Genomic DNA, 115,343 nt, shown 5'->3' with positions numbered 1-115,343 from the left:
TTCGCCCCAGCGCGACAGGCCGATAATAAAGCCCAGCAGCAAGCCCAAACTCCCACCGATGGTGAAACCTACCAGTGCGCGGAACGTACTGATTTTCAGGTTTTGCCACAGTTCACCGCTTTTCGCCAGCGTCCAGAACGCCTCCACCACGGCGCTCGGCGCGGGAAGAATACGATTCGACATCCATCCGGCTTCTACTGCCAGTTGCCAGCCGCCAATGAGAGCCAGCGGTACAACCCATGGCAACAGGTTGTCCAGCCAGCGTTGGGATATGCGTTGTGAGATCGACATGTTGATGTCCTCAGTGCTGAGCAGCAGTGCGATTTGGCACAAAATCATGCGCGACCAACTCACCGCGCGCTTCTATGGCTCGTTTCACTGTGGTGTCCTGTTCGGCAGTGGCCAGATCCAGATGCGGGAACAGTAACTCACTGACGCGGTAGGCTTCTTCGAGATGCGGATAGCCGGAGAAGATAAAGGTATCGATTCCCAAATCGGCATATTCCTGCATGCGAGCGGCCACGGTTGGACCATCGCCGACCAGCGCGGTTCCAGCACCGCTGCGTACTAAGCCCACACCGGCCCACAGGTTCGGACTGATTTCCAGTTTGTCGCGATTACCACCATGCAGTGCCGCCATGCGGTGCTGGCCAACGGAATCTGTTCTGGCAAATGCTGCCTGCGCTTTCTGAATTGTTTCATCATCCAGATTGGCAATCAGACGGTTGGCAGCCTGCCAGGCTTCTTCGTTGGTTTCACGTACAATAACGTGCAGACGAATACCAAAACGCACACTGCGGCCGTGGGCAGCGGCTTTGGCCCGGACCTGATCAATTTTCTCTTTCACCAGATGTGGCGGTTCGCCCCAGGTCAGATAGAGTTCGACCTGTTCAGCAGCCAGATCCTGCGCTTCGTCCGACGATCCGCCAAAATAGAGCGGCGGGCGGGGCTGTTGTACTGGCGGATGCATCAGGCTGGCGCCTTTCACCTGAATATGTTTGCCTGTGTAATCCACGGTTTCGCCTTCCAGCACCTGCCGCCAGATGCGGGTAAATTCTGCCGAAGCTTCATAACGCTCTTTGTGATTGAGATGTAATCCTTCGGCCGCCAGCTCGGCAGGATCACCGCCGGTCACTAAGTTAAACAGGGCGCGGCCACCGGAAAGCCTGTCCAGCGTGGCGGCCTGACGCGCTGCCAACGTCGGTGAGATAATTCCCGGTCGCAATGCCACCAGGAACTTCAGGCGTTGAGTGACGGAAATTAGCGATGCGGCTACCAGCCACGAGTCTTCGCATGAGCGGCCGGTCGGCAGCAGCACACCGGCAAAACCGAGACGGTCCGCCGCCTGGGCAATTTGTTGCAAATAGCTGAGATCAACGGTGCGGGCGTCGTTGTCGGTGCCGAGATAACGTCCATCGCCGTGAGTGGGCAGAAACCAAAAAACATGTAAACTCATGAGATAACTCCTCAGTCGTCGATGCCACCGCTGCTATGAACGGCGGTTGTTGTTATAGAGGGATAGAAACTGACTATCGCGCAGCGCGGTCACGCCAGATGCGATCTTTAATCTCAACCGGTTTGGGTAAAATATGATTCTGATAGAACAGGTCGGCAGTCGCCTGCTGGGCCTTTTCTGTGCGCTGATCGACCGGCGTGATCGGGGCGTCAGGCAAATGATCCAGATAGCTGGCAATCACGTTTTCCGGCAGGCCCATGGCTTTGGAGAGTAGTTGTATGCTCTGTGCGCGGTCTGTTTTTACCCGCGCATTGGCTTCGCTCAGTACTGCCAGAACCTGATGAATGAATTGCGGATTGGCTTCGGTATATTTTTTGGGCGCCAGATAGAAAGAGCCGGTCTGCTTAAGGCCGCTGCCGTCGATCAATACCCGCACATTGCCTTGCAACCTGGCAGCAGAATAGTACGGATCCCAAATTGCCCATGCGTCTACGTCGTGTTGCTGGAAGGCAGCGCGGGCGTCTGCCGGCGTCAGATAAATCGGTTTGATATCACTGAACGTCAGACCGGCCTGTTGCAGGGCGCGTAATAACAGGTTGTGCGAGCTGGACCCTTTTTGAAACGCCACTTTATGACCTTTAAGGTCGGCAACGGTTTTAATCGGACTGTCGTTATCAACCAGAATGACCTCAGCTTTCGGCTTCGGCGGTTCAGCGCCGACATACAGCAGATCGGCCCCGGCAGCCTGCGCAAACAGCGGGGGAAGATCACCCGTGCCGCCAAGATCGATACTGCCGACGTTCAGTGCTTCCAGAATTTGCGGCCCGGCGGGGAATTCTACCCAACTGATTTTAGTCTCTGGGAAACGTTGTTCCAGCAGTCGATGGGACTTCGCCAGCACCAAACCGACAGAGCCTTTTTGATAGGCAATACGAAATTCTGCCGGGGCTTTTTCCTGCGTGGTGGCTGCCTGTGCGCTGAGCGACAGCGTGGCTAGTAGCCCAACCATTAAGGTCAAACGGTGCAAAAGAGAGCGCGGTAACGTCATTATTCTATTCCTCTGGTGGCCTGTCAGACGCGCAGGGTTGCGGCGGTTGGTGTGGTCGGGTGGGGAAGCGGGCGGCGGCGATTCAGCGCCAGGTGGAAATATTCCAGTGACTCTTCCAGACGCTCATTGAGCGCCGGCTCCAGCGTGGCTGGAAAGGTCTGGTAATTGCTTATCATGCTGTCATCGGCAAATACGCCCTGTAAAACTTCCTGCGCTTTCAAAGAGGCCAGCACCGGTTTTAGTGCGTAGTCCACCGCCAGCATGTGGCCAATCGAACCCGCTGTCGCCAGAGGCAGAACCACCTTGTGGTCCAGAGCGCGCTCGGGTAAGAGATCCAACAAGGTTTTGAGCGCGCCAGAAAATGAGGCTTTATAAACTGGCGTACCCACGATCAATCCGTCTGCCTCGGCAAGCTGTGCCGTCAATTTTTTTAGCTGAGGACTGGCGAAGTTAGCGAATAATAAATCTTCTGCTGAGAAATCCTGCAGTCTGTAAGAGATCACTTCCACGCCGCGCGACGTCAGCCAACGGTGGCTCAGCGCCAGTAATGCTGAAGATCGGGAGGGTTGTCGTGGACTGCCTGCCAAAGAGATAACGCGTATCATCACATCATTCCTTATAACTTAAAGTTCTAGATTGATTTTTTTTATTAACAAAGTGATTTAAAACTAACAGGCGGAGATAGGTGACTGGAAATCTAAATTTTAGAAATTGAAAGCCAAAAAGCAGCTATAGCTGGAAATTCAGGGCTCAAAGGTAATGAAAAGGTAAAGTGGAAGTGAATAAAAGGGTATCGATTGCGCAGAAGGCGTTTTTTAGCGGCGAATCGTTTCCCTTTGTGCAGCAGTTAGTCGATAATGTCGCCCCGTCTAACCACCGGGAATCCAGGAGTCTTCATGTTTTATCCTCTTATCAGGAAAGCACTGTTTCAGCTCGATCCTGAGCGCGCGCACGAACTCACTTTCCGCCTACTGAGCCGCATTTCTGGTTCACCGTTTGAATTTATTATCCATCAGTCTGTGCCGACCAAACCGGTCAGTTGCATGGGGCTGTCATTTAAAAACCCATTAGGTCTTGCCGCCGGTCTGGATAAAGACGGTGATTGCATTGATGCATTTGGTGCGATGGGTTTTGGCTCTGTGGAAGTGGGTACTGTGACGCCTCTGGCCCAGGACGGTAATGACAAGCCGCGCCTATTCCGCCTTGTGGAAGCCGAAGGTCTGATTAATCGCATGGGCTTCAATAATAAAGGTGTCGACAATTTAGTTAACAACGTAAAACGCTCTCGGTTTGGCGGTATCCTCGGTATTAACATTGGCAAGAATAAAGACACGCCGGTGGAAAATGGCAAAGATGATTATCTGACCTGCATGGATAAGGTTTATCCCTACGCCGGATATATTGCCGTGAACATTTCCTCCCCAAATACCCCAGGATTACGCTCTTTGCAGTACGGTGAAGCGCTTGATGATCTACTGGCAGCGATAAAAAATAAGCAACTTGAGCTGCAGCAACGTCATCAGAAATATGTCCCTGTTGCAGTAAAGATCGCGCCGGATCTTTCTCATGAAGAATTGATCCAAATAGCCGACAGTTTAGTTCGCCATAATATGGATGGGGTGATCGCCACCAATACAACCCTGGATCGTAAGCTGATCCAGGGGCTTAATTATTGCGAACAAATAGGTGGATTAAGTGGCCGACCTGTTCAACTGCGGAGTACGGAAATCATCCGTATGCTCTCCGATGAACTTAAAGACAAGTTGCCTATTATTGGCGTTGGTGGCATTGATTCATTAACCGCTGCCCGGGAAAAAATGGCGGCGGGAGCCTCTTTAATACAAATATATTCCGGATTTATCTATCACGGCCCGCAGCTGATTAAGAATATTGTCACCCATATCTAATATTTTTTTAGCGCTATTGACAGCCGGGGGTTTATTTATTCATCCGGCTCGTCTATATTTTGTTCACTGGTTCTAATATAGAAGCGGTAGCAGCTCAAGATTTGTCTGATTTATACTCATGATTAAATCGCTTAGGGTAAGTCTGAATTTTTATTAATCAGCGATCAGATTGCGGGTTCGGGGAAAACAGGGTAAAAAAATGAAAATTAAACCAGGTGATAATTGGCGTTGGTATTTTGATACTGAACACGATCGGCTGATGCTGGATTTAGCCAATGGTATGATTTTCCGTTCCCGTTTCCCGGCAAAAATGTTGACGCCAGATGCTTTCGGTGACGCTTCATTCTGTGTAGATGATGCTGCTCTCTATTATGACTATGAAGAGCAATGTAAGGGTGTGAAACTGGCGGATGAACAGCGTGCCGAATTAGTGCTCAATGCATTAGTCGCCTTTCGTTTTCTAAAACCGCTGATGCCAAAAAGTTGGCATTTTACCCAGCAGCGCTTGCCTTTCCAGCCGGAGAATGGCCAGATAGCGCAGGTTCAGGTAATGGAGAGCGCTGAACATGCAACACTGCTGGTGGTAGAGTCCGGCGACAACGCCAGTCTTTGTCTACTCGCGCAAGAGCGTTTAACCCTGGCAGGTCGGGGGATGGTGCTCGGTGATGCAATTAAGATCATGCATGACCGTTTGATACCCGCACCGGTTCGCACCGCGAATGCTCAACGATACGATCAGGCGGTCTGATTTCCCGCCTGATAAGTTCTTCTTTCCCCGTCACCGTAAAACGACATCCGTTCCTGGAATACAACTGCAAGACAATATCGTCCCGTCCTTACCAACCGCACTGGCCTTGAGTGGTGAGACTTCACCTGCCTCCAGCGTCAGTTTGCAAGCCCCGCAAATACCCGCACGGCAAGAATAGGGAATGCGTAAACCCTGCATCTCCAGCTGCTCAAGCAAAAGCTGCTGATTATTTCCGGTGAAAGTCGTGCCCTGATAATTAATGCTGACACTTTTGACGCCGCTCTTTGGCACAACCACAGGTTCAACCACTATACCGGCAGAGTATGGGCGCGGCGGTTTGGTAGACATTACCTGAATGCTATCACCGACCCGGATCACTCCGGTGTTACGGGCAATCATATTCTGACCGAAATCCACGTCGCCGTTGTCGGCGGTGCGATAGCCTTGCAGGGTTCTCAGCGGTTCACCGAGCGGATGTTTACGGCCGCGCTCAGTACTCACCGTCGTCAGTACGCAGCGGCTACAGGGTTTCACCAGGTCAAAAATAACCTCGCCAACGCGAATGGTCTGCCAGTTATCTTCGGCATAAGCCTCCACGCCGGTGACCACCAGATTCGGCCTGAACTGCTCGAGTTTCACGCTACTGGGACAACGGTTTTGTAAATCGTGCATCGAGGCTTCATTGATTAATAGATAAGGGAAGCCGTCGGCGAAGGAGAGCGGCACTTCAGCATACTTTTTCACGCGGCGAGTCAGTTCTTCACCTACCCAACGCAGCTGTATGTCGCGTTTTAAATAGCGGCTCAGCCACTGATTTAGCGCATCAGGTGCGATGAGTGAGGTAAACTGATTGCCCCAAACTTCTGTGGGTTCAACTGGCCCGTTAAAATCACGAAAGCGTACGCTGGCGGTTTCGCCATCGGGGCTGGTGATTAACAGACCATCTGGCAGCAAAGCGGGCGTAAACTGGATCAACTGCGGATATTGGCGAGCGGTAATAAACATCCCCTGTGGGTCTGTCAGCATGAAGAGGCGGTCAAACGCCAGACCGCTGGCTGTCACCGGTGCGTGAGACAATTGCAGCCCGCGCATCGATTTTACGGGGTGAACAAATAATCGTGAAAGAGTAGCCACGGAAACGCGCCTCCTTGCTCTATTTTTTTCTGATGACCAGAGACTTTATGACAAGTGGGACGGATTAGCTATAATGCGCAACTATTTTCTTTTTGGTGATATGTCGATATGAACTCTTTGTTTGCCAGCACGGCGCGTGGACTGGAAGAACTTTTAAAAAGCGAACTGGAAACGCTGGGTGCGCAAGCCTGCAAAGTTGTGCAGGGAGGGGTGCATTTTGAAGGTGACGATCGCCTGATGTATCAAAGTCTGCTTTGGAGCCGTTTGGCTTCGCGCATTCTGCTGCCTCTGAATGAATTTAAAGTCCACAGTGATTTAGACCTTTATATGGGTGTGATGGCGATCGACTGGCCGGAAATTTTTGGCGTCGATAAAACCTTCGCGGTGCATTTCAGTGGTCTGAATGATGAGATCCGTAACAGCCAGTACGGCGCGTTGAAAGTCAAAGACGCCATCGTCGACAGCTTTACGCGCAAAATGGATGAACGCCCAAATGTAGCGAAACAGCAGCCGGACATCCGCGTCAATGTGTTCTTGCAACGTGATACTGCCAGCGTGGCGCTAGACCTGAGCGGCGAAGGCTTGCATCAGCGTGGTTACCGTGACCTGGCCGGTCAGGCACCGTTGAAAGAGAGCCTGGCTGCTGCCATCGTCATGCGTTCCGGCTGGAAAGCCGGTTCGCCAATGGTTGATCCCATGTGCGGTTCAGGCACCTTGCTTATCGAAGCGGCCATGATCGCCGCGGATCGCGCACCGGGTTTACATCGTCCGCACTGGGGCTTTACCGGCTGGAATAAGTTTGACGCTGATTTATGGCGCGAATTAACAACCGAGGCGCAAGTGCGTACTCGCCGTGCATTGCAGGAGACCACGTCGCGCTTCTTCGGTTCTGATATTGACCGCCGCGTGATTGAAATGGCCCGAGCTAACGCCCGTCGCGCCGGTGTTGCTGAACTTATCACCCTGGAAGCGGGTGAAGTCGGCAAACTGGTGAATCCGCTGCCTGAAGGCCCAACCGGTACGGTTATTAGCAATCCGCCATACGGTGAGCGTATGGAAAGCGAACCTGCGTTGATTGCCCTGCATAACCAGCTGGGACGTATTATGAAAACCCAGTTTGGCGGCTGGCAACTCTCTCTGTTCAGCGCCTCGCCTGAATTGCTGAGCTGTGTGCAGTTACGTGCCGATCGCCAGTTCAAGGCTAAAAACGGACCGTTAGAATGTGTGCAGAAAAACTATCAGTTGGCCGAAAACCCAACCGGAGCGGCAGGCACGCAAATGGCAGAAGATTACGCCAACCGTCTGCGTAAAAATGTTAAAAAGCTGGAAAAGTGGGCCAGGCAGCAGGGGATCGAGTGCTATCGCTTGTATGATGCGGATCTGCCAGATTACAACGTGGCCGTTGACCGTTATGGTAGCAAAGTGGTGGTTCAGGAGTATGCACCGCCAAAAACAGTTGATGCGCAGAAAGCCCGCCAGCGCTTGTTTGATGTTATCAACGCCACACTCTCCGTACTGGATATCTCATCCAGCCAACTGGTGTTAAAAACCCGTGAACGGCAGAAAGGAACCAATCAGTACGAGAAACTGGCGCAAAAAGGCGAATTCCAGCTGGTGGAAGAGTTCAATGCCAAGCTGTGGGTTAACCTGACCGATTATCTGGATACCGGTTTGTTCCTCGATCACCGTATCGCACGCCAGCTGCTCGGCGAAATGAGTAAAGGTAAAGACTTCCTTAACCTGTTTGCCTACACCGGCACCGCCAGTGTTCATGCTGGTCTCGGTGGCGCGCGCAGTACTACCACTGTAGATATGTCACGCACCTATCTGGAGTGGGCTGAGAAAAACCTGCGAGTGAATGACCTGACAGGGCGTCAACATCGCCTTATCCAGGCTGATTGCCTCTCTTATCTTGGCATGTGCGACGAGCAGTTTGACGTGATCTTTATCGATCCGCCGACCTTCTCCAACTCTAAACGTATGGCCGAAAGTTTCGACGTTCAGCGCGATCATCTGTCATTGATGAAAGATCTGAAACGCATTTTACGTCGCAACGGTACCATCATGTTCTCGAATAACAAGCGCGGTTTCCAAATGGATCTCGAGGGACTGAGCGCGCTCGGTCTGAGCGCAAAAGAGATCACCAGCCAAACCCTGTCGCAGGATTTCGCCCGTAATCGTCAAATTCATAACTGCTGGCTGCTTTCTCACGCCGGCGAGGAAAAATAAAGTTTATGTCTTTAATCAGTATGTCAGGTGCCTGGCTGTCATTCAGTGACTCGCCTTTGTTGGATAACACCGAATTACACATCGAACCGAACGAGCGCGTCTGTCTGGTAGGCCGTAACGGCGCCGGTAAATCGACGCTAATGAAAATCATCAACCGCGAAGTACCACTCGATGACGGTCGTATCGTTTACGAGCAGGATTTGATCGTCGCGCGTTTGCAGCAGGATCCGCCACGTAACGTGACCGGTACTGTATTTGACTTCGTCTCTGAAGGCGTGTCTGAGCAGGCCGAACATCTCAAAGCCTATCATGCGATTTCGCATCTGGTGGAAACCGATCCCAGTGAGAAAAACCTGAATAAACTCGCTCAGGTGATGGAGATTCTTGATCACCAGGGTTTATGGCAGCTCGACAGCCGCATCAGCGAAGTGTTGCTGCAACTGGGTCTGGATGCTGATGCCGAACTGACCTCTCTGTCGGGTGGCTGGTTACGTAAAGCGGCCTTGGGTCGTGCGCTGGTCAGTGCTCCGAAGGTCTTGTTGCTCGATGAACCGACCAACCACCTGGACATCGAGAGTATTGCCTGGCTGGAAGAGTTCTTGAAGGAATTTCAGGGCAGCATCATCTTCATTTCCCATGACCGTTCGTTTATCCGCAACATGGCGACCCGCATTGTCGATCTCGATCGCGGTAAACTGGTCTCCTATCCGGGAAATTACGAAGCTTACTTGCTGGCGAAAGAAGAGGCTCTGCGCGTAGAAGATTTGCAAAATGCTGAGTTTGATAAAAAGCTGGCGCAGGAAGAAGTGTGGATCCGTCAGGGTATCAAAGCACGGCGTACCCGTAACGAAGGCCGCGTACGCGCTCTGAAAGCCTTGCGTAAAGAGCGCTCTGACCGTCGTGAAGTGATGGGCACCGCCAAGATGCAGGTAGTTGAAGCCGTAAGCTCCGGCAAGATTGTCTTTGAAATGGAAGACGTTAACTACAGCGTGGCCGGTAAACTGTTGGTGAGCAACTTCTCTGCTCAAGTGATGCGCGGTGATAAAATTGCGCTGGTTGGCCCGAACGGCTGTGGTAAAACGACGTTGCTTAAACTGATGCTAAGTCAGATTCAAGCAGATAGCGGCCGCGTTCACTGTGGCACCAAGCTGGAAGTGGCATACTTCGACCAGCACCGTGCAGAGCTGGATCCGGAACGCACCGTGATGGACAACCTGGCAGAAGGTAAACAGGAAGTGATGGTCAACGGTCGTTCACGCCACGTGCTGGGTTATTTACAGGACTTCTTGTTCCACCCTAAACGCGCGATGACGCCGGTGAAAGCCCTGTCAGGCGGCGAACGTAACCGTCTGCTGCTGGCAAAATTGTTCCTGCGTCCAAGTAACCTGTTGATTCTTGATGAACCAACCAATGACCTGGATGTGGAAACGCTGGAGCTGCTGGAAGAAATGATCGATGCCTATCAGGGCACCGTGATGCTGGTCAGCCATGACCGTGAGTTTGTTGATAACTCGGCAACCGAGTGCTGGATTTATGAAGGCAACGGTGTGATCAACAGCTATGTGGGTGGTTACCATGATGCGCAGCATCAGCGTCGTAACCAGAAGCCAATTCGCCAGGTTGCGGCTGCGGAAACCAAAACGGCCTCGCAGCCTAAAGCAGAATCTGCTAAACGCACGGCCAATAAGCTCAGCTATAATCAGCAACGTGAGCTTGAGCTGTTGCCTCAGCAAATCAGTGAGCTGGAAGGGCGGATTGTTTCTTTACAGCAACAAATGAGTGATGCGGATTTTTTCACCCGTCCACATGATGAAACTCAGCAGGTATTAAGCTCGCTGGCGGCCGTCGAACAAGAGTTAGAACAGGCATTTGAACGTTGGGAAGCGCTGGAAGCGCAGAAAAACGGCTAAACCTGCCTCCTCCCTGTGCAGCCGAATAATGGATTTTTTCGTCTGCACAGGTCTTAGTATCTTCCGCCGTTGAGGAGTGACTGTGTGTTCTCATATTAATGACCCGCACATTTTGTGTCCCCAATGCGATTTATTGGTGGAAATTCCTGCTATTGCCATCGGGCAAAAGGCGAAATGCCCCCGCTGCCACACCACCCTAACATCGTGCTGGAAAGAGCCACGCAAGCGTCCTATTGGCTTTGCCATCAGCGCGCTGTTTATGCTGTTGCTATCCAATCTTTTCCCCTTCGTTAACATGAAGGTGGCGGGCCTTGGTAGTGAAGTTACGTTGATCCAAATTCCGCAGGTGCTGGTCTCGGAAAACTACGCCAGCATGGCCTCCTTATTTATGGTCGTTGTGCAATTACTGCCTGCCATCTGCATGTTGTCAATTATTGTGCTGTGCATGAATACCCGGCTTTCAGCGCACTGGAAAGTGAGCATTGCTCGCATGCTGTTCCGTTTAAAGGCATGGTGCATGGTAGAGATTTTCCTCGCCGGTGTGCTGGTGAGCTTCGTCAAACTGATGGCTTATGGCGATGTCGGTATTGGCGCCAGTTTCATTCCCTTCGTCCTTTTCTGTCTGCTTCAACTACGCGCATTCCAATGTACCGACCGCTACTGGTTATGGCAGCAGGTTGAACCCGCGCCGCGTCTGACGCAGCCGTTGCGTATTGGAGAGAGCGGTTTGAGTCAGGGGTTACGTTCTTGTCACTGTTGTATGGCTATTTTACCGGCCAATCAGTCCGTGTGTAGCCGCTGCGAAACCAAGGGCCATGCCCGGCGTAAGAACAGTCTGCAATGGACATTAGCATTATTAGCAACGTCGATTCTTCTCTATGTTCCAGCGAATTTGTTACCCATCATGGTCACTCAGGCGTTGGGAACTAAAATCACCTCCACCATTATGGCCGGGGTCGTGTTGTTATGGAGTGACGGCTCTTATCCTGTTGCCATGGTGATTTTTATTGCCAGTATTATGGTGCCTACTTTGAAAATGCTGGCGATTGGCTGGTTGTGCTGGGATGCCAACAGCGGCAAGCGGGTCGACAGAGAGAGATTGCATGTGATTTATGAAATGGTCGAATTTGTCGGCCGATGGTCAATGATCGACGTATTCGTCATCGCAGTGCTTTCTGCACTGGTCAGAATGGGGCAACTAATGAGTATTTATCCGGACATCGGCGCACTGCTATTTGCGGGGGTCGTTATTCTTACTATGTTCGCGGCGATGACTTTCGACCCAAGGTTGATTTGGGATCGGGCTGGAGTTCAGTCTTTGAAGGAGCAACAAGATGGTGGAAAATAAAATCGACGGTGAACAGAACGGTATGGCAAAAGTCGAGAAGATCAAACGCTGGTCTCCGGTGTGGATCATCCCTATTGTCACCGCACTGATCGGTGCCTGGATTCTGTTCTACCATTACAGTAATCAGGGGCCTGAAGTCACGCTTATTACCACTACAGCAGAGGGCATCGAAGGCGGTAAAACGGCGATAAAAAGTCGTAACGTCGATGTGGGTAGAGTGGAAAGCGTTACCCTGAGCGACAACCTGCAACAAGTGATTATTAAAGCGCGCCTCAACACTGGCATGGAAAAAATGCTGCGTGGAGACTCGGTGTTTTGGGTAGTCAAACCGCAGATTGGTCGGGAAGGTGTGTCCGGTTTGAGTACGCTATTATCCGGTGCGTATATTCAACTGCAGCCGGGTAATAAAGGTGATGAGAAAGCTGAATACACTCTGGATGATTCACCGCCCCTTGCATCTCCTGATGCTAAAGGCATCCGCGTGATTCTTGAGAGTGAACGTTCCGGTCAGCTTAACCCCGGCGATCCGGTGCTGTTCCGCGGATTCCAGGTTGGTACTGTGGAAACTAGCCATTTTGATCCAAAAGCCCGTAACATTAAATATCAACTATTTATTCGTGCCCCGTACGATACGCTAATTACGGACAACGTACGTTTCTGGAAAGACAGTGGTGTCAACTTCGATATGTCTGCACAGGGTATGCGTGTAGAGATGGGATCACTCGCCACACTGCTCAGCGGTGGCGTCAGCTTTGATATTCCAAGTGGCTGGGATAAGGGTAATGACGCCAAAACTGGCGATAGTTATAAACTCTTTGACGATCAAAAAAGTATTCAGGAATCGTTGTATACCCGTCATATGGATTACCTGCTGTTCTTCTCCGACTCCGTCCGCGGCCTGCAACCCGGCGCACCGGTGGAGTTCCGAGGCATCCGTCTGGGAACCGTCGCAGAAGTACCTTACGCGATCCGTGGAATGAAACAGCAGATTGAAAGCGATTACCGTATTCCTGTAATGATCCGCATTGAGCCGGACCGGTTCGAGAAATTATTGGGTAACAATTTTGATGTGAATGAACACCTCAATACCGGTATCGCCAACGGTCTGCGAGCCTCGATGAAGTCTGCCAACCTGCTGACCGGTTTGATGTATATCGATCTTGATTTCTATCCAAAGGAAAAAGCCTGGACAGGGCCTGCTGAAATGCAGGGTATTAAGGTCTTGCCAACCGTCAGCGGTGGTTTTGCACAGATTCAGCAGAAATTAATGATCACGCTCGACAAAATCAACGCTCTGCCAATTGAACCGATGCTGCGTGAAGCGACAAGTACGCTGGCTGAAAGTAAGAAAACGATGAAAGCGACGCAGAGAACCCTCGATTCACTCAATGCCATTGTGAGCAGTAAAGAGATGAAAGCTCTGCCGCAAGATATGCAGCAAACGCTTATCCAACTGAACCGCAGTCTGAAAGGCTTCCAGCCTGGTTCACCGGCATACAATAATCTGGTTGGGGATATGCAGAGTCTGGATAAAACCTTGCGTGAACTGCAACCTGTTCTGAAAACACTGAATCAGAAAAGCAACGCACTGATTTTCTCAGCCCCTGGGCAAGATGATCCTCAGCCGAAGAAGGCCAAATAATCATGAAATGGATACCCGTCGTCGTAGCATTATTACTTTCTGCCTGTAGCAGCAGTGACAATAAAACCTATTACCAGCTGCCTATACTTAACAGTGGCACCGCAACAACCAGCACGAGTATACCGCAAGGTGAACAACGGCAGCTGTGGGTGGAACATGTCAGTGTGGCGGATTATCTGGCGGGTAACGGTTTGGTGTTTCAGACCAATGACGTCCAGTACGTTTTGACACAAAACAACCTGTGGGCTAGTCCGCTAGACCAGCAGCTCCAGCAGTCATTAGTCACTTATCTGGGCCGTGACTTACCTGGACGAGTTGTCTCTGCGCAACCTGCCAGCAGCGCCGAACAGGACGTGCTTAACGTCAACGTAACAGGCTTCCATGGTCGCTATGATGGCACTGCACTGATCAGCGGAAGTTGGACGCTGACACGTAATGGACAGACTACTCAGCGGAATTTCAATCTGGTATTGAAACAGAATGAAGATGGTTATGACGCATTGGTGCGTGCACTCGCCGCCGGTTGGCAGCAAGAGGCGGGCCAAATTGCCAGCCAGATAAGATGAACATCTTTTAAGCTTAATTTTATTTAAGCCAGACACACAAAATCCCGAATGCTGAACGCTCAGTATTCGGGATTTTTTATTGATGATCAGCCAGATGAGGTTTTTGTGGCGCGATTAGCTCGCGCGCAATCAGATAAAATACCTCAAAAATATGACATTCGCGTGAAATTTGTACATTGACCTCTCTGACGATAGCGTCTATTTGTTAAGTGTGGACGCAAATGCGGCTCACTGTTTTTTTTCCACATGAACCTGAATAAATGAGGGAAACAAGGCATGAAGAGACAAAAACGCGATCGCCTGGAACGGGCATTATCACGTGGTTACCAAGCTGGAATAGGCGGTCGTTCGAAAGAGATTTGCCCCTATCAATCATTAGATGCCCGATCACATTGGCTCGGGGGTTGGCGACAAGCCATGGAGGACAGATCAGTTACCGCTTAACCGTAGCTCTGTCAGAAAAAGGAACAACCTCCGCTGTGTGCGGAGGTTTTCATTTCTGCCGTAGAAAAATATTTATAGCACACCCCAAAAATCCTACTTAATTTCTCAGTTTCGAAGGGTTTTTGCTTTGTGAGGATGAGAGACTGTAGTGAAACGAAAAACGGTTGGGGATGACCGATAAGCTGGATGATTTCATACTACGCGAATGATTAAACCCCCTTCATGAAAGTGCCAGTGCATTAATGTATATATTACTTTAAAAAAAGGAAACCAGTTTCCTGGTTCCCTTATAATTTACAGTCAGATGTCTATTATTGATTAGAAAACACCCGCGTCTTTGAAAAGACCGACTTTAAGATCTGTGGCGGTATAGATAAGCTCGCCATCAACCAGTACTTCACCGTCAGCTACGCCCATGATCAGTTTACGGTTGATCACGCGTTTAAAGTTCAAGCGATAAGTCACTACTTTTGCCGTAGGCAATACCTGACCGATGAATTTAACTTCACCGACACCCAGTGCGCGGCCTTTGCCTTCGCCACCGAGCCAGCCAAGATAGAAACCAACCAACTGCCACATGGCATCAAGACCGAGACAGCCTGGCATGACCGGGTCACCAATGAAATGGCAACCGAAGAACCACAAGTCAGGATTGATATCCAGCTCGGCTTCAACAAAGCCTTTACCATGCGTGCCACCGTCTTCTTGCATTTTGACGATACGATCCATCATCAACATATTACCCGATGGCAATGGCGGGCCACCGGCACCAAAAAGTTCGCTACGGCCAGAGGCCTCAAGATCTTCTTTCGTATAGGAGTCGCGTTTATCTACCATGTTCTATGTAAGCCTTATTTTATTGAAGGACGGAGTTTAGCTAACAGGTATAAGCTGAACAACTCCGATCAGCTGTGGCTGAATCAGTTCAACCAGCGGAAAGGCCAGGGGTAACGGCGACGATCGTGCGGCAGGGCCAGCGCGATGCGTTCTTGAATCAAACCCAGCAAGCTTGGACGCACTTCTTCAGCCTGTTCTTCGTACGAGTAAATCAAACCGGTCAGGATAGGCAACGCTTCAGCTGCATTATCAACTGCCCATAAATGAAACTGGCCTTCGCGAACGGCATCCAATACCTGAGGATGCAAGCACAGATTACGTACGTTGCTGGTGGGTAAAATGACCCCTTGTTTGCCGGTCAAGCCGCGACGCTGACAAACTTCGAAGAAACCTTCGATTTTCTCATTCACGCCACCAATAGGTTGTACGTTACCAAATTGATCAACGGAACCAGTCACTGCAATTTGCTGGTTGATCGGTTGCATTGACAGTGCGCTTACCAGCGCACAAAGTTCTGCCAGCGACGCGCTGTCGCCATCCACTTCTCCATAGGATTGCTCGAAAACAATCGACGCGGAGAATGGAAGAGGCTGGTCAAGTTCCAGCTCAGAAATCAAGAATGCCTGCATAATCATCATGCCTTTGGCATGCAAATTACCGCCCAACTCTGCTTTACGTTCGACGTCAGTGAATTCACCGTCACCGGCGTGTACGACACAGCTTATACGGGAAGGTTCACCAAAGGCTCTTGGATGACCTGGATATTCCAGTACTGAAAGACCGTTAATCTGACCAATGACTTCGCCTTCGGTTTCAATACGAATCTGTCCGAGCTCAATCTCATCCTGCATGCGCTCTTGCAAATAGCTTTCACGCCATGCCCGCGCATTGATAGCAGCCTCAAACGCTTTTAGACTAAGCAACTCGTCCTCATTGTATAAGGCCGCTTCAGTAAGCTGAGCACTAAGCCATGATGGGCAGAGCGTAAGGCTGCCCTGATCTGTGCTATATCGGATGGCAAGCCGAAGTAGAGCCGGCCACGCGTCTGTGGCCAGGCGGGGGATCTCTAACTCATCTGCCAGCGTATTGATATAGCCACACCAGGTTTCCATATCGCTGGGTTCGGTGAGTGGCAGGTCTGCTTCAAATTCGCCATATACCGCCGATTCCAGCAGTTCGGATTCCATCTCGTTGAACTCGCCCAGCGAAATACGATCGCCGACCAGTATCAGACGAATATCCAGCGCCATAGGCGGAATAGAAACAGGCAGAGGGCGGCTCTCATCCGGGGAAGACCAGTGATACCAGCCACACGACATCATCTGCTTGAGACGCAACCACATCAGCGGTTGGGCTAGCAGAGCGCGCACAGAAAGGACCAGCACGCCCCCATTCAGCTGATGAATCAGGCCTGGTTCAAGTTGAATTTGATCTTTGTACAAACGCACACAGCCAAACAGTTGCTCTGATTCAATCCACTCCTGGAAGTGGCAAGAGAGTTTCGCCGCGAAGGCATCATCTACAGATTGCGCAGGTTCAAGGGTGATCTGGTTACCGTCGATAATATATCGGGAACCTACGATCTCTTGCTGCTCAGGCAAAATCTGTTTAACGACATCCGTAATACGTGACAAATACTCACGGCTTTCCTGTGCTTTAATTGTCATAAAGCGTGGACGCGAGAGTGGATGACAAAACAGCGTTAAACCATTTTCCAGCCTTGGCTGTATAACAGCGAAATCAACTGGGGCCAACTCAGCAGCCGTTGCGAATGTTGCCTCGTAAGGCGCGGTATCGGGCAGTAATAGCTGCCAATCAAGTCGGTTATTGGTCAATGTGTTAGCTGTGATCTTTAAAAAGGGAAAGGGCGATTATACAAGAATTCACACGGCTGCATACAGCGAGAGTCACGGTTAAGACCTTCGCCAGCTAAGATGGGGTTTGTCCGTGCAAAAAACGAGCAAGTCGGCATGATTTATTTGCAGTGAAAATTGAAATAAAGCTGTTATGCTTAACAAAGTTACGGGGTCACAGAAGAGCTCACAATGAAATATCAGCAATTGGAAAATCTTGAGAGCGGTTGGAAATGGACGTACTTGGTAAAGAAACACCGTGAAGGTGAGCGCATTACCCGCCATTTAGAAAATAGTGCTGCTCAGGACGCGGTGGATGAACTTTTAAGGATAGAAAATGAACCCGTCAAGGTTCTGGCGTGGATTGCCGTTAACATGAATGTTGCTTTAGAGAACCGCCTAAAGCAGACCATTCGTGCCAGGCGTAAGCGTCATTTCAATTCTGAACATCAGCACACCCGCAAGAAATCGATCGACCTCGAATTTTTAGTCTGGCAACGACTAGCAGGTTTGGCTCAACGCCGTAGCGCTACGCTATCTGATACCATTATTCAGTTATTGGAAGATGCAGAGCGCAAAGAGAAGTACGCAACCCAAATGTCAGCACTCAAAGAAGACCTGCAGCAAATCCTCGGAAACAGAGAGTAGGTTGCGCTTCGGGCACAAATAGAGCGTCAATGTTATTACTAAGTTTGACGCATAAAAAAACCCCGCCTTAGCGGGGTTTTTAATATCTGCGGTTAAACAGTATTAAAGCGTGATGACTTAAGCCTGAGGCTGAGTTACAACGTCTTTGATACCTTTAACTTCGATTTCTACACGACGATCTGGTGCCAGGCAAGCGATCTGAGCCTTGGTAGCACGGCCAGATTTGTAGCCACAGGTGTTGCCAGTGACAGAATTAGTTTCGCCCATGCCACGTGCAGAGATTTTATCTGACGGGATGCCTTTAGAAACTAAGTAATCAACAACTGTTTGAGCACGTTGCTCGGACAGTTTCTGGTTAGACTGTTCAGAACCTACTGCATCGGTGTAACCCAGAACTACAACAGAACCGTCTTTAGGATCCATAGAACTCAGTTGGGTGTACAGCTGATCCAGAGCCTGTTGGCCTTCTGGTTTCAGGCTAGATTTGCCGAATGTGAACAGAACGTCAGACTTCAGAGTGAACTTTTTGGTTTCAACAACTGGAGCTGGAGCTGGTGCTGGAGCAACAACTGGAGCAGCTGCTTCATCTTGACCGAAACGGTAAGAAACACCTACAGACAGCATTGCGTTATCAGGACGTGCGCCAACGGTAGCAGCATCACCGATGTTGTTAACCCACTGGTAATCCAAACGGGTAGCCCAGTTTTTGGTTACAGCATATTCTAAACCAACGGCAGCCAGTGGAGAAACACCGGTGTCGTGGTCGCTGATGCGTCCAGCTGAACCATTGTCGAAGTTACCTTTAGAGTCTGCACGCCAAACCATACCACCCAGACGAGTGTAGATGTCCAGATCGTCAGTCAGTGGGTAGCTCAATTTAGCAGCAAGCTGAACGCCTTGTGCTTTGAACGCGCCATTGTTGGTGTCGCCTTTGTAAGGCATACGGCCAAGCCAGTCATATCCCATTTCAAAGCCCAGGTACTGGTTTGCTTGGTAACCCAAGAACGCACCTGCACCCAATTGGCTGTCGTGGGTAGGGCCGTTGCCGATACCTTCGTAAGCATTTGCGAAACCAGTGTCATGGTATTGGGACCAACCCAATTTACCACCGGTGTACCAGGTGTTATCTTTCGGTGCGGCTTGCGCTACGGTTGCGAAACCTACCAGTGCCACTGCTAATGCGATAGCTGTCTTTTTCATTTTTGCGCCTCGTTATCATCCAAATGGGCCAATTGAGCTTTAAGCATTTTAAGCCCTTGGTTAAAATCCTTGAGCCAAAGTTATTGCTTCCGTTAAGAACTTTGCCACTTCACGTTGGCATTATACAGCAACCTTGGCGTTGTAAAGTCTACAACGTGGCGCGAAACTTACAAGCTTGATATGGCAGCGACATGGAAAAAAAGGGTGAAACGCACACATTTGTTAACAAGTTTGACTGTTTATTGACGAAACTTTGGGGTCACTTGTCTCCTCTAAGCCCGTTTTTACCGACAAAAATGGGCTTTTTAGCACAAATCACTGCAAAACATTTTATTTTCATCGGAATGTTCTTAATTTGCGCTAATGGTACACTGAGGAGTGAATTTTTGCGATTTGTTGCTGTCCATGACTTGAGATTGCCTCTTTTGTTGGTCTCATAATGAACCCATAGGCCCCTCCCTGAACTGCCGCTAACCTCAATCTTTCACGCTCCGAATTTGTTAAATCTGGCAACCATCCAAGTACTACACTGTAGTTTCCTGTTTGCAAAGCTTTTTCCATTGCATCGACGGTCGACATAGCATGAATTTGGCTAACCTGAACAATCTTCCCAACGGGAAGACCTGATTGGGATATCCAACGACGACTGAGTTTCTGTTGGGGCGTAAGCCATAACAACCACCGTGATTGCATTCCCAAGTGCTGCAATACAGGTAAAAGCAGTTGTGATAACGCTGGCTGACCCTCGCTGTACACGAACTCAGTGATCAGACCATTATTTGTTGATGTCGGTGGAGTGACGCTTGTTGATTTTGGGGAAAGCGCCGGATGACTTAAACGATGATTTGCCTGGTATTGAGTTCGCATAGTATGCCCTGCCAGTGGATTACTGTATGAATATACAGTACTCGTTGGTTATGTAAAGATCAACCCAATTTTTTCCAAGAAATCTCGCATATTTTGAGGAAAATCCATGTAAATGCATTTTGTATTTGGTGCTTAGATGGACTTTGAGTATTTTGCATTTAGTTGCCCGGGTAACTAGAAAGGGCATGTCTCGCACTCAAATGAAAGGATATCGCAATGATTAATCAATCAAAAAAAAGGATTTCTCAATCTAAACACCTGTTCGCCTCTTTCGGCAATATAAGATCTAGATCTCAGTTTGGCGGCTATAGTCTGTCTGCCAATGGCATCATGTTTGCACTTGTCTCTGAAGGCGAGTTATACCTGCGAGCCACTCCCGAAAATGAAAAACAATTTTGTTTAATGGGGATGGAGTCTCTGATATACCGCAAGAGAGGTATCCCTATTTCATTACGCTATTTCAAGGTAGGGAGGATGCTTTGGGACGACCCGGACCGTCTTTTGCATCTGGCGAAACGTTCGCTCGAAGGTATGCTCAATGACATTGAAACACGAAAAAATGGCGGCATGAGATTGAAAGACTTACCCAATATTACTCTGAGTCTCGAACGTCTTCTTTGGCAGGTGGGAATATCAACGTCGGCAGAGTTAAGGGCGCAGGGTGCTTGTTCAACCTATTTAAAGCTGCGCTCAATAAAACAAAATATGGGGTTGAAGGTTTTGATTGCGCTAGAAGGCGCAATCTTGGGATATCATGAGGCGGTATTGCCTCATGATACGCGACTCTTCCTGACTCAGTGGTTTATCTCACATCAGGCCTTAGTATCCGGACCTGCGCACTAAACCTTCCTTCGCAAGGCAACTGTTTTCGCTGACTGAGCAATATTATGCGCCGCCTACCGGCCAAATTTTACTGTTAAGCTCAGTGAGTTCAGGAAGATGAGCAACCAACAGACCGATTTGCTGTAAAACCAGTTGTTCTTTACTGTCTGACTCGGTGGTACGTAGTTGAATGCGTGCCATCAACTGTTCCAGTGCTTGTTGAATAACCCCTGCCTCAGAGGGGGGGGGATGCAAGGCCCCATCAACACAGCAGGCTGCTTCATCAAGCAGGCGCAAAGTTTCTGCGTCATGCAACTTCTCTCTGTGTGCTCCAAGTGCCGAAATATAGCTCAACATGGTGTGATTCAAACACAGCAGGCGGAATGCCGCCTCAATAGCTGCGGGATCAATATTTTTTTCGGAAGTCATATTCGAGACAACTGATGCCAACTCTGCATCGCAGTTGTGTGCATCGCGTCTCGCAAGTCGGTAATCGAGTCCGTTGTCTTTGCCTTTATGGTACTGAACAAGGATGGCATCCAGGTAACGACAATTAGCTGTGAATGTCTTATCAACGACTACCGGCAATTGTCTGAACTTCCAGTCAGGCCAGATAAAGCTAACGGCAGTCCATGCGATGGCACAGCCGATAAGCGTATCAATAATCCGTGGGATAGCGACCTCGAACCCTTCACCCAGCAAGTTAAAGCACAGGAGTACCAGCGTAGTAATGAACATGGTTGCATGTGCATATTGCACATTGCGGAATGCAAAGAACAGCACGCCACTGATCACAATCAGCACCATCTGGCCTTCAATAGAAGGAACGAAATATAAAATGGGAATTCCGAGTGCAATTCCTGCCAGCGTGCCAATTATCCTCAGTGCCAACCGACGCCGGGTCGCGTTATAGTTAGGCTGGCAAACAAACAGGCTGGTGAGCAAAATCCAGTAACCGTGATCCACGCCGCTAATCTGGATGAATGCATAACCCACTACGAGTACGAGGGACATGCGAATAGCATGGCGAAACAGCGCGGATTTTGGTGTCAAATGGCGGGAAATACGCAGCCAGATATCGTCGATACCCGTCAGTCTGTTTTCCGCAAACGGACTCTTTCCGTCTTGGTTCTCAGGCAGTGTCTGTTCGGATTCAATATTGGCCAACTGAGCGTCGATGGCACGCAGATTCCGCAGTAAATGGCGCAGGGCTTGCAGCATTTTCCGGTGCTGAGCCTGGGTATCAATACGCAGCAGGGCTTCATCAAGGCGTAAGAAAGCACGCTCGAACTGGGTATTGTGGGAGTATTTCTGTCGATAGAGAATAGACTGTGAAAGTTGAGTACAGGCGCGTGCCTGCATACTCATCAGACGCTGGAAGCGGAATAGAATGTCGCTGTGGTGAAATTGTTCGCTCAGCTTCTTATATTGCACGTGCGAGGAACTCGCCCGTTCGTGAATGTCTTGTACCACAAAATAGTAATGCAGGGTTCTACGCGTCCCTTTCTGCCCCCGATCGCCTTTCAGGCGAGTTTGCAGCGTGTTTTTGGTCTGATTCAGCGTGGCGACTAACTGACTATTTGCCATCGCCAGTTCCACCAGTTGTTTATTGTTATCACCTTCCTGATCGGGATCGAATAGTGCAGCCTTAGCTTCCAGGAAAGCCCCTAGTTGCAGATAGCAGCGTGAAATCAGGTCTTGCAGTGGGCGAATAGGATAAAGGATATGCCCGGCTAAGGTCAGCAGATTGTACCAAATAGCGCCGCATAATAGTAATAACGGCTGCTGATACCAGATGTGGAACATGCTGGTACCCAGCATGGTGTAGATAGCTATCAGCAGTGCACCGAAGGCGATGGTGGCATAGCGCTGCCCTAATGCACCGAGCAAAATAAAAACGCAGGTAGAGACCATCAGTCCTAAGGCAAAGAACCATGGGTAAGGGAATAGTAGCTCGATGGATGCTGACGCAATGAAAAAACAGACTAGCGTGATCAACAGATTTCGCAGCCGGCCAGTCAGCCTGTCATCCAGGTCCGTCAGCGCCGCAGCCACCACGCCCAGCGTTAATGGAATAGTCAATGTAGGAAGGTGAAACCACCATGGAACCAGTGCCGCCCCGGTCAGTGCGATAAAAATGCGGATGTTATAAAGGACATTGCTGTTGTAGGCGTAACGCCTTAAACCCGGAGCAAAAGAGAGCACGGCGAACTCCATGTAACAAAAAGGCTGATGTGACAGCTAAAAAAGTCGGTCGATACTTATCGAATCCGGCCATTGGCAAGGTGGCTACGGGCATTGGCTTCACGGACCTGCTTCGCCAGTTCGACGGAGACCACCCGCTGGCCGACCGGCCACAGAGCAATCACGGCTATTTTGAAATTAGCAATGCCCACCGGAATGCCAATAATAGTCAAGCACTGCGCAATGCCGGCAAGAATATGAGACAGACACAACCACCAGCCGAAAAAAATAAACCAAAAAACATTCAGCAACGTTCCGCCGCCGGACAATACGGCATTGCGTTTTTCCGGGTACAATTCATTAACGTGTATAGCCTCATTGCCGAAAGGCACCAGTGACAAACGGGTGATTTCCCAGCAAGAACGTGTTAATGGCAGAGTGAAAATCAGCACAATGCTGATGAGAGTGGCCAGCAGCCAGGCGAGGGTGGTAAACACGCCACCTAATATGAAATTCAGAATATTTAAAATAGCACGCATATGATCACTCGACTCAAATCAGAAACAGGTTGGTAACGCCATGGCGTTAACGGAGATTCTACTCTTTTTATTCTACCCTGATATTGGGGGTAGAGTGCCAGTGCTTGTTGCAGGTAAACTGCCAGCAAATCCTTAATTAATAATCAGCTATCCCCTTAATCCTTCGAGTCGCCAACGCACCTGCAGCTCGAAGGATGAAGGGGATATCAATTAGCGGCTTTTATAACGAGAACAATGGCGTGATGATATGGAACTGAAATCGACTTCATTCGGGAAACATCTGGCACAGCACCCTTACAACCGGGTGAGATTACTCAATGCAGGCGTGGAAGTCAGTGGCGATAAACATCATTACCTTATCCCTTTCAATCAACTTATCTATATTCGCTGCAAGCGGGGTATTGTATGGGGAGAGTTGGAGTTTGAACTGCCGGAAGAGAAAGTCGTCAGGCTCCACGGTACCGAGTGGCAGGAAACTCAGCAGTTTTATCATCATCTTCTGAAAGTGTGGCAGGGTTGGAGTGAGGAGATGAGCGAGGTCAGTGCCACTGTTCTGCATGAGCAAGCTGAAAATATAGCGTGTATTGAACAGCAGGATAAATGGTTCAAAAAAAGTGAACTGGCTGACGTTCAGCAAGGCATTTCGGCGGCATTTTCTGCAGTGCCGGTTCCCGTCGAGCGCCTTGGTGAATTTAACAACTGTCGTGACGATTACGAACTCTGCCTAAAATGGCTTCGCCAGGGCGCGCAAAGCGTTGATAAGCGTAATCTTGTCTGGACTGAACGGGTTATCGAAAAAAACCGCGATTTTTTTGACAGCATTGAAACCTCACCGCTCAACAATAGTCAGTGCCGCGCGGTGGTGAATGGTGAAGATACCGTATTGGTTTTAGCGGGTGCGGGCAGTGGTAAAACCTCCGTATTGGTGGCACGTGCTGGATGGCTACTGCATCGCCAGGAGGCCCACCCGGAACAGATCCTGCTGCTGGCTTTTGGTCGGCAGGCGGCGGATGAAATGAACGGCCGAATCAAAGAACGTCTGGGTACCAGCAGCATCAAGGCTAAAACTTTCCACGCGCTGGCGCTGCACATCATTCAGGAAGGCAGTAAGAAAACCCCCAAAATCAGTAAGCTGGAAACAGACAGTAAATCTCGCCGCAGTTTGTTGATCAAAACCTGGCAACAGCAGTGTGCCGAGAAAAAGGTACAAGCCAGCGGTTGGCGGCAATGGATGACCGATGAGCTGGAATGGGTTGTTCCCGAAGGTGATTATTGGAAAAACAAAGCGCTGAGCGAACGTCTGGGCAGTCGGCTTGAACGCTGGCTCGGCCTGATGCGTATGCACGGTGGCAGCCAGGCTGAGATGGTCGAACAAGCGGCTGAGGAAGTCCGCGATCTTTTCCAGAAACGTATCCGCCTGATGGCCCCGCTGCTAAAAGCCTGGAAGGCTGCACTGAAGGATGAAGACGCCGTCGATTTTTCTGGCCTTATCCATCAGGCGGTAAATATTCTGGAGAAAGGACGTTTTATCAGCCCCTGGAAACATATTCTGGTGGATGAATTTCAAGACATCTCACCTCAACGCGCGCGCCTGTTATCCGCCCTGCGTCAGCAAAACAGCCATACCAATCTGTTCTCTGTGGGGGATGACTGGCAGGCTATTTATCGTTTCAGCGGCGCGGAGATGTCACTGACCACGGCTTTTGCGGCTAACTTTGGTGAAGGTGCCGAGTGCGCACTGGATACCACCTATCGCTTTAACGATCGCATTGGTGAAATCGCTAACAAATTCGTGCAACAAAATCCCTACCAACTGAAGAAACCGCTCAACAGTTTGATGAAAGGGAATAAGAAAGCCGTAGTGATCCTGCCGGAAGACCAGTTGGATGCGCTCTTGGACAAACTCAGTGGTTTTGCCAAATCCGATGAACGGATCCTGATCCTGGCCCGCTACCATCATCGGCGTCCTGAGGTATTGCAGAAAGCCACCACCCGCTGGCCGCGGTTGAATATCGAATTTATGACCATTCATGCCAGCAAAGGTCAGCAGGCTGAATATGTGATTATCGTTGGTCTGGATGACGGCAATGATGGTTTCCCTGCGGCTGCGCGTGAGTCGATTTTAGAACGGGTATTGTTACCAGAGCCTGAAGATTTCGATGATGCCGAGGAACGGCGACTGCTTTATGTGGCGATGACCCGCGCGAAGCATAATGTCTGGTTAATGCAGAATAAGTCTCAGCCGTCAGTGTTTGTCGAACAGCTGGAAGATCTGGGTGTACCGGTTCAGCGTAAACCCTGACCCACCGTGAAGATGTCCGTCAAATGCATCATGGTGTGCATGTGACGGGCACATGAGTGAGTTAATCTTTCAGACGTGACTGTAAATAGCGTGGGTAGTCAGGAATAGAAATCTCCACTTCTGACCTAAACAACGGCGATGCAATCAGAAAATCTGCCGTTGCCAGATTGGTCGCCACGGGAATATTCCACACGGTCGCCAGACGCAGCAGGGCCTTCACATCGGGGTCATGTGGCACAGCATTTAGCGGATCCCATAAGAAAATCAGCATATCGATTTTCCCTTCCGCAATCATTGCTCCCACCTGCTGATCACCCCCCATTGGGCCGCTCAACATACTTTTGACTTCAATACCGGTGTTGCGCTGCACCAGATTGCCCGTCGTACCGGTGGCATAAAGAGTGTGCAACGCCAGCTCGGCGATATTGATATCAACCCATTTCATCAGCATATTTTTGCAGTGATCGTGCGCGACCAGCGCGATATGTTTTTTCCTGGCAATAGTGCGGGTAGTAAATTCCATCAATTATCCCTTGAACGCAGAGTCAGAAAGGCAGTGTATTGTTGTATTGAGAGTACTGAAACTGCGTTTTACTGCATAGCGTTGGCGTGAAAATTGTGGAAATGAAAATCAAATTCGTGAAGCCGATGGGGAAATCTGTTTGATATCAGGCGCGGGGCAGGGCGAACCAAGAGAAAAAGCGACTAAAATTTGGTGACGCGGTAAGTTGGGCCCAGAAAGGCGGCAAAAGCTGTTTATCTGCCTGGCTGGCTGGGATCAACACTGATAGCGAAGTGGGCTCAACGGTTGAATCGCCTTTTTGCGCCATTGTTGCGAAATCGGGCACTGAGGCTTTCAGGCCAGACTGGTTGTAACGGATCATCATGCTCACTAAATCGGCTGAATTGCTATAAGTGGCCGATCTCAGCACATCACGGCGGCTAGCAATGTCCTGGCCATTTTCATCCACTATTCGGTAGTTAAGTTTTCTACTGAAGAATGCAGCGTCTATTTCATCATTCAGGGCAGGCAACACGAAGGAAATGGAATGCAAGCCTTTAGCGCTGAAAGTCACGATCATCGCCGGAGAGTGGTAGGTCAAGGGGGCCATGACGGACTGGCGCAGCGTTTTACTCACCTGAAATAAAATCTGGTGTTGTCCGCCATCAATTTCCAGACTGTCAGCCCCTTTAAGGATGGCACCTGACATCTTTTTACCATCAATGACCAGTAAATCCAGTTCAGGAGAGAGTTTTAGACTGGTAGCCGAAGCAGGCGCTAACAGGCAAACCAACAATAAAACGGCCATTATTCTGACTTTCATAATCCCTCCTTTGACCGCTACCGACAGCATCTATTATTGAGTAATACATATAGTGTGCCAAAATTTTACATAATGCATTAATTATTACTTTTTGAAACATTATTTGGTGCGTTACTGCACCACGCCTACTGTGGTGAAAGGCTGTGGCATTAAGGGGGCTGAGTTACACTTTCAGGACATCTTCCAATGAGGCTTATTCCATGCAAGATAATGATATCAGCACGATCCTTAACGACGTCAAAACCATCGCCTTAGTCGGTGCCAGTGATAGTCCTTCACGGCCAAGCTTTGGGGTGATGGCGTATCTACTTTCGCAGGGATATCAGGTGATTCCGGTGAGCCCGAAACTTGCCGATAAAACGCTGCTTGGGCAAACCGCTTATGCGACCTTGGCCGACATTCCGCATCCGGTAGATATGGTCGATGTCTTTCGGAATGTGGAAGCGGCTTATGGGGTTGCGCAGGAAGCGGTGGATATTGGCGCAAAGGTATTGTGGCTGCAGCTTGGTGTCATCAATGAGCAGGCCGCGGTGTTGGCGAAACAGGCCGGAATGAAAGTGGTGATGGACCGTTGTCCGAAAATTGAGATCCCACGTCTGGGCCTGGAAAAATAAACCTGAGTTGGGCGTTCAGGCACAAAAAAACCGGTCTCAATGAGATCGGTTCTTCATTACAGAAATAGACTTCACCGGGTCTAGTTTCGCAGGCGCGGTGCCAGTAATTGGTTGCGGACAGATTCTGCCAGGTCGTCCAGCGAAGTCTGTTCCGGGTGTGAGCGGGCGGCTTCGTGATCAATTTGGATCTCAGCCAGATAGGTATGCACCGGCTGGCCTTTATCATCTTCCATTACCACGTGATACCAAGGCGCGGTGCGCATTGCGTCATCGGCATCCACTTTATCGGCATCTGGTTTATCAAGTGAATATTCCGCATCAACATCAATCACTACGCCTAGATATCCTAACAGCCTGTGGCGGACCTGCTGGCCTATTCCGAATTTGCTGGTAATCATAGTGACCTCCTGAAATTACATTCTTCCTCTTATATGGAGGCAGGACGCTCGATTTCAAGTTTTGACTACCTTAAGTGCTGAAAATCCACGATCTGCACCTGGAAAAAGCATAAATCGATAAAATCAGGACATCACCACACAGGCGAAGCCTTTCAGGTAGAGACCTTCAGGATAAGAACCAATCACCGGATGGTCAGCAGCCTGACGGAACTGTTCCACAAATTGAATCTCACGGTGAGCGTCGAGTGCCGCATCGGCGAGGATCTTCTGGAACAAATCAGTTGGCAGCAGACCGGAACAGGAGAAACTCAACAGAATTCCGCCAGGACGCAACAACTGTAATGCCAGCATGTTGATATCTTTGTAACCGCGGCAGGCGTTGGCCAGCTGATTTTTGTTTTCGACAAATTTCGGCGGGTCCATTACGATCATGTCGAATTGTTCACCTTCTGCACGATATCTGCGCAGCAGTTGGAACACGTCTTCGCGCACAAATTCGGCTTTAGACAGGTCCAAATTATTTAGCTCGACGTTCTGACGTGCTATGTCCAGCGCACCTTGTGAGGTATCGACGTTAATGACTTTTTCACAACCGCCCATTAGCGCAGAAACTGCAAAAGCACCGGTATAAGAGAAGCAGTTCAGCACTCTCCGGCCTTCTGCATATTTACGGGCCGCCAATCGGCTGTCACGTTGATCGAGATAGAAACCGGTTTTATGACCTTCTTTAATATCGACCAGCAAACTCATGCCATGTTCCTGAATTGGCAACAGAGCAGGGGGATGTTCACCCAAGACATGACCCTGGGTTAACTCCAGCCCCTCTTTTTTACGCACCGCAACGTCAGAACGGTCCCAAATGGCGCATTCCGGATAACATTTTTGCAGTGCAGCGAGCAGAGGAGCGCGCTGATATTCTGCACCCGCAGAGAGCAGTTGCAGGACCAGGAAGTTCTGGAAACGATCAATAGTGATGCCTGGCAGGCCATCGGATTCACCGGCAATCAGGCGGTAACTGTCAAGACCATCGCGTTTGGCAATCCAGTTGCGCCAGCTTTGTGCCTGCTGTAGACGACGGACGAAAAATTCAATATCGATATCTTCATCCTGACGGAATGTCCAGACGCGGACACGAATTTGCGAAGCGGGGGAATAGGCACCGCGAGCCAGCCATTTGCCCTGACTGTCTACAATATCAATAGTGTCACCGGAAAGTGCTTTACCTTCGACACGGGTTACCGCGCCGGAAAACACCCAAGGGTGGCGGCGCAGGAGGGATTTTTCGCGGCCTTTGGCCAAAAATAAACGAGCAGTCATAGAATTAAGTTCTGTCAGTTCGGAGACAAAAAAGGAGCGTCATTGTCCGGGCAAGCAGTCTACATTGCAACGAACCATACCGCTAACGGAGAGAATATTATGGCTAAAATTACTATAGCAGCCTATGTCTATGGCCGGGTACAAGGTGTTGGGTTTCGCTTTGCGACACAGCACCAAGCTACCGCGCTAGGCCTGACCGGATATGCCAGAAATCTGGAAGACGGCAGTGTAGAAGTGGTGGCCTGTGGTGAGCAGGAAAAAGTCGACCAGTTGCTCGCGTGGCTAAAACAGGGCGGGCCGAAACATGCCATCGTAGATCGTGTGTTAAGCGAACCTGCCGTGCCTGGCGAATTCAGCGACTTTAAAATCCGCCACTGACCGAACTTGCCGGTATCACTTAAAGGCATTTCACTGGCTTGGGTAGCCCGGCAATTTTAGTCGCCTGCTTGGCCGGCCCGTCCGGGAACAGCCTGAACAGGTAACGGCTGTTGCCCTTTTCTTCGCCATATTTTTGACCTATGGCTTTGACCAGCATACGAATGGCGGGTGACGTATTGAATTCAAGATAGAATTCGCGCACAAAGCGAATCACTTGCCAGTGCGCGTCGGTCAGGACGATCGCTTCCTGTTCTGCCAGCAGCGGTGCCATGGCTTCGTTCCAGTCAGCGCTGTTTTTCAGATAACCCTGCGCGTCGGTTTCTATTTCACGACCTGCAAACTTCAGCATAAAACCTCAAGGCGATAAAAACTCAGCGCACAGTCTAGCAAAAAGCCATCCCGCACAAAATAAAAAGCCCCGCATTCGCGAGGCTTGTTGGTTTCATCTGATTTTTAATTACCACGTAAATCTAGTTACTGCGTGAAAGCCCTAAAATACTCAGCAGGCTGACAAACACATTATATAGCGAGACATACAGGCTGACCGTCGCACGGATATAGTTGGTTTCGCCACCGTGAATAATGTTGCTGGTCTCCCACAGAATCGCACCCGCAGAGAACAGAATAAACAGACAGCTTATCGCCAGCGACAACGCAGGGATCTGCAGGAACAAGTTGGCGATAACCGCGACCAGTAGCACCACAAAGCCCGCCATCATCATACCTGACAGGAACGACATGTCTTTGCGTGTGGTCAGCACATAGGCTGAGCACGAGAAAAACACCAGCGCGGTGCCGCCGAGGGCCAGCATAATAATGTCACCCGCACCGGCCGACAGCAGTGAACTAAGCATCGGCCCCAAGGTATACCCCATAAACCCGGTCAGGGCGAATGTGGCGAGTATACCGACCGGGCGATCGGCAGTGCGGTAAGTCAGGAACATCAAACCGTAAAAACCCACCAGCGTGATCAACATGCCCGGAGACGGCAGACGCAGTACAGTGCTGACGGTTGCAGTAATAGCAGAAACACCCAGCGTCAGTGCCAGCATAAAATAAGTATTACGCAGCACTCGGTGCGTGCTTAATAAGGAGCCTGCGCGTGATGAGGAAGAGGCAACAATACGATCCATAGTAAAAATCTCACTTATCGACAAAAGTTGGAGTCGGTGAAAATACAATCAGGCTGGAATCATAAATAGTTACGGCAGGTGATTAAAGGCGTTTTACCCTTCTTTACCCACCTACAGGCTGCTACGGCGCGGTTCGGCGACGCTAAAAAGACCGCAATGATGATTTAATCATCAATTAGTCATCGAATGCTGGTTTTTCAGGCAAATGAACGGAATCAGGCTTTACAAGCCGAATGGCTATGTTTATAGTTCGCTGCGTTGCGGAGGGGTGGCCGAGCGGCTGAAGGCACCGGTCTTGAAAACCGGCGATGGGAAACCATTCGAGAGTTCGAATCTCTCCTCCTCCGCCATAAACAACACAAGAAAGCTGCTAAGTCATTAGCGGCTTTTTTTGTGTTTGTTGAGTAGTGGGATCGTGTAAAGACTCATAAAATCAACAAGCTGCAACGAAAATAATGTTTGCATCTTTTATCCGGTATTGTATACTACGCACCGTCTGAACCACGGAGTGCGTTCAGGCAAAATTGTTGTTTACGGAGGGGTGGCCGAGCGGCTGAAGGCACCGGTCTTGAAAACCGGCGATGGGAAACCATTCGAGAGTTCGAATCTCTCCTCCTCCGCCATAAACAATACAGAAAAGCTGCTAAGCAATTAGCGGCTTTTTTTGTGTCTGGAATTTGAGATTGCTCCAGTGTCGTGGCTGCTACGCAGAGAATACGTGAGCATTGCCATCGACGCTTATCTCGACGGTTGAACCCACGGCAATGCTATTCTGGCTGATGGTTTTAATCTCGATTTTTTCGTTATTGCCCACGATGTCGAGGCTCAGTGTTGAGATAAACCCGGCAAAATCAATATTCGCCACATGAGCCAAACACTTGTCAGAGGATAGCCCCACGTTCTCCACTTGCGAAATGCGGATTTGTTCCGGGCGGAGCATGACGCGCGTGCTGCCGGAGCGTGATGTGTCATCCACTGCGATTTTCCCCAGCGCGCATTGTGCCCAGCCGTGTTCCAGATGTGCATCCAGTAGCAACGTCTCGCCTAAAAATGTGGCGGTCATTTCATCGGCCGGATGCAAGTACAACGCCTGTGGTGCACCCACGTGTGCCAGTTTACCGTTGCGCATCACGGCAACCTGATCGGCAAACGACAGCGCTTCGGTCTGGTCGTGGGTCACCAGAATCGAGGCGATACGCGTCTCTGCCAGCAAGTCGGCTACCGCCTTGCGGGTTGATGCGCGCAAGGCGGTATCGAGCGCAGAAAATGGCTCATCCAACAACATCAGTACCGGTTTTTGTGCCAGCGCTCGCGCCAGCGCCACACGCTGCTGTTGCCCGCCGGAAAGCTCGTGCGGCCACGATTTTGCCAGACGCCGGTCCAGTGCCACCATCTCCATCAGTTCGTCGATACGGATCTGTTGCTCGCGCTTTCCACCTGTTAGCCCGTAAGCAATATTCCCCGCCACGGTAAAATGTGGAAAAAGTGCGCCATCTTGCGGCACAAAGCCGATGCCTCTTTTATGTGCAGGAATCTGTGTTTTAGCATCGAACAACGTTTGGCCTTGCAATAACACTTGTCCGCTATCCGGTGTTTCGAAACCCGCAATAATGCGCAGCAGCGTAGTTTTGCCCGAACCCGAAGGGCCGACAATGGCGGTCCGGCTACCGGGTTTCACCTGCAGGTTGACGCTTTTCAGCACGTTTACCGCTGAATAGGATTTGGTTATTTCCCGCAGGTCGAGCGTGTTCATAGTCCAGCCTTACGTTGAGATTGAGAATAAAGAATCCAGGTTAATGGCAGCGACAGCAAAACCATCAGCAGCGCGTAGGGAGATGCGGCAACATAATCGATTTCGCTGGTCAGCGCCCAGAACGCGGTCGCCAGCGTGCGGGTGCCATTAGGTGCCAGCAGTAGTGTTGCGGTCAGTTCATTGGTGACGGCCAGAAATACCAGCGCGGCACCTGCAGCCGCACCCGGTGCGGCCAACCTCATAGTGATACTCCACAATGCCTGAAAGGGTGTACGACCCAGGCTTCGTGCTGCATTTTCCAGCTCAACCGGTGCCTGCGCGATCCCCGCTCGCAGATTGATGAGCGCACGCGGCGTAAACATCAGCAAATAGGCAAACATAATGGTGATTTCGGTCTGGTAAAGCGGGCGTGCGATACGAATAGTGATGGTCACCAGCGCCAGCGCCACCACAATGCCGGGCAGCGAACTGGTGATGTAATTACAGCCTTCCAGAAACCGGTATAAACGACCCGGATAGCGGACGGAAATCCACGCCATAGGTACCGCACAAAGAGTGGTGATGGCCGCACCGGCCAGCGCATACCACAACGTTTGTTTCAGCGCAGGGAGCAGTTTGGGGCTTAGCCACACGTCAGTGCCGCCCAGATACAACCAGCGCGCCAGAGTGACCAGCGGCACGCCGAGCGACAAGGCGGTCAGCAATATTGGCAGGCATAAGCTCAGCACCGTCAGGACCGGTTTCAATGGGCGCAGCGTCTGTCGTCTGGCGCTGCCTGAACCCACGCGGGCATAACGCACCTTGCCACGGCTGGCTGACTCGGCCAGCAATAAAGCGAGGCAGCATAAAGCCAGAACGCCCGCCAGCATATTGGCCGCCGGACCGTTAAACGTTGACTGAAATTGATCGAAAATGGCAGTGGTAAAGGTATCGAAACGGATCATTGCATACAGGCCATATTCGGCCAGTAAATGCAGTGCAATCAGTAGTAAGCCGCCCCAGACAGCCAGTTTGAGCTGTGGCAGTATCACGCGAAAAAAAACCACCACAGGCGTCGAGCCCAGTGAAGAGGCGGCATCTTCCAGGCCGGGATCGAGACGTCGCAACACGGCGGCAGCAGGCAGATAGATAAACGGGAAATAGGCAATAACGGAAATAAATACGCCTGCGGCCAGCCCGTGCATTGATGGAACCAGGCTTATCCAGGCGTAGCTTTGTACAAAAGCCGGTACGGCCAGAGGTGCTGTCGCCAGCAAAGACCAGAGCCTGCGCCCGGGCAGCTGAGTGCGTTCAGTGAGCCACGCCAGCGCGATGCCGATAACAGCGCACAGCGGCAGGGTGATGATCACCAGCAGCACCGTATTGGTCAGTAATTCGCCCACGCGCGGGCGAAAAACCAGTGCCTTAACCGTCTCCCAACCGGTATCAACGGTGATGCCAACGACAAATCCCAGCGGTAGCAGAGACAGTAGAGACAGCAAAACCGCGGCCAGTACGATACCGGTTCCAGCCCGGCGCGATGAGCGCCCACGGGTGTTACGCCATCTGGCGAGTACACCTTCGATACTGATAGTAGACATAATGATTAAGGCACGCTGCTTGGAAAAATAACTGCTATTACAGCAGACCTGCTTCAGTCATTAACTCGACTACTTTTTTGCTGTTCAACTCGGAAGCATCTACTTTCGGAGCATCCAGGTCTTTCAGCGGAACCAGTTTCGGGTTAGAAGCCGCATTTACGCCAACAGCATATTCGAAGGCGGTATTGGTGCGCAGAATTTCCTGACCTTGTTTGCCGGTGATCCATTTAACAAACTCCTGCGCTTCTTTCTGATGCTTACTGGAAGCCAGAACGCCGCCGCCGGAGATGCTCACAAACGCACCCGGATCTTTATGTTTGAAGTAAAAAAGTTGGGTGTTTTTACTGTTTTCACCGGTTTTGGCCTGGTCGACAAAGCGGTAGTAGTGGTAAATGATCCCGCCATCAATCTGACCGGCATTCACGGCTTTCATCACGGTGCTGTTGCCTTTATAAGCGGTGAAGTTAGTTTTCATCGCTTTCAGCCATTCGAGCGTAGCCTTTTCGCCTTTCAGTTCCAGTAATGCACTGACTATTGCCTGAAAATCAGCACCGGAAGGGGATGCAGCCCAGCGGCCTTTCCATTCTGGTTTCGCTAAATCCATCATTGATTTGGGCAACTGTGCTTCGCTTATTTTTTCCGGATTATAAACAAAAACGGTAGTACGAGCGGCAATGCCAATCCAGCGGCCATGCGTTGGACGGTAGGCGGGTTCAACTTGCTTTTGCGTCGCGGCGTCGAGTGGGGCGAAAAGCTTGGCGTTATCCACCAGCACCATGGCCGGTGAGTTCTCGGTCAGGAAAACATCAGCGGGAGAGGCGCTGCCTTCTTGTACTAATTGGTTACCCAGTTCGCTGTCGCTGCCGTTACGCAGCGTGACTTTGATGCCGGTGTCTTTGGTGAAACCGTCAACCCAGGACTGCACCAGGTTTTCATGTTGAGCGTTGTAAATGACGATGCCTTCGTCAGCGGCGTTGGCTGAGAATGCCAGCATCAGTGAAGAAGCAAGTAAAGCGACTGGCCCGAGTGAGGAAAAACGTAACTTCATAAGAAAATCCTTTAAAAAGAAAAAGAAGAAGAAAACGACGTCGCTGACATGCCATAAAAAAGTGGCTCAATACCAACGTCGCATTGTAAATGATTCTTAAATAGATTCGCATTTAATTGTGTAAAGGTTTCTCATCATTTTTCAGCCCGGCTTTATGCCACATCTATTATTAAGAAAGCCTTAGGAAGGGTATGCGACTTCAAAATAATTCTTTTTAACTGCCTGCACTGTCATCGCCAACAACCAGATTCTGGTTTGGAGGGCTGGCTGATAACCTCTTTTTTCCGTGGTTTTAATGGTGTTAATTGCCTAAAAAACGCCCCGAATCACAGTTTAAGAAGATAAAAAAATTACGCTATTGCCTGTCAGATGTTATGCGTTATGTTGATTTTTAGTTTCCCAAATGTAACTAGAGGTTAACAATAATGTCTAAGAAATTACGTCTCTCTCTTATTGCTTCTGCTGTCCTGATCTCTACCTCTGCTATGTCTGCATTACCTCAAGGGTACCCGGCTGACTATCAAAAAATTGTCGATGCGGCCACTAAAGAGGGCAAAGTGGTGGTCTATTCGACAACCGACACCAAAGCCGCTGGTCCATTGATTCAGGGTTTTGAAGCGGCTTATCCTGGTGTCAAAGTCGAATACAACGACATGAATAGCACCGAGTTATATAACCGTTACATCAGCGAGCAGGCGGCAGGCGGCACTAGCGGTGACGTAGTGTGGAGTTCGTCAATGGACACTGCGCTGAAACTGGCGACCGACTACGCCGCCGAATATGCTTCACCGGAATTGCCGCAATTACCGAAGTGGGCAGTGTGGAAAGAGAAGGCTTATGGCACGACTTACGAGCCGGTGGTGTTCATCTACAACAAGCGTCTGATCCCTGCCGGTGAGGTGCCAGATTCCCATGCGGCGCTGGCCAAACTGATTGCCAGCCAGACGGAAAAATTCAACAAGAAAGTCACCACCTACGACATCGAAAAATCGGGTCTTGGTTTCATGCTCTCCGTGCAGGATTTCAAAGCCGATCCGAACTATTTCAAAACCCTGAGCGAAGTGGCCAAGGGCGGTCTGGCGGTGCAGTCTTCTACCGGGACCATGATGGAAAGGGTGTCATCAGGCGAAAATCTGATCGGTTTTAACATTCTCGGTTCCTACGCTGAAGCCCGTGCCAAAACCGATCCGTCGCTCGGTATTTCCTATCCGAAGGATTACACCCTGGTGCTGTCGCGTGTCTCCTTCATCAGTAAAGAAGCCAAAAATGGTAATGCCGCCAAACTGTGGCTGGACTATGTATTGTCTGAAGCGGGCCAGAGCATCCTCGCTAACCAGGCCGACATTCCGTCAATCCGCAACGATATCGAAGGTAAAAATGATATTGATGGTCTGACCAAAATGTTAGGCGGTGCGCTTAAACCCATCCCGGTGGATGAAACCTTGCTGGAATACCTGCAACAGAAAAAACGTCTGGATTACATCAAACAGTGGCGTACCGCCGCCGGCAAATGATTTACCCGTCATCCTTCGAGCTGCAGATGCGTTGGCGGCATTCGCTCACCCGAATCACTTACTTGAGTAAGTTCATCGGGATTCGTTCGATTGCCGCCTTTCTGCAACTTGAATGATTTTGGGTAAACGGAGGCGTCCGCGCCTCCCTTTCTCTTGCCTGATTTCGCTTTCAGGGTTTCTAACCGAAGGGCAGTAACATGAATGCATTGCGCAGAAAGTGGCAGAGCCTGCCGCGCGGCATAGTGGTGTTGATAACGACACTGGTTATCTACATTCCGTTGTCGTTCATCGTGATACAAAGTTTCCTCTCCGCACCGTTCTTTTCCCCGTCGAAAGAGTGGAGCCTAGAATCTTTTGAATTTATCTTCACCGATCCGGACTTTTACAAGGCGCTGAAAAGTGGATTTATTCTGGCGTTCGGGCTGGTGGGGATCTCGATTCCACTTGGCGGAATACTCGCTTTCCTGATGGTGCGGACGGACTTGCCCGGTCGCCGCCTCATTGAACCGTTGATCCTGGTGCCGATATTTGTCTCTCCGATGGTACTCGGCTTCGGTTACGTCGTTGCTGCCGGTCCGGTCGGGTTCTTCTCGCTGTGGGCAGAGTCCTTGTTCGGTTTTGTGCCGTGGAACATCTACGCCATGTCGAGCATCGTGGTGATTGCTGGCCTTACTCACGTGCCGCATGCCTACCTTTATATCTCATCGGCGTTGCGCAGCGTCGGGTCTGACGTGGAAGAAGCGGCGCGTACCGCCGGGGCTTCGCCTCTGCAAGTCATGACGGCAGTCAGCCTGCCGATGGTTCGACCGGCCATTTTGTATGCCGGGGTATTGTTATTCTTCCTTGGGCTGGAAGTGTTCGGTCTTATGCTGGTTCTCGGTGATCCTGAAGGCAATCTGGTGCTGGCGACTTATCTCTATCAGCTCACCAATAAACTGGGCACGCCGTCTTATCATCTGATGGCTGCGGTGGCGGTGGTATTGATTTGCATCACAATCCCGCTCGTGATGTTACAGCGCCGCCTGATGCGCACGGCCAACCGCTTCGTCACTGTCAAAGGTAAAGCCTCGCAGGCCCGCGCATTGCCGCTGGGTAAATGGCGCTGGGTGGCCGGTGCGGTGGTCGCCTTCTGGCTGACGGTCACCATTGGCGTGCCGTTGGTGGGGGTTGTATTACGTGCCTTCATCTCCAACTGGGGCGTGGGTGTGTCGATATGGGATGAACTTTCGCTCAATACGTTCCGCACTATCTGGCAGCAACCTAACTTGCTGCGGGCTATCGTTAACTCGATGGCGATTGGGATCATCGGTGGTGCGCTGGCGGTGGTTTGCTATCTGTTCATCGGTATTGCCATGCACCGTAAACCGGATGGCGTCACGCGTTTCCTTGATTACAGCGTACTGGTGCCGCGCGCCGTTCCCGGCCTGCTCGCCGGTCTGGCGTTCTTGTGGGTATTCCTGTTCCTGCCAATGTGGCTCGACAACTCGCTGAAGTCGGGCTGGTTGTCGGATATGGCATGGTCACAGTGGTTACGCGACAACCTGGTGGTGTGGCTACGTTCATTGCGCAGCACCATTTTTAGCGTCTGGCTTGCGTACACCGTGGTGTGGATGGCGTATGGGCTGAGGCTGATCTCTTCGACACTATTGCAGGTCGGTCCTGAACTCGAAGAGGCGGCGCGCAGTACCGGTGCCACCCGCGGGCAAATCACCCGTCACGTTACTATTCCACTGTCGCGTTATGGGCTGATTGGCTCATGGCTACTGATGTTCCTGATCTTCGAGCGTGAATATTCTACCGGCGTTTATCTGTTATCGCCGGGAACAGAAACTATCGGCTCGATGCTGGTCTCCCTTTGGGCCGCTGGCGCCATTGATATCGTCGCCGCGCTCTCCTTCATTAACATCCTTTTGGTGGTGTTAGGTTTGGGTATTGCCTTACGTTTCGGAGTCAAATTACATGATTGAGCTATCAGTAGATAACCTGCATTTAACCTATGGCGATAACCCGGTGCTGAAGGGGGTATCCATGGACCTCAGGCGCGGAGAAGTTGTCTCGTTACTCGGACCTTCCGGTAGCGGAAAAACCACGTTGCTACGAGCCGTGGCTGGTTTGGAAAAACCCACGCAGGGTCGCATTATTATCGGTAAAAATACCGTGTATGACGGCAGTTCACGCAGCGAGATCCCAGCCGAGGAGCGCAATCTCGGGCTGGTGTTCCAGTCTTATGCTCTCTGGCCGCACAAAACTGTGTTCGAGAATGTGGCATACCCGCTGAAGCTGCGTAAAGTCGCGTCCTCAGAACTTAACCAGCGAGTGCAGGCGGTGCTTGAGCAACTCGGTCTGGGCCACCTCGGCAAGCGTCATCCACATCAGCTATCCGGCGGTCAGCAGCAGCGTGTAGCGATAGGCCGTGCGCTGGTGTACAACCCGCCGGTGATTCTGCTCGATGAACCGCTGTCCAACCTTGACGCTAAACTGCGCGAAGAGGCACGGGTCTTCCTGCGGGAGCTGATCATTAAACTCGGCCTGTCGGCATTGATGGTCACCCATGACCAGAACGAAGCCATGGCGATTTCCGACCGTATTCTGCTGCTCAACAACGGAAAAATTGAACAGCAGGGCACGCCACAGGAGATGTACGGTTCGCCAAAAACGCTTTTCACCGCCGAATTTATGGGCAGCAACAACCGTCTGCATGGCAAAGTGACGGAAGTGCGCGACGGCAAGGCGCGTATTGAAGGCAAGGACTGGGCGCTGTGGGGCAAGGTGGGAGAAGGGGTGCAAGCTGGGCAGGAAGGCACGGCGGTTATCCGCGTAGAGCGCGTACAGATGGGCGACAACCCAGACGGCAATCAGATAGAACTGCCGTTGCTGACCAGCATGTACCTTGGCGATCGTTGGGAGTACCTGTTTCGTACGGTGGCTGAAGATTTCGTGGTACGAGCCTACGGCGCCGACGTGCGCGGCCAGGAAATGTGCCGTCTTTCTCTGCCGGTCGACGACGTTTGGATCTTCCCGAAAGGCTGAGTACAGTGAATTTCTTCAGGGATTGCGAGGCGGCAATCCCTGAAATATTACTGTCATTACCCGCGAGTAAAATTCTGCTCACATCAAAAATTACGCAGAATAATCATGAAATTAACATTTTCTCTTCTTAAGGCACCACGCTTTTTAAGCACAGTATTCCGCTCAGCATTCAAATCCCGCCCTCGGGGGATCCTTTTTGGGGTAATTTGCGTTATTGCGCTGTTTTCGGCGTTACAGATTTTCTCAACCCTTATTCTGACCCACATCCTGCAAGACGCCCGTCAAAACGTTATTGCCACCGAAAGCCTGCGTCAGCAGCAAGCAGTCATGGACAAAGCCCGCATGGAATTGCTCATGGCCAGCGATAAGCTTAACCGGGCGGGTATTTATTTCATGCAGGACAAAGAAACCGGCTCTGACGGCAGCTGGCACAGCCTGATGGAAGCCTCTCAGGGGTCGCTGGTCGCCTCAGATAAATTCTTCAAACAGTTCACGACCCTCACCGTCGGCTTGCAGGGAGACGCGCAGAAAGCGGCGGCTGAACTGCAAGTCAGCTATCAGATGTTTTACGATGGCCTGCGCGAGCAATCAGACGGTTTGCAAAAAACCAATACAATCGACGCCTTTTTTAACGTGCCAATCCAGGCATTTCAGGATGATTTCAGTGATAAATATTACCGATATCTCCACGTTAACGAGCAAATGGCCGTGTCACTCAGCGACCAGCTTCTGGGGACGCTATCACACGCCAAAATGCTTTTTTTCGGGGCACTAGTGTTGCTGGCAGTGATCGCTTTTGCGGTTTGGCGCGGCATTACCCGATGGGTTATTCGCCCATTGCAACGGGTGATTGCGCACATAGGCGTTCTGGCTGCGGGAGACCTTTCCGACCCAATTGACGGTAAAACTTCAAGAGTGAGTGAAATTCATCAGCTCAATAACAGCCTGCGTGAAATGCAGACCGGGCTGAGAAGGCTGATCAGCGAAGTACGCGACGCCTCCTCGCATATCATGGTTAATATCAACCAAATTGCGCAGGGTAATGAAGAGTTATCTTCGCAATCTTTGAAACAGCATGACGAACTTAACGCGGCGAATCATCATATTAGCTCGCTGACTGAGCGGGTTAAAGACAATGCGCAGCATGCCCATCAGGCCAGCCAGCGGGCAGAACAGGCGCAGAAAGTGGCGACCAGTGGTGGTGATGTCATGGTAAAAGTCGATTTAGCCATGAAAGAGATCGTCAGCCAGTCGGCTGAAATGAGCAGCATTGTGGCGATGATTGACAGCGTGGCATTTCAGACCAATATTCTCGCTTTAAACGCGGCAATTGAGGCCGCACATGCCGGACAGTACGGGCGTGGTTTTGCCGTCGTCGCCAAAGAAATTGGCTTGCTGGCACAAAAAAGCAGCCACTCTACGCGCGGTATCCATCTGCTTATTGAAGAGTCTGTGGCGCAAATTGGGCGCGGCTCAACCTCTGTTACGCTGCTGGGTAAAAGCCTGAATGAGATCATCACCATCTTCAGCGGCTTACATACGCTGGTCAGTGAGATCGCCGAGGCGTCTCAGGATCAGCGTCAAAGCATAGATGAAGTCTCGGAACGTATTGTGACGCTGACTCAGGTAACCGAGCAAAATAGCCAACTGGCGCAGCAGGCGGCCAGCTCGTCACAACAGCTACTCTCGCAGTCGCAACGGCTGGAAAAAGCGGTTTCCCGATTTGGTTTGGGAGAAATAACGGCTGCGGCTTGACACTCAGGAGGGGAATCGACAAATTAGGTGCCCCTATAACTTAAAACGGTTTTCCCATGACTGAGACTTCTTCCCCATCCAGTGCCTGTGCGGTGAAAATCGCCAACCTTGTAGATGTCCCACAGTATCTTGACGTGATCACGGAATACCTGCATGGCGAATGGTCTGCTTTCCCCCACTGGGCACAGAAAGAGTATATTCGCCAGCGACTTGAGCAACGCCTGAGTAGCAAAGGTCGTCAGTTTGTGCTGGTGGCATTCGATGAAAACGACGATGTAGTCGGTACGGCTGGCGTTATGCGCTATGAACTCGATGACGTAGCAGAGCGAAAATACTGGCTGGGCGAAGTATTTACCCGTCACCCTCTGCGGGGCAGAGGGATTGGCTCAGCATTGATCAAAGCCAGCATTGAACGCGCCCGCGCAGCAGGCGTCGATACCCTGTGGTTGTATACGCCCGATCAGCAAGGTTTGTATACGAGGCACGGTTGGCAGGTCGTCGAAACCCGCGAAGTGGATAACGAGCAGGTTACGGTCATGCAACGACCACTACGCTGAAACTCAGTTTACCGCGCCAGTAATGCACATTTCCATCCGAATAGACGGTCCGGGTAAAGGTGACTTCTTTATCGGAAAATACCTAATGTGCGGTGAGATTAATAAATAAAAGTCATATGGACTGGAAAAAATCCTTATCTCTTCTACTCTTAATGGCACATAAGCGCTTCAGGAGAAAGAAGTCATGAATAAGAAAATGTTGATTATTGTTGCTACAGCGGTTTCAGTCCTTGCCGGGTGTCAGAGTTACGATCGTGCGGCAAGCTATGTTAAAGAGCCTGTGGTCAGCGATGTCAAAGTAGGGATGTCCAAAGCTCAGGTACGTGCTCTTGCCGGACCACCGTCTACAGAAGCGACGTTGATCCACGCCAAAGGAACTTGTCAGACTTATGCCGTTGCCCCGCGTGATGGCAAAGCACAAACTTACTTTGTCAGCTTCAACGACACTGGCCATGTCATGAATAAAGGCTACCAGTCTTGTTCTGATTACGACAAAGATCCACAAGCCGCACAATAACGGTTTGATCTGACGTCAAAAAAGAAGTCTGAAATTGAAAAACGCCTGAAAGGTAAATCCTGACAGGCGTTTTTTTGTTTTTGTTTGTCGGTTGTTCAGGCTTTTTGGGTGACAATTCTCACGCCGACTTTACTCACCTCTTTGCCTTCCATCTCTGCGATAGTCCAGGTCAGGCCATCCCATTCAATATGGTCGCCGATAACGGGTTCGCCACCCAACAACTTAATAACGAAATTGCCAAGAGACTGTGACTTATCGACTGAATCCTCAAGATTAAGGCCATACAGTTGTGAGATGGCCTCCAGCGGTGCATTGGCCTGCAAAATAAAGTCGCCGAAGAAGCGGTCGTCGAGTACCACGGCGTTGCTGTCGCTGAACAGCTTCCCCAGCTCTGGCAAGTCTTTTTCCTGGCCGATAACGCACAGTATATCGCCCTCTTTCAGACGGGTACTGCCGCTTGGGTGCAGCATTTCGGTGCCGCGAAATAGCGCAGCAATCCTGGTTTCCTGTGGCATTTTTAAATCACGCAGTGCGGCACCAACGCACCATTTCTCCGACCCCAACTGATAAATAAACTGTTCCCAGTTGTTATAGACGTCAATATCCAGCCCCACACGCGACACCGGCGTTGGCATCGGCGGGACAATCACTTTGGCTCTCTTCGCGGCATAACCCAGTGAGGTACCCTGCAACAGCAATGACACCAGCACCACAAAGAAGGCGACATTAAAGTAGAGATTGGCCTGGGGGATCCCGGCCATCATCGGGAATACTGCCAGAATAACCGGGACCGCACCGCGTAATCCGACCCAGGAAATAAAGAAGCGTTCGCGCAGGGTAAAATTCTTGAACGGCAGTAGACCGACGAACACGGAAAGCGGACGGGCGAAGAAGATCATCCACAGGGAAAGTGCCAGTGCGCCAGCAGCAATGGGTAAAAGATTGCTGGGTGTCAGCAGCAGGCCAAGCACCAGGAACATGCCAATCTGGCTCAGCCATGCCAGTCCGTCGAAGGTCTGCATAATGCCGTGACGGTTGCGTATAGGTAAATTCCCCAGCATCAGGCCACACAGGTAAACTGCCAGAATACCGCTGCCGTCCATCGCCGTGGTCAGTGCATACACCATCAGGCCACCGCTGAAGGCCAGTAAGGGGTACAAACCGGTAGCCAGTGAAATCTTATTAATCAGTTTATGCAGCAGCCAGCCACCGCCCAGTCCGAACAGGATCCCCAGTCCGAATTGCTGAATAACATCCAACACGAACATCCAGCTCAGGCTGTGCTGACCTTTGGAGATCATCTCGATAAGGGTGACGGTGAGGAACACTGCCATCGGGTCATTGCTGCCGGACTCAATCTCCAGAGTGGCACTGACACGCTCATTCAGACCTTTGCCACCAATCAGTGAGAACACGGCGGCGGCGTCGGTTGAACCAATGATCGCACCAATCAGTAGTCCCTGAATCAAGTCCACCTTGAACAGCCAAGCGGCGGCGAGGCCGGTTAATCCGGCGGTAATCAAAACCCCGACGGTGGCCAGTGAAAGGGCGGGCCAGAGTGCCACTCGAAAGGAGGAGGCGCGGGTGCGCATACCGCCGTCGAGTAAAATGACGGCCAGTGCCAGATTACTGATTAAATAGGCGGCAGGATAATTATCAAACGCAATACCGCCAATGCCATCAACGCCCGCCAACATACCGATGGCAAGAAAAATGACTAAAATGGGGATCCCGAGCCGTGAAGAGAGCGAACTGAGCAGAATGCTTGCTGCTACCAACAGGGCGCCAATGAAAAAAAGTGTGTTGATAGTGCTCGCGTCCAAAATGCCTTCTCCTGTCGGTGTGTTGATAAGTCCTGAAGAAGTCAGTGTAATCCTGACTAGTCCGTTAATTTATCAGGAAAAGGTTATTGTCGGTGAAGTAATATTCAGAAATTTTTTATTCGAATGTCTCACGAACAAGACTATGCTTAAACATAAGCAGGCTACTGTTGAACTATCGCATCCGGCTTCGTGTTGATAATAGCAAAGGGGAACTTATGAGCGAATTTACCGGTATTCATCGTGAAGTACTGAAAGATGGCACAATTAAGCATGTTCTGGTGCGGGACAGCAGCGGACATGAGCAGGCAAAAGCTGCGAAGGATTACATCTCGGAAGGTATCCAACCGGTTCTTGATGACCTGCCTGAAGTCCCGACAGAAAGCGAATTTCCACAAGCCGGCAAGGATAACGGTTAAAAAGTTTCAGTCCGCGCTGTGGGTGTCCAGCGCGGGTGAATATAGCCTTTACATCTTCATGTCCAGGTAACCCAAGGTTTGGGACTTAGGTTTAAGGATTTTGCGCGTCAAGGGCGTGGGTTCAAACGCCCCAGCACTGATGCCCCGATCATCCCGCCGTTGCTGGCAAATTTTCCAGTTATCACCAGTGGCCCCACATAATTGTGTAATGTCCCCGTCCGTACCTGCTCATCAAGTGCGGCAATAAGCGCCGTGGCATTCGCGAGGCCACCACCGACCACGATCTTTGAAGGGCCAATGATATTCACCAGCAGCGCCAGCGGCTCAGCCACCAGTTGCAGCCAGGCATTGATGGTGAGGGTCGACGCTGTTTGACCCTGCTGCCAGGCTGCGACAATTTGTTGGCTGGTGTAAGTCTGTTGATGCAAATACTGATGCAGCCGTTCCATGCCACGTGCCCCACCGAGGGTATCCAGACAACCGACCTGACCGCAGCCGCAGGGCAGACGGGGAAGTAAGAAAATACGATCGTTCAGGATCAGTTCAGTGCGGGTAATGGCGCCGTGACCCCACTCGCCGGCGACGCCGCCGTGGCCGCGCACCAGTTGACCGTTGATCACCAAACCACCGCCGACGCCGGTACCGAGAATAATTCCGGCGACAACCGGCTGGTTTTGCGCGTGCCCGGCGTAGGCTTCGGCCAATACAAAGCAGTCGGCGTCGTTGGCTGCGGTAACCGGGCGCTGTAATTCCAGGCTTAAGTCTGCGGCTAAGGCCCGGCCGGTAAAGGCCGGAATATTGGTGGCCAGCAGTTCACCCGTTTGCGGTGAAACCAGCCCGGCAGTGGAGAGCGCCAGCGGCGTGTCAGCGGGAAAATCGGCCCCAAATTGAGTCATTAATCTGTGGAACGTCGCGACAAATTCCTGCCATGATGCGGTCGGTGTTGGCACCTTACTAAATTCCTCCACCTCTCCCGTACGGTGCGAGATACCAAATTTAATAAAAGAACCGCCGATATCAGCACAAAAAACGACCGTGCCAGCGCGCATGGCGGTAATAGCTTCACTGCTCATGATCGGGTATCCAGTAAGTCGCGTAGTCCATCGCCCAAAACGTTGAATCCGAGCACGGTCAGCATGATCGCCAGACCGGGGAACAGCGAAAGATAAATATTGATGCCGAGGAAATTGCGTCCATCGCTCATCATGGTTCCCCATTCTGACATGGGTGGCTGCACGCCTAAACCGAGAAATGACAGACTGGCGGCAGCGAGGATCACTGTGCCGGCGGTCAGGGTTGATTGCACGATGAGAGGGCCGACCGCGTTGCGCAGAATATAATGTACGATGATTCGGTAGCTCGACAGCCCCAGAGACTGCGCTGCCTCGACATATTCCATCTGTTTTAGGCCCAGCGTCAGATTACGGCTCAGCCGGGCGTAAACCGGGATGGCGAACAGTGAAATAGCAATCAGCAGATTGATCAGCCCGCCGCCTAGGATACTCACCACCAAAATAGCCAGCACGATACCGGGGAAGGCGAACAGCATATCCATAAACCACATGATCACCATGTCGACGTAGCGTCCGGCCATGCCGGCAATCACGCCGAGCGGAATACCGACAACCATCGCCAGCCCGACGCTCAACACCACCTCGATAATGGAAATACGCGCGCCATAAATCACGCGGGCAAAAATATCCCGGCCATAATCGTCGGTGCCAAACAGGTGGTCTGCTGACGGTGCCAGCAGGGTGTCGATCAAATCCTGCGCATAAGGATCATGACGGGTGATCAGCGGGGCAAAGATACCCACCAGAACAATTCCCCCGACAATCATGCCGCCGAGTGTGATGGCCGGATGCCGCCACAACCAGCGGAAAAAGCGCAAGATACGCGGTTTACGCTGTGGTAACTGCGTGATAATCGCTGACATCAGTCAAACCTTATTTTTGGATTCAGAAAGGCAATCAACAGCTCGCCGAGCAGGTTCATCATCACCACGGCACACACCGCCACCAGCGCCACTCCCTGAATCATCGGATAGTCGCGGTAACGTACTGAGTCGACCAGCAGACGGCCAATGCCGGGCCAATTGAATACTGATTCAGTGACCACTGCACCACCAATCAGGCTGCCGAAGTTTAGGGCTACGATAGTAACAATCGGGATCAGCGCGTTACGAAACGCGTGGCTGCAATAGACTGTCATCGCAGATAACCCTTTGGCACGCGCGGTGCGGATGTAATCCTCCGACAGCACGTCGAGCATGCTGGAGCGTGTCATCCGTGCCATTACCGCCATCGGTAAAACAGCCAGCGTGACCGAGGGCAGAATATAGCTTTTCCACGACGTCGCCCCCAGCAACGGCAGCCAACCGAGCGACACTGAGAAATAGTTCATCGCCATCAGCCCCAGCCAGAAGTTAGCGATCGAGGCACCTGCAATCGCCAGTAGCATCACCGCATAATCAGGCCAGCGATTGCGGTACACCGCGCCAATCATTCCGGCGGGGACGCCAATAGCGACTGCAAGAAAATAGGCTAATACCGCCAGCATCAAGGTGTAGGGAAGACGCTCGCCGATCTCCTGAGTGACAGGCTGTTGTGACTGTAATGACAATCCGAGATTGCCGTGCAAAACGTCGGTGGCAAAATGCACATACTGCGTCACCAGGGGCTGATCCAGCCCGAGGCGCACGCGCATATTGTCCACCGCTTCCTGTGTTGCCTCCGGCCCGGCCATCAGGCGCGCCGGATCGCCCGGCAGCGCACGGATCGACCCAAAAATCAGCATCGACACGCCGATCAGAATGACCGGAAAGGCGATGAGTTTTTTTGCCAGATAAGCTTTCATATCAACCCTTATGTGCGTCTTTTACGACAATTTGCCCGCCGGGGATCATGGTCACGCCGGATACACCGGCGCCGGTGGCGTACAAATCATTCTGGTAATAGAGCAGTACTTGCGGTGCTTGCTGGTTGATCTCTTTCTGTGCTTCGACATAAATGGCGTTGCGGGCATTTTCATCCTGCGTTGACGCCGCTTTGTCTAACATCTCGTCCAGTTTAGGGTCATTGAAGAAGCCCAAATTGGCCCCGCCGGGTGCAAAGCTTTTGCTGTAATAGAGCGGACGCAGTTGGAGATCGGCACCATTGACGCCGGATGACCATGAGGCGAGTACCGCGCCGGTTTTATCGGCCTGTTTACCGGCCTGATCGGCGAAGGCCGCTTTGGCCCATACGCCACTCTCCATCTGACGCACATCCAGCTTCACGCCGATTTTCGCCCACATGCTTTGCAGCACCTGACCAATACGTGCGTCCTGACCCTGAACGGCGATCGACATAGTAAAGCCGTCACCTACGCCAGCTTCTTTCAGCAACGCTTTGGCTTTCTCAAGATTGAGCGGGTACGGATCGAGGGTTTTGTCATAACCGGCCGTCACTGGCGCCAGCGGCGAGTTGGCCGGGATGGCGAAACCAGACATGATGGCGCGCACCAGACCGGCCCGATCGGTGGCGAAGTTCAGCGCCTGACGAACCCGTACGTCATTCAGCGGTTTGAGATCGGTATTCAGTGCGACCCAGAACACCGCGGATCCCGGGCTTTCGTGCAGCTGAAATTTTGGATTATTTTTCAAAAGCTTGGCGAACTGCGGTGGCACCGGGTTAATCACGTCGGCTTCACCGGCCTGTAAGGCCATGTTCATCACTGAAGGCTCGGCGCTCCAGGTCCATTTAAGGTCATCCGGCCCGGAGGTTTTGTTGCCCCAATAACCCGGATATTTCTGCTCCAGCACGAACTCACCGGTTTTGTACTGCACCATTTTATACGGGCCCGTGCCCACTGCTTTGCTGTCGAGCTGACCGGCTTTGTCAGCGGTTGGGCTGACCATCAATGCCGCGCCGGTGGTCAGTAAATTGAGGAATGCAGGATAAGGTTTTTTCAGGGTGAACAGCACGGTGGAATCATCGACTTTAGTCACGCTGTCGAGGAAGGTGCGCAGGCGGCCACTGGCGGCCAGGCCGCGTTTAGCATCGAGATGGCGGGCAAAGTTTGCCACCACCGCATCGGCATTAAAAGGTGTGCCGTCATGGAAAGTCACTCCGCTGCGCAGTTTGAAGGTCCACTTAAGGCCGCTTTCATTGCTACTCCAGGAAGTGGCCAGCGCCGCTTCAGGCTTAAGTTCTGGCGACATGCGCAACAAGCCTTCATACATCGGGTCAAGCACCGTGCCGGTAAACGTGGCAGTCTGATTACCGGGGTCCATACTGCGAGGCGCTTCGTTTTGCATCACGGTCAGGGTGGCTGCGTAAAGCGGCGACGAGAGTGCGGCAAGCAATGCCGTACTGAGAAGAGTTAACCGCCTCGGGTAGCTGATTTTACTGAAACTGTTCATCGTATTTCCTCTGTCAGTGCCAAATGTGAGTGAGAAAAAAAACTGCTCAGAAACCGTCACAATTTCCTTTTTGAATGACTGAAAATAGTGTGGCCCGTGGACGGTGTAATTAGTTCATATTAAAAACTTATATAAGGCCTTTTAGTTCAAACTATGAACTAATAGACGTTGATATATCCATTTTTAATGTTTAATGTCAATGCAACTGAGTAAAATTTGAGAGCCGGAAACGAATATGTTAACTCCCTTACAACGACAGATTTTAGGCGTAATTGCAGCGTCTGACGGCATGAACCGGACAGACCTGGTGCAATTCTCCGGGATGAGTAAAGCTGCAGTCAGCGGCGTTGTTCGGGAGATGATCGACGCGGGTTTTTTGTTCGAAGCGGAAACCGTATTGGGTGCCGGACAAGGCAGACCCTCGGTGCGACTAATGGTGCATCCCGAAGGAGCCTATTTCGCCGGCGTGTCGCTACTACAGGATCCGGCGCAGATGGTGCTGATAAATCTCCATGGAGATATTCTCTCGCGGGTGACTTTCCCGCTCAGTAACGTGCCGCAAAAGTTGGCCGAAGACATCGCAGCATCATTACCTGCGCTGCTTGAACACCAAACTGGCGCTGCTGAAAAGCTGCTTGGGCTGGGAGTAACGCTGTCCGGATTTATTGACGAGCATCAGTCGACCTGTGTGCAGTCGGCGCTGCTCGGCTGGCGTGACATTCCTCTGGCGTCACTGGTCAGTGAGGCAACGGGCATAGACGTAGCGATTGAGAACGACGCCAAAGCGCTGGCGGTGAGTGAGAAACGCTTTGGTCATGCCCGTGAACTCAGCAGTTTTACCTTGGTCAGCCACGGCGCGGGCATCGGCAGCGCGCACTTCATCGCCGGTCATTTATACCGTGGTGCGCACGGCGGTGCCGGAGAAATAGCGCACAGCACTATCGAACTCAACGGCGCACCGTGCCGTTGCGGAAAACGCGGCTGTCTCGACACTATTGCTTCGCTTAATGCGTTGATGCAGGCGGCCAAAGCCGAAAAATTAAAAGTCAATTCGATGGCGGAACTGGAGCAGCTAGCGTTGCAGGGAAACAATCAGGCGGTGCGCATTCTGCATCACGCGGGAACGGCGCTGGGACTGGCAGTATCGCATCTGATCCAAATCAACGATCCGGAAATGATCCTGATAGCCCATCAGGAGGGCGCTTTTAACGGATTGTTTGGCAAAGTGGTACAACAATCCATTGATGCCAATGTTCTGCCCGGCGTCGCCGGTATGACACCGGTGCGGACATTTTCACTTAACGACGATACGTGGGCGCGCGCTGCGGCGAGCATCTCTGCGCACCGTTTTCTGGCAGGCCCTGTTTCCACTTTAAGGTAACTACATCATGCGTATAGCCGTCGGCGGTATCCATATCGAATGCAGCACTTACAATCCGGTTCTTAACGAAGAGAAAGACTTCCGCGTAACGCGTGAAGGCGCACTGCTGGCCGCGCCTTATTTCAGATTCCTGCAGGATTATCCCGCCACCTTTTTGCCGACCCTTCACGCCCGCGCCATCGCGGGTGGGCCGGTCTCCCGCGCGACCTATGATAAATTCAAAAGCGAACTGATAGCCGGTCTTGAAGCACAAAAACCTTTCGATGGCCTCTATCTGCCGATGCATGGCGCGATGTATGTCGAAGGGATGGAAGATGCTGAAGGAGATTGGATCGCTGCCGCCCGCGATGTCGTGGGACCTGATTGCCCGATCAGCGTCAGTTATGACCTGCATGGCAATGTGTCGCAGAAAATTATTGATGCCATTGACATGTTTTCTACTTACCGCACCGCGCCGCACATTGATACCGAAGAGACGATGCGTCGCTCGGTGGCCATGCTGATCAAAACGCTACAAACCGGCGTGAAACCGACGCTGCTATGGGTGCCGGTTCCGGTAGTATTACCGGGCGAGCGCACCAGTACCGAAGATGAACCGGCCAAAAGCCTTTACGCCCGTTTACCGGCGATGGATGAAATTGACGGCGTGTGGGATAGCTCGCTGATGGTGGGCTATGTCTGGGCGGATGAACCACGCGCCACGGCGGCGGTGATCATGACCGGTACCGACCAGACTGTGCTTGAGCGGGAGGCGAAAAAGCTGGCACAGGCCTACTGGGATGCTCGCGAAGATTTCGTATTTGGCTGTGAAACTGACACCGTCAAAGCTTGCATATCGAAAGCGATGGCCAGCGAAACCCGACCGGTGGTGCTGGCGGATTCGGGTGATAACCCGACCGGTGGCGGTGTGGGTGACCGCGCAGACGTGTTGGCTGAGCTTATCGCGCAATATGCCGAAGGCGTGATTGTCGCAGGTATCACGGATTTAGCCGCCACCGAAGCGGCGTTTAATGCCGGCGTGGGCTCAGTATTGACTCTGACGCTGGGCGGGTCGCTGGATCACTCCAGTCCGCAGGTTAAGGGTGAGTTCGAGGTGGTACTGCTGCTCGATGCATTGATGTCTGCCGATCGGCAGGCGGTGCTGCGCATTGACGCCATCGACGTGGTCGTTTCGGCGCGTCGCCGCCCTTATCACCACATCAGCGATTTCACCGCGCTGGGGCTGGATCCGCACTCAGCCAATATTGTGGTGGTGAAGTCCGGCTATCTCTCGCCGGAACTGGCACCGATTGCCAGTCCGAATCTGATGGCACTTTCTAACGGCGTGGTGGATCAGTTTGTTGAACGCCTGCCACGCAACCGCAAAGTGCGCGACACTTTCCCGTTCGATAAAGATTTCAGTTATACGCCGCAACCGGTGCTTTCTGCCCGTAGCCGTTAATTATTGTCCTGAATTTGTCGGAGAAGCATCATGCCCATCATCTTGACAGAAACTGTCTCCCCGCCGCGCCTGCCGGTACTGGAAGTGAAAAATCTCACCACATCATTTCGTGGTGAAGATGACTGGCAGCCGGTGGTGAGGGACCTTTCTTTTGAGGTTTATCCCGGGGAAACGCTGGCGATTGTCGGCGAGTCCGGCTCCGGTAAAAGTGTCACGTCGCTTTCGATAATGCGTTTGCTCAAGGCTAACTCAAGTAAAATTGAAGGCGCGGTCAGCCTCAACCAGCGCAGTTTGCTTGGCTTATCTGACAAGGCAATGCGCGATATTCGCGGCAACGAAATGGCGATGATTTTTCAGGAGCCGATGACGTCTCTGAACCCAACGTTCAGCATCGGCAGGCAGATTGCCGAAAGCCTGAAGCGCCATCGCGGCTTGTCCTCAAAGGCTGCCCGCGCAGAAACCTTGAAACTGCTGGAGAAAGTGCGGATCCCCAATGCTAGCGAGCGCTTTGACGAATATCCGCACCAGTTTTCCGGCGGCATGCGTCAGCGGGTGATGATTGCCATGGCGCTGGCGCTGAAACCCAAACTGTTGATTGCTGACGAGCCGACCACCGCGCTGGATGTCACCATCCAGGGCCAGATCCTCGATCTGATCAAAACCTTGCAAGAAGAGGAGGGCATGGCGGTGCTGTTTATCACCCATGATATGGGCGTGGTGGCAGAAATCGCCGACCGCACGCTGGTGATGTATCGCGGTGAATGTGTCGAAAGCGGCGAAACCGCCGAATTGTTCCATCATCCGAAACACCCATACACTCGCGCGTTGCTGGCTGCTGTGCCGAAACTGGGTTCGATGCAGGGGCGTGACTGGCCGCTGCGTTTCCCACAGATTGACCTGCAAACCGGCGTAGTCAGCCAACCGCGGGAAGTGGCCAACACGCCGGATACCCGTCAGTCCCCGGTGCTCTCGGTGAAAAACCTCAGCGCACGTTTCCCGGTGTATGGTGGTTTATTCAGCCGCCAGGTCGGCGCGGTGCATGCGGTCGAGAACATCAGTTTTGATCTGCTCCAGGGGGAAACGTTGTCGCTGGTGGGTGAATCTGGCTGTGGAAAATCCACCACCGGCCGCGCCGTAACGCGGCTGATGACCCCACACAGCGGAGCGATCGACTTCGATGGCTTCGACGTGATGAACATCAACAAGCGCGAAGTTCTGCAAATGCGTCAGCGTATCCAGATGATTTTTCAGGATCCGTTCGCCAGTCTGAATCCACGTATGCGCATCGGAGAGGCGCTGATCGAGCCGATGCTGCAACACAAACTGCATAACCGCACCGATGCCAAAGAAAAAGCCGCCGCGCTACTGCATAAAGTTGGGCTGACGCCGGATATGATGCGCCGTTTCCCGCACGAGTTTTCCGGTGGCCAGCGCCAGCGGATCTGCATCGCCCGTGCCTTAACCCTCGACCCCAAAGTGATTATCGCCGATGAATCGGTGTCGGCGCTGGATGTGTCGGTCAAGGCACAGGTCGTTAATTTACTGCTCGACCTACAGGAGAGCATGAACCTGTCGTACCTGTTTATCTCTCACGACATGGCGGTAGTCGAACGTGTCAGCCACCGGGTGGCGGTGATGTACCTTGGGGAAATTGTCGAAATAGGCCCACGCGCTGCGATTTTTGATAATCCGCAGCACGCCTATACTCGTAAGCTGATGGCCTCGGTGCCGGTTCCGGACCCGGCGCGTCGCGCCCTCAAACGTCATATGCAAGTTGATGAACTGAAAAGTCCGGTGCGCGATAACCATTATGTACCGCCGGTCAGGCAGTACAGTGAAGTGTCAAAGGGGCACTTCGTACAGATTTGATGAACAGGCGACTTTATTTGCTATTTTGAACGCAGTCAGTGTTCAGCCCCTCACGTAAAGTTCATCATTTTTATACGCGTTGTTATAAAATCACCCCCTCGCCTTTTGCCATCCTATCTGGCATGCGAAATTTTTTTACACGCAACAGGCTAATTTCTTAGGAGTTTTCATGTCTAATCAGTTCCCAGCCTCACGCCTTCGCCGCCTGAGACAGTCCGACTCAATGCGTACTCTTTTTCAGGAAACCGCATTTAGCGTGAATGATCTGGTTCTGCCGATTTTCGTTGAAGAAGAGACATCTGAATACGTGCCGATCGAAGCCATGCCTGGCGTAATGCGCATTCCAGAATCTCGTCTGGCGTTTGAGATTGAGCGCTATGCCCGCGCCGGGATCCGCTCGGTGATGACTTTCGGTATTTCCAAACACATGGATGCCACCGGCAGTGATACCTGGAACGAGAACGGTCTGGTGGCCCGCATGGCGCGCATCTGCAAAGATACCGTGCCGGAAATGATCGTCATGTCCGACACCTGTTTCTGCGAATACACCTCGCACGGTCACTGCGGTGTATTGCACGATCATGGGGTAGACAACGACGCCACGCTGAAAAACCTCGGTAAACAGGCGGTGATTGCCGCCGCTGCCGGTGCAGATTTCATCGCGCCTTCTGCTGCGCAAGACGGTCAGGTACAGGCCATTCGCAGCGCGCTGGACGCTGCTGGTTTTATCGACACCTCGATCATGGCCTATTCCACTAAATTTGCCTCGTCGCTGTACGGTCCATTCCGTGAAGCGGGCGGCAGCGTGCTGAAAGGCAACCGTAAACAATATCAGATGAACCCAATGAACCGCCGCGAAGCGGTGCGTGAGTCGTTGATGGATGAACAGGAAGGCGCTGATGCATTGATGGTGAAACCGGCAGGTGCTTATCTGGATGTGATCCGTGACATTCGTGAAGCCTCCCGCCTGCCGCTAGCGGCGTATCAGGTCAGCGGTGAATACGCGATGATCAAGTTCGCAGCACAGGCCGGAGCTATTGATGAACGTGCGGTAGTACGTGAAAGCCTCGGCGCTATCAAGCGTGCAGGTGCGGATATCATCCTGACTTATTTTGCGATGGATATCGCAGAGCAGGGCGTGTGATCCCCGACTAAACCTTAGCCATTCCGTTAGATCTTAGTCATCCCGGCGATGTCATTGGTGTTCATCAGATGATAATCGCCGTTCAAATCTGTGTAACTGGTCATGCCGGTACTCTTATCGAGTTCCGGTTTACCGTGGCTGATAAAGCTGTCGCCGGATTTGGTGTTCACCGTGTAATTGCTGGTACAACCGGCTAAACCCAGGATCAGGGCGACGACGGGCAGTAAAGCTATCTTGTTAATCAATGGAGTATTCCTTTTTAAGGCCATGAGTGCTTTGTGCACTAAGGTAACGTATTCCAGAGACCCAAGAGTAAACAATCACAATAAATTATCAAATCTTCGCCCGCTATTGTTCGCCCGCTAATGTTCACCGCTGAGAATTAACTGAAATTGCGCGCGTTTATGTGCATGCGCACAATTTAACTTGCTGTTGCCAAATGTTGCGACATAATTAAAGTCACGTTAATTTTTTAATACAAAGCACGCGAAAATGATCACAATTTTGACCATTTAAGGCTTGATGAGGCTTGGTTGAACTTCGCAACAAAAAATCGTTGACCTTGTTGATTTTATTACGTTATATAGCGCACCCCGTTTTTTACGGCACCTGCGCATCGCAGGCATCATTCCCGTTTTCAACCTTTTTACCTTGCAGGGCACGGCAGATGGTTTCAGATTTAGTTTCATTCTTGTTTTTCATATCGTCGATCTTTCTTTATGTCCGACGGGCCTCTGCCGGGCGCGTATGGTTTTCTCTGCTGCTGTTTTTCCTCAGTCTGTACGTCATTCTTAATCTGGTACTGATCGGCAGTAACTATTTTACCGGCGATGGTATTACTGATGCGGTGCTCTACACCCTGACCAGCAGCCTGAAAGGCGCGGGCATGAACAAGTATATTCTGCCATTTTCCGGGCTGGTGGTGACGCTGGCAACGATCGTGACGCTGCTGGTCTGGTGCCTGAAAAAGCGCCGGACCCATAACAGCAGCTGGGTTTACAGCGTGCTTGCGGTGATACTGGCGGTGTTTTCTGTGGGGTCGACCCAGGCCTTCCAGAACATTTCGCGACTGGTTAAAACGCAAATTAGCGGCGATACCGCAGATTTTGATACCTACTACAAAATGCCGCAAAAAACGGTCAAAGGTAAAAAACCGAATCTGGTCTACATCTATGGCGAAAGTCTGGAGAGAACTTATTTCGACGAACAGACGTTCCCCGGGCTGACAACCGAACTTGCGCGTCACAAAGATGCCAGCATCGATTTCACCGCCACGCGTCAGGTGCCGGGTACCGGTTATACCATCGCCGGGATGGTCTCCTCCCAGTGTGGTATTCCGCTGTTTGCTCCGTTTGATGGCAATGCATCCAGTGCGCTTTCAACGTTTTACCCTAAAAATGTCTGCCTCGGTGATGTCCTTAAAGGTGCGGGTTACCAAAACTATTTCTATCAGGGCGCGGAGCTGGCGTTTGCGGGTAAAGGGACTTTCCTCAAATCCCACGGTTTCGACTATCTCTATGGTTATAACGAACTGCGCAGCACGGTAGCGGATCCGGCTTATAAAAACGACTGGGGTTGGTATGACGACACCTTGCTGGACGAGGTTTTCAAGAAATTTGTCGCACTGAGCAAGGCGGGTCAACCGTTCTCGCTGTTTACCCTGACGGTGGACACCCATCATCCGGACGGTTTTATCTCGCGCGGCTGTAGCAAAAAAGAGTATTTCTACAATAAGAAAGAGAATCGTTCACTGAGCGCAGTGTCGTGCAGTCAGCAACTGGTTGCGGCGTTTATCGATAAAATCAAAGCCTCCGGATACTACGACAACACCATTATTGTGGTGAGTTCGGACCATTTGGCCATGAACAACACCGCATACGACATTCTGAACAAGAAGAATCGCAAAAATTTGTTCTTCGTGATGGATGGCCGTAACCCGCAGGCTGAGTTGAACAACGCCAAACGCAGTACTATCGATAATGGTGCCACCGTATTGGATTTGATGGGGGGTGATAACTTTATCGGTCTGGGCCGCAGTGGTCTGTCAGGCACTTCACTGGCAACGCAGTTTATGAATATCGACGAGAAAATAGAAGGTTGGAAACCCGCCGTTATCAAGCAATGGGGCTTTCCGAACAGCATCAGCCACTATGTGGTGGATAGCAAAGACAATACCTTTACCTTCTCCGGTATGACAATCAAGGCTCCGTTTATTCTTAAAGTCACGTTGAACAAAATTGAGCCAATGTTTGACGTCTATTTATCAACACCGTTGAAAAAACAGCTGGCCTCACTGACCGCCAGCGACAATTTTGTCTGGGTGGATAAGTGCTACGAGATGGGCCGCATATGGGCACCAGAACTGGCGCTGAACACCGGGCTGTGCGTAGTGTCGGGTAATCTGGCTTCTAAGCCTGTTATCGTGCAGCCGAAAGAAGGGGTATACAAAGGCAGCGTCGATTTCACCAAAGCGTCAGCCGGTAGTCTGGACGTATACCAGGAGACCGTTAAAAGCCTGAATATTGATGGCGCACAAGTTAAATACCAGTCACCGGCTATCGCCTTTATGTTGCCTGGTTTACCGCAGCAGGTGAAAGCGATCACCGGCGTGTCCGATATTGAAAACTGGGGCCGCTGGTCGGATGCCAATGTGGCACCGGCCGTGAAAATTGATTATGTCGATCCACTCCCCGCCCATTTCGACGTCGTGCTGCGTGCCCGCGCCTATGGCAATAATATTGGCAAACCTATTTCGGTGAAAGTTGGCGACGAGGAGCAATTTGTCACTTTTACTGACCAAGACGAAACCCTTACCTTGCAGTTCTCCAATCCGGGCGACGCACAGAGCATCGTCATCACACCGCCGTCACCGACCGAGCCAACCGAAGGCACCAGCGGCGGTTTCGAGCCGAGGAAGCTTGGCATCGGGCTGGTCTCGCTGTCGATTGAGGACAGGAATACGCGGTCGTAGTCTGATTTAAATCTCTGCCCAAACTAAAACCCGCTTAAGTCAACTTAAGCGGGTTTTTCTGTTATTACGCCTAAGCATTTTGCACGGATTGCCGATAAAGAGATCAGTCTTACAAAATACGTGTAGGTCAGCGCTCATCACACAGTTTTCTCATTGGGGAAAGTATGGATAATTTTCAGAAAGACATCGATGAGAGAACCAATCTCACTTCATCAAACCGGTTTGAGCTGCTGCTCTTCCGCTTGGGGGCTTCGCCGGATGAAGAACAGTCGGAGTTGTATGGGATCAACGTGTTTAAGCTGCGTGAAATCGTTCCGATGCCGACGCTGACTAAAGCGGCGGGCATGACGTCGCCGATGATGGGGATGGCGAATATCCGTGGCGAAATTATTCCAGTGATTGACCTTCCTGCCGTGGTGGGTTGTGTACCCAAAACCGGGCTGAATATTTTGCTGGTCACTGAATATGCGCGCAGTACGCAGGCGTTTGCGGTGGAATCCGTTGACGATATCGTGCGCCTTGAATGGAGCCAGGTGCTGGCAGCTGAATCCGGCGTTAAGAGCCGCAATATCACCAGCATCGCGCGTCTGGACAACGATACCGCCAGCAACCGTCTGGCGCTGGTGTTGGACGTTGAGCAAATCTTATATGACATCGTACCGCCGGAACGCAACACCAAAATTGACAGCGAGAAAACCAGAGCGTTTGATCTGAAACCGGGCACGGTTGCGATTGTGGCGGAAGACTCCAAGGTTGCCCGTCTGATGCTTGAGCAGGGGCTGAATTCGATGGAAATTCCGTCCATTATGCACGTTACCGGCCTTGAAGCCTGGAACAAAATCAAAAAGATGGCGGAAGAGGCAAAAGCAGAGGGCAAGCCTATCTCGGATAAAATCTCGTTTGTATTAACCGATTTGGAAATGCCTGAAATGGACGGTTTTACGTTGACGCTGAATATTAAACGTGATGAGTTCCTGAAAAATATTCCGGTGATCATCCACTCTTCATTATCCGGCAGCGCTAACGAAGATCACGTGCGTAAAGTCGGCGCTGACGGTTATGTCGCGAAGTTTGAAATCAACGAACTCGAAGCGGCACTTCACAAAGCCCTTGATGCCAAGAAAGGCCGTTACTAAGCGATTCTGGTCCGGTACGCCGGACCAGAAAAAAGCCTGAGTACGGCAGTCTGGCGACTGACGGCAATCACCATGCTTTCGGGCAATGCTGCGCGCAGATGATGTGGCAGGGCGACAGCGGTTGTCTCGTCTAGATCGCTGTGCCCGTTCATTGCGTCCTTTCTATCTTGTCCTTCCGGTTGCATTTTTTGCCCTCCCAATTGCTTTCCTGCACAATAGATCGATATATATGTTGTATTATCGTGCCAAGATAAGCCTGCGCGTCAGCCATATTGTTAAAATGGCGCGGTTTTATCAGCCACCACAGAAATACGCTCTACGCAAAATCGGCGGTATCACTGATATTCCTCTGGTGTCGGCCTAGCAATATTTTAAGTTACTCATGAAGAACAAGAACGAACAGTCCGCTTTCCTATTAGTAATGGAATTTATTATAAGAGAGGGTTTTACATTGAAACTAATTTTTTCATTATCTGGCGTTTTGTTATTAACAGGATGCTCAATTTTCTCTACGGTATCTGACAATAATAAGAATCTAACGGATTATTCCGGAGATGAAAAAGTAGGCATTGCATTTAATATTTCTGACGATCAGGTTAGAGTCTATCCGGAGACGAAGAGTTGTATTGATTTATACTCTAAAAACAACGGCTTTGTACCCAGAGGTTTAATGAGTAATGGTGCTTTTTCTAATGGAAAAAAAATAGGAATGCCCGAAGTCGAGGGCATCAATAAAAAAAGCCAAGAGTATTGGATTAGCGCTAATGACCACATTGCAGTAAGGGTACTTTACACGGGAGAAAAAAGAAGGACGAACATCTGGACACCTAAAGTTACTGTGTCTGAGAGCATCATCTCTTTCAAACCCCAACCTGGAATGTTCTATTATGTGACGGTTGATTTTGACCACCAAAATGTTCAAACCGGAAAGTATTTGAGGGTTTATCAGATCGAAAATGATAGTGCAGGCGTGAAAAAACTTAAGCACGTAGACATCCTGAAAATTGATAATTGTCCGGGACAACAACCATGGTACACGCGGGGCGGTGCTGCAATTTAATACTCTTGACTTTGGTTCGTCACGTTGCCGGCAAGGAGTAATGAGTGACTGACGTTAACTCTCCCATTTTGATGCCTGATCTCTGAGAGAATAAGGCTGGCTCCATCGATTGCCGATGGCTGGCGCTAACACTGCCCACCGTTGTGTGTTTTAACTGTCTTACCGAGCAACCAGACAGGTAACCGACATGGCGTGGGGCAACGAAAGCAAAATAGTGGAGTGGGCGCGTGACGGAGTGGTACTCAGTACCGACCGCGCCAGGTTAGACATCGACAAAGTTCATCATTTCCTCTGCGTACAATCGCTCTGGGCCAGAGGCCAGCCGCGAGAAACCCTGCTGCGTTCTATCGACAACTCTGTGGCTCTGGGGCTCTACTGCCAGGACCAGCAAATAGGTTTTGCCCGCGTCGTGACCGATTTTTCCCGCCTGGCGTATCTGATGGACATCTTTATTGATGAAGCCTATCGCGGGCGAGGACTCGGTACCTGGCTGTCAGAGGTGGTGCGCAGCCATCCGGATTTAATCAACATCTCAAAGTGGATGCTGACCACCAGCGATGCGCAGGCGGTATATCAGCGTGCAGGCTGGAATCTTGTCGCTTGCCCGCAGAATGTCATGGAGATCACTCGCCTAAATCCCGCAAGTCCTGCCTCGGCACGGTTTACTGAAACGGTTATTACCGTAAAGGAAAGCATCAGATGACTTACCGAATTGGTGTAGACATCGGCGGGTCGTTTACCGATTTTGCCGTGCTTGATGAACGCGACAATAGCATACGTACCCTGAAGGTGCTTTCGCGGCCCGACAGTCCGGGGAGTGAAATCACCACCGGATTAACCCAGCTGCGGGATAGATTTGGCATTAATCCAGAAGAGGTTCACTACTTCACTCACGGCACCACCGTGGGCGTCAATGCGGTGATCCAGCGTAAGGGCGTCAAGCTGGCACTGTTCACCACCGAAGCATTCGAAGACGTACTTGAGCTGGCACGCCTGAAGATCCCGCACATTCATGACCTGTTTTCGCGTCGCCCGGAGCCGCTGATTAGCCGCGACCGCGTGTTCCCCATTAAAGAACGCACCGACAGCCAGGGCCGCATTTTGCAGCAGGTTGACCCTTCCTCAGTGATGGCGGCGGTAGAGAAAGCCAGGTCTCTGGGTTGTGAAGGCATCGTGGTGTCATTTTTGCACGCCTATCGCAACGGCAGCAACGAAGTGCGGGTTCGTGAAATGATCGCTGAACTCGCACCTGAACTGCTGACCTCCTGTTCGGCTGAAATCTGGCCAATCATTCGTGAATATGAACGTACGATCACCGCGACCATCAATGCCTACGTACAGCCAAAAGTGATTAATTATCTCGGCGCTTTTGAGCGCGCGCTGGCCGACATGGGCGTGCCGGTGCCGCCGCGGATAACCAAGTCAAACGGCGGCGTAATGAGTGTCGATCAGGCGAAGGCCGAGTGCGTGCAAATGATCCTCTCAGGCACAGCCTCTGGTGTCATTGGCGCAGGTTATATCGCTGACCAGTGCGGTTACGACAAATTACTCAGTCTGGATATCGGCGGCACCAGCGCTGACGTTGCGGTGATTATTGACGGCAGACCTGAATACGGCAGCGGGGAGGTAATTGGTGAATTCCAGATCTTTATTCCTTCGGTTTCGGTCACGTCTGTAGGACAAGGAGGCGGTTCGCTGGCGTCGATTGACCCACTCGGCGTGCTGCAAGTCGGGCCAGACAGTGCGGGCTCTTTGCCCGGTCCGGTGTGCTATGGGCGCGGAGGCCAGCAGGCAACGGTCACCGATGCCTTTGCCGCCTGTGGATTACTCGGACACGGCGCTTTGGGCTATAGCGCGGTGAGTGTGGATGTAGATGCTGCTCGCCGAGCCGTGGACCGGTTGGCCAAACCGCTGGGGATTTCGATTGAGGAAACCGCCGAAACGATTATTCAGCTGGCTATATCGAGCATGTATACCGACACCAGCGGGCTGGTCTCACGCTTTGGGATCGACCCGCGTGAGTTTTACTTTTTGGCCTTTGGCGGCGCCGGTCCGATGATGGGGTGCTATCTGGCACGCGAACTGAACATGAAAGGCGTCGTGGTGCCACCAACGCCGGGCGTACTCTCGGCGTTAGGTGGCCTGGTCGCCGACCTGAAAAATGATTTTATCCGTACCCTGTACCGGGACCTGAACGCCGAATGCCTGACTGAAATAACTTTCGCCGCCGGACAGCTTAAGCATGATGCTATCGGCTGGTTGCAGCGCGAACATGGGGCAAACTTGCCGTACAGACTGCAATTTTCTGCCGACATGCGTTATCGCGGGCAGTCATTTGAAATCGAAGTGCCGCTGGAAAACGGTTGGCTGGAGCAGGGTGATCCTACTCCTGAGGGGCTGGCCTCAATCAGCGCCGCTTTTAATCAGCAGCATCTGAAAATCTTCGGCCACAGCGATACCCGCGCCGCGATGCAAATTATCAATCTGCGTTTGGTGATCATCTCACCCACCGCGCGTCCAGACTTGCAGCAACTTTCTCGCAGTGAGGCTGCTGTGCTACCGCAGTCGACCGTCAGTGCGTGGGTCGACGGCGCACAGCACGATGTGATGGTGGTGCGCCGCGACCAACTGCTGGCAGGGCAGCGTTTCACCGGTCCGGCGATTGTCGCTCAGGATGACTGCACCACCTGCGTGCCAACCGGTATGCAGGTTGAGGTTGATACCTTTGGCAATTTGATCATTACCCCAATGACAGAACGCGGTGAGGAGTTGAAGCATGGCTATTGATGGACGCAACTTGCAGATTTTGGCCAACTACTGCGCCGCGGCTGCCGATGCGATGGCGTTTACGCTGATGCGCACCGCCCATTCAACGTTTGTAAAAGAAACCGAAGATTTCTCCTGCCAGATAGTGACCCGCGAAGGATTGGCTTTCGCCTCACCGCGCAGTTTTGGCGCGCCCTGGTATAGCGGCATCGATTATGCCCCGGTTTTGGCGCTAATTGACGACTATCAGGAAGGTGATATTTGTATCACCAACGATTCCTACGCGGGCAATGTGGCGACGCACTCGCCGGATATACACATCTGGAAGCCGGTTTTTTATCAGGGAAACATCGCCTGTTTTGTCGTGGGGCACATTCATAATACCGACGTCGGCGGCGCCGTACCGGCCTCTTTATCACGCTCGTTAACCGAAATTGTTCAGGAAGGGTTGCGAATTCCGCCGCTAAAAATCATCTCGGGCGGGCGGATGAATGAAGATGTGGCAAGGATCATGCGTCTGAATGTCCGTGCGCCGGATCAGAACTGGGGAGATTTTAATGCGCAGATAGCCTCGGTGAACATTGGTGAACGCAAGATTCAGGAGATTATTGCGCGCTTTGGCATCGAAGATTTTTTGCAAGGCATCGACGGAATTCTCGATTACGCTGAGCAGCAGGCGCGCAACATTATTGCCACTATTCCAGACGGAGAGTATTTCTATGCCGACTACGCTGATGAAGATGGTGACGGCGGCTATCCCTGCCGTATTGCCGTTACGCTGCGCATTACGGGTGAAACCCTTGAACTGGACTACACCGGCAGCGACCCGCAGCTCACGTCCTCATTAAATATGCCAACCGGTGGGCGAGAAAGACACCCGCTGGCACTGGTGGGGGTGACTTACGTACTGTCGACGCTTGACCGCCGGCTGCTGCTCAATGCCGGAACACTGCGGCCAACGCGGGCGATTCTGCCGCATGGCACGGTGATGAACTGTGAAGAGCCGGCAGCGGTTGGGATGCGCTCATTAACCTGCGCGGTAGCGCAGATTGCCACACTTGGCGCATTTTCACTGGCGGTGCCCGACAGGCTGCCGGCTAACTCACCTGGTGGAAACTCGATTGTTAATATAAGAACGGTAGATACCCAGAGCCGCACGGTGGTGGCCTCGATTGGTCCGGTTGGCGGAGGGGCGGGCGGCACCCCCCGCCACGACGGCCCTGACGGATCCGGTGGTCTGTCGGCGTTTCTCAAAAATACGCCGGTAGAAATCAACGAGGCTGAGGTGCCCATTCTGGTGCGGCGCTATGGCCTGTTTCCTGACAGCGGTGGCGCAGGGCGTTTTCGCGGTGGGATGGCAACGGTGATGGAGTTTGAAGTTACCGCACCCAACACGGTGGTCACCGCCCGCAACCGTAATCGCTCAGTGTTTGCGTCTGCCGGTGCGGCGGGTGGCAACGCCGGTAAAAATTCGAGCTTCCAGACCCATCCTGATACTGAACAGCAGATTGAACACGGCAATATTGATGTCATTAAATGCGGCCCTGGCGACATTGTGCGTCTGATTGGCCCGGGCGCGGGCGGTTATGGCCCGGCACGAGAGCGTTCGCCGCAGAGCGTATTGCGCGATGTACAGTGTGGCTTCGTCAGTCTGGCAGGCGCGCGTCGCGAATACGGGGTGGTGATCCATAACGGCGTTATCGATGCTTATGAAACAGAAATAGCCCGTAGCACCCTGCCTGGCTCCGGCGGTGAGCATTTTGACTACGGCAGTGCCCGCCGCGCCTTTGAAGCCGTCTGGACCCGTGCCCGCTATGCGTTGCTGACCGAGTTTCTGGCCTCAATGCCGGTTGTCTGGCGTCATTTCCTCAAACATCAGATATTTGCCGCCGTTTCCTCGGCGCATGCGGTGGTCGATGAACAGGCCATGAACCTACAGATGGCAGAAATCTTGCATGGATTATTGGAGAAGTTTCCGGCAATACGCGGACAACAGTTGGCCCGAGCGCGTTAGCGGCGTTATGACATCCATGTAATGAATAAGTGAGGAAAGCCCCGGATGCTGAACTTATCGGTTCCTAAGATCCTAGACCGCAAGTCGCACGGTTCTCTACAGTCAAAGCTACGGGAGAAATTATCAGAGGCCATTGCAAAAGGGGATTTTGAACAAGGACAGACATTGCCATCAACCCGGACCATGGCAGAGCAGCTTAATATCTCGCGCAACACTGTGACGCTGGTTTATGAGGAGCTGGCGGCAGAGGGTGTGTTGATCTCAGCGCAGCGGCGCGGATTTTACGTCGCGTCGGACGCGGTGTCACGCCTGCCGCAGAACCGTCCGTTTGCGAGCCCAGCCGCATCGGTAGACTGGGACAGCAAGCTGGTGATTAACCCCGCCGAGTTGGAGCACATTACCCATCCACACGACTGGCGCAGCAAAAAGTATACCTTTATGTACGGCCAGCACGACCGGTGGATCTTCCCGATTGCCAGTTGGCGTAAATGCAGCCGCGACTCGCTCTCGCTGCACGATATGTATGACTGGACCGTTGATTATGTGGATGAGGATGATCCGGTTCTGCTTGATGCTTTTCGCCGCCGCGTGCTACCGCGTCGTGGATTCACGGCCACCACTCAGGAAGTGCTGGTGACAGTAGGTGCTCAGCATGCGTTGTTTTTGGCCATTCAGTGTCTGATTCGGCCAGGAATGGTAGTGGGTATTGAAGACCCGTCCTATCCCGATGTGCGTAACCTGATGATCTTTCACGGCGCTATACTGAAACCGCTGCCGGTGGATGAAGACGGCTTAATCATCAGCGCGGCGTTGAAAGGCTGTGATGTGCTGTACGTCACGCCAAGTCACCAGTCACCCACCACCGTGACACTGTCATATTCCCGCCGTCGCCAGCTGCTGCAAATGGCTAAAGACGACGATTTTATTATCATTGAGGATGACTACGATACTGAGTCGCGCTTCGGTCGTTTGCCCTCCAGCGCGCTGAAGTCTATCGATACCGACGGCCGGGTTGTTTACGTTACCAGTTTATCCAAGCTGCTTTCTCCTGGCCTGCGCGTCGGCTTTCTCGTCGGACCGACGCCCTTTATTCGTCAGGCTCGCGCTCTGCGCCGGATGAGTATTCGCCATCCGGCGGCAAACAATCAGCGGACTGTCGCGCTGTTTCTGAAAGGCGGTTATTACGAGTCGCTGCTGAAACGCTTTCACGAGGAGTACGAACATCGTTGGCACACGTTGCAACAGGCGCTAAAACATTATATTCCGCTGGCCGACGTTGCCAGTTCGGAGGGCGGAAGTTCGGTATGGCTGCGCCTGCCAGAACAGATAAATACGCGTGAGCTTTCTGAAAAGGCTTACGAACGCGATGTGTATATTCAGCCGGGTGAGAGTTATTTCCTCAATGTTCCTCATCAGGAGCAGTCGCGTCCTACTCATTATATGCGCATCGGTTTTTCGTCGATTAAAGCTGAAAATATTGCCGATGGCATTGCCATCGTGGGCGGCGTGGTGGATGAGATGCTGGCGGCGTCATCGAAAAATTAAACGCCGGGAAGAGGATAGAGCACTCTTTTTCATTTTTATGACAACCTGAAACGAAATTTTTTTCAGCGAGCAGATACCGCAGATTCTGCCGCCTTCGCGGGTCCTTTCCCCAGAATAAATTCATGGCAGGCGGTAGAGTGAAAGTATAACCACGTCGGGACGAGCAATATGTCACGCCGTGCTAATGGAAAATATACCCATATTCTGGAGAAATCATGTCGCCATTGCCCTTAAAGGACCCGTCACTCTACCGCCAGCAGGCTTTTATTGCCGGACGCTGGGTTGATGCTCGCAGTAAGGAAACGATTGAGGTGGTGAATCCGTCCACCGCTGAAGTGATTGCGCTCGTTCCGGCGATGGATGAGCAGGATACCCGCAGTGCGATTCAGGCTGCCGAAAGTATTCGTCTCGAATTTGCCGCCAGTAGCGCCGCAGAACGTGCTGCGCTGCTGGAGAAATGGTATCAGTTGATCCTCGATAACATCGAAGATCTGGCAATCCTGATGACGACTGAACAGGGAAAATCATTGGAGGAAGCGCGAGGCGAAGTACGCTACGGTGCCAGCTTTGTGAAATGGTTTGCTGAAGAGGCGCGTCGCATCTATGGCGAAACTATTCCAGCGCCGACCCGGGATCGACGAATTTTGATTTTGAAACAGCCGGTTGGCATTGCGGCCGCAATCACTCCCTGGAATTTCCCGATTGCAATGATCACCCGTAAATGCGCGCCAGCCATTGCCGCCGGTTGTCCAGTCATCATTAAACCTTCAGATTTAACCCCGCTCTGCGCGCTGGCGCTGGCCGAGTTGGCCTCGCGCGCGGGATTCCCTGCTGGCATATTGCAGGTAATAACCGGTATGCCGCAGGGTATTGGTGCCGAACTGACAGGTAATCCGCTGGTGCGCAAACTGTCGTTCACCGGCTCAACCCGCGTCGGTCAACTGCTGATGCGCCAGTGTGCCGATTCGATCAAGCGGTTAAGTCTTGAACTCGGCGGCAATGCGCCGTTCATCGTATTTGACGATGCCGATATTGAGCTTGCTATCGCCGGTGTGATGGTCAGTAAATTCCGCAACGGCGGGCAAACCTGCGTTTGCGCCAACCGTATTTTGGTGCAGCGCGGCATCTACGAAAAATTTGCTGCCCGGCTGGTTGAAGAGGCTGAAAAACTCAAGGTTGGGGATGGCTTTGCTGCCGGAACGCAGATGGGTCCGTTAATCAACAAGGCGGCGGTAGAAAAGGTCAATCGGCATATTGACGACGCACTCAATCAGGGAGCACGGGTATTGACTGGCGGGATCGCCGCAGACAACGGCAATTTTGTGCAACCTACGGTTTTGGCTGATGTCACCCGCCACATGCTGATTGCTAATGAAGAAACGTTTGGCCCGGTCGCCCCGTTGTTTTGTTTCGATGACGAACAGCAAGCCATTGATTTAGCCAACGCCACACCGTTTGGATTAGCCGCGTATTTTTTCACTGAAAACTTACGCCGTTCGTGGCGCGTGGCTGAAAAACTAGAATTTGGTATGGTCGGCTTAAATACCGGGTCGGTATCGTTGGAAATCGCGCCTTTCGGCGGAATAAAACTTTCTGGAATAGGCCGAGAGGGAGCTAAAGCCGGAATTGAAGAATATCTTGAAATGAAATCCTTCCATATTGGTGGCCTCGACTGAATCACATTATCCGCTGCATAAGGTGATGTATTAATTAACCCCTTATTTTCAGTGGTGATCGGCTACTTCCGTAATAAGTGGCCGATTCTTTATCTTAACCCACGATCCTGTTGCTTCAATAAGAGGCTTGATGTCTGAATGCACCGAATCAATGCGTTTATATATTATCTTTAAAAAATAATGCGTTATTTTATTTTTCTGTAGATGTGCACCTATATCGGTGCAGTCTACAGTCCAGCCATCCCCGTTATGGTGCAAAAAGACAGCGATTTAATGGTATTCATTCACGACAAAACGGATTTATGAAGTTTAGGCCTTGCTGACGGCATAAAAAGTTTTTTGGGCTGCCGATTCCGCATTTTAAATTTTTGATAGTCTGGCACGCTTTATGCTTATTAGTAAAAGAGTGAATAAATAGAGAGGTCAGTGATATCTAAAAAGAACGGCATAAAAATCAGTAAAAGGACGAAACATTAAATGTAGAGGCCATTGGGTGACTAACAAGCTGTCCGCGATAAATAAACGATAAAATAGTGGGGGGGTATTTATTGTTCGCCGATATTTGAAAATGGAAATATTTTCTTTAACCCATGTTCTTCGGATTTTACTCTGAAATGAATAAGGAGTTGTTAATCATGTTGAGCTTTGAACCTGAAAAAGTGCCTCTACCTGCCGGGCACCTGATTGGTGGAAAAATCCACGCGGGTGGCAGTGAGCGCTTGCGCGTTAATCGCCCGTCTGACGGACAATTCCTCGGTGAAATTCCCGACGGTGATACGGCGCTGGTTGACCTGGCTGTGACGAATGCCCATCAGTCGTGGCTCGAAAGCGGCTGGGGCACGCGGCCGCCGCGCGAACGTGCAAAAGTGCTGCGCCGCTGGGCTGACCTTATTGAAGAGCAGCGTGAAGCTCTCGGACGCCTCGAAGCGGTGAGCTCAACCCGTCCTATTTATGACGTGATTAATCATGAGATCCCTTTCACCGCTGAAGCCATCCGTTTTTATGCCGAATGCTGTGACAAATATAGCGGCGACGTGCTGCCAACGCGCAGCAACAGCCTCGGCATGCTGGTGCCTGAACCTTACGGCGTGATTGGCGCCATTACGCCGTGGAACTTCCCGCTGTCTATGGCCTCATGGAAACTCGGGCCGGCGCTGGCAGCAGGCAATGCGGTGGTGCTCAAACCTTCCGAACTGACGCCGTTTTCAACCATCAAGCTTGCCGAATTGGCTATTGAGGCCGGTTTACCGGCTGGCGTGCTTAATATTGTGCAAGGCCGGGGCGTGACCTGCGGTAGCGCACTGGTTAATCATCCGCTGGTACGCAAAGTATCGTTTACCGGCTCAACCGCGACGGGCGCACAAATAATGAGTCAGGCGGCGCTGAACGGCATGAAGCCAGTGACGCTCGAACTGGGGGGTAAAAGTCCGCAACTGGTGTTTGACGATGCCGGTAACGTCGATGACGTTGCGTTGCGTATTTTTCGCGGTTTTACCGCCAACGGAGGCCAGGCCTGTGTCGCAGGCACCCGTCTGGTGGTGCAGTCAGGCATTGCCGATGCGCTTATCTCAACGTTGGTAGCGCTGTGTGAAAATGTTGAGCCGGGCAATACCTGGCAAAGCACCTGTCGCTATGCGCCGATTATCGACGCGCGTCAGGCGAAAAAAATCAAATCCATCGTACATTCGGCCATCAGGGACGGCGCGCAATTGCTGGCGGGTGGTGAGTTCTTTCCCAATACGGGTCAAGGCTACTTCTTTAAGCCAACGCTGCTGGCGGGCGTCGGTGCCGGGTCTGCTGCCGTGCAGGAGGAAATTTTCGGACCGGTACTGACCATTCAAATCTTTGAAACCGAAGAGCAGGGGCTGGCGCTGGCCGACCACGCTATTTACGGGTTGGCCGCGGGCGTTCACACCCTGAATATTGAACGTGCGCTACGCGCTATGCGTCACCTTGCAGCGGGAACCGTATGGATTAACCGATATGGTCGTTCTGGCGATTTTATTATCCCTACCGGCGGGTTTAACGGTTCAGGCATCGGTAAAGATTTGGGTCGTCAGGCGTTTGAAGCCTGTCTGCGGTACAAAAGCGTGTTGATCGACTTTTAATGCTTTTCACACCACGAAAACACTATTGAGGAAGGGAATTATCATGGCGGTATTCAAACCTAAGTTTATTACGTTCGACTGCTACGGCACGCTAATTAAATTCGACATGGCGGGGGCGGCCAGCGCTATTTTCGCCGATCGCGTTAGCGCTGATGAAATGCTGCCCTTCACTACCGATTTCGCCCGTTATCGCTTAGATGAAGTGCTGGGTGCCTGGAAACCTTACGGTGACGTTGTCTGCCAGGCAATGATACGAACCTGCAAGAAATGGGGTGTGGCGTACCAGGACAGCGACGGTGCCGGAATTATGGAAGCCTGTGCCACCTGGGGGCCTCACGCTGACGTGCCAGCCGGGCTGGCTATCGTGGCCAAAGCGTTCCCGCTGGTACTGCTCTCCAACAGCATGAACGACTTAATTTCTCACCATGTACCGCGCCTCGGCGCACCCATCCATCGCGTCTTTACCGCCGAGCAGGCCCAGTCCTACAAACCCAAAATGCGCGGTTTTGAATACATGCTCGATGAGCTGGGTTGCGGCCCTGGGGACATTCTGCACGTCTCTTCCAGCCTGCGTTATGACCTGATGACCTGCCACGATATGGGGATTAAAAACAAGGTCTGGGTCAACCGCGGCCACGAGCCTGCCAATCCGGCCTATGGCTACACCGAAATCAACGATATCGGCGGACTGCCTGGCGTCGTTGGGTTGTAAGTCAGGGTGTTGGAGTTGGGCAGTAGTGGCAAAGGGTAATAGTTGGCATGCGGTAAATGCAACGTTAATTGGATGAGGCACAGACATGAAGCTTGAATCATTTTGGCAGGCAACGGCGCCGGTATTTAGCGGTGCGGCAGAGGGGGATCTGCCGAAAAAAGCCGAGGTCGTGGTCGTCGGCGGTGGTTTTACCGGTTTGTCTGCGGCCTATAACCTGGCGCTGGCCGGTGTCGATGTGGTGGTACTCGAAGCGGGGGATGTGCTGAGCCAGGCTTCGGGACGCAACGGCGGACAGTGCAACACTGGCGTAGCGCAAAACTTTGCCTCATTGGTTGAAAGTATCGGCCTGGAGCAGGCCTCCATTTACTACCATGCCTACACCGAAGCGGTGGATTACGTGCAGTCGATTGTTAAGGATGAAGCCATTGACTGCGATTTAATTCGCAGCGGCAAACTTAAATTGGCCAGTAAGGCCAGGCATTTCCCTTCGTTGGTGAAAACCTACGAACTGCTCAGGCGCACCGTCGACAGCAATGTCGAACTGATTAACGCCAGCCAAATCCGCGATGAAATCGGCTCTGATGCCTTTCACGGTGGCCTGCTGCAAAAGAACGGTGGTCAGATGCATATGGGTAAATTCGGCATGGGGCTGGCACAGGCGGCAGTAGACAAAGGCGCGGTTATTCACGCCAATACGCCGGTGACCGGTTTACAGCAAATTGACGGACATCGTTATCGCGTTAGCACTGCACGCGGCGAGATTGACGCAGGTCGCGTGCTGCTGGCTACCGGCACCTCGGATAAAGGGCCGTTTTCTTGGTTCCAGCGCCGCATCGTGCCAGTGGGCAGTTTTATTATTGCCACCGCCCCGCTGACCTCAGAACAGGTGCAGCAGGCGTTTGTCCATAATCGCACCTACGTGACCTCACTCAATATCGGCAACTATTTCCGTACCACCGTAGACAATCGACTTATTTTCGGTGGTCGTGCCCGATTTGCTATCAGCAGCCCAATCTCGGATGCGCGCAGCGGCATCGTACTGCGTCAGGGGCTGAGCGAATTATTTCCCCAGCTTGCCGACGTCAACATTGACTACTGTTGGGGTGGTTTAGTCGACATGACCGCCGACCGTCTGCCGCATGCCGGAGAGCATGAGGGCCTGTTCTATTCGATGGGTTACAGCGGCCACGGGACGCAGATGTCGGTCTATATGGGCAAGGTGATGGCGGCGTTGGTTACCGACCAGCCGGTGAGCAATCCGTGGCGGCGCAGTCATTGGGCGGCGATGCCAGGTTACTTTGGCAAACCCTGGTTCTTGCCAGTGGCGGGCCTGTATTACAAAGCCAAAGACAAAGTGTGTTAAGTCGGCGGCAAAGCGCTATCCATCAGCATCAATGGCTTTTTTCGGTAAACACCGCATTCGGGGAGATTTCAATGAGTAAATTTCGTGAAGAATCAGGTTCAGCCACACCGAAGTCTGCTTCATCTCTATCAACGGCATCACTGTCAGACGTCAACATTTCACGCCGTGGCATGATGAAAATACTTTCTGCCGGAGCAGCCCTCAGCACCGGTATCATCAGCCTGCCAAACAGCGTTTGGGCCGCTGAGGCTGCGCCGGTGAAAGGAGGGATACTGCGCGCCGCCGTGCCGAATTCCTCTGCCGCTGACACGCTGGACCCTGCCAGGGCTAACAACAGCGGCGACTACATGCGCCAGTATATGTTCTACAGCGGGCTGACCGAGCTAGACACCAAACTGCTTCCACAAATGGGATTGGCTGAATCGATGAGCAGTGAGGACGGTCTGACCTGGAGTATTAAACTGCGTCAGGGCGTGACCTTCCACGACGGGAAATCGCTAACCTCACAGGATGTGGTGTTCTCATTATTACGTCACAAAGACCCGGCAGTCGCGTCTACCGCCATTGCACTGGCCAAGCAATTTGCCAGCGTTAAAGCCGTCGGCCTGATGGAGGTCGAAATCAAGCTCGATCAGCCAAACTTTGACTTGCCGTCAATCCTCGGTACGCCCGCCTTCCTTATCGTGCAGGACGGCACTAAAGATTTCAGCAAAGCCATGGGTACCGGCCCTTATACCTGCAAAGAATTCTCTCCGGGCACGCGTACCGTCGGTATACGCAACAAGAACTTCTGGAAGCCGGGCCTGCCACACCTCGACCAGGTAGAACTTCTGGGCGTGACGGATCAGGCCGCGCGCGTCAATGCGTTGCTCTCCGGTGAACTGCACATGGTCGCTACTATCGGCTCCCGCGATGTAAAACGGATTAACGGGTCAAACTCATGCTCAGTGCTGGAGAGTAAATCCGGCATGTACAGCGATCTGATCCTGCGTCAGGATGCGGCGATAACCGGCAATCCGGACTTTGTATTGGCAATGAAGTACCTACAACCGCGTGAAGTCCTGCTGAAAACGGCCATGCAGGGTTTCGGCACCCTTGCCAACGATCATCCGGTTCCGCCCTGGCACCCATTTTTCAACAAGGATCTGCCGCAGCGTCCTAACGACCTCGATAAAGCCAAGTTTTATCTCAAGAAATCTGGACTGGTGAAGCCTAGCCTGGAGATTGTGACCACGGATAACATCGAAGGCGCTGTTGAGGGCGCACAATTCCTGCAACAGCTTGGTTCACAGGTCGGCATGGATCTGAAAGTTCGCCGCGTACCTTACGACAATTACTGGTCGCAGCACTGGATGAAGCATCCGATCTCTTACGGCTCGGTCAACCCGCGTCCAACGCTCGATATGCTGTTCAGCCAGTTCTACAAATCTGACGCGCCGTGGAATGAGTCTGGTTGGAAAAATGTGCAGTTCGACCAACTGGTAACAGCGGCGCGCGGCGAACGCGATCAGGCCAAGCGCAAGCAGATGTATGGCGACATGCAGGCGCTGGTCTATGACCACTGCGGCACCATTATTCCGCTGTTTATCAGCGCATTGGATGGTTACAGCAATAAAGTTAAAGGGGTGGAATCTTATCCGTCCGGCATGATGATGGGCTATCGCTTCAGCGAGTTCGTCTGGTTGGCATCATAATCCGGAGGCAGTAATGAATCAGCTCATCCTGTTACTTATTCTTCGTCGCATTGGTTCGGGCATATTGACGCTGTTTATCGTCTCGGCGCTGGTGTTTATCATCACCAGCATGCTGCCAGGCGATGCAGCCCAGCAACTGCTGGGGCAAGCAGCTACGCCGGAAACGGTGGCTGCGTTACGCGATCAGCTTGGTCTGAATCTGCCGATTTGGGCGCGCTATTTTGCATGGCTCGGCGGTATGCTGCACGGCGATTTTGGTACGTCCTTTGCCAACAATATGCCGGTAACCAAACTGGTTGCCCAGCGTATTCCCGCCACCTTTGAACTGGCGGGCATCACGACACTGGTGTCAGTGCCGCTGGCGGTGATTATCGGCATGACGGCGGCGATGAAACGGGGTTCGCTGATTGATCGGATATTGGTTGTTGGCACCATGTCGGTGGTGGCAGTGCCCGAGTTTTTGGTCGCTACCGTTGCCGTCATGGTGTTTGCCGTCCACCTGCACTGGTTCCCGGCGATGTCGCTTGGCTCAGCCGACCAGGATTTTCTCGGCTACCTGCGCGCCTATGCGCTGCCGGTGTTCACCTTATGCTGTGTGCTGGTGGCGCAGATGGCCCGCATGACCCGCTCAGCCATCATTAATCAGCTCGACAGCCCCTACCTTGAAATGACTCTGCTCAAGGGGGTGCGGCCACTGCGTGCCGTACTGCGCCATGCGCTGCCCAATGCCGTGGGCCCGATTGCCAACGCCATTTCGCTCAGCCTGTCCTATCTTTTTGGCGGCGTGATTATTATCGAAACCATTTTCAGCTATCCGGGACTTGCCAGTCAGATGGTTGATGCGGTGAGCAACCGCGACCTGCCTATTGTGCAACTGTGCGTGATGCTGTTCAGCACCTGCTATCTGGTGTTGTTGCTGCTGGCTGATATTGCCACCATTGCTTTTAATCCCAAGCTGAAACAATAAGCGATTCTCTACAGAGGACTCAGTGATGCGTAAAACAGTCATGGTGTTAAAAACGACACTGAACTTCTGGCGCTCGTTATCCACTACCGGCCACGTGGGTCTGGCCATTACGTTATTTTGGCTGTGCATGGCGATATTTGGCGGCTGGCTTGCGCCTTACCGCGTTGAGGATATCGCCGGTGGCGGTATCAATGAAGGGTTTAGCCGCGCGTTTCTGCTCGGCACCGACTACCTCGGGCGCGACATGTTGACCCGTGTGCTTTACGGTGCGCGCTATTCGATTGGTCTGGCGCTCTCCGCCGCCGTTCTCGCCAGCGTCTGCGGTACGCTATTAGCCCTGTTGGCCGCGATGTCGGGCAAGTGGCTGGAAGAGTTACTGGGCCGCATCAACGACGCATTGCTGATCATGCCGGGTAAAATTATGGCGCTGCTGATGGTGGCGGTATTTGGCTCTTCACTGCCGATGCTTACCCTCACTGCGATCATCACCTACTGGCCGGGCGCGTACCGCATTGCCTACGCGATGGCCTCCAATTTACGTTCAATGGACTACGTGCAGGCGGCGCATTTGCGCGGAGAAAGTAAACTTTATATTGCTCTGACCGACGTGCTGCCCAACATGCTGCACCCGATGCTCACTGACTTTGGCCTGCGCTTTGTTTACATCGTGCTGTTATTGAGTGGTCTGAGTTTTCTGGGACTGGGGGTGCAACCGCCTTACGCCGATTGGGGAACCCTGGTGCATGAAAATCTACAGGCACTGTTTGATGGCTCGCCAGCGGTGCTGGTGCCGGCCCTGGCGATTGCCAGCCTGACCATTGGTGTGAACCTGTTCATCGACAGCCTGCAATCACGTCGTGCCATTAGTCATGAACTGGAAGAGGGGGCGGCATGAATACAGCTTCAATGAATTTACCGTCAGGTGGTAGGGAATTGACACCAGAAACGCAGTCGGGCACATCGGTTGTCGTCAGTGTTAACCATCTCGAGGTGCAGGCCATCAACGACGGTGACGAGCCGATCGTGTTGGTTTCAGACATCAGCTTTGAGGTGAAAAAGGGTGAGGTACTGGCACTCATTGGTGAGTCCGGCTCCGGCAAAACCACCATTGCGCTGGCGTTGATGGGCTACGCCCGTCACGGTTGCCGCATTAGTGGAGGCAATATTCAACTGGCAGGAACTGACGTCACTCAGCTTTCTGCACGCCAACTGAGCCAGTTTCGGGGTTCTGCCGTATCGTATATTGCGCAGAGTGCGGCGGCGTCGTTTAACCCGGCGATGACGCTGATGGAGCAGGTGGTGGAGCCGGTATTGATCCACGGTACCATGAAGCGCGCTGAGGCTGAGAAAAAGGCGGTGGAACTTTTCCGCGAGCTGGCACTGCCTTCGCCAGAAACTATCGGCAAGCGTTATCCGCATCAGGTTTCTGGCGGTCAGCTGCAGCGTGTGATGGCGGCAATGGCACTGATTGGCGACCCAGAGGTGGTTATTCTCGATGAACCAACTACGGCGCTTGACGTCACCACCCAGCTTGAAGTGTTAAAGACTTTCCGCCGCGTGGTGAAGCAGCGTGGTACCACGGCGATTTACGTTAGCCATGACCTGGCGGTAGTTGCGCAGATGGCCGACAAGATCCTGGTGCTGCTGAAAGGGCAAGTAGCGGAATACGGTACCACTGAAGATTTACTGCAGCGGCCCGCCTCAGCCTATACCCGTAGCCTGCTCGACGCCGCGCAACACAAACCGCGCAACAGCCCGTGGCAACCTGAAGATGCACCGGTGAATTGCCTACTTGAAGTGCGCGAACTGGCCGCCGGATATGGTCCGCCCGACGAGAACGGCAAACCCAAAATCAGTATCCTGCAGGATATCAATTTCAAACTCTATCCGGGACAGGCTATTGGCATTATTGGCGAGTCGGGATCGGGTAAAACTACGCTGGCGAGCGCGATTGCGGGCATGATTGCGCCGAGCCATGGTTATATCTTGTTTAACGGAAGCTATCTGGCTGGCAATATGTCGGCTCGCACCCTCGACGAACTACGCCGCGTACAGTTTGTGTTTCAGATGGCCGATACAGCGCTTAACCCAAGCCAGACTATTGCTACCATTTTGAAACGTCCGTTGGTGTTTTTCCACGGACTTCAGGGCATAGCGCTTGATGCACGGCTTAAACAGCTTCTGGATCTCGTACGTCTGCCACACAGTATTTTGCATCGTAAGCCGGGCGCATTGTCCGGTGGGCAGAAGCAGCGCGTCAATCTGGCGCGAGCGCTGGCGGCGGAACCTGACCTTATCCTGTGTGATGAAGTGACGTCGGCGCTTGATTCGGTGGTCGCCGCCGCCGTACTGGATTTAATCTCCGAACTGCGTCGCGAACTGAAGGTTTCGTTTCTGTTTATCAGCCATGACCTTCATGCCGTACGTTCCATTTGCGACGACATTATTGTCGTCAATAATGGAAAAATGGTCACTCAGGTCAGCCGTACCGATTTTGACAAGCCCACCAGCCATCTTTACTACGAAAAGCTTAAACGCGCCGTGCCTGAACTCCGTCAGGGATGGCTTGACGAGCAGGACAGTGGCGTGGTTGAACTGCCAAAAATGGAATGATTTTTTTATAAATTCATTCAGTTAAATAAGCATTAGGTAATACGTTTCAATAAGGAAAAACAGTCGATGCCAGCACCGATTAGATTTGTACAAGACAGTCATCTCTTTCCCGACGCGGTTGATGTGGTGGTCATTGGTGGAGGCATTGCCGGTGTGGCCACCGCCTACGAGCTGGCGCGTAAAGGGGTCTCAGTGGTTCTGCTGGAAAAGGGGCTGATTGGGGCTGAACAGTCCAGCCGCAATTGGGGCTGGTGTCGTCAACAAAACCGCGACGAGCGCGAACTGCCGCTGTCAATCCACGCCCTTCAGCGCTGGAAAGCGCTGAAGGAGGAGACCGGAGAAGAGCTGGGTTTTCGCAATACCGGTCTGGTATACGCCACCAAAAAGCAGGAAGAGATCGATGCGTGGGAAAAATGGGGGCAGATGGCGAAAAACTACGGCATGCACAGCGAAATCCTTACCGCCGCACGGGCTAAAGAACTCACCGCAGGCAGCATATCCGACTGGTTAGGCGGCGTATATTCGCCGACCGACGGTCACGCAGAACCCTCGCTGGCTGCGCCGGGATTGGCCATTGCCGCACAAAAACTGGGCGCTTTGGTGTTTCAGTACTGTGCCGTGCGCGGACTCGACGTATCGGCGGGGCGTGTGAGCGGGGTGTGGACCGAGCGCGGATTAATCCGCACCAGCTCGGTGGTCTGTGCCGGAGGAGCATGGAGCTCAATGTTTTGCCGCCGCCACGGCATCGATTTGCCGCTGGGGAACGTGATCGGCACCGCGATGCGCACTGCGCCTGTCGAGCAAGTGATCAAGATGCCGCTCTACACCGAAAGTTTTGCCTGTCGTCCGCAGCTTGACGGCAGCTATACGTTGTCAATCTCGGGAAGAGGGCGATTGGATGTCGGTCCACAGGGCTTACGCTATGCTAAAAAGTTTTACCCTACCTTCCTGGCGCGTCGTAAAAATCTCCATGTTCATTTTAGCCCTGGCGCGTTCTTTGAAGGACCGGAGGCTTTGGGGAAATGGCAATTTGATGCCCGCTCGCCGTTTGAAAAAATGCGCATACTCGACCCCGAGCCGGACCATGCGATGGTGCAAGAAGGCATTGACGCCATGCGGCGTGAATATCCCGAACTGGGTGCGGTAAAAGTGGTGCAGTCGTGGGGCGGCATGATCGACAGCACGCCCGACGCCGTGCCAGTCATTTCTGAGGTCGGGAAGCTGCCGGGGCTGTTTATTTCTGCCGGTTACAGCGGTCACGGTTTTGGTATTGGGCCGGGTGCGGGTAGCCTGATGTCTGATCTGGTCACCGGCAGAACACCGGTTGTGGACCCGACACCTTTCCGCTATAGCCGTTTTAGTGACGGCAGTGATATCAAAAAACCGGGAATGATGTAAATGACTGAACATACTATTCAAACGACGCCGCAGGGCGCATCTCAAATCCGGTTGCGTGAGATGACGTCAACCGATCTCCCGGCCTGTCATGCTCTCTCTCAGGCGGTTGCCTGGCCTCATCGTTTGGAAGACTGGGAACTGGCTTTTCAATGCGGAAAAGGGTGGGTGGCTGAGTCCGCCGGTAAAGTGATTGGCAGTGCGCTTTACTGGCAATGGGGCAGTACATACTCCACGCTGGGGTTGGTGATTGTCAGTCCTGACTGCCAGGGCCGCGGGGTAGGCAAAGCGCTACTGAACGCTGTCCTGGCACAGCTTGAAGGCATGACAGTTCGCCTGCACGCGACACCGGAAGGCAAACCGCTCTACGAAAAGTTAGGGTTTGTGACCACCGGTGGCGTCTGCCAGCACCAAAACCCTGAACTGCCGGTCATTGCCGCGCCGACGCTGTCAGACGATTGCCAGTTTCGGCCATTAATCGCGGAGGATGCCACCACCCTGACTGAACTCGACCGGCTCTCGAGCGGCATGCAGCGGCCAGTGCTGTATCAGGCACTGCTCGACGCTGCAAACCTGACGCATATCGAAAAAACGCTGATGCTGACGCGCAACGGTCAGCCAGCTGGGTTTAGCATGCTGCGCAAGTTTGGTCGCGGCCATACGATAGGCCCGGTGATTGCCGATAGCCTCGACGATGCTAAACGGCTGGTCGCGCAGTTGCTGAGTGGGAGTGCCGGTAAATTTGTCCGTCTCGACGTGGAGTCAACATCAGGTTTGAGCGAGTGGCTTGAAGAACTGGGCCTGCCGTGCATCGACCGGCCAACGACCATGTATAAAAACGGTGGGCCGTTGGTCTCGCCATCAGGATGGCGTAATTTTTCGTTGATGAGTCAGGCGATGGGTTAAGCACTCACGTGACCACTCTACGGTATAAATCCGACCCGATACGCGGTCAGTATGGTGAAATTGGTAGAACAAAGGGATATTAATATGAGCAATATTGCCGTCAGTGGCGATGAGTCATTAATCAATCAACCGCTAATCAATGACATTCTTCCGCGCCTGATTGCGCTACGCCACGATCTTCACGCGCACCCGGAGCTGGGTTTTAATGAACACCGCACCGCGAAAGTGGTGGCGGAGTTTCTTCGCGAGCTGGGACTCGAAGTGCATGAGGGCATCGGTAAAACCGGCGTGGTGGGCGTGCTGCGTAAGGGCAGCAGCGATAGAAGTGTTGGGCTGCGCACGGATATGGATGCGTTACCGATCATCGAGCAGGGTTCGCCAGAGTATGTCAGCAAACATCATGGCGTGATGCACGCCTGCGGCCACGACGGTCACACCACGATGCTGCTTGGCGCCGCGTGGCTGCTGTCAAATAGTGTCGATTTTGACGGTACGGTGAACTTCATCTTCCAACCGGCCGAAGAGGGGCTGGCGGGGGCGAAGGCGATGATTGATGACGGCCTGTTTACTCGTTTCCCTTGCGACAGCATTTTCGCGGTACACAATTGGCCTGAGCTGGCACAGGGCGTGGCGCAAACCCGTCCGGGCCCCATTATGGCGGCGGCCGACCGCTTCGATATCCGCGTTTATGGCGGCGGTGGACATGCCGCTCAGCCACACCTTTCTGCCGATACGATGCTGGCCACCAGCGAACTGGTGGTTCAACTGAATACCATTGTTGCACGCTGCATTGATCCAACCGATCCGGCGTTGTTAACCGTCACGCAGGTGCACGGCGGATTTTCGCACAACATGATCCCGGCCGAGGCGCATATTACCGGCACGGTGCGCAGTTTCGATCTCCGTGCGCAGGACATTATCGAGGCCAGCCTGAGACGCATGTCCGAGCACGTTTCCGCCGCACACGGCCTGAAGGCTGAAGTAAAATACCATCGTTATTACCCGGCAACAGTGAATACCCCCGACGAGGCTGAAATTGCCTTGCAAGCGGCTATAAATGCAGGTCTTGATGCCAGCGTAGCCCCGAAGCCCGCACTGACTTCGGAAGACTTCTCTTTTATGCTGCAGCAAAAACCGGGTGCCTATCTGTGGCTTGGACAGGGCGAGGGCAATACAAAACCGCTGGCCCCCTTACATCATCCTGCCTATGACTTTAATAACCGTATTATCCCTGACGGGATAGCGTGGTTTGCGAGTGTGGTGCGAATTCAATTAGCGGTTTCTTTTTAATTTCAACTTTTAATTCAAGTCCCAATGGGATGAAAGAAAATGCTGCGTTGTTAATACCTAACTACCGCATGATATTTTTTCTTAACCGGCATTACGGCACGAAATAAAACCCTGTATTGAGATACTGAATCAAATTCTGACAGCGCCCGAATTAACCGGATGAGGCAAACCATGCACAATGTACTGAATACACAACCCGTGACTGAAGATGATATCGACTGGCTTGCGCTGCGTGAACAAAATGTGCCGCGCGGCGTCGTTACTGCGCACAGTCTGGTGGTGGTAAAAGCGAAAGGCTCGGAAGTATGGAGTGACGAAGGTCGTCGCTATCTCGACTTTGTGGGTGGCATTGGTGTATTAAACGTTGGGCATAATCATCCTGAGGTGGTTAAAGCCGTACAGCGCCAGTTAGACAATGTCTCTCACGCCTGTTTTCAGGTCGTGGCTTACCCTCCGTATATTGAGCTGGCAAAACGTTTAAATAAAGTGGTTGGTAAAGGTGCGCATTATAAGTCAGTGTTTTTCACCTCAGGTGCAGAGGCGGTTGAAAACGCGGTTAAAATAGCACGCTCTTATACTCATCGTTCCGGCATCATTGTATTTGATGGTGCATTCCATGGACGAACGTTATTAGGCTGCGCACTGACCGGAATGAGCCAGCCTTATAAGCAGAACTTTGGACCTTTCCCCGGTGATATTTACCGTATTCCTTATCCGAATGCGTTCCACGGCATCAGCCCAGAGGACTCACTTAACGCGCTGGATACACTATTCGCGACGCAAACGCTGCCCGAACGCGTGGCCGCTATCCTGATCGAACCGGTGCAGGGCGATGGCGGTTTCCTGCCAGCGCCTAAAGCTTTTATGCAGGCACTGCGAAATTTGACCCACAAACACGGTATTTTACTGATCTGTGACGAAGTGCAAACCGGCTTTGGCCGTACTGGGAAAATGTTTGGCTTCCAGCATTCAGACATCACGCCTGACCTGATCACCGTCGCGAAAAGCCTCGGTGGTGGTTTGCCTATCTCTGGCGTGGTGGGTAAAGCTGAAATCATGGACTCACCGACCCCTGGCGGTCTGGGCGGTACTTACGGCGGCAACGCACTGGCCTGTGCAGCGGCACTGGCCGTGCTCGACGTACTGGAAAATGAACGCCTGCTTGAGCGATCGGCCGTATTAGGACAGCTGTTGGAAGCTCGTCTGCGCCAACTGGCGGATAAATATGCCTGCATCGGTGACGTGCGAGGGGTCGGCTTTATGCAGGCGGTCGAAATCGTAGATTATGACACCGGTAAACCCGATGCGGCACTCACGGAGAAGATCCTTCACTGCGCCTGTGATGCCGGTTTATTGCTGATCAAATGCGGTCTTTATCGCAACACCATTCGTTTCCTTGCTCCACTGGTCACCACTGACGCGCAGTTAGAAGAGGCAATGCATATCTTTGATATCGCACTGGCGCGTGGAACGGGTCGTCTGGGCTGATTTTTTCTAATAATTTCATGTGGTTTACCTATAGAGTAGGCATAAAACACTCTGCGTTGGGCTCTGGTGTTCATCCATATAACCGTGATATATCTAGGTTGTAGCCAATTATTTTGGTGGCACATCCTTCGTACTCATGATGGATTATCGGTGGTTTCAGGGTCGAATGAGACGCAGAGAGAAAACCTGCTCTTTATTGCGAGTCGACGCTCAAGACGACATTGAGGTGCTATGAACGGCTTTTTAAAACTTGATCGCATCGACATCAATATACTGGTTCAGTTACAAAAAGACGGTCGCATCAGCAACGTTAACCTGGCAGATGCGGTGGGACTGTCACCAAGCCCATGCTTGCAGCGAGTCAAACGTCTGGAAAGTGCAGGGTATATTACCGGCTATGAAGCGCACGTTAATCTCCCTAAAATAACGGGATCAGTGACCGTGTTTACCGAGGTCACACTACAAGGGCATCGTCGCGAAGAGTTCTCAAAATTTGAGAACTGCATCCGCGAATACGACGAGCTTATTGAGTGTCATCTCATTACCGGCGGTTATGACTATCTGCTGCGATTTATCACTCGCAGTATTGAACACTATCAGGAAGTCATTGAATCGTTACTGGATAAGAATATTGGTATCGACAAGTATTTTAGCTACATCGTGATTAAATCTCCGATCGTCAAAAGCAGCGTTCCCTTACGTACGTTACTGACTCAGCATATCGAAAATACCAATTAATCTTGATGGCTTGTTACTCTCCTTTCTGCTGAAAAAAATTCAATAAAAGTTGCCACAAGTGATGCGCTGCCGGGCTAAATCGACGGTCAGAGTTTCGCAACAGGTGGCACTGGGCTTCGGTAGCAATCGGATGGTCGACAGGCACCGCGACCAGAATGTTGTGCTCGATCCTTTCGCCTGCCGCCTGGGCGCTCATAAACGAAATACCCATTCCTGAAATACTCAGACTCATGGCCGTGGAGAACAAATTGCAGCGATACGCGGGAGTGAAAAGATAACCCTGACTTTGGAACATGGCGTTCATGTGGCGCTGTAGCCCAAAGGTTTCACTCAGCGAGATAAGCCGGTGCTTGCTCAACTCTTCAATGGTGACGCGCTTTAAGTGGGCTATCGGATGCTGCGGATTAACCACCGCGCAGATTGGCCCCCAAGGAAAGCTGTGCCGCTTTAATTCTGGATTGCCAATCGGCCCAAAAGCCAGCGCCATATCGGCTTCACCCTGAACGATGGACGCTAATGTCTCTTGCATATTGCCCGCCACAATTTCGACAAAAACGTGGGGGTAAGAGGCAGCGAATTTTTTCAGCACATACTCAACGAAGGTATCCACCAGTCCAGCCCCGACCCGAATGGTGATCGCGCCACCTTTCATGTAGCGCAGATCTTTCAGATGACGTTCAAGTCGGGTACGTCGCTCACGACTCTCAAAGAAATCGTCGGCCAACAGCTTGCCTGCCTCCGTTAACACCACCGTGCGGCCCTTGCGCTCAAGCAGCGGCAGTTGCAGGGTACGTTCAAGCAGAGAAATCTGCCGACTGATCACCGAGGCATTGATGCCCAGAATATCCGCCGCGCGTCGAATCCCGCCCTGAATTCCCACTTCGTACAGATAGCTGATTTGTTTTTCATGAAACAGTTGGCTCATTTGGGCTGCTCATCAGTGTTGCTCACAGGTCAACAATATCGTCATTGAAATGATATTTATAGAGGGCGATAGGTTAGTGATAATCAAAGCAGACCTCTGAACAGTCGCTAACATCAGGAACCTTTATGCAAACCGCATACGATTATCTGCAACAGCATGCGTCGCTTATCCTCAGCGACATTAAACGGCTGGTGCAGGCACAGTCGCCTTCGTTGAACAAACAGGCCACAGATCTGTGTGGTGAGGTTTTACAAAGCATCGTTCTCGAGCGCCTCGGCGTGGCGGCGCAGGTATGCCCGCAGACGACGTTGGGCAATCATCTCTTGTTCTGCATCGGCAAGGGTCCGCAAGTCACCAGTATTCTTGGGCATTTTGATACCGTCTGGGAGATTGATGAGATCCCGATGTACGAACAGGACGGCAGACTTTACGGGCCGGGCGTACTGGATATGAAAGCCGGTCTGATTCAGTCTGTCTGGGCAGTTCGCGCACTGATGCAAACCGGTGGTCTGGCGCAACACAGCATTCGCCTGATTTGTCCGTCAGATGAGGAACTCGGCAGTCCGAGCTCTCGTCAGTGGATTGAGCAACAGGCGGAAGGATCTTCGCGTGTGTTAGTCGCCGAACCTGCCGTTGCGGGTACCTTTGAGGCCAAAATTGCCCGTAAAGGCTCGGGGCGTTTCGAGGTCCGTATTACCGGTCGCGCCGCTCACGCAGGCAACAATCCGCAAGAGGGGATCAGTGCCATTCAGGAGATGGCCCACCAGATCCTCTATCTCCATGGTCTGAATGCGCCGCAAGCGGGCACGACCGTGAACGTTGGCGTGGCAAAAGGCGGGAGCAAAATTAACGTCGTAGCCGACGGCGCGCTGTTGGGTGTCGACCTGCGCGTCACCAATATGGCCGAAGCGATGCGCGTAGAAGCAGCGATCATAGCCTGCAAGCCGCATCTTGCTGGCGCAGAAGTGATTGTCACTGGCGGTATGTTGCGTCCTCCAATGGAACAGACGTTACAAAATCTGGCACTTTTCGAACAGGCGCAGCGGGCAGCGCAACGCCTGTGCATTAGCCTTGAGGGCAAAGCGGTGGGCGGTGGGAGCGACGGTAATTTTACCTCGGCGATGGGCATTGCCACACTCGACGGTCTGGGGGCAACCGGGTCAGGTATTCACGCCCGTGATGAGCATATTATTGTTGAAGATATCCCGCTGCGGGCTGCGCTACTGGCCGAAATTATTCTTGGTGAAGCAGGGCGCAACGCATGATGAAACCTTAATCTAATCCTTTTCCCACGTTGGTGCGCCATTGTGGTGCGAAAGGTTAAAAATAGTGCATTGGACTGATTGAATTATAATGTCATCAAGTCTGCTAATGAGCACCGCCCTTATTTAATTAAGGGCGGGTTTTGTGCTTTTAATTACTTTTCATTATTGCGCTATTTTTTGGCATTATTTCCTTTAAAGTCACCAAAATTGCGCTGCCGATATTATTTTTCTATTTTAGGAATATTGGCACGGATCCTGCCTTATTTTATATAAGTGAATAATGGGTGGGCTGATATGTTAATTATTTGTAGGTTCTTGGTTCACCCATTCGCTTAATAAAACACTGACAGGCGTTGTAATTATAATTGACACCTTAGAAGGGAAATTCCATGAGTGAAAAACCAATATCCGCAGATAAACCGGCCGAAGAAGCCGATGAGTGGAAAGTAAGTAAAGGTGCATATATTGCCCTGATCGCCGTTATCTTGATGTTCTCCGGCGCTTTTTTGAAAGTGAATGGGATGGCCTGGCTAGGCGCGTTTGACTTTACAACGCTCGGTGGCACTTTTGGGACGATGAACACTCCGGCGACCAACACCTTCGTCGGTTCGGGTGGACTCAGCGCCAAAGCCGGGTTTCTGTTCGCGCTCTCTCTGGTGCCAACGGTTATGCTGGCACTTGGCCTGCTGGAAATTTTCACCCACTACGGCGCAATTCGTGCAGCTCATCGACTACTGACACCGCTGCTCAAGCCGATCCTGGGCATTCCCGGCCATACTGGTTTGGCGTTAATCACCGATTTGCAAAGCACCGATGCCGGTGCGGCACTGAGTAAAGAGCTTTACGACAGTAAACGTATTACCCGCAAAGACGTAGTTATTATGGGCGCCTGGCAGTACTCCGGTGCCGGTTTGATTAATAACTATTTCTCTATCGGTTCTGCCATGTTCGCATCATTAACACTTCCGGTAATTATTCCTCTGGTATTGATGCTGGTGATGAAATTCGTAGGTGCGGTATTTGTCCGCTTTATACTGAATACTGTTTATAAAAGAGATTTCGACAATGAGTAATACTGCCAAGGTTTCAAATAATCCGTTCGATATTTTTGTTGTTGGAGCGCGTAAGGGTTTTAATATCGCCATCAATAACCTGATGCCTAATGTGGTCATGGCTTATGTTATTGCCGAAATCCTTAACTTGCTGGGCGTGATGAATTTCATTGGTCATCTTTTTGCCCCATTAATGGGCCTGTTGGGCCTTCCGGGTGAAGCGATTACCGTCTTGCTGACGGCCTGGCTCTCTTCATCAGCCGGCACCGGCGTGGCGATCAGTCTGTTGACCAAGGGCACGCTAGACGCCGCACAGATCACTATTCTGGCTCCGGCGATCTTCCTTATGGGCTCGCAGTTGCAGTATATGGGGCGCCTGCTGGGCGTGGCAGATGTGCCGAAAAAGTACTGGCCGCTGCTGATGCTAACCAGTATTTTGAATTCGATTATTGCCATGATTGTGATGCGAATTATCTCCTGATGATCCGATCGTTTTCTCTGGTATGCACTGACTAATATTTTCACAGGAGATTCTCTCGTGGCTAAAACGCTGGAACACTATCAACATTTGCACCAAATCCCCGAGCTGGGATTTGTTGAATTCAAAACCTCAGCCTACATTGCCGCCGCGCTGGAAACAGCTGGTTTCAAGGTCACGCGCAACGTAAACGGCACCACCGGTATTGTCGCCGAATTCGACAGCGGCAAGCCGGGGCCGGTGATGGCGCTGCGTGCCGACATGGACGCACTCGGACACATCATTGACGGCCAGCTGGTAGCCCGTCACACCTGCGGTCACGACGGTCACTCTTCGGTGGTGCTTGCCACCGCGCAGGAGGTGATTAACGAGGGCGTAGTCAAAAAAGGGCGTCTGAAAATTCTGTTCCAACCTGCTGAAGAGCTCGGTACGGGCGCATTGGCCATGGTGGAAGGTGGAGTACTGGACGACGTAGATATGCTGCTGGGCTTCCACGTTCGCCCGCTGGAAGAGTGCCCGATGGGCAAAGCAGTGCCTGCCATGTTCTATTCTGCGGGCGCTACGGTTGAAGCGGTGATCGCTGGATCACCCGCACATGCCGCGCGCCCGCATTTGGGTATTAATGCGCTGGATGCCGCCGTCGCCGCCGTCCAGGCGGTCAACACGATTCACTTAGCCCCCGATCTTACCTGGAGTGTTAAGGCCACGCGTATGCTGTGCGATGCCGGGGTAACCAACTCGGTGCCGTCTGAGGCACGCGTGTGCTGGGACCTGCGTTCACAGTTCAACGAGCCGATGGATGAGTTGAAAGCCAAAGTCATTAACGCGATCACCCACAGCGTGGCGGCAATTGGCGCTACGGCAAAAATCACCGTGATGAAAGAGATGCATGCGGCCATTATTGACGATGAAGTCACTGCGCTCATTGCCGAGTCTATTGTCGAGGTGTTGGGCGCCGAAGGACTGACCGAACCCAAGTTTACGCCGGGCTGTGAAGACTTCTTTCACTATCCTCGCCAACGTCCCGGGGTAAAAACCGGGTTCTGGGGATTAGGGGCCAACCTGACACCCGGCCTGCACCACCCCGAAATGCGTTTTGACCTCGACGCGCTGGAAATTGGCGTTCGGGTGTTTAAAGGCTGTGTTAAGAAAGTATTAGGCTGATGGTGCAGGGGCACAGTGGCTAAGCTGGAAAGGGTAAATATGAAGGTTGTATAAGTGAATCTCTTTATCAAAGATAGACAACTTTCTTAAATTTATCTGGCGCGTGCGCCATCTTGAAAAACAAAAAGCCCGTTTAAGTTTCCTTAAGCGGGCTTTTCTAATTTGGCTCCTCAGACTGGACTCGAACCAGTGACATACGGATTAACAGTCCGCCGTTCTACCAACTGAACTACAGAGGAATTGTTTGAACGGGGCGAATAATAGCGATTGCCCGCAGGCATGTCAAAGGGCCATCTGCATATTTATGCTCGTTTGCTCGCACTTTAGCCAAGTTGTTGAGAAATGAGCCGAAACAGGTATCTGAATACGCGTCACTCAGACCGGTCGCTCAAAAAACGTTCCTCAAGCGTGGCTTCAAGCCCCAGCATGGCGTCTTCGGCGTGCTGCATGTGTTCGGTCATGATCTGTTGAACGGCGGCAGCGTCCTGGCGGCGCATGGCGTCGATCAGGCGATATTGATAATCAATACCGACGCTGCGCGCCACCGGCTCAGGGCGCTGGTAAATATCTTTGCAAACGGCCAGATCTTTGAGTAAGCGTTGCAGGAAATGGCAGATAAATGCCAGCAACACGTTGTCAGAATAACTGGCGACGACGCCGTGAAAATCCAATTCTGCCATGCGCTGTTCCCAGCGTTCCGCTTCGTCAGCGGGTTCATGATCGTAGACGGCAATCAGCTGATGCAACTGCTCAAAGCCTTTGGCGTCAATATTACCGATGGCGCTGACCGCCACCAGAGGCTCCAGCGCTTTACGCAGGGCGTAGATATTGCTGATGGAAAGCTGACGGGTAAACAGATAATTGGACAGCAAACTCATGGCGCGCGATTCGGTCATTGAATCAATAAACGCACCGCCACCGGGGCCGGTTTTAGTGCGTATTAAACCCTGAACCTCAAGGGATTTCAGCGCTTCACGCACCGTGCCTTTGCCTGCGGCATAACGGGTTATCAGGTCTTTCTCCTGCGGCAGACGGTCACCCGGCAGCAGATTCTCGCTGATGATGCTCTCTTTGATAGCATCGACAATCTCATCGGTACGCTTGCGGCGTACCGGTTCCTGTTGGTGTGTCGTCTCAGTGCTCATAAATCCCTTCATGGATTCCCTCATCTGCTCAAAACCTGTGGCGCGCTGGCCAGCAGACGTTGCGTGTAGTCATGCTGTGGTGCGTTGAACAGTTGGTCATTGTCCGCGCATTCTACCAAATCGCCGTGATACATCACCGCCACACGATCGGCAATGGACTCCACCACCGCTAAATCATGGCTAATAAACAGATACGACAGACCGAACTCGCGTTTCAACTGGTCGAGTAATAACAAAACTTGCGCCTGTACCGAGACATCTAACGCACTGACCGGCTCGTCGAGGACCAGAATACGGGCCTCAGCTGCCAGTGCGCGGGCAATCGCCAACCGCTGGGCCTGACCGCCGGAAAACTCATGCGGATAACCGCTGAGCGCGTCGGCAGGCATCTGCACTGCCTCCATCAATTCCAGCATACGCGCTTTACGCCGGGCGGCGGGGTAGCCGCATAAATAACGCAGCGGCACGTCCAGTGTATCTGCGATGGTTTTTCGCGGGTTGAGCGAGGCCACCGGATCCTGAAAAACATACTGAATCATCTGACCGAAGGCTTTATCACCACGTTTAGCATGTGCCGACATCGCTTCACCCATCAGTTTAATCGTGCCGGACGTCGGACGTTCCAGACCGACCAGCATCCGCGCCAGCGTACTTTTCCCTGAGCCGCTTTCACCGACGACCGCCAGGGTTTCCCCTTCGGTGAGATGCAGAGAAATGCCTTTTACTGCTTCAACCTGTGTTTTACGACCGGAGAACCAGCCGGAGGAACTACCGAAGGTTTTCACCAGTCCGTCGACTTCAATCACGTTGTTCATATTGCCTCCGGCTGTGGTGTTGAGGTGGCATACAGTTCGCCGACCTGTTTGAGGAAATCGCGCCCCTGGCCGAGCTTCGGCACGCTGGCAATCAGTCTGCGGGTGTAATCATGTTGCGGATCTCGCAGCACCGAACGGGTTTCTCCGCTTTCAACAATTTCGCCGTTACGCATCACGGCCACGCGGTCACAAATTTGGGCGATCACACCAAAATCATGGGTGATGAACAGCAATGTCAGGCCACGTTCGCGACGCAACTGTTGCAGTAGTTCAAGGATCCGCGCCTGCACCGTGACATCCAGCGCGGTAGTCGGCTCATCGGCGATGATGATTTCCGGGTCATTGGCCAGTGCCATCGCAATGCCTACACGTTGACGCTGGCCGCCAGAAAGCTGATGCGGGAAGGCGTCGAAACGAGCCACCGCTTCATCAATTCCCACGCTGTCGAGCAGCGCCAGAGCTTTCTCTTTAGCCAGCCGCTTCGACAATGGCTGATGGGCCTGAATGGCTTCAATGATCTGCGCACCAATGCTGAACTGCGGGTGCAGGGTCGTCAATGGATCCTGGAAAATGTAGGCCACCCGTGCGCCACGACGCCGTTGCAGCTGGCTTTGTGTTAACGACAGCATCTCTTCTCCGCCGACGTAAATTGCACCACCGTTAATTTCCCCCGGCGGTGAAGACACCAGCCCCATCACCGACAGTGCGGTGACGCTTTTCCCTGAGCCGCTCTCGCCAATCAGGCCCAGACACTCTCCCTTGGCGACGTGAAAACTCACGCTTTTTACCGCCGCGACGGATTGATGTCCTGAGCGGAAATTCACCTGCAGATTGACCACTTCCAACAGCGCATTGTTGCCCTGTACGGCAGATGGGATGCTGTCGCGGTTGACGGTGCTGACGGCTTTACCGCGTAATAGAACGCCAGATTTCAGCCGTGGATCGAGTAAGTCGCGCACGCCGTCACCCAGCAGATTAAAGCTCATGACAAGAATGAAGATCATCAATCCCGGCACGATGGAAACGTGCGGCGCGCTGAACATCTGTGCCCGTCCCTGACCGAGCATCGAGCCTAAATCTGCGTTGGGCGGCTGGGTTCCCAGGCCAAGGAATGATAGACCGGCGGTCTCTAAAATCATCCAGCCGACGGTGGTCGACATGGTGACTACCACGACGGGCATCACGTTGGGCAGGACTTCGGTCAGCAAGATCTGCAGATGATTTTTGCCCGACAGCCGGGCCGCCTGAATAAAATCGCGCTGGCGCAGGCCGACGGTCAGACCGCGAATATTACGGGCGAAGAAAGGAATATTGACCACTGCAATGGCGTACAGCGCATTGAGCAGGCCGGGGCCCAGAACGGCGACGATCACCAGCGCCAGCAATATGTAAGGGAAGGCCATCAGCATATCGATCAGACGCATCAGCAGGCTGTCGGTTTTACCTCCGGCATATCCGGCGACCAGACCAATCAGCGTACCGAACAGGGCGGCCAGCAGCGTGGCGCACACGCCCACTGCCAGCGACACACGGGTGCCCCACAGCAGGCGGGAGAGCATGTCGCGGCCAAGTGGGTCTGTGCCGAGCCAGTGTCCGGTCGAAAACGGCGGCAGAAGTCGGTTGAGCAGGTCAGTGGCGTCAGGGTCTGGTAACGGCAGCAGCGGAGCGGCGAGGGCGGCGGCAACCGCCAGCACCAGCAGGGTCAGGCCGAGTGTGGCCAGCCGATTGGCCAGCAGCAGTGCCCACAAAGGCTGCCGATGACGCGGCGCGGGAGTAATGATGTTCTGGCTCATGATTTTAACCTCGGGTCGAGGAGCGCCTGCAAAATGTCTGCACACAGGTTGATCAGCACATAGGCAGCGGCGGCAACCAGCACGCCGCCTTGTACCAGCAGCAAGTCGCGGGTGGCGACGGCTTTCACCATCATCGCGCCAAGCCCCGGCCACTGAAATACCGTCTCGATATACACCGCGCCGCCGAGCACAAAACCGGCCTGAATGCCGATCACCGGAATGACCGATACCAGCGCCATGCGAAAGGCGTGCTTATAGATCACTTTGCGCTCAGACAGGCCTTTGGCGCGGGCGGTGCGAATAAAGTCCTGACGTAGCACCTCGAGCATTGCAGTGCGAGTCAGGCGGGCAATGACGCCGGTGGCGACAATTGCCAGCGTAATGGCGGGTAAGGTCAGATGATGCAGCAAGTCGAGCCCGCTGCCACCGCCCCAAATGGCATACATACCGGAAGCGGGGAACCATTGCAGTTGCACGGCGAACAGCATGATCATCAACAGGCCAATCCAAAACGACGGCATGGAAATACCCAGCAGCACCAGCAAGGTAATGATGCGGTCGCCCCAGCCAAACTGGCGGACGGCGGAGAATATGCCGGCCAGCAGCCCCAGCACGGTGCTTAACAGCAATGCGCAGCCGCCGAGCAGCAGCGTGGCGCCAAAGCGCTCCATTACTTCATCAATGACGGGGCGATTAAGCACGTAAGAGCGGCCAAAATCGCCGTGCAAAATATTGCCCGCCCAGATCAGATATTGCTGATACAGCGGTTTATTTAGTCCCAGTTCCTGATTGATCCGCGCGACGTTTTCCGGCGTGGCCCAGGCACCGAGCAGCGCCTGAGCCGGATTTCCCGGGATCATTGCCATAATCAGAAAGACAATCAGCGACAGCCCGATAAACACCGGAATGGTCGAGAGTAGCCTTTTAAGCACGTAACTCCCCATAAATTTCTCTCCGATTACTGTTTGGTCACCCGGTTGAGCAACAGGTTGAAATTCGGTTGCAGTGCAAAGTGCTGAATGCGCGTGGAAGTCACTGCGTTCTGTTTCCAGTTGGCGACGAAAATCCAGGGTGCATCGTCATGCACCAACTGCTGCACCTGCTGGTAAAGCGCGGCGCGGCTCGCCGTGTCGGTGGCCATGCGCGCTCGTTGCAGCAGAGTATCCACCTGCGGATTACTGTAATACCCGGAGTTAAAGCCGCCTTTTTTCGGCCAGGCATCGGTGCGCAGCGTCAAGAACGGCAGAGTGTCAGGATCGTTGGTCATCCAGGCCATTTCCGCCATGTGGGTATGGTTATCCAGACCGGCGTTGACCTTCGACAGGTAGGTATTCCACTCATAGGTTTGTATCGACACATTCAGCCCCACTGCTTTCAGGTCAGCCTGAATGGCGGTGGCCATCGGGATGGGATCCAGCATGCCTGAACCGCCCTCGGTGACGTAGAAGGTCAGCGTTGCCCCTTCGGCTCCGGCGGCTTTCAGTAGTGCGCGGGCTTTGGCCGGGTCATAAGGATAGGGCGCAACCTGTTTATTGGCTGCCCAGTTAAAGGCGCGGGGGATCGGCCCGTCGGCGACGTCGGCTGAACCTTGCAAAATATTATCAGCCAGCGACTGTTTATTGACGGCGTAATTTACGGCCTGTCGCACGCGCACATCGTTGAAGGGGGGCACTTGCGTATTTAGCATCACGTACCAGACGTGTGGGCCGGTGGTCTGGTACAGGCGGAAACGGTCACTTTTCTCTTCGAACAATTTCACCGTGTCAGGCGGCACTTCTACCATCGCGTCAATGCCGCCGGAAAGCATCTCGGCTACCCGTGTATTGCCATCGGTGATGGGGCGGAACACCACATTTTTCACCGCCGGTATACCGTCCCAGTAATCCTCGTTGGCTGTTACCACCACGCGTTGATTGGCTTTCCATTCGGCAAATTTAAACGCGCCGGTGCCGACCGGATGACGACCAAACTCTTTGCCGTATTTTTTCACCGCCGCTGGTGAGACGATAAGGCCAGTCGGCGTAGCGAGGTTGGAGAGGAACGGTGAGAAAGGCTCTTTCAGCGTAAAGACCAGCGTATTTGGGTCCGGCGTTTCGATATTTTTTATCGATGAGAAGAAAAACGACAGCGGGAATGGCCCGGTGTTATGCCACGGATTTTTATCATCCAGCATACGGTCAAAGGTAAATTTCACCGCATCGGCATTAAACGGCGTACCGTCCTGAAATTTCACCCCTTCGCGCAGATGGAAGCGGTAGGTCAGACCGTCAGGGCTGATTGTCCAGCGGGTGGCCAGCGCCGGTTCAATATCCAACTTCCCCTCACCATTACGCACCAGCCCGTCGTAAACATTCACCAGAATGCGCGAGTCGTTGGCTGCGGTGGCAACCTGTGGGTCCAGCGACTGTGGTTCAGCTACCTGACCAATCAACAGCGCATCCGCTGGAGTTTTGGCCTGCGCCTGCCACGACAGCGCGCAGAGACAAAGACAGAGTGGCATAAATGACTTTCGCAAAGCTGGCAGCATATCGACCTCGTCGCTTAATAAAACGCTATGTTGAAAACCTCAGAATAAATCAGGCGTTGTCCTGTTTATTATTTATGCGTATAAATTAACTGAATTGCAATAATTTATGCGTATAAATTTAACCAGACTGTCACGGAGTACTTATGACGTTTTCAATCGTGGCGCGAGATCCTCACTCCGGTGCGCTGGGGGTTGCCACCGCCACCGCTGGTCCTGCGGTAGGCGCATTGGTGGTACACGGGCGTGCGCAGACCGGCGCGATTGCTACTCAGGCAATGACCAATCCACTTTACGGCGAGCAGGGTCTGACGTTGTTACAGCAGGGTGCCAGCGCGGCATATACCCTGAAAAGCCTGCTGGCGCAGGATACAGACGCCGCCCGACGGCAGTTATTGATAGTCGATAATCAGGGTAATATGGCGCAGTGGAGTGGAGAAGCTTGCGGAGCCTGGGCGGGGAGCATCGCGGGTCGGCAGTGTGTGGTTGGCGGGAATTTACTGACCGGAGCAGAAACCCTGTCTGCCATGCTGGAAAGTTATCACCAGCAGAGTAACCGGCCGCTGGCCGACCGCCTTCTGGCGGCCATGAACGCTGGCGCGCAGGCCGGAGGCGACCGGCGCGGGCTGAAATCTGCGGCGCTAAAAATCTGGTGCGACCGCCAGTATGCCAGCATTGATCTGCGGGCTGACTGGTCAGATGCGCCGCTGGAGGCGTTAGCAGAGATCCTGCGGCAGACCCGCGCTCCTTCTCACGCAGAATTTTTTGCCGCATTACCTAAAGGCGATCTGCGTTAATCAGCCATAAGATTGCATTATGATGGTGCACCAGAGCCGGCCACAGTAACGTATTGCTGCCTGACACTTCAGGTCGCCCATTGTATTTTTTCTTTTCTTATCAGTACGTAATGACATTAGTCAGACTAATGTTTAGAATTTCATCTCTATTGGCTCGTTTCTTGCTGCTTTCTGATAGCCAATTCAACTGGCGATATTCTCAGGGGCAACCCTTTTCAGGGCATGATGGAGGCAGTGATGAATCTCAGACGCTTAAAGTACTTCGTGAAAATCGTCGATATCGGCAGCCTGACGCAGGCCGCAGAGGTATTGCACATCGCGCAGCCTGCGTTGAGTCAGCAACTGGCGACGCTGGAAGGGGAGCTGAAACAGCAACTGTTGATCCGCAGCAAGCGTGGCGTCACGCCGACCGAAGCAGGCAACATTCTGTATATGCACGCCACCACCATTTTGCGTCAGTGTGAACAGGCCCACAGCGCGGTAAACTGCGCCGGAGAGGCGCTGATCGGTCAGGTATCCGTTGGTCTGGCGCTGGGAAGTTCAGCGTTGAGAATCTCTGCCTACCTGGTACAAGCCGTACGCGAGCAGCATCCGGGCATTCTGTTGTACATCAACGAAAATACCAGCGATCTCCTCAGCGAACTGGTCGCCGATGGCCGTATGGACATGGCGGTCATAGGTGACAAGTCGCGGGTCAAAGGGCTGTCATTTGTTAACGCCCCGTCGATTGAACAGCCGCTGTCGTTAAGTGTCTCTGACCGTCAGCCGTTGTCGCAGTCTGCCCAGGCCGTTCAGAGAATTTTGCTGAAGCTGGTGGAGGGTGTGGGCAACCGGGTTGCCGAGCCGCTGATGGCTGTCGGGTGAGTTCAGCTTTGGAAAGCTGAGGTAAACTTTCAACTTCAACTTCAACTTCAACTTCAACTTCAACTTCGTGGGCGTCGGCCACACCGACGAGGGGAGGCGTAAACGCACCTCCCCTGGACCCCTGCGTTTTTAAAAACAACAGCTGCGCGGGTCACAATGGTCATATTTCAGATGCCGAAGTGATAGCTGCAAAATGTCATCGCTCCACGATGCCCGGCTGCGGGCTTGAGCCAACGGTAAATATGTTGTCTCGCCACCGACTTGCCGGTGACATTTTGAATGCGGCCGAAACTTTTTTAAAACTAACGTCGTATCGTGACGCCCCGAAGTGGTTTGGCTGGCGATTCTGTAGCTAAAATCCACACCCCATCCCCGCCTTCCCCTCGTGAGAGAGGGAGGAGCAGACCACGTGCTGTTTTAAAAGTCTGTGGCCGCATTCAAAAATGGCGCTGAGCAAGAGGTTCGAGACCGAAGGCTCGAATCCCGCAGCGAAGGCATCGCCTAAGCGACGACATTTTGCGGCCATCACGGAGATACCTGAAACACGGCCATCCCGATTCAGCGATAGCGCGCAGTGAAAGAGCCGGAGATTCTAAAGAGGCGCGGCGATAGGCGCCTCTTTAGGCCAGTTTGGGTGGCAACCCAAGGTATTGAACGTGAATTTAACTCTTTAAATATTTAAAGAGTTAAAGCGCGTTTGGGGCGCCCCCACATGAGACGTTTATAACCCTGGCGCTTTCCACATGGACGTCGTCAACTGCCTGTCCACTAACCCCAACTGGTCGGCGTAAACCTGTTGCCAGTTATTTTTCTGCAAAAGATAAGTCTCATGATTAGCCGCATCCGGCTGGTACTCCCGGTCCCAGCGCACCAGCGCTTCGCCGGTTTCGGCCAGGGTGGAATATAAGCCAGCGGCGACGCCGGCGGCAATGGCGCAGCCCAGCGCGGTGGCCTCTTTGACCACCGGCACTTTCACCGGAATACCCGTCACATCACTGAGGATCTGACACCACAATTTCCCTTTCGAACCGCCACCGGCGAACACCAGTGATTTGGCCCGTACGCCTGAGAAGTCGGCAATCAAATCCAGATTGCAGGCCGAAACAATCGCCGCGTTCTCTTCCAGCGCGCGAAACAGGGTTTGCTTATTACAGCGCTCGGGGTCTATCGACAAATTGATAAAGGAAGGCGCGGCGTGATACCAGGTTTTGAAGTGCATGGCGTCGGAGAAGATCGGCGTCACGCCCCATGAACCCACCGGAACGCGGGCGGCCATATCCTCCAGCAGCGAATAGGTATCAACGCCAAGGCGCTGAGATAACAACTTCTCTTCCGAACAGAAAGCATCACGAAACCAGCGCATGGTCAGGCCGGTGAAGAAGCTGATTGATTCCGCCTGCGCCATGCCGGAAATAACGTGTGGGTTGATGCGAATATTCATCTCCGGGTCGGTCACCGGTTGAGGTAAATTGACTATCTGTTGCCAGAAGGTGCCGCCGAGGACGGCGGTTTGTCCTGCGTGCACCACGCCCAACCCCAACGCGCCCAGCTGTACATCGCCGCCGCCCATGCCTACCGGCGTTCCGACCTGTAATCCACAAGCCTCAGCAGCAGCGGCAGTGACTGAACCCAGGCGGGTGCCGGTTTCAACCACCGGCGACAGCATATCAGCCCTTAATCCCGCCATATCCAATAGCTCAGGCCGCCAGTTGCGGGTCGTCAGATCTAACATACCCGTGGTGCCAGCATTGGAAGGGTCAACCGCCAGTTCGCCACTCAACATATAAGCCAGCCAGTCGCTGATCATGGTGACGGTCGCCGCCTGACGGTAGATATCCGGCCGGTGATGCGCCAGCCAAAGCAGGCGCGGCATCGCACTGAGCGCCAGCGTCTGCCCGGAGCATTCGTAAACTTCCCGTTCAAACTGGAAATCGTGGATCTCTTTTAATTCCGCGACTTCGCGGCTGGCACGGGCATCTACGTTGGCACAGGCCCAGATCGGTTCACCGGCTTTGTTATACAGCACGATGCCTTCACGCATTGAGCAGGCGGCCACCGCGCGGATAGCCGAAGAGGGGATTTGTGCCTGATGTAGCGCCTGGCGGATACACTGACAGGTCAGTTGCCAGTTTTTAGTCAGATCGAATTCCATCGAGCCCGGCACATCGGGCACCGCCAGATGTCGCCATTCGGCCTGACCGGCGGCAATTTGTTCTCCTTGCAGATTAAAGATCACCGCGCGGACGCTGCCGGTCCCCGCATCCAGCGCCATTAAGTAAGCGTTGTGGTGGTGTGGCGATGCTGGTGTGGACGATACGCTCATAATCACTCTCTTCTGTCTGATATCAAGAAGTTGCGAATACTGGTTATCGTGCTACGCCACACACTGCCAGTGTTTTAGCCGAGCAGCGCCAGCATTGCCTGCGCAGTACTCTCTTCGGTAACCAATGCGTTAATACGTTTACCTCTTAGCGCCGCGATAATGGCCTCGGCTTTTTCGACGCCGGCTGCCACGCCAAGCACGGTAGGGATGTTAGCCAGTTCATCGGGCGAAACGGCAATCAGCTCGTCGTGGATCGCCATGTTCTCTGCCAGCTCACCGTTGCGCTGCATGAAGTAGCCGAGAATGTCGCCGACCGCGCCCTTGCGGCCAAAGATCAGTTGTTCGCCTTCGCTGATATAACCGGATCGCAGAATGGTGGCGTCGTGTTTCTGGTTCAGTGAACCGATACCGACGATGGCAATATCTGCCGCACAGGCCGCCAGCATCACGTCATGTACGCTGCGTTCCTGGCGGAATATTGCCGCCACGCTGGCCGATGACGCCCGCAGGGGGGCCGGAATAATGCTGACACCGCAGGCGGCGTCGAGCTGGCCGATGCCGGTCATATAAGGTCCAACCCCACCGGAAAGTGTCACCATGCGGATGTGTTGCGAGGCAATAAATCCGCTCAGATGTTGCAGTGTGCTCATCGCCGTTTCGCCAAATCCCACCGCCAGCAACTGATTCGGTTTTAGCAGCGTCATCAACATATGTGCTGCACCCACGCCGAGACGGCGGGTGAGCTGGCCGCCAGAAAGTTGCGGCAATACGCGCACGTGTTGCAAATCAAAGCGACTTAAAAGCGTGTTTTCCAGCGCCAGACATCCCTCAAAACGTGAGTTTATCTGTACTCGGATCACCCCGGACTGGCGGCCTTTTTCCAGCAGCCGCGAGACTTTGAGCCGCGTAAGCCCCAGCCGGTCACCAATCTCGTTTTGGGTCAGCCCATCGTGGTAATAGAACCACGCAGTACGTGCCAGTAACTCTTCTTCGCCCATACCGTGTTCCAGTGGAGTCGTCGGGTCGGACAGCATTGCTTTGTCATTCATAGTGAACACTTTTAAAAATATAGATCAATTGTTCGTTAACGGAATGTTGTTAACTGTGATGGATATGGCAAATCCAGAATGATTGCTGCCTCAATCATAACGCACAGTACAGGAATTAACCAAACTGTGATCGGCGCTGAAGTTTTATCTCATTTGCCATACTAGAGTTTTGAACAATATTAAATAATAAATACATTTGTTCATAAGGTGTGTTTTTCGTTGAGGATCATTTATGCCGCAATCACCTGATATCGCGCTATTACAGGTTTCCGGCGTCAGCAAAGATTTTTCTGGCGTGGCGGTGCTGAAGAATATCGATTTCACGCTGTATGCCGGTGAGGTACTGGCATTGCTGGGTGGTAACGGGGCCGGGAAATCTACCTTAATGAAGATCATCGCCGGGGTGGAAACCGCTGACAGCGGCAATCTGTGGCTGAACGGTGGATGGCAGACTGAAATGACCCCAGCAAAAGCGCATCAGGCGGGGATCTATCTGGTGCCGCAGGAACCGATGCTGTTCCCGAGCCTGACGGTGAAAGAGAACATTCTGTTTCGGCTGCCTGCCCATCAGGCTTATGGCGAGAAGCTACAGCAGAAGCTGGAACAGCTGGGTTGTGCGCTGCCGCTTAGTGCGTTGGCGGGCACGCTGGAAGTAGCTGATCAACAACTGGTCGAGATTTTACGCGGGCTGATGCGTGACGCACGCCTGCTGATCCTTGATGAGCCTACCGCTTCGCTGACGCCTGTGGAATCTTCCCGCTTGTTTACTCAGGTGCGCCAACTCACCGCCCAGGGCGTCGGCGTAGTATTCATCTCGCACAAATTGCCGGAAATCCGCCAGATAGCCGACAGGGTCAGCGTAATGCGTGACGGGAAGATAGTGCTGACAGGCAGGCTGGATGATATCGACAATGACCAGCTTATTTGTGCCATTACCCCGCAAACGGCAGTCGCTGCGATTTCTGCGGAACAACAACTGTGGCTGGATTTGCCCGGTATGCGGCCTAAGACCTCATCGTCAGGGGCTGAGCCGATATTGAAGGTGGAAAATCTGACCGGAGAAGGCTTCATCAATATTTCATTTAGCGTCAATGCCGGAGAGATTGTCGGGCTGGCGGGTGTGGTGGGAGCAGGGCGCACTGAGCTGGCAGAAACCCTTTACGGCCTGAGATCTGCCCGCGAGGGCAAAGTCTGGCTGGTCGGCAAAGATATCTCCGGGCAGCGGACTGCTGAGCGGTTGGCGTCCGGGCTGGTGTACCTGCCGGAAGACCGCCAGGCGTCGGGCCTCTATCTCGATGCACCGCTGGCATGGAATACCAATTCACTGACTTTTAACCGCCGGGGATGGTGGCTCAATCCTAAACGTGAAGCGGCCATTCTCGAGCGCTATCACCGCGCGCTGGGTATCAAATATTCCGATGGCGAACAGCCTGCTCGCACGCTCTCCGGCGGTAATCAGCAAAAGTTGCTGATCGCCAAATGTCTGGAAGCGGCACCGGTGCTATTGATTGTCGATGAGCCGACGCGAGGAGTGGATGTGTCGGCACGTGCCGACATCTATCAGCTATTACAAAGTGTGGTGAAACAGCCGGTGGCGGTACTGCTGATCTCTTCCGACTTGGATGAGATCGAAGGGCTGGCCGACCGGGTTTTTGTCATGCACCAGGGAGAGATGAGCGGTGAACTGCGCGGGGACGCTATTAACGTCAACGGCATTATGCACATCGCGTTTGGCAATGCACATCAACCCACGTCTGCCGGAGAATCATTATGCTGAAACTGATTCAGAGCAATCGTGAACTGACCGCTTTGCTGGCAATCGTCGGGTTGTTTGGCCTGCTCGGTGCACTGGACAGTCAGTCGTTCAGCTTCCAGACGTTAGGCATGATTTTCGGCAGTGCGCAGATTCTGATGCTGCTGGCAATGGGGGCCGCAGTGGTCATGCTGACCCGCAATATTGACGTGTCAGTCGGCTCCATCACCGGCTTGTGCGCAGTGTCGCTCGGCATTTTGCTCAACAGTGGGATGAGTTTGCTGCTGGCCTGTCTGGCGACATTAGGCATCGGCATTGCCGCCGGACTGTTCAATGGTGTGCTGGTGGCCTGGCTGCGTATTCCGGCCATTGTTGCCACCCTTGGCACTTTAGGGCTCTATCGCGGCCTGATGTTATTACTTACTGGCGGTAAATGGATCGAAGGTTTGCCTGCCAATCTCAAAGTTCTCTCTTCACCGACGTTCCTTGGCATTTCGCCGCTCGGCGGGCTGGTGATTATTCTGCTGCTGGTGATGTTCTGGCTGCTTTCTCGCACCACGTTGGGCCGCAGTTTCTATGCGGTGGGCGACAACCTACAGGGTGCGCGCCAGCTCGGCGTGCCGGTCAACCGCATCCGTATTCTGGCCTTCGGTATTAATGGCGCGATGGCGGCGTTGGCCGGAATGGTATTTGCCTCGCAAATCGGTTTCGTCCCTAACCAGACCGGCAGCGGGCTGGAGATGAAAGCGATTGCCGCTTGTGTATTAGGCGGGATCAGCCTGCTTGGCGGCACCGGCAGCATTATTGGCGCGGTACTTGGGGCTTATTTTCTCACTCAAATCGATAGCGTATTAGTGCTGCTGCGGCTTCCCGCCTGGTGGAATGACTTTATTGCAGGATTGGTATTGCTGGCGGTGTTGGTGTTTGACGGACGGTTGCGTCAGGCGCTGGATAAGAATCTGCGGCGGCAAAAGTACGCCCGTTTTCAGCCCAAAGCCGTGCCGAAAAAATCCAGTTTCACGTCAGGCACTTCGCGTCCGTCGCGGCGGATGAACGCCAATAAAGAGGAGGTGCTGTGATGAGCATTTTAAGGAACTATGGTTGGGAGGCCGCGCTGTCAGGTTTATTAATCGCCGAGATCTTGCTGTTCGGCCTGGCTAACACGCGCATGTTGGATGCCAATACATTGCTGTTTAGCACCAGTGATTTTATCACCATAGGCATCGTTGCCTTACCGTTGACGATGGTAATTGTCAGTGGTGGTATTGATATCTCTTTCGGCTCCACCATTGGTTTGTGCGCAATAGCGCTGGGTGTGCTGTGTCAGGCGGGTGTGCCGTTACCGTTAGCGATTGGCCTGACTCTGGCGCTCGGTGCGGCCTGCGGTCTGCTGAACGCCGCGTTGATCCTCTACACCGGCGTTAACCCGCTGGTGATCACTCTGGGTACGCTCTATCTGTTTGGCGGCAGCGCCTTACTGCTTTCCGGGCTGGTCGGTGCTACCGGTTTTGAGGGTATCGGTGATTTCCCGCCTGCCTTCACCGATTTTGCTAATAAAGTGGTGTTTGGCCTACCGATGCCGCTGTTGATCTTCCTGTTGGCGACGCTGTTTTTCTGGACGCTGATGCACCGTACCCGCACCGGTCGCAACGTATTTCTCATTGGGCAAAATTCCCGTGTGGCACGCTATGGTGCACTGCCGGTTAGTCGCACGTTGTTCGCACTGTATGGCATGACGGGCCTGGCTTCGGCGATCGCTGCCATCGTCATGACGTCCTATTTTGGCTCGGCGCGCTCCGACCTTGGTGTCTACTTATTGATGCCTGCGATCACCGCAGTGGTACTCGGTGGTGCCAACATCTACGGCGGTGCTGGCTCGGTATTGGGCACTGCGCTGGCGACCTTATTGATCGGTTACTTACAACAGGGGTTACAGATGGTCGGTATCTCCAGTCAGGTCTCCAGCGCGCTGTCTGGTGCGTTGTTGATCCTGGTGGTGATTGGCCGCTCTGCCAGCCTCAATCGTGGCCTGATCCGCAGTGTTTTCCAGCGCTATCGCCGCCGCTGGTCTGTGTCTTCTCCTTCCCTGACGTCTAAATAAATTGGAGTGAATGATGAAAACAGCACCGTGGAAAAAACTTGTCGCCGTTAGCGCACTGGCTTTAGTTTGTGCAGGCGCGCAGGCGGCAGACCGTATTGCGTTTATCCCTAAACTTGTCGGTGTCGGCTACTTCACCAGCGGCGGCAATGGCGCGAAGGTGGCAGGCAAAGAATTAGGCATTGATGTGACCTACGACGGCCCGACAGAACCCAGCGTGTCGGGGCAGGTACAGATGATCAACAACTTCGTCAATCAGGGCTACGGCGCGATTGTGGTGGCGGCCGTGTCACCGGATGGCCTCTGCCCGGCACTGAAGCGTGCGATGCAGCGCGGGGTAAAAATCCTCACCTGGGACTCAGACACTAAACCTGAATGCCGTTCGATTTATATCGATCAAGGAACCCCGCAGCAGTTGGGGTCGATGCTGGTGGATATGACGGCCAGCCAGGTCAAAAAAGAGAAAGCCAAGGTGGCCTTTTTCTACTCCAGCCCGACGGTAACCGACCAGAATCAGTGGGTTAAAGAGGCCAAAGCTAAGATTGCCAAAGAGCATCCGGGCTGGGAAATCGTCACCACGCAGTATGGCTATAACGACGCTACCAAATCACTGCAAACTGCCGAAGGCATCATGAAATCCTGGGGCGATCTCGACGCCATTATCGCGCCGGATGCCAATGCATTACCGGCAGCGGCACAGGCTGCGGAAAATCTCGGACGTAAAAATGTTGCCATCGTCGGCTTCAGCACGCCAAACGTAATGCGCCCTTATGTCGAACGCGGCACGGTAAAACAGTTTGGTCTGTGGGACGTGGTGGCGCAGGGCAAAATTTCGGTTTACGTCGCTAATCAGTTGCTGAAAAAAGGTGACATGAACGTCGGCGATAAGCTCGATGTTCCAAAAATCGGATCAGTGGAAGTGTCACCAAACAGTGTGCAAGGCTACCAGTACGAAGCGAAAGGTAACGGCATTGTGCTGCTGCCGGAACGGGTGATATTCACTAAAGACAACATCGGCAAGTACGACTTTTAACTTCAATGTCAACGCGGGGAGAAAGAGAGATGGCTGATTTAGACGACATCAAAGACGGTAAGAATTTCGGCATCGGTACGCCGCAGACCAACAGCGCTTTCTTCCTCAAAGGTAGCGGGGCGCTGGACTGGGGTATGCAGTCGCGTTTGGCGCGGATCTTCAACCCGGCCTCCGGGCGCACTGTGATGTTGGCTTTCGATCACGGCTATTTTCAGGGGCCGACTACCGGCCTTGAGCGTATCGACATCAATATCGCGCCGCTGTTTGCCCATACCGACGTGCTGATGTGTACGCGCGGTATTTTGCGCAGCGTCGTGCCGCCTGCGGTGAATAAGCCGGTGGTGCTGCGGGCTTCCGGTGGTAATTCGATTCTGGCGGAGCTGTCGAATGAAACGGTGGCCGTGGCCATTGAAGACGCGTTACGTCTCAATGTCGCGGCGATGGCGGCGCAGGTGTATATCGGCAGTGAGCATGAGCATCAGTCGATCAAAAACATTATTCAGCTGGTCGATCAGGGCATGCGCTACGGTATGCCAACTATGGCGGTGACCGGCGTCGGTAAAGATATGGTGCGGGATCAGCGTTACTTCTCGCTCGCGACGCGCATTGCCGCTGAAATGGGCGCGCAGATCATCAAAACCTATTATGTCGATAGCGGTTTTGAGCGCGTCGCAGCAGGCTGTCCGGTGCCGATCGTTATCGCCGGAGGTAAGAAGCTGCCGGAGCGTGACGCGCTGGAAATGTGCTTCCGGGCGATCGATCAGGGTGCCTCCGGTGTGGATATGGGGCGAAATATCTTCCAGTCGGAATCGCCTATTGCCATGCTCAGGGCTGTGCATGCCGTGGTGCATGACAACGCTCGTGCTGACCACGCTTATGAACTGTTTCTTAACGAAAAGGGGTGAATCATGGAAGTGACACTGGTTGAGATTAATGTCCGTCAGGACAAAGTTGAAGCGTTTCTGGCGGTGTTTTACGCTAATCATTTAGGTGCGATTAAAGAACCGGGGAACCTAAGGTTTGATGTATTACAAGATGAACAGGTGCCGACAAGATTTTATATCTATGAAGCTTATGTTGATGACGCGGCCGTCGCGGCGCATAAAAAAACGCAGCATTATCTCAAATGTGTTGAAGCGCTGGAGGGGATCATGACAGGACCAAGAAAGAAGACCCAATTTAAGGCGGTATATCCTTAAAAGGGTCTACGGTTAATCCAACACCTGTGCTTCCTCAGGCTGCAACACGGGCAATAACTGTTCGGGTAATGTGCGCAATATTGTGCGAAACAGTATATCCGCACATTACCCTGAGTCAGGATCAGAAGTGGAGATTGATTCCACCCGCGAACAGCCAGTCATTAGCCCCTTCTTGCTGCAATTTTCGTTGGTGGCGTATCTGCGTCGTGAGCGCGATATTCTCACTCAGTTCCAGCTTAGCTTCGGTTTTGATATTCAGGTTGTCACCGCCATTGCCGGTGCGGAAAGTATCGCTTTGCTGATCATCACCGATCGTCACTTTCCCTTGCCCTGATGGGCGCATAGCGAGGTTAACATCGGTGCCCAGGCGCAAGGTGCCCAGTCGATTTACCGGCAGTGTATAATCATATGCCAGCCCGCCAACCCAGGCTTCCCGGCGTTGTTGCTGATAATTGATCCGCGTATCATCGACATCGGTGAAGCTTTTAACGTGCATCTGCTGATGGCGATAACCTGCATAAGGGCGGAGACGATGTGCGCCGAAATGCAGGTTTTTTCCGCCTTCAATCTCCGCGAAGGTCTGCTTAACATTGGGTGAGGCGACCTTGCCGCGCAGGTTAGTGGTTATGTCGCCTTTCGACCAGCCGTAACCGGACAGCAGGTTAAGGTAATAATCCTCATAGTGCCAGGACACCATCAGATTCACCGCGTTGGAATTGAAACTCCCCTGACTGTCACCATCGACAGCGTAAGGCGTAAAGGTTGTATCGCCTTTAGAAAAAGCACCGCTCACGCTCAGAGATTGTACATCATCCTGCCACGAGGCCAGATTGGCGCCCATCATCCAGCCTTTATAGCGACTTTTGTAGTTGTAGCCGTATTGCATAAAATCATTGCCGGACTGATAGTTTTCTTCACCACGATAGCCAAACAGGAAGAAGCTTGAATGGCCCTCCAGTGAGGCATCCAGTGCACTTTCTTTAAACAGCATGGTGCGCTGCTCTTCGGCGCGGAATAATGCCGAAGGTAAAGAGATATAGCTGGGAACCTGAGGCGTTACTGCGCGACGTACCGGTTTGTCAGGCTGTGGCGGGCTGACTGCCGGCGTTTCCTCGATGGCGGCTTCCTCATTAACTCCAGGCGTCTCTTCTTCAGCCGCTGCCGGCGCTTCATCAGGCACGACGGCTGGCGCTTCGTCAGGCACGACGGCTGGCGCTTCGTCAGGCACAACGGCTGGCGCTTCGTCAGGCACGACGGCGGGCGCTTCATCAGGCACGACGGCTGGCGCTTCGTCAGGCACGACGGCTGGCGCTTCGTCAGGCACAACGGCTGGCGCTTCGTCAGGCACGACGGCGGGTGTTTCATCAGGCACGACGGCGGGCGCTTCGTCAGGCACGACGGCGGGTGTTTCATCAGGCACGACGGCGGGCGCTTCATCAGGCACGACGGCGGGCGCTTCGTCAGGCACGACGGCTGGCGCTTCGTCAGGCACGACGGCTGGCGCTTCGTCAGGCACGACGGCTGGCGTTTCGTCAGGCACGACGGCTGGCGCTTCGTCAGGCACGACGGCTGGTGTTTCATCAGGCACGACGGCGGGTGTTTCGTCAGGCACGACGGCTGGCGCTGAATTGTCTCCTTCAGATAACATGGTGTTTTGCAGACGATAATCCCAGTACTGATCGCCTGTGCCGCTAACGTCACGCTCACTCTCAGCCGATTTACCCGGCGCAAATGCATACAGGCCGTAGGCCCATGCACCACGTGCAACATAGTTGCCAGCCAGCGCGAAGCTGTCTTTAGTTGATTGACCGCCCACCTGAATGATCGAGACACCTTCGGTGTTATCAGCGATGCTGTTTTGATTGATATCGCTGTCTGTCCACGGGCTTTGGCTGCTAACGCTGACCAGTATTGGCTGGTCACCAATGACGTCGCCATCGACTAACAATTTATCCGTCGCAGTGCGGCTGAAGTTACTGTTCAGGGCCACATTAACCGTGCCGGTATTGTAGAGGGAGCCTACGCGCAGCGTCGCGTATTCGGCCGTATTGGCGAACAAAGCACCCGGATAAATTGTTGACTGATCCGCAGCATAAAGATCCTGCAATGTGCCACTTCCCGCGAGGACAGTGCCTGAGGCCATCTTTACCGTTGAGCTGACATTGCCATTTAGCGCCAGCGTGCCTGCCTGTAGCTCTGTCTCCCCGGTGGTGGTGATATCACCATCAACCTGCAAGGTGCCTTAACCCGTTTTGATCAGTTGGCCGCTGCCACTGACATCGGCGGCGATCATTGAGGACAGGTCTGCTACGGTGCTGTCTCGTTGGGCAATATCCGCTTTTAGCAGACTGTTTATCCCGTTCAGCACCACGTTGCCGGACAGCGCGGCATGGGCGTACAGATTGAGGATGGCATCCTCATCTACGGTGGTATCCGCACTCAGTTCAGCATGATCGCTTACTGTCAGTGTTGCCCCCGTTAGCACTTTTGCCGTATCGGCAAGGTAGGAGTGAAAACTCCAGTCGTCGGTGTATAACACATTGCCAGCATGTAAGGTTTGCTCACCGGAGAGAACCAGCTCACCCCGTTTAACGTTAAGATCCTGCACATCCGCTCCGCCAGACAACGTAGCGCGATACGCGCTGTCAGAAGCGTCATACGACAGGTTGAGTTTGCCGCTATCCTGTTCGCCGATGTGGCCCAGGAAGTTGAAATCATTGCCATAGAGAGTAATGGACGATGTCTGGGCCATATTGCGGTTAACCAGCGTCGCACCATTATCATTATGATTGATTTCCTTGAAACTCAAGTGGGTACCGTTAAGATCCAGCGTGCCTCCGCGGTAGCCGAACTGAATGTTTTTAGTCGCCATCTGGTCTTTATCACTCATGACCACCACAGGGCGTCCGCTGACCAACGTGACGGTAGAAAAAGCCTGCTTTGCGCCGTTTTCATCCGCTTGTTGATCCAGAATGACCGTGCCGTCGCCGACATTTAAGCTGCCCCCGTTCACCCCGGCAGCATTGATATGTAACGTACCTTCCCCAATTTTATGCAGGGCATCGCCAGCCAGTCCATTGACCTGCCACAGTACGGTCTTGTCTGCATCGACGCCGACGCCGCCGCCGACCCAGGTGTTATTCTGACCCTCAGCAGAGGTCACCTGATAGTCATTTGAGAATTGCAACTTTGCTGCGCCGTGGTTGATGGATTGATCCAACACGATAGTTCCACCCTCACCGTTAAAACGCAGATCTTTGGTTGCATCCAGCTCATCGTTTGTCGCATTGGCGGGTAATATTGTATCCACGCCATGCCATGCCCAGCTCTTCTCTCCCTGGGTAATCGCGTCCTTATTCCAGGAAATAAGACCGTCAGTGCGCGTGTCAGTAACATCCGGATCGGTATTGACAGCTATAACCTCAGAAACAAAGTTATCCTGAATGAATAAGTTATACGTCCGCAGGTTATACGGAGCCGTGCCTGAAACGGAGGTGGTAACACCAACTAACTTCCAGTTTTTTTCATAATTATCATAAACAAACAACGGACTTCCGCTATCTCCACCTTGAGCTGCGCTATCAAATATCTGCACATTTGGGTCATCAGGGCTGTAGTTATACCAACGCAGCCGCCAGTTCTCAAAAGTCGGATTAGTCATCATTCCGCCGCTTTTCCAGCTAAAAGCGGGCGCAACCTGCATCAGTTCCTGCGTTTCTGCATTAACCTGCCGTTGCGTACCGGCTCCGGCACGTGCGTACCAGGTATAACGGTCTGGATTCGCAGCTAATTGAGTACCAACCACCGAGGGGACAGGTGATGCTTCGGTGACCACTTTATTCAGACGTGGCATATGAAAGTCACGTGCAGAATAGTCGTTACGATTAATTAATTTATAAGATGTTTTGTATTTAGCATTATTGCCGAAATCAACGGATTTATAACCCCCATTATGTTTTACGCTTACCAGATAAGAAGGAGAATATAAAGCGGCATAACCTCCTGATACGATGGATCCGAAGTCGGGCATCGGGAAAGCTAGCGTACCGGCAGAAGTCCCGTCAGTTTTGAAAACCTCGATATTTTCTTCACCAACGTGATATTTCCCAAGATTTTCGGCGAAATCACGATAGTCCTGAACCGAGACGTCTTCGCGCATAATGCCAGCAATCAGGGAGGTAGAAGTAAAAAAACCACAACAAAATACGGCAAGATACTTGATCTTCATTTAAGTCCCTTTAATTTTATAAACATAAAACAATAACTATTAACAATCTGTTAATGTTTATGGAATCCTCTTCCAAGAGGGTATTATTTACCATGAAAATGATTGTTTGTCATCTGTCAGGATATTCATACTTGGTTTTACTCAGGATTATTTTAATAAAAGATAGGTTTCGTTTAATAAAATAGAGTTGGGAATAATAGTGCCCTGAGTGACTAATAGAGTGGCGGGCATGAATCCCGGATAGGAATAATCCAATGAGCAATCTTGCGTGTGTTGGTTTTTTAACTGAAATGAGGGTAGGCTTACCCCACCAGCATGCGTAGAAGTCGTCGGGATAACGGAGATGAATTTGTGTTGTCAGGGTATTGCCATGCAGGGTTTTTATATTGATGGTGCCAGTCAATACTTTTTAAGTTGGTTAAAATTACCCGCTATCAATAGATCAATGTTATTTAGGCTTTGGGGATTATATAATAATTCTTTCTGGTTTTTTCATGATGAGTGAAAATTACTTATGTGAAGTGTTTTTTATAGGTAAGTGAGGTTTTATTTTCTTGGTATTTTCTGTTAACGGTTATGGAAAAAAGCTTAGTGCTTTAATGCATCGCGGTGGGTGTCATTTTATTCTCAACGAAGACAGTTAATTCAATATCTGATGAGGTGAGGGGACTTTGATTAGAATAACCAGGGCTGTGAATAAATTTTTGGTCTCTGAGCTCGTTGAGATAGAAATCATTGAACTCAGGACCTTATTTTTTAAAAACATCAATGCCAGGTGCCAAATCTACAACTTATGTGCAGATTATTTGGCACCAAAACAGGCATTAAGCCCTGCCTGGGTATCTTTGCTTGGCAGACCAGGCATTGCTTTATCGGCAATAAGTGTGACACCGGTGTCAACATACCCAGAAACTTTTTTACCGTGTTTGGCGTAGGCTACTGCTGCATCAACACCCATAGCAGCCATTGTGAGGGGATATTGTTGTGCCGTAGCGGCAATCTTTCCTTCGCGAACGTTGTTAACACCCGCACATCCGCCATCAACCGACACAATCATGGCATTTTTTTCTTTACCCGCTTCCTGCAATGCTTTGTAAGCACCAGCAGCCGCCGGTTCGTTTATGGTATAGACAAGATTAATATCAGGATGCGCTTTCAGGCAGCTTGCCATGACGTCGTGCCCTTGTTTTTCTGCACCCTCCGTAAAGCCAGAGCATAAGATTTCGGTTGCGGCAGACAATTCACTGGAATCTGCGCCCACGGCTTGTAGTCCCAGGCCTTTCATAAAGCCATTATGGCGCCTCGCACCTACCAAATGCCCTGCTGATAAATCCAACATAACTATTTTTAAGGGTTGTCCTGGAAACCTTAACGGCATCGCTGCCTGAGCATATTGGCCAATCAATTCGCCCGCTTTATAATTGTCTGTTGCGAAGAGTGCATCGACCGCACTGATGGGATCAGTCGGTGAATCGAGAGCAATGATCTGTACACCTTTTGCCCGTGCCTCATCTAGCGCGGGTACAATGGCTTTAGCATCGCTGGGAGTGATAAGCAGGGTGGTTGCGCCAGCCGAAACCATGGATTGGATAGCAGCTATCTGCGAAGGGTAATCGTTATCTTCTTTACCTGCGGCGGTGAGCAGTTTCACACCATGTACTGTAGCGCCAAGCATGGCACCTTCTTTCATTTTCAAAAAGAAGGGGTTAGTGTCTGTTTTAGTAATCAGACCAATGATAATGCTCTCGTTGCTACCGGCTAACGCTGCTGAACTCAACATTGCTGTCGCCATGGCAAAAGCGTAGAAAATTTTCATTTCAATACCTTAGCGGATCGCCGTTGCTGTGACGTTGATATTTCCCGCGCGTGAAATATCAAACGCAGAAATACCTTCCAATAATATATAAGCCTGTTGTTTCAGGCTGTCGGCCGCCGCCGCACTTTGCTCAACCAGCGCGGCGTTTTGTTGCGTTGCTTCGTCCATATGCACAACGGCTTTGTTAACCTGATCAATGCCCGTGTGCTGTTCGCTTGAGGCCAGAGTAATCTCAGCCATCAGATTGTTGACACCTTTAACAGCATTAACCACTTCCTGCATGGTGCTGCCCGCTTCATCAACTAACTTAGAACCTATATTTATTCGCTCGACTGACTCGCCAATCAGGCTTTTAATTTCCTTTGCGGCTGTCGCGCTGCGTTGTGCCAGGGTGCGCACTTCGCCCGCAACCACGGCAAAACCGCGGCCTTGCTCACCGGCCCGCGCAGCTTCAACGGCGGCATTAAGCGCCAAAATGTTAGTCTGAAAAGCGATACCTTCAATGACATTAATGATCTGAGTCACTTTGCCGGAGCTACCGGCAATTTCATGCATTGTGTTAACGACGCGCTCGACCACGCTGCCGCCACGCTGTGCTACCTGTGATGCATTAGTGGCCATCAAATTACCTTGATGCGCATTGTCAGCGTTGTGTTTAACCGTGGCGGTCAACTGCTCCATACTTGCAGATGTCTGCTCGAGTGAAGAGGCCTGCGCTTCTGTACGGCGGCTCAAATCTTCATTGCCCAGACTAATTTCGGTTGAAGCGCTCACGATACTCTCAGCAGAGTTAGCCACCTGGTTGATTAGCTGGTGCAGTTTTTCCTGCAACTGTCCAATCGCTGCCAGCACACTATTTTGTGGCGCGTTGTTTGCGCCTTTAACCTGACTGAGGTCGCCCCCGGCAATACGCTGTACGACTTGACCTAACACAACCGGCTCTTCTCCCAAAGCGCGGAACAGAGAACGGATAATAATCCCGCCCAAGATAACCGCCATAGTCAGAGCCACTAAGCTGATAATGATGAAAATGAGTCGGGTTTGCTGATAAGCACCTTGTGCTGTATTCAGACTTTCTTTGGCGCGTGCGGTACTGTATTTGAGATACTCATTGGCTGTGTTAAGTAAAAGAGTCACCTGAGGTCGCAATTCACGGTTCATCCGGTCGATCGCTTCCGCTTTCTTTTCGTCAAGGGCCAAATCTACGATGTGTTTGGCGACAGGTCGATATCCTGCTTCAGCATGAGTAATTGCTGCCACAAATTGCTGATCCTGATCGGTAACGTCAGAATGCTGTTTGATGGCTGCTTGCAGTTGGGCCAGTGCGGCGGCTGTTTTCTCTTCAGCGACTGCAACTTGTTTTTTGCCTGCTTCTATATCAGCAGCCTCGCTGACCAATACCAGCCCATAAATACTCAGTGAGCTGTCTTTTACACCACTCAGGATTAAATTTACCGCAGACTCCCGTGCAGAGACTTGCTGCACGTGCGTCTTGAATCTGTTGTTGGATTTGCTAAGGGAATCAATAGAAAGCAGGACGACAGCAAGGACAATAGCAACTAAAACGCCGAACCCCAGAGTCAGTTGGGTTCGCACGGTGGTATTTTTAAAATGCATAGATTTTAACTCCCTGAAATTGTCATTTAAAAGGCAGTCCGGCTACCTTGAGGTAATTACGTAATTAATTGTTTCTAATGCATTTTAATTCACACATTTCTCTTTGTGTAAATGGCATAAAAATTGACTAAGAGATAACTCGAGTGGGTGTTGGTGATGGATAAAATCACCCATTAGGTTATCGGCCCTTCAGAGCGAAAACTTGATAGCCAGGCGTTAGTCTCTGTTCGATTGTTAGTAAAGTGTGATGGGGTAAGTTGTCGCGGAGCCAGTAAATCGCTCGAAGGGAACTTGTATCAGAATGTGTAGCCCGCACAACGATGAGGTCAGTGCGGCTGTGGTCTGAGGTAAAACCCGTCTGTTTTCCCCCGTACTTTCCGTTTTTTTGCGTGAAAAGACTTTGCAAAACAGGCGTGTTTTTACCATTCTTAGTTCAGGTCTTTGTCCGTCCTCAAAGCTGGAACAATATTGCAAAACATCAAAGTCTCTGTGCAGCATGCGCTGGAACGCACTAAGTGGTATCACAAACGGCGTTCCTACCGTGTGCTGTTCTGGCGTGAAATTACCCCTCTGGCCATACCGATATTTTTCGAGAATATGTGTGTATTGCTAATGGGCGTCCTCAGTACTTTTCTGGTCAGTTGGCTGGGCAAGGAAGCGATGGCGGGCGTGGGGCTGGCAGACAGTTTCAATATGGTGATCATCGCTTTCTTTGCGGCGATCGACCTTGGGACTACGGTGGTGGTGGCCTTCAGCCTGGGTAAGCTTAATCGTAAACGCGCCCGCTCTGCCGCCCGTCAGTCTCTGGTACTGATGACCGGTTTTGCATTTCTGCTGGCGCTCGGCATCGAGTTTGCCGGGACGCACATTATTGACTTGATTGCTGGCAGCGCCGAACCTCAGGTCAAAGCCCTGGCCCTCAACTATCTCACCATTACCGCCTGGAGTTACCCGGCAGCGGCCATCGCACTCATCGGTTGTGGTGCATTGCGCGGGGCTGGCAATACCAAAATCCCGATGCTGATCAACGGCGGCATGAACATCCTCAACATTATGATCAGCAGCGTGCTAATTTATGGCTGTTTTGGCTGGGGCGGCCTCGGTTTCAGCGGGGCCGGACTGGGGTTGACTATCGCTCGTTATATCGGTGCCGCACTGGTCATTTATGTCCTGATGATTGGCTTTAACCCGGCACTGCGCATTCCGCTTAAAAGTTATTTTAAACCGCTCAATACCGGTGTTCTGATGGAAGTGCTGAGTATTGGCGTGCCTGCCAGTATTGAATCGGTGCTGTTTAACAGCGGCAAGTTGCTCACTCAGGTTTTCGTGGCTGGAATGGGGACTGACGTTATTGCCGGCAACTTCATTGCGGCGTCTATCGCCTCGATGATTAACCTGCCGGGTAACGCACTCGGTTCGACCTCAACCATTATTGTCGGTACGCGGTTAGGCAAAGGACAAATGGTACAGGCGGAACATCAGCTCAAGCATATATTTTGGCTGTCGACTATCGGCTTGTGTGCACTTTCGCTCCTGTCGGTGCCGCTGGCTGGCGTTTTGGCGTCGTTTTACACCAAAGAGGATGACGTGATTCACGTGGTGAAAGTGCTGGTGTGGCTCAACGCCGCATTTATGCCTTTCTGGGCGGCGTCATGGGTTCTTCCCGCCGGGCTAAAAGGGGCGCGCGATGCACGCTTCACGATGTGGGTGTCACTACTGAGTATGTGGGGTGGTCGTATCGTCGCAGGCTATACGTTAGGCGTGGTGCTGGGCTTTGGTGTTGTCGGGATCTGGCTCGGCATGTGCCTGGATTGGCTGATCCGCGGTGCCTTTTTCTACTGGCGACTGGCGAGCGGGAAGTGGTTGTGGAAATACCGTTAACCT

The 115,343-nt window shown here is 52.4% G+C and carries 94 protein-coding genes, 3 tRNA genes and 2 pseudogenes (1 of these 99 only partly in view); 60 read left to right on the top strand and 39 right to left on the bottom strand.

Features of this window, described 5'->3' with window-relative positions; genetic code table 11:
- The 4 genes from ssuC to ssuE all read right to left on the bottom strand — a co-directional run.
- A protein-coding gene (gene ssuC / locus ACMV8I_RS07865) for an aliphatic sulfonate ABC transporter permease SsuC (RefSeq protein WP_498864602.1) crosses the window boundary here: on the bottom strand, positions 1 to 291 show its 5' end (the start). It extends 513 nt beyond the left edge of the window; the window shows 291 of its 804 coding nt (coding positions 1-291); it begins with the start codon at positions 289 to 291; its stop codon lies off the left edge, out of view.
- 10 nt (positions 292 to 301) lie between these two features.
- On the bottom strand, positions 302 to 1,456 hold the full coding sequence (gene ssuD / locus ACMV8I_RS07860; RefSeq protein WP_498864601.1) for an FMNH2-dependent alkanesulfonate monooxygenase: 1,155 nt from the start codon (positions 1,454 to 1,456) through the stop codon (positions 302 to 304).
- 73 nt (positions 1,457 to 1,529) lie between these two features.
- Entirely contained in the window at positions 1,530 to 2,504 is a 975-nt protein-coding gene (locus ACMV8I_RS07855) for a sulfonate ABC transporter substrate-binding protein (RefSeq protein ID WP_498864600.1), read from the bottom strand.
- Positions 2,505 to 2,527: 23 nt separating this feature from the next.
- On the bottom strand, positions 2,528 to 3,106 hold the full coding sequence (gene ssuE, locus ACMV8I_RS07850) for an NADPH-dependent FMN reductase (RefSeq protein ID WP_498864756.1): 579 nt from the start codon (positions 3,104 to 3,106) through the stop codon (positions 2,528 to 2,530).
- Between the two features lie 294 nt (positions 3,107 to 3,400).
- On the opposite strand from ssuE, the gene pyrD reads away from it, so the two are divergent.
- Positions 3,401 to 4,411: a quinone-dependent dihydroorotate dehydrogenase gene (gene pyrD / locus ACMV8I_RS07845; protein ID WP_498864599.1), complete on the top strand. Its 1,011-nt coding sequence runs from the start codon at positions 3,401 to 3,403 to the stop codon at positions 4,409 to 4,411.
- Between the two features lie 199 nt (positions 4,412 to 4,610).
- A complete protein-coding gene (locus ACMV8I_RS07840; protein ID WP_498864598.1) occupies positions 4,611 to 5,159 on the top strand; it encodes a cell division protein ZapC in 549 nt (182 codons plus the stop codon).
- A gap of 30 nt (positions 5,160 to 5,189) precedes the next feature.
- Here the strand turns inward: ACMV8I_RS07840 and ACMV8I_RS07835 are convergent, their stop codons facing one another.
- Positions 5,190 to 6,293, bottom strand: coding sequence for a YcbX family protein (locus tag ACMV8I_RS07835; RefSeq protein ID WP_498864597.1), 1,104 nt, complete (start codon positions 6,291 to 6,293; stop codon positions 5,190 to 5,192).
- A gap of 108 nt (positions 6,294 to 6,401) precedes the next feature.
- On the opposite strand from ACMV8I_RS07835, the gene rlmKL reads away from it, so the two are divergent.
- From rlmKL to rmf, 6 genes are all read left to right on the top strand, one after another.
- Entirely contained in the window at positions 6,402 to 8,522 is a 2,121-nt protein-coding gene (gene rlmKL, locus ACMV8I_RS07830) for a bifunctional 23S rRNA (guanine(2069)-N(7))-methyltransferase RlmK/23S rRNA (guanine(2445)-N(2))-methyltransferase RlmL (protein ID WP_498864596.1), read from the top strand.
- A 5-nt stretch (positions 8,523 to 8,527) separates the two neighbouring features.
- Positions 8,528 to 10,432 carry an ABC transporter ATP-binding protein gene (locus ACMV8I_RS07825; RefSeq protein ID WP_498864595.1) on the top strand — a complete coding sequence of 635 codons (1,905 nt, stop codon included), beginning with the start codon at positions 8,528 to 8,530 and terminating at the stop codon, positions 10,430 to 10,432.
- An 82-nt stretch (positions 10,433 to 10,514) separates the two neighbouring features.
- Positions 10,515 to 11,780, top strand: coding sequence for a membrane integrity-associated transporter subunit PqiA (gene pqiA / locus ACMV8I_RS07820; RefSeq protein ID WP_498864594.1), 1,266 nt, complete (start codon positions 10,515 to 10,517; stop codon positions 11,778 to 11,780).
- Entirely contained in the window at positions 11,767 to 13,422 is a 1,656-nt protein-coding gene (gene pqiB, locus ACMV8I_RS07815; protein WP_498864593.1) for an intermembrane transport protein PqiB, read from the top strand. Before pqiA ends, pqiB begins: the two co-directional genes overlap by 14 nt.
- On the top strand, positions 13,422 to 13,988 hold the full coding sequence (gene pqiC / locus ACMV8I_RS07810) for a membrane integrity-associated transporter subunit PqiC (protein ID WP_498864755.1): 567 nt from the start codon (positions 13,422 to 13,424) through the stop codon (positions 13,986 to 13,988). The genes pqiB and pqiC overlap by 1 nt, the downstream gene beginning before the upstream one ends.
- 276 nt (positions 13,989 to 14,264) lie before the next feature.
- On the top strand, positions 14,265 to 14,432 hold the full coding sequence (gene rmf / locus ACMV8I_RS07805) for a ribosome modulation factor (protein ID WP_498864592.1): 168 nt from the start codon (positions 14,265 to 14,267) through the stop codon (positions 14,430 to 14,432).
- Between the two features lie 318 nt (positions 14,433 to 14,750).
- Here the strand turns inward: rmf and fabA are convergent, their stop codons facing one another.
- Both fabA and ACMV8I_RS07795 read right to left on the bottom strand, forming a co-directional pair.
- Positions 14,751 to 15,269: a bifunctional 3-hydroxydecanoyl-ACP dehydratase/trans-2-decenoyl-ACP isomerase gene (fabA, locus tag ACMV8I_RS07800; RefSeq protein WP_498864591.1), complete on the bottom strand. Its 519-nt coding sequence runs from the start codon at positions 15,267 to 15,269 to the stop codon at positions 14,751 to 14,753.
- An 83-nt stretch (positions 15,270 to 15,352) separates the two neighbouring features.
- Positions 15,353 to 17,104: an AAA family ATPase gene (locus tag ACMV8I_RS07795; protein ID WP_498864590.1), complete on the bottom strand. Its 1,752-nt coding sequence runs from the start codon at positions 17,102 to 17,104 to the stop codon at positions 15,353 to 15,355.
- A 210-nt stretch (positions 17,105 to 17,314) separates the two neighbouring features.
- Here ACMV8I_RS07795 and matP point away from each other — a divergent pair, with 210 nt between their 5' ends.
- Entirely contained in the window at positions 17,315 to 17,770 is a 456-nt protein-coding gene (matP, locus tag ACMV8I_RS07790; RefSeq protein WP_498864589.1) for a macrodomain Ter protein MatP, read from the top strand.
- A gap of 117 nt (positions 17,771 to 17,887) precedes the next feature.
- Here the strand turns inward: matP and ompA are convergent, their stop codons facing one another.
- Together ompA and sulA are read right to left on the bottom strand one after the other, a co-directional pair.
- Positions 17,888 to 18,970: a porin OmpA gene (gene ompA, locus ACMV8I_RS07785; RefSeq protein WP_498864588.1), complete on the bottom strand. Its 1,083-nt coding sequence runs from the start codon at positions 18,968 to 18,970 to the stop codon at positions 17,888 to 17,890.
- Positions 18,971 to 19,330: 360 nt separating this feature from the next.
- On the bottom strand, positions 19,331 to 19,837 hold the full coding sequence (gene sulA / locus ACMV8I_RS07780) for an SOS-induced cell division inhibitor SulA (protein ID WP_498864587.1): 507 nt from the start codon (positions 19,835 to 19,837) through the stop codon (positions 19,331 to 19,333).
- A gap of 216 nt (positions 19,838 to 20,053) precedes the next feature.
- Between sulA and ACMV8I_RS07775 the strand changes: the two genes are divergently transcribed.
- On the top strand, positions 20,054 to 20,680 hold the full coding sequence (locus ACMV8I_RS07775) for a TfoX/Sxy family DNA transformation protein (protein ID WP_498864586.1): 627 nt from the start codon (positions 20,054 to 20,056) through the stop codon (positions 20,678 to 20,680).
- 42 nt (positions 20,681 to 20,722) lie between these two features.
- Here ACMV8I_RS07775 and yccS read toward each other — a convergent pair whose 3' ends face one another.
- Together yccS and ACMV8I_RS07765 are read right to left on the bottom strand one after the other, a co-directional pair.
- Complete coding sequence (gene yccS / locus ACMV8I_RS07770) at positions 20,723 to 22,864, bottom strand: YccS family putative transporter (protein ID WP_498864585.1); 2,142 nt, start codon at positions 22,862 to 22,864, stop codon at positions 20,723 to 20,725.
- 56 nt (positions 22,865 to 22,920) lie between these two features.
- The gene (locus ACMV8I_RS07765) at positions 22,921 to 23,382 is read right to left on the bottom strand and encodes a YccF domain-containing protein (protein ID WP_498864584.1); all 462 of its coding nucleotides are present in this window, start codon (positions 23,380 to 23,382) and stop codon (positions 22,921 to 22,923) included.
- A gap of 247 nt (positions 23,383 to 23,629) precedes the next feature.
- Here ACMV8I_RS07765 and helD point away from each other — a divergent pair, with 247 nt between their 5' ends.
- The gene (helD, locus tag ACMV8I_RS07760; protein WP_498864583.1) at positions 23,630 to 25,684 is read left to right on the top strand and encodes a DNA helicase IV; all 2,055 of its coding nucleotides are present in this window, start codon (positions 23,630 to 23,632) and stop codon (positions 25,682 to 25,684) included.
- A 61-nt stretch (positions 25,685 to 25,745) separates the two neighbouring features.
- Here helD and ACMV8I_RS07755 read toward each other — a convergent pair whose 3' ends face one another.
- Together ACMV8I_RS07755 and ACMV8I_RS07750 are read right to left on the bottom strand one after the other, a co-directional pair.
- Positions 25,746 to 26,207 carry a methylglyoxal synthase gene (locus ACMV8I_RS07755; RefSeq protein ID WP_498864582.1) on the bottom strand — a complete coding sequence of 154 codons (462 nt, stop codon included), beginning with the start codon at positions 26,205 to 26,207 and terminating at the stop codon, positions 25,746 to 25,748.
- 145 nt (positions 26,208 to 26,352) lie between these two features.
- Positions 26,353 to 27,009: a DUF2057 family protein gene (locus tag ACMV8I_RS07750; protein WP_498864581.1), complete on the bottom strand. Its 657-nt coding sequence runs from the start codon at positions 27,007 to 27,009 to the stop codon at positions 26,353 to 26,355.
- A 200-nt stretch (positions 27,010 to 27,209) separates the two neighbouring features.
- Here ACMV8I_RS07750 and ACMV8I_RS07745 point away from each other — a divergent pair, with 200 nt between their 5' ends.
- Complete coding sequence (locus ACMV8I_RS07745; RefSeq protein WP_498864580.1) at positions 27,210 to 27,623, top strand: CoA-binding protein; 414 nt, start codon at positions 27,210 to 27,212, stop codon at positions 27,621 to 27,623.
- 80 nt (positions 27,624 to 27,703) lie between these two features.
- On the opposite strand, the gene hspQ is transcribed toward ACMV8I_RS07745, so the two are convergent.
- Both hspQ and rlmI read right to left on the bottom strand, forming a co-directional pair.
- Positions 27,704 to 28,021: a heat shock protein HspQ gene (hspQ, locus tag ACMV8I_RS07740; RefSeq protein WP_498864579.1), complete on the bottom strand. Its 318-nt coding sequence runs from the start codon at positions 28,019 to 28,021 to the stop codon at positions 27,704 to 27,706.
- A gap of 123 nt (positions 28,022 to 28,144) precedes the next feature.
- Complete coding sequence (gene rlmI, locus ACMV8I_RS07735; RefSeq protein WP_498864578.1) at positions 28,145 to 29,338, bottom strand: 23S rRNA (cytosine(1962)-C(5))-methyltransferase RlmI; 1,194 nt, start codon at positions 29,336 to 29,338, stop codon at positions 28,145 to 28,147.
- A 99-nt stretch (positions 29,339 to 29,437) separates the two neighbouring features.
- On the opposite strand from rlmI, the gene yccX reads away from it, so the two are divergent.
- On the top strand, positions 29,438 to 29,716 hold the full coding sequence (gene yccX / locus ACMV8I_RS07730) for an acylphosphatase (protein ID WP_498864577.1): 279 nt from the start codon (positions 29,438 to 29,440) through the stop codon (positions 29,714 to 29,716).
- Between the two features lie 19 nt (positions 29,717 to 29,735).
- Here yccX and tusE read toward each other — a convergent pair whose 3' ends face one another.
- Positions 29,736 to 30,065 (bottom strand): sulfurtransferase TusE, encoded by a 330-nt coding sequence (tusE, locus tag ACMV8I_RS07725; protein ID WP_498864576.1) that lies wholly within the window; start codon positions 30,063 to 30,065, stop codon positions 29,736 to 29,738.
- Between the two features lie 121 nt (positions 30,066 to 30,186).
- Positions 30,187 to 30,849 carry an FtsH protease modulator YccA gene (gene yccA / locus ACMV8I_RS07720; RefSeq protein WP_498864575.1) on the bottom strand — a complete coding sequence of 221 codons (663 nt, stop codon included), beginning with the start codon at positions 30,847 to 30,849 and terminating at the stop codon, positions 30,187 to 30,189.
- Between the two features lie 262 nt (positions 30,850 to 31,111).
- Here yccA and ACMV8I_RS07715 point away from each other — a divergent pair.
- Positions 31,112 to 31,199, top strand: a tRNA-Ser gene (locus ACMV8I_RS07715).
- A 185-nt stretch (positions 31,200 to 31,384) separates the two neighbouring features.
- Positions 31,385 to 31,472: transfer RNA gene (locus ACMV8I_RS07710), tRNA-Ser, on the top strand.
- A gap of 80 nt (positions 31,473 to 31,552) precedes the next feature.
- Here the strand turns inward: ACMV8I_RS07710 and ACMV8I_RS07705 are convergent.
- The 3 genes from ACMV8I_RS07705 to ACMV8I_RS07695 are packed head-to-tail and all read right to left on the bottom strand — an operon-like array spanning position 31,553 to position 35,230.
- The gene (locus ACMV8I_RS07705) at positions 31,553 to 32,602 is read right to left on the bottom strand and encodes an ABC transporter ATP-binding protein (protein ID WP_498864574.1); all 1,050 of its coding nucleotides are present in this window, start codon (positions 32,600 to 32,602) and stop codon (positions 31,553 to 31,555) included.
- Positions 32,599 to 34,182 (bottom strand): ABC transporter permease, encoded by a 1,584-nt coding sequence (locus tag ACMV8I_RS07700; RefSeq protein WP_498864573.1) that lies wholly within the window; start codon positions 34,180 to 34,182, stop codon positions 32,599 to 32,601. Before ACMV8I_RS07700 ends, ACMV8I_RS07705 begins: the two co-directional genes overlap by 4 nt.
- Before the next feature lie 37 nt (positions 34,183 to 34,219).
- A complete protein-coding gene (locus ACMV8I_RS07695; RefSeq protein ID WP_498864572.1) occupies positions 34,220 to 35,230 on the bottom strand; it encodes an iron ABC transporter substrate-binding protein in 1,011 nt (336 codons plus the stop codon).
- 425 nt (positions 35,231 to 35,655) lie between these two features.
- Between ACMV8I_RS07695 and ACMV8I_RS07690 the strand changes: the two genes are divergently transcribed.
- The 6 genes from ACMV8I_RS07690 (at position 35,656) to osmE (ending at position 42,603) form a co-directional block, all read left to right on the top strand.
- On the top strand, positions 35,656 to 36,744 hold the full coding sequence (locus ACMV8I_RS07690) for an ABC transporter substrate-binding protein (RefSeq protein WP_498864571.1): 1,089 nt from the start codon (positions 35,656 to 35,658) through the stop codon (positions 36,742 to 36,744).
- Between the two features lie 197 nt (positions 36,745 to 36,941).
- Positions 36,942 to 38,711 (top strand): ABC transporter permease, encoded by a 1,770-nt coding sequence (locus ACMV8I_RS07685; protein WP_498864570.1) that lies wholly within the window; start codon positions 36,942 to 36,944, stop codon positions 38,709 to 38,711.
- Positions 38,704 to 39,774: an ABC transporter ATP-binding protein gene (locus ACMV8I_RS07680; RefSeq protein ID WP_498864569.1), complete on the top strand. Its 1,071-nt coding sequence runs from the start codon at positions 38,704 to 38,706 to the stop codon at positions 39,772 to 39,774. Before ACMV8I_RS07685 ends, ACMV8I_RS07680 begins: the two co-directional genes overlap by 8 nt.
- A gap of 105 nt (positions 39,775 to 39,879) precedes the next feature.
- Positions 39,880 to 41,529 carry a methyl-accepting chemotaxis protein gene (locus ACMV8I_RS07675; protein WP_498864568.1) on the top strand — a complete coding sequence of 550 codons (1,650 nt, stop codon included), beginning with the start codon at positions 39,880 to 39,882 and terminating at the stop codon, positions 41,527 to 41,529.
- A gap of 56 nt (positions 41,530 to 41,585) precedes the next feature.
- The gene (locus ACMV8I_RS07670; protein WP_498864567.1) at positions 41,586 to 42,086 is read left to right on the top strand and encodes a GNAT family N-acetyltransferase; all 501 of its coding nucleotides are present in this window, start codon (positions 41,586 to 41,588) and stop codon (positions 42,084 to 42,086) included.
- Positions 42,087 to 42,270: 184 nt separating this feature from the next.
- Positions 42,271 to 42,603, top strand: coding sequence for an osmotically-inducible lipoprotein OsmE (gene osmE, locus ACMV8I_RS07665; protein WP_498864566.1), 333 nt, complete (start codon positions 42,271 to 42,273; stop codon positions 42,601 to 42,603).
- A 95-nt stretch (positions 42,604 to 42,698) separates the two neighbouring features.
- Here the strand turns inward: osmE and ACMV8I_RS07660 are convergent, their stop codons facing one another.
- On the bottom strand, positions 42,699 to 44,426 hold the full coding sequence (locus ACMV8I_RS07660) for a potassium/proton antiporter (protein WP_498864565.1): 1,728 nt from the start codon (positions 44,424 to 44,426) through the stop codon (positions 42,699 to 42,701).
- Between the two features lie 215 nt (positions 44,427 to 44,641).
- Between ACMV8I_RS07660 and ACMV8I_RS07655 the strand changes: the two genes are divergently transcribed.
- The gene (locus ACMV8I_RS07655; protein ID WP_498864564.1) at positions 44,642 to 44,842 is read left to right on the top strand and encodes a hypothetical protein; all 201 of its coding nucleotides are present in this window, start codon (positions 44,642 to 44,644) and stop codon (positions 44,840 to 44,842) included.
- A gap of 107 nt (positions 44,843 to 44,949) precedes the next feature.
- Here the strand turns inward: ACMV8I_RS07655 and ACMV8I_RS07650 are convergent, their stop codons facing one another.
- From ACMV8I_RS07650 to ACMV8I_RS07635, 4 genes are read right to left on the bottom strand one after another with little or no spacing between them, the layout of a single operon-like run.
- A complete protein-coding gene (locus ACMV8I_RS07650) occupies positions 44,950 to 45,915 on the bottom strand; it encodes an ROK family protein (RefSeq protein WP_498864563.1) in 966 nt (321 codons plus the stop codon).
- Positions 45,912 to 46,778 (bottom strand): ABC transporter permease, encoded by an 867-nt coding sequence (locus tag ACMV8I_RS07645; protein ID WP_498864562.1) that lies wholly within the window; start codon positions 46,776 to 46,778, stop codon positions 45,912 to 45,914. Before ACMV8I_RS07645 ends, ACMV8I_RS07650 begins: the two co-directional genes overlap by 4 nt.
- Positions 46,778 to 47,698 (bottom strand): ABC transporter permease, encoded by a 921-nt coding sequence (locus ACMV8I_RS07640; RefSeq protein WP_498864561.1) that lies wholly within the window; start codon positions 47,696 to 47,698, stop codon positions 46,778 to 46,780. Before ACMV8I_RS07640 ends, ACMV8I_RS07645 begins: the two co-directional genes overlap by 1 nt.
- Before the next feature lies 1 nt (position 47,699).
- Complete coding sequence (locus ACMV8I_RS07635) at positions 47,700 to 49,244, bottom strand: ABC transporter substrate-binding protein (protein ID WP_498864560.1); 1,545 nt, start codon at positions 49,242 to 49,244, stop codon at positions 47,700 to 47,702.
- Between the two features lie 235 nt (positions 49,245 to 49,479).
- Here ACMV8I_RS07635 and ACMV8I_RS07630 point away from each other — a divergent pair, with 235 nt between their 5' ends.
- From ACMV8I_RS07630 to hemB, 4 genes are all read left to right on the top strand, one after another.
- Positions 49,480 to 50,625 carry an ROK family protein gene (locus ACMV8I_RS07630; protein ID WP_498864559.1) on the top strand — a complete coding sequence of 382 codons (1,146 nt, stop codon included), beginning with the start codon at positions 49,480 to 49,482 and terminating at the stop codon, positions 50,623 to 50,625.
- Positions 50,626 to 50,632: 7 nt separating this feature from the next.
- Positions 50,633 to 52,066: a M81 family metallopeptidase gene (locus ACMV8I_RS07625; RefSeq protein ID WP_498864558.1), complete on the top strand. Its 1,434-nt coding sequence runs from the start codon at positions 50,633 to 50,635 to the stop codon at positions 52,064 to 52,066.
- A 30-nt stretch (positions 52,067 to 52,096) separates the two neighbouring features.
- Positions 52,097 to 53,935: an ABC transporter ATP-binding protein gene (locus ACMV8I_RS07620; RefSeq protein WP_498864557.1), complete on the top strand. Its 1,839-nt coding sequence runs from the start codon at positions 52,097 to 52,099 to the stop codon at positions 53,933 to 53,935.
- A 169-nt stretch (positions 53,936 to 54,104) separates the two neighbouring features.
- A complete protein-coding gene (gene hemB / locus ACMV8I_RS07615) occupies positions 54,105 to 55,079 on the top strand; it encodes a porphobilinogen synthase (protein WP_498864556.1) in 975 nt (324 codons plus the stop codon).
- A gap of 26 nt (positions 55,080 to 55,105) precedes the next feature.
- Here hemB and ACMV8I_RS07610 read toward each other — a convergent pair whose 3' ends face one another.
- Positions 55,106 to 55,324, bottom strand: coding sequence for a YgdI/YgdR family lipoprotein (locus ACMV8I_RS07610; protein ID WP_498864555.1), 219 nt, complete (start codon positions 55,322 to 55,324; stop codon positions 55,106 to 55,108).
- 422 nt (positions 55,325 to 55,746) lie between these two features.
- Between ACMV8I_RS07610 and opgB the strand changes: the two genes are divergently transcribed.
- The 21 genes and pseudogenes from opgB to ACMV8I_RS07505 all read left to right on the top strand — a co-directional run bounded on the left by opgB (position 55,747) and on the right by ACMV8I_RS07505 (position 83,521).
- Positions 55,747 to 58,050, top strand: a complete 2,304-nt coding sequence (gene opgB / locus ACMV8I_RS07605) for a phosphatidylglycerol--membrane-oligosaccharide glycerophosphotransferase (RefSeq protein WP_498864554.1) — start codon at positions 55,747 to 55,749, stop codon at positions 58,048 to 58,050.
- Between the two features lie 164 nt (positions 58,051 to 58,214).
- A complete protein-coding gene (locus ACMV8I_RS07600) occupies positions 58,215 to 59,186 on the top strand; it encodes a chemotaxis protein (protein WP_498864553.1) in 972 nt (323 codons plus the stop codon).
- A 229-nt stretch (positions 59,187 to 59,415) separates the two neighbouring features.
- Entirely contained in the window at positions 59,416 to 59,550 is a 135-nt protein-coding gene (locus tag ACMV8I_RS07595; RefSeq protein ID WP_498864552.1) for a hypothetical protein, read from the top strand.
- 87 nt (positions 59,551 to 59,637) lie between these two features.
- On the top strand, positions 59,638 to 60,246 hold the full coding sequence (locus tag ACMV8I_RS07590) for a hypothetical protein (protein ID WP_498864551.1): 609 nt from the start codon (positions 59,638 to 59,640) through the stop codon (positions 60,244 to 60,246).
- Positions 60,247 to 60,433: 187 nt separating this feature from the next.
- Complete coding sequence (locus tag ACMV8I_RS07585; RefSeq protein WP_498864550.1) at positions 60,434 to 60,949, top strand: GNAT family N-acetyltransferase; 516 nt, start codon at positions 60,434 to 60,436, stop codon at positions 60,947 to 60,949.
- Positions 60,946 to 63,033 (top strand): hydantoinase/oxoprolinase family protein, encoded by a 2,088-nt coding sequence (locus ACMV8I_RS07580; RefSeq protein WP_498864549.1) that lies wholly within the window; start codon positions 60,946 to 60,948, stop codon positions 63,031 to 63,033. The genes ACMV8I_RS07585 and ACMV8I_RS07580 overlap by 4 nt, the downstream gene beginning before the upstream one ends.
- Positions 63,023 to 65,026: a hydantoinase B/oxoprolinase family protein gene (locus tag ACMV8I_RS07575; RefSeq protein WP_498864548.1), complete on the top strand. Its 2,004-nt coding sequence runs from the start codon at positions 63,023 to 63,025 to the stop codon at positions 65,024 to 65,026. Before ACMV8I_RS07580 ends, ACMV8I_RS07575 begins: the two co-directional genes overlap by 11 nt.
- A gap of 45 nt (positions 65,027 to 65,071) precedes the next feature.
- A pseudogene (gene pdxR, locus ACMV8I_RS07570) lies at positions 65,072 to 66,493 on the top strand (MocR-like pyridoxine biosynthesis transcription factor PdxR); the annotation flags it as partial.
- 293 nt (positions 66,494 to 66,786) lie between these two features.
- A complete protein-coding gene (locus ACMV8I_RS07565) occupies positions 66,787 to 68,247 on the top strand; it encodes an NAD-dependent succinate-semialdehyde dehydrogenase (RefSeq protein ID WP_498864547.1) in 1,461 nt (486 codons plus the stop codon).
- Between the two features lie 635 nt (positions 68,248 to 68,882).
- Positions 68,883 to 70,355 carry an aldehyde dehydrogenase family protein gene (locus ACMV8I_RS07560; RefSeq protein WP_498864546.1) on the top strand — a complete coding sequence of 491 codons (1,473 nt, stop codon included), beginning with the start codon at positions 68,883 to 68,885 and terminating at the stop codon, positions 70,353 to 70,355.
- Positions 70,356 to 70,398: 43 nt separating this feature from the next.
- On the top strand, positions 70,399 to 71,067 hold the full coding sequence (locus tag ACMV8I_RS07555) for a haloacid dehalogenase type II (RefSeq protein WP_498864545.1): 669 nt from the start codon (positions 70,399 to 70,401) through the stop codon (positions 71,065 to 71,067).
- A gap of 85 nt (positions 71,068 to 71,152) precedes the next feature.
- Positions 71,153 to 72,430 (top strand): NAD(P)/FAD-dependent oxidoreductase, encoded by a 1,278-nt coding sequence (locus ACMV8I_RS07550; protein WP_498864544.1) that lies wholly within the window; start codon positions 71,153 to 71,155, stop codon positions 72,428 to 72,430.
- Between the two features lie 71 nt (positions 72,431 to 72,501).
- Positions 72,502 to 74,124, top strand: a complete 1,623-nt coding sequence (locus tag ACMV8I_RS07545) for an ABC transporter substrate-binding protein (protein ID WP_498864543.1) — start codon at positions 72,502 to 72,504, stop codon at positions 74,122 to 74,124.
- 13 nt (positions 74,125 to 74,137) lie between these two features.
- On the top strand, positions 74,138 to 75,091 hold the full coding sequence (locus ACMV8I_RS07540) for an ABC transporter permease (RefSeq protein ID WP_498864542.1): 954 nt from the start codon (positions 74,138 to 74,140) through the stop codon (positions 75,089 to 75,091).
- A 25-nt stretch (positions 75,092 to 75,116) separates the two neighbouring features.
- On the top strand, positions 75,117 to 75,986 hold the full coding sequence (locus tag ACMV8I_RS07535) for an ABC transporter permease (protein ID WP_498864541.1): 870 nt from the start codon (positions 75,117 to 75,119) through the stop codon (positions 75,984 to 75,986).
- 11 nt (positions 75,987 to 75,997) lie between these two features.
- Complete coding sequence (locus ACMV8I_RS07530) at positions 75,998 to 77,704, top strand: ABC transporter ATP-binding protein (protein WP_498864754.1); 1,707 nt, start codon at positions 75,998 to 76,000, stop codon at positions 77,702 to 77,704.
- A gap of 66 nt (positions 77,705 to 77,770) precedes the next feature.
- Positions 77,771 to 79,102: an NAD(P)/FAD-dependent oxidoreductase gene (locus ACMV8I_RS07525; protein WP_498864540.1), complete on the top strand. Its 1,332-nt coding sequence runs from the start codon at positions 77,771 to 77,773 to the stop codon at positions 79,100 to 79,102.
- Positions 79,103 to 80,005 (top strand): GNAT family N-acetyltransferase, encoded by a 903-nt coding sequence (locus ACMV8I_RS07520; protein ID WP_498864539.1) that lies wholly within the window; start codon positions 79,103 to 79,105, stop codon positions 80,003 to 80,005.
- An 84-nt stretch (positions 80,006 to 80,089) separates the two neighbouring features.
- On the top strand, positions 80,090 to 81,295 hold the full coding sequence (locus ACMV8I_RS07515; protein ID WP_498864538.1) for a M20 aminoacylase family protein: 1,206 nt from the start codon (positions 80,090 to 80,092) through the stop codon (positions 81,293 to 81,295).
- Positions 81,296 to 81,466: 171 nt separating this feature from the next.
- Entirely contained in the window at positions 81,467 to 82,783 is a 1,317-nt protein-coding gene (gabT, locus tag ACMV8I_RS07510; protein ID WP_498864537.1) for a 4-aminobutyrate--2-oxoglutarate transaminase, read from the top strand.
- A gap of 231 nt (positions 82,784 to 83,014) precedes the next feature.
- Entirely contained in the window at positions 83,015 to 83,521 is a 507-nt protein-coding gene (locus ACMV8I_RS07505) for an Lrp/AsnC ligand binding domain-containing protein (RefSeq protein WP_497231761.1), read from the top strand.
- Positions 83,522 to 83,534: 13 nt separating this feature from the next.
- Here ACMV8I_RS07505 and ACMV8I_RS07500 read toward each other — a convergent pair whose 3' ends face one another.
- Entirely contained in the window at positions 83,535 to 84,446 is a 912-nt protein-coding gene (locus ACMV8I_RS07500) for a LysR family transcriptional regulator (RefSeq protein ID WP_498864536.1), read from the bottom strand.
- Positions 84,447 to 84,571: 125 nt separating this feature from the next.
- Between ACMV8I_RS07500 and ACMV8I_RS07495 the strand changes: the two genes are divergently transcribed.
- The 4 genes from ACMV8I_RS07495 to ACMV8I_RS07480 all read left to right on the top strand — a co-directional run bounded on the left by ACMV8I_RS07495 (position 84,572) and on the right by ACMV8I_RS07480 (position 88,405).
- Complete coding sequence (locus ACMV8I_RS07495) at positions 84,572 to 85,711, top strand: M20/M25/M40 family metallo-hydrolase (protein WP_497231763.1); 1,140 nt, start codon at positions 84,572 to 84,574, stop codon at positions 85,709 to 85,711.
- A 389-nt stretch (positions 85,712 to 86,100) separates the two neighbouring features.
- Complete coding sequence (locus ACMV8I_RS07490; protein WP_498864535.1) at positions 86,101 to 86,784, top strand: nucleoside recognition domain-containing protein; 684 nt, start codon at positions 86,101 to 86,103, stop codon at positions 86,782 to 86,784.
- Positions 86,777 to 87,244, top strand: a complete 468-nt coding sequence (locus ACMV8I_RS07485) for a YjiG family protein (protein WP_498864534.1) — start codon at positions 86,777 to 86,779, stop codon at positions 87,242 to 87,244. Before ACMV8I_RS07490 ends, ACMV8I_RS07485 begins: the two co-directional genes overlap by 8 nt.
- 57 nt (positions 87,245 to 87,301) lie before the next feature.
- Positions 87,302 to 88,405: an amidohydrolase gene (locus ACMV8I_RS07480; RefSeq protein ID WP_498864533.1), complete on the top strand. Its 1,104-nt coding sequence runs from the start codon at positions 87,302 to 87,304 to the stop codon at positions 88,403 to 88,405.
- 163 nt (positions 88,406 to 88,568) lie between these two features.
- Here the strand turns inward: ACMV8I_RS07480 and ACMV8I_RS07475 are convergent.
- The 6 genes from ACMV8I_RS07475 to ACMV8I_RS07450 all read right to left on the bottom strand — a co-directional run bounded on the left by ACMV8I_RS07475 (position 88,569) and on the right by ACMV8I_RS07450 (position 94,685).
- Positions 88,569 to 88,644 (bottom strand) — tRNA-Asn (locus ACMV8I_RS07475).
- Positions 88,645 to 88,776: 132 nt separating this feature from the next.
- Positions 88,777 to 89,550, bottom strand: a complete 774-nt coding sequence (locus ACMV8I_RS07470) for a FadR/GntR family transcriptional regulator (RefSeq protein WP_498864532.1) — start codon at positions 89,548 to 89,550, stop codon at positions 88,777 to 88,779.
- 20 nt (positions 89,551 to 89,570) lie between these two features.
- Complete coding sequence (locus ACMV8I_RS07465) at positions 89,571 to 90,365, bottom strand: ATP-binding cassette domain-containing protein (RefSeq protein ID WP_498864531.1); 795 nt, start codon at positions 90,363 to 90,365, stop codon at positions 89,571 to 89,573.
- A complete protein-coding gene (locus ACMV8I_RS07460; RefSeq protein WP_498864530.1) occupies positions 90,362 to 92,158 on the bottom strand; it encodes a dipeptide/oligopeptide/nickel ABC transporter permease/ATP-binding protein in 1,797 nt (598 codons plus the stop codon). The genes ACMV8I_RS07465 and ACMV8I_RS07460 overlap by 4 nt, the downstream gene beginning before the upstream one ends.
- Positions 92,155 to 93,102 (bottom strand): ABC transporter permease, encoded by a 948-nt coding sequence (locus ACMV8I_RS07455; RefSeq protein ID WP_498864529.1) that lies wholly within the window; start codon positions 93,100 to 93,102, stop codon positions 92,155 to 92,157. The genes ACMV8I_RS07460 and ACMV8I_RS07455 overlap by 4 nt, the downstream gene beginning before the upstream one ends.
- 14 nt (positions 93,103 to 93,116) lie before the next feature.
- Positions 93,117 to 94,685: an ABC transporter substrate-binding protein gene (locus tag ACMV8I_RS07450; protein WP_498864528.1), complete on the bottom strand. Its 1,569-nt coding sequence runs from the start codon at positions 94,683 to 94,685 to the stop codon at positions 93,117 to 93,119.
- 143 nt (positions 94,686 to 94,828) lie between these two features.
- Between ACMV8I_RS07450 and ACMV8I_RS07445 the strand changes: the two genes are divergently transcribed.
- Both ACMV8I_RS07445 and ACMV8I_RS07440 read left to right on the top strand, forming a co-directional pair.
- Positions 94,829 to 95,479, top strand: coding sequence for a DUF1028 domain-containing protein (locus tag ACMV8I_RS07445; RefSeq protein ID WP_498864527.1), 651 nt, complete (start codon positions 94,829 to 94,831; stop codon positions 95,477 to 95,479).
- Positions 95,480 to 95,716: 237 nt separating this feature from the next.
- A pseudogene (locus ACMV8I_RS07440) lies at positions 95,717 to 96,265 on the top strand (LysR family transcriptional regulator); the annotation flags it as partial.
- 799 nt (positions 96,266 to 97,064) lie between these two features.
- Here the strand turns inward: ACMV8I_RS07440 and lsrK are convergent.
- Both lsrK and lsrR read right to left on the bottom strand, forming a co-directional pair.
- Complete coding sequence (lsrK, locus tag ACMV8I_RS07435; RefSeq protein ID WP_498864526.1) at positions 97,065 to 98,666, bottom strand: autoinducer-2 kinase; 1,602 nt, start codon at positions 98,664 to 98,666, stop codon at positions 97,065 to 97,067.
- 74 nt (positions 98,667 to 98,740) lie between these two features.
- Complete coding sequence (gene lsrR, locus ACMV8I_RS07430) at positions 98,741 to 99,715, bottom strand: transcriptional regulator LsrR (RefSeq protein WP_498864525.1); 975 nt, start codon at positions 99,713 to 99,715, stop codon at positions 98,741 to 98,743.
- Between the two features lie 232 nt (positions 99,716 to 99,947).
- Between lsrR and lsrA the strand changes: the two genes are divergently transcribed.
- The 6 genes from lsrA to lsrG are packed head-to-tail and all read left to right on the top strand — an operon-like array spanning position 99,948 to position 105,798.
- Positions 99,948 to 101,492 carry an autoinducer 2 ABC transporter ATP-binding protein LsrA gene (lsrA, locus tag ACMV8I_RS07425; protein ID WP_498864524.1) on the top strand — a complete coding sequence of 515 codons (1,545 nt, stop codon included), beginning with the start codon at positions 99,948 to 99,950 and terminating at the stop codon, positions 101,490 to 101,492.
- Entirely contained in the window at positions 101,486 to 102,547 is a 1,062-nt protein-coding gene (gene lsrC, locus ACMV8I_RS07420) for an autoinducer 2 ABC transporter permease LsrC (protein ID WP_498864523.1), read from the top strand. Before lsrA ends, lsrC begins: the two co-directional genes overlap by 7 nt.
- A complete protein-coding gene (gene lsrD, locus ACMV8I_RS07415) occupies positions 102,547 to 103,569 on the top strand; it encodes an autoinducer 2 ABC transporter permease LsrD (RefSeq protein WP_498864522.1) in 1,023 nt (340 codons plus the stop codon). Before lsrC ends, lsrD begins: the two co-directional genes overlap by 1 nt.
- A 13-nt stretch (positions 103,570 to 103,582) precedes the next feature.
- Entirely contained in the window at positions 103,583 to 104,599 is a 1,017-nt protein-coding gene (gene lsrB / locus ACMV8I_RS07410; protein WP_498864521.1) for an autoinducer 2 ABC transporter substrate-binding protein LsrB, read from the top strand.
- Positions 104,600 to 104,628: 29 nt separating this feature from the next.
- Positions 104,629 to 105,504: a 3-hydroxy-5-phosphonooxypentane-2,4-dione thiolase gene (lsrF, locus tag ACMV8I_RS07405; protein WP_498864520.1), complete on the top strand. Its 876-nt coding sequence runs from the start codon at positions 104,629 to 104,631 to the stop codon at positions 105,502 to 105,504.
- Between the two features lie 3 nt (positions 105,505 to 105,507).
- A complete protein-coding gene (gene lsrG / locus ACMV8I_RS07400; RefSeq protein ID WP_498864519.1) occupies positions 105,508 to 105,798 on the top strand; it encodes a (4S)-4-hydroxy-5-phosphonooxypentane-2,3-dione isomerase in 291 nt (96 codons plus the stop codon).
- A 121-nt stretch (positions 105,799 to 105,919) separates the two neighbouring features.
- On the opposite strand, the gene ACMV8I_RS07395 is transcribed toward lsrG, so the two are convergent.
- From ACMV8I_RS07395 to ACMV8I_RS07380, 4 genes are all read right to left on the bottom strand, one after another.
- A complete protein-coding gene (locus ACMV8I_RS07395) occupies positions 105,920 to 108,034 on the bottom strand; it encodes a hypothetical protein (protein ID WP_498864518.1) in 2,115 nt (704 codons plus the stop codon).
- Between the two features lie 6 nt (positions 108,035 to 108,040).
- On the bottom strand, positions 108,041 to 110,026 hold the full coding sequence (locus ACMV8I_RS07390) for a S6 family peptidase (protein ID WP_498864517.1): 1,986 nt from the start codon (positions 110,024 to 110,026) through the stop codon (positions 108,041 to 108,043).
- A gap of 802 nt (positions 110,027 to 110,828) precedes the next feature.
- The gene (locus ACMV8I_RS07385) at positions 110,829 to 111,842 is read right to left on the bottom strand and encodes a substrate-binding domain-containing protein (RefSeq protein WP_498864516.1); all 1,014 of its coding nucleotides are present in this window, start codon (positions 111,840 to 111,842) and stop codon (positions 110,829 to 110,831) included.
- A 9-nt stretch (positions 111,843 to 111,851) separates the two neighbouring features.
- Complete coding sequence (locus ACMV8I_RS07380; protein ID WP_498864515.1) at positions 111,852 to 113,459, bottom strand: methyl-accepting chemotaxis protein; 1,608 nt, start codon at positions 113,457 to 113,459, stop codon at positions 111,852 to 111,854.
- Between the two features lie 468 nt (positions 113,460 to 113,927).
- Here ACMV8I_RS07380 and ACMV8I_RS07375 point away from each other — a divergent pair, with 468 nt between their 5' ends.
- Entirely contained in the window at positions 113,928 to 115,340 is a 1,413-nt protein-coding gene (locus ACMV8I_RS07375) for an EmmdR/YeeO family multidrug/toxin efflux MATE transporter (RefSeq protein WP_498864514.1), read from the top strand.
- The last annotated feature ends 3 nt before the right edge of the window (positions 115,341 to 115,343 follow it).

It is taken from the genome of Ewingella sp. S1.OA.A_B6, from assembly GCF_049889095.1.
Taxonomy (GTDB): Bacteria; Pseudomonadota; Gammaproteobacteria; order Enterobacterales; family Enterobacteriaceae; genus Ewingella.
This window is presented reverse-complemented; position numbering and strand designations above follow the sequence as displayed.

Bases quoted from the DNA above. Each gene is read 5' to 3' on its own strand.
- ssuD (WP_498864601.1), bottom strand. From the start codon at position 1,456: ATGAGTTTACATGTTTTTTGGTTTCTGCCCACTCACGGCGATGGACGT.
- ACMV8I_RS07855 (WP_498864600.1), bottom strand. From the start codon at position 2,504: ATGACGTTACCGCGCTCTCTTTTGCACCGTTTGACCTTAATGGTTGGG.
- pyrD (WP_498864599.1), top strand. From the start codon at position 3,401: ATGTTTTATCCTCTTATCAGGAAAGCACTGTTTCAGCTCGATCCTGAG.
- ACMV8I_RS07840 (WP_498864598.1), top strand. From the start codon at position 4,611: ATGAAAATTAAACCAGGTGATAATTGGCGTTGGTATTTTGATACTGAA.
- rlmKL (WP_498864596.1), top strand. From the start codon at position 6,402: ATGAACTCTTTGTTTGCCAGCACGGCGCGTGGACTGGAAGAACTTTTA.
- ACMV8I_RS07825 (WP_498864595.1), top strand. From the start codon at position 8,528: ATGTCTTTAATCAGTATGTCAGGTGCCTGGCTGTCATTCAGTGACTCG.
- pqiB (WP_498864593.1), top strand. From the start codon at position 11,767: ATGGTGGAAAATAAAATCGACGGTGAACAGAACGGTATGGCAAAAGTC.
- rmf (WP_498864592.1), top strand. From the start codon at position 14,265: ATGAAGAGACAAAAACGCGATCGCCTGGAACGGGCATTATCACGTGGT.
- fabA (WP_498864591.1), bottom strand. From the start codon at position 15,269: ATGGTAGATAAACGCGACTCCTATACGAAAGAAGATCTTGAGGCCTCT.
- matP (WP_498864589.1), top strand. From the start codon at position 17,315: ATGAAATATCAGCAATTGGAAAATCTTGAGAGCGGTTGGAAATGGACG.
- ompA (WP_498864588.1), bottom strand. From the start codon at position 18,970: ATGAAAAAGACAGCTATCGCATTAGCAGTGGCACTGGTAGGTTTCGCA.
- sulA (WP_498864587.1), bottom strand. From the start codon at position 19,837: ATGCGAACTCAATACCAGGCAAATCATCGTTTAAGTCATCCGGCGCTT.
- ACMV8I_RS07775 (WP_498864586.1), top strand. From the start codon at position 20,054: ATGATTAATCAATCAAAAAAAAGGATTTCTCAATCTAAACACCTGTTC.
- ACMV8I_RS07765 (WP_498864584.1), bottom strand. From the start codon at position 23,382: ATGCGTGCTATTTTAAATATTCTGAATTTCATATTAGGTGGCGTGTTT.
- helD (WP_498864583.1), top strand. From the start codon at position 23,630: ATGGAACTGAAATCGACTTCATTCGGGAAACATCTGGCACAGCACCCT.
- ACMV8I_RS07755 (WP_498864582.1), bottom strand. From the start codon at position 26,207: ATGGAATTTACTACCCGCACTATTGCCAGGAAAAAACATATCGCGCTG.
- ACMV8I_RS07750 (WP_498864581.1), bottom strand. From the start codon at position 27,009: ATGAAAGTCAGAATAATGGCCGTTTTATTGTTGGTTTGCCTGTTAGCG.
- ACMV8I_RS07745 (WP_498864580.1), top strand. From the start codon at position 27,210: ATGCAAGATAATGATATCAGCACGATCCTTAACGACGTCAAAACCATC.
- hspQ (WP_498864579.1), bottom strand. From the start codon at position 28,021: ATGATTACCAGCAAATTCGGAATAGGCCAGCAGGTCCGCCACAGGCTG.
- rlmI (WP_498864578.1), bottom strand. From the start codon at position 29,338: ATGACTGCTCGTTTATTTTTGGCCAAAGGCCGCGAAAAATCCCTCCTG.
- yccX (WP_498864577.1), top strand. From the start codon at position 29,438: ATGGCTAAAATTACTATAGCAGCCTATGTCTATGGCCGGGTACAAGGT.
- tusE (WP_498864576.1), bottom strand. From the start codon at position 30,065: ATGCTGAAGTTTGCAGGTCGTGAAATAGAAACCGACGCGCAGGGTTAT.
- yccA (WP_498864575.1), bottom strand. From the start codon at position 30,849: ATGGATCGTATTGTTGCCTCTTCCTCATCACGCGCAGGCTCCTTATTA.
- ACMV8I_RS07705 (WP_498864574.1), bottom strand. From the start codon at position 32,602: ATGAACACGCTCGACCTGCGGGAAATAACCAAATCCTATTCAGCGGTA.
- ACMV8I_RS07700 (WP_498864573.1), bottom strand. From the start codon at position 34,182: ATGTCTACTATCAGTATCGAAGGTGTACTCGCCAGATGGCGTAACACC.
- ACMV8I_RS07695 (WP_498864572.1), bottom strand. From the start codon at position 35,230: ATGAAGTTACGTTTTTCCTCACTCGGGCCAGTCGCTTTACTTGCTTCT.
- ACMV8I_RS07690 (WP_498864571.1), top strand. From the start codon at position 35,656: ATGTCTAAGAAATTACGTCTCTCTCTTATTGCTTCTGCTGTCCTGATC.
- ACMV8I_RS07685 (WP_498864570.1), top strand. From the start codon at position 36,942: ATGAATGCATTGCGCAGAAAGTGGCAGAGCCTGCCGCGCGGCATAGTG.
- ACMV8I_RS07680 (WP_498864569.1), top strand. From the start codon at position 38,704: ATGATTGAGCTATCAGTAGATAACCTGCATTTAACCTATGGCGATAAC.
- ACMV8I_RS07675 (WP_498864568.1), top strand. From the start codon at position 39,880: ATGAAATTAACATTTTCTCTTCTTAAGGCACCACGCTTTTTAAGCACA.
- ACMV8I_RS07670 (WP_498864567.1), top strand. From the start codon at position 41,586: ATGACTGAGACTTCTTCCCCATCCAGTGCCTGTGCGGTGAAAATCGCC.
- osmE (WP_498864566.1), top strand. From the start codon at position 42,271: ATGAATAAGAAAATGTTGATTATTGTTGCTACAGCGGTTTCAGTCCTT.
- ACMV8I_RS07655 (WP_498864564.1), top strand. From the start codon at position 44,642: ATGAGCGAATTTACCGGTATTCATCGTGAAGTACTGAAAGATGGCACA.
- ACMV8I_RS07650 (WP_498864563.1), bottom strand. From the start codon at position 45,915: ATGAGCAGTGAAGCTATTACCGCCATGCGCGCTGGCACGGTCGTTTTT.
- ACMV8I_RS07645 (WP_498864562.1), bottom strand. From the start codon at position 46,778: ATGTCAGCGATTATCACGCAGTTACCACAGCGTAAACCGCGTATCTTG.
- ACMV8I_RS07640 (WP_498864561.1), bottom strand. From the start codon at position 47,698: ATGAAAGCTTATCTGGCAAAAAAACTCATCGCCTTTCCGGTCATTCTG.
- ACMV8I_RS07635 (WP_498864560.1), bottom strand. From the start codon at position 49,244: ATGAACAGTTTCAGTAAAATCAGCTACCCGAGGCGGTTAACTCTTCTC.
- ACMV8I_RS07630 (WP_498864559.1), top strand. From the start codon at position 49,480: ATGTTAACTCCCTTACAACGACAGATTTTAGGCGTAATTGCAGCGTCT.
- ACMV8I_RS07625 (WP_498864558.1), top strand. From the start codon at position 50,633: ATGCGTATAGCCGTCGGCGGTATCCATATCGAATGCAGCACTTACAAT.
- ACMV8I_RS07620 (WP_498864557.1), top strand. From the start codon at position 52,097: ATGCCCATCATCTTGACAGAAACTGTCTCCCCGCCGCGCCTGCCGGTA.
- hemB (WP_498864556.1), top strand. From the start codon at position 54,105: ATGTCTAATCAGTTCCCAGCCTCACGCCTTCGCCGCCTGAGACAGTCC.
- opgB (WP_498864554.1), top strand. From the start codon at position 55,747: ATGGTTTCAGATTTAGTTTCATTCTTGTTTTTCATATCGTCGATCTTT.
- ACMV8I_RS07600 (WP_498864553.1), top strand. From the start codon at position 58,215: ATGGATAATTTTCAGAAAGACATCGATGAGAGAACCAATCTCACTTCA.
- ACMV8I_RS07595 (WP_498864552.1), top strand. From the start codon at position 59,416: ATGTTGTATTATCGTGCCAAGATAAGCCTGCGCGTCAGCCATATTGTT.
- ACMV8I_RS07585 (WP_498864550.1), top strand. From the start codon at position 60,434: ATGGCGTGGGGCAACGAAAGCAAAATAGTGGAGTGGGCGCGTGACGGA.
- ACMV8I_RS07580 (WP_498864549.1), top strand. From the start codon at position 60,946: ATGACTTACCGAATTGGTGTAGACATCGGCGGGTCGTTTACCGATTTT.
- ACMV8I_RS07575 (WP_498864548.1), top strand. From the start codon at position 63,023: ATGGCTATTGATGGACGCAACTTGCAGATTTTGGCCAACTACTGCGCC.
- ACMV8I_RS07565 (WP_498864547.1), top strand. From the start codon at position 66,787: ATGTCGCCATTGCCCTTAAAGGACCCGTCACTCTACCGCCAGCAGGCT.
- ACMV8I_RS07560 (WP_498864546.1), top strand. From the start codon at position 68,883: ATGTTGAGCTTTGAACCTGAAAAAGTGCCTCTACCTGCCGGGCACCTG.
- ACMV8I_RS07555 (WP_498864545.1), top strand. From the start codon at position 70,399: ATGGCGGTATTCAAACCTAAGTTTATTACGTTCGACTGCTACGGCACG.
- ACMV8I_RS07550 (WP_498864544.1), top strand. From the start codon at position 71,153: ATGAAGCTTGAATCATTTTGGCAGGCAACGGCGCCGGTATTTAGCGGT.
- ACMV8I_RS07545 (WP_498864543.1), top strand. From the start codon at position 72,502: ATGAGTAAATTTCGTGAAGAATCAGGTTCAGCCACACCGAAGTCTGCT.
- ACMV8I_RS07540 (WP_498864542.1), top strand. From the start codon at position 74,138: ATGAATCAGCTCATCCTGTTACTTATTCTTCGTCGCATTGGTTCGGGC.
- ACMV8I_RS07535 (WP_498864541.1), top strand. From the start codon at position 75,117: ATGCGTAAAACAGTCATGGTGTTAAAAACGACACTGAACTTCTGGCGC.
- ACMV8I_RS07530 (WP_498864754.1), top strand. From the start codon at position 75,998: ATGAATTTACCGTCAGGTGGTAGGGAATTGACACCAGAAACGCAGTCG.
- ACMV8I_RS07525 (WP_498864540.1), top strand. From the start codon at position 77,771: ATGCCAGCACCGATTAGATTTGTACAAGACAGTCATCTCTTTCCCGAC.
- ACMV8I_RS07520 (WP_498864539.1), top strand. From the start codon at position 79,103: ATGACTGAACATACTATTCAAACGACGCCGCAGGGCGCATCTCAAATC.
- ACMV8I_RS07515 (WP_498864538.1), top strand. From the start codon at position 80,090: ATGAGCAATATTGCCGTCAGTGGCGATGAGTCATTAATCAATCAACCG.
- gabT (WP_498864537.1), top strand. From the start codon at position 81,467: ATGCACAATGTACTGAATACACAACCCGTGACTGAAGATGATATCGAC.
- ACMV8I_RS07505 (WP_497231761.1), top strand. From the start codon at position 83,015: ATGAACGGCTTTTTAAAACTTGATCGCATCGACATCAATATACTGGTT.
- ACMV8I_RS07500 (WP_498864536.1), bottom strand. From the start codon at position 84,446: ATGAGCCAACTGTTTCATGAAAAACAAATCAGCTATCTGTACGAAGTG.
- ACMV8I_RS07495 (WP_497231763.1), top strand. From the start codon at position 84,572: ATGCAAACCGCATACGATTATCTGCAACAGCATGCGTCGCTTATCCTC.
- ACMV8I_RS07490 (WP_498864535.1), top strand. From the start codon at position 86,101: ATGAGTGAAAAACCAATATCCGCAGATAAACCGGCCGAAGAAGCCGAT.
- ACMV8I_RS07485 (WP_498864534.1), top strand. From the start codon at position 86,777: ATGAGTAATACTGCCAAGGTTTCAAATAATCCGTTCGATATTTTTGTT.
- ACMV8I_RS07470 (WP_498864532.1), bottom strand. From the start codon at position 89,550: ATGAGCACTGAGACGACACACCAACAGGAACCGGTACGCCGCAAGCGT.
- ACMV8I_RS07465 (WP_498864531.1), bottom strand. From the start codon at position 90,365: ATGAACAACGTGATTGAAGTCGACGGACTGGTGAAAACCTTCGGTAGT.
- ACMV8I_RS07460 (WP_498864530.1), bottom strand. From the start codon at position 92,158: ATGAGCCAGAACATCATTACTCCCGCGCCGCGTCATCGGCAGCCTTTG.
- ACMV8I_RS07455 (WP_498864529.1), bottom strand. From the start codon at position 93,102: ATGGGGAGTTACGTGCTTAAAAGGCTACTCTCGACCATTCCGGTGTTT.
- ACMV8I_RS07450 (WP_498864528.1), bottom strand. From the start codon at position 94,685: ATGCTGCCAGCTTTGCGAAAGTCATTTATGCCACTCTGTCTTTGTCTC.
- ACMV8I_RS07445 (WP_498864527.1), top strand. From the start codon at position 94,829: ATGACGTTTTCAATCGTGGCGCGAGATCCTCACTCCGGTGCGCTGGGG.
- lsrK (WP_498864526.1), bottom strand. From the start codon at position 98,666: ATGAGCGTATCGTCCACACCAGCATCGCCACACCACCACAACGCTTAC.
- lsrR (WP_498864525.1), bottom strand. From the start codon at position 99,715: ATGAATGACAAAGCAATGCTGTCCGACCCGACGACTCCACTGGAACAC.
- lsrA (WP_498864524.1), top strand. From the start codon at position 99,948: ATGCCGCAATCACCTGATATCGCGCTATTACAGGTTTCCGGCGTCAGC.
- lsrC (WP_498864523.1), top strand. From the start codon at position 101,486: ATGCTGAAACTGATTCAGAGCAATCGTGAACTGACCGCTTTGCTGGCA.
- lsrD (WP_498864522.1), top strand. From the start codon at position 102,547: ATGAGCATTTTAAGGAACTATGGTTGGGAGGCCGCGCTGTCAGGTTTA.
- lsrB (WP_498864521.1), top strand. From the start codon at position 103,583: ATGAAAACAGCACCGTGGAAAAAACTTGTCGCCGTTAGCGCACTGGCT.
- lsrF (WP_498864520.1), top strand. From the start codon at position 104,629: ATGGCTGATTTAGACGACATCAAAGACGGTAAGAATTTCGGCATCGGT.
- lsrG (WP_498864519.1), top strand. From the start codon at position 105,508: ATGGAAGTGACACTGGTTGAGATTAATGTCCGTCAGGACAAAGTTGAA.
- ACMV8I_RS07390 (WP_498864517.1), bottom strand. From the start codon at position 110,026: ATGAAGATCAAGTATCTTGCCGTATTTTGTTGTGGTTTTTTTACTTCT.
- ACMV8I_RS07385 (WP_498864516.1), bottom strand. From the start codon at position 111,842: ATGAAAATTTTCTACGCTTTTGCCATGGCGACAGCAATGTTGAGTTCA.
- ACMV8I_RS07380 (WP_498864515.1), bottom strand. From the start codon at position 113,459: ATGCATTTTAAAAATACCACCGTGCGAACCCAACTGACTCTGGGGTTC.